We start from the raw sequence: 111,243 nt of genomic DNA on the forward strand, positions 1-111,243 counted from the left end.
TCCTCCACACCTACAACCACCACCGCTGCCACACCGCACTCGGAGGCAAGCCCCCGATCAGCCGCGTCAACAACGCTGCGGGTCAATACAGCTAGAGGGCGGGGTGCCGGTCGTGCACCGAGCTGAGTGTTTCCAGCAGCGAGGCGGCGTGGAGGACCGTCGATTCCGCGTACGGGGCGGCCGCCAGCTGTACCGCGATCGGCATGCCGTCGCTGCTCGTGCCGAACCGCATCGACAGGGCCGGATGCCCCGTCAGGTTGAAGGGGACGGTCGTCGAGCTCACGTGGAAGGCGCCCATGGTCCGGCCGTCGAGGGTGAACTCCTCCAGCTGGTGCTTGTGGGCCGGGATCGTCGTCACGGGGAGCAGCAGGACGTCGTGCTGCTGGAAGAACGTCGCCATGGCGTCCCGGAGGCGCTCGACGGCCTGCTCGGCCAGGACGAAGTCCTCCACCGAGGTGTCGGGCATGGTGGCCACGAACCTGGAGTAGCTGAACATCTGGTCCTCGTGGCCCGCGGTGACCTGGCGGAAGGCCGGCTTCACCTCCATGGTGCTCAGCTTGGTCCACAGTTCGAGCGGATTGTCCCGCTCGAAGGCCGGGATGCTCACGGCGTCGACCCGAGCTCCCACCCCCTGCAGGGCTTCGGCGGCCGCCTGGACGGTCGCGGCGACCTCCGGGTCGGTCGGGCCGAGTCCCGAGTCGACCAGCCAGCCCACCCGCAGGGGCCGGTCCGGGGAGTCGCCCAGGCCGGTGTCGAACCCGGGTGGGACGGTGGCGAATCCGTCGGCGCCGTCGGGGCCGGCCAGGAGGGTATAGGCGAGAGCGAGGTCGCGGATGCTGCGGGCCATCGGGCCGACGTGCCAGTTGCGGCGGGGCTCGCGTGGCCAGATCCCGGTCATCGGGATGCGCCCGTGCGTCGGCTTGAAGGACGAGACACCGGTGTCCGCCGCCGGCCCGCGTACCGAGATGGACAGGTCGGTGGCGAGCCCGAGCGGCGACATCCCGGCGGCGATCGCGGCGGACTCACCGCCGCTCGAACCGCCGGGCGAACGGTCGACGTCCCAGGGGTTGTTCGTCCTGCCCGTCAGGAGGTTGTCGGACTCGATCCAGTACGAGAACTCCGGGAGATTGGTCTTCGCCAGGAGGATCGCGCCGGCCTCCTTGACGCGCGCGACAGCGGTGGCATCCGTGTCGGGGACACGCCCGGCATAGATGGGCGAGCCGCGCTGGGTGAGCACTCCTGCGGTGTCGAACGAGTCCTTGGCCGTGAAGGGCACGCCGTGGAGCGGTCCTACGTCCCCGCCCCGGGCGAGCTCGTCGTCCGCCGCCTTCGCGGCCTCCAGCGCACCGTCGACGAGCGTGACGATCGCGTTGAGCCGCGGGTTGACGGCCTCGATGCGATCCAGATGCGCCTGCACCACCTCGGCCGAGGAGACCTTGCCGGCACGGATCAGCTCGGCGAGCTCGTTCGCATCGGCCCAATTCAGGTCCGTGGTCATGATGCGTCCTTTCCAGACCGGTCCGCTACTCCGTCCGAACCGGTCTGCCGTTGCCTTACTGCTTGCGGGTGGGGCACGGCCATCGACACTCGGGGCCTTTCGCCGAGGCCTTCCCGGTGGAGGATCAAGAGGTCCTTCATGCGCGGGCGAACGCCTCGTGGGCGGCTCGTGAGGCGGCTTCGAGGCAAGCGGGAGGCCGGCCGTCAACCAGCGGACTGTCGACGAAGGACATGAGGAGGACCTCCTCGAGAGGGCCAGGACGGCCATGCTCTTGGGATTTCGTCCACAACCAGATACTATACAGGTCATCATACATGGCACAAGGAGAGGGCGCGGGATGGGGAAGCGGACGGACGCCAAGCAGAAGATGGTGCAGGCCGCCAAACAGCTGATCCGGCAGCGTGGCTACAACGGCACGGCCTTTTCCGACGTGCTCGAACTCAGCGGTACGTCTCGCGGCTCGGTCTACTTCCACTTCCCCGGCGGCAAGACGCAACTGGCCATCGAAGCCGCCGAAGCCCACGCCTTCGAACAGGTGGAGATCATCGACCGGGCCGCCCACCAGGCCACGTCCGCAGCCCAGTTGATCGGGCTCTACATCGACATGGGCCGCGAGGGCATGATCGCCGGCGAATACGGACGCGGCTGCGCCATCGCACCGCTGATCACCGAAGGCGCCACACAGGAGTCGGCCGAGATCGCCGAGACCGGGCGCCGGGCCTTCTCGGAGATGACCGACAGGCTCGCCTTCCACCTCGTCGCCTTCGACGTCCCACGAGCCTCGGCGAGGGTTCTCGCCGAGGCCGTGATCGCAGGCATGGAGGGAGCGATGATCACCTCGCGCGCCCTGCGCAGCCCCGCGCCGTACGAGTCCGTACGCGCCGTACTGGTCGGCCACGCCGTGAGCGTCTCGCCGAAGAGCGGCGGACGCATCCGCACCTGACGGTCGGACCCGTCACCGGCTCAGCCCCGGGGGCCGGCAGCTCGCCTCCAGGAGCGCCCCTCCCACGGAGGGTCGCTCGCCGCGGCCTTGCGCTGCGGAGCCTCTCTGGTGTCAGAAGTATGCATGGCGACCTACATGTCACTGAACCACGCTCGTCTCCGAATGCGCCGGGGAGACCGAACCGAGTCCCACGCAACTGCCATGCGGAACCTCTGGTTTCGGCCACCCGACACAAAGGGGCTGGCGTTCGCGCCACGGCTGTGCCACGGTCGTATTGACCAGCCTGGTCCGGCGAGGGACCCCGCGCTACCGGGCGGCCACGTTGCGTGACCGACGGGCGGTGCGGGTGGTCTCACTCGACTGCGGGCGGCACCACGTCGCCCGGTTTGCGGCCGCTTCCGATCCGGCAGCCGACCGTGAGGGGCTTTGAACCCGAACGGCGATTTCCCATGCAGAAGATCGGCATTTGCGTCAGCGCCACACCCGAAACCACGACGATCAAGCTGACCGGCGAACTGGATCTCCACACCTGCCCACCGGTCGCCGAAGTCACGGACGCTCTTCAGCTGCGCGGCAGGACCCTCCGCATCGACCTTTCCGGTGTCACGTTCATGGGATCCACCTTCCTCAACATGCTGCTACGTCTGCGCCGACGGGCAGAAACCGAGGAGGGCGTTCTCGAGCTCACCGGCTTGCAGTTCCAGGCCGAACGGGTCCTCGCCCTTACTGGAGCCCGCCCGCTCTTCCGCATCCGACCTTCCGTGCCCCAGGCGCCTTGCGGGTGACCTCCGTGGCGGGAGCGGTCATCGGCTCGCCCACGCCCTTCCGTGTCTCCGCGGGGCCTCCTCCGGCGCTGGGCAGCGAGGGGGTACGTGTGCCGTTTGTCCGATTTCGGCACGGGCAGGCGTGCAGTGTCCTCATGAACGGAGAAGAACGATGGCGACAGGTGAGACAGGATTCAAGGACGTGGCCTACGACTTGGTGTCGGTCCAGTACCACTCACTGAAGGCGGGACACGACTACGGTCAGTACGTCAGGGACGCGAAGAGCGCCGGCGAGAACGACATCGCGGACTTCTTCCAGGACGTCATGCGGGAGGACTCCGAGCGTGCGGCTCGCTGCCACCAGTTCCTGTCGGAACTGGCCGAGAAGGGCGACATCGGCCCTGTCGCGTCCTGACCGCCGCACGGGTGCCCGGGTCCACCGCCCCACGCGGCGGCGGACCGCCCGGGCGCCCGCGCGCCGCGGGTAGCGCCGGTGAGCCGGCGGCTCTGGTGTTGGTCGCCGAGACAGTCGGAAGACCCGCTGGGGCGCGAGATGCCAGATTGCCTCGCTAGGCGCACGCTGTAAGCAATGAGGACAACCGCCGGAACGCCAAAGGCTCTCGCGGCCCTCAACTCCGATGGGCCGGTCCTTGTCCGTGGTGGTGTGACGGGACCGGCCCATTGGTGTGGGGCCGGTTCTGAACCGGTACGGGAAAGGGGGTACTCGGAAGAGCCAGCGGGCGAGTGTGTCGGCCACGCCTCGGGTCGGCGCATCGTCGCGCGACCGCGGATGTCCCCGGTGTCGGTCTCGTCCCAGGTGTGGGCCGGTCTCGATGGGTTAGCCGAGTCCCATGGAAAAGACACCCTTGCGAGCCCTGGCACTGGTCTGCACCCTCAATCCCTCCCCGGCCCGCTCCAGCTCACAACTGCTGGCCGAGCAGACCCTTGAGGCACTGCGTGAGCACGGCGTAGCCGGCGAGTCCGTGCGCGTGGTCGACCACGATGTGCGCCCCGGCGTGGCGGTCGACATGGGTGACGGGGACGCGTGGCCGGCCATCCGGGAGAAGGTCCTCGCAGCCGACATCCTGGTGCTGTCGACCCCGATATGGCTGGGCCACCCGTGCAGCGTCACCCAGCGGGTGCTGGAACGCCTGGACGGTGAACTCTCGGAGTCCGACGACCAGGGCCGCCCCCTGACGTACGGCAAGGTCGCGGCTGTATGCGTCGTCGGCAACGAGGACGGCGCGCACAAGATCAGTGCCGACGTGTTCCAGGCTCTCAACGACGTCGGATTCTCCCTGGCGGCCGGGGCAGCCACCTACTGGGTCGGCGAGGCCATGCAGGGCACCGACTACCAGGACTTGGACAAGGCGCCCGATGCCGTGGCCGCGACCACCAGGACGGTCGCCGCCAACGCCGCCCATCTGGCCCACAGCCTGCGTGCCGCCCCATTCCCCGCGGCTTGATGCACCACCGGCGGCGCACTCCGGGCCCGCTCCGGATCCCACTCTGATGGCAGCGTGCACTGCGCACGAAAAGACACCCTGCGCGGAGGATCGGAGAGACCGGGAACGTGCGGTCCCCCGCAGAGGTGCCGCAAGGCATCGAGGGGACCGAACGGGCCCACCCCTCGTCCGATCATCAACCTGTCAGAAGGAACCCCATGACCGTCTACGGATACTTCCTGTCCTCGGAAGAGTTCGCGCCGGCTGAACTGATCGATCAGGCGCGCATGGCCGAGCAGGCCGGGTTCGAAGCCCTGGCCATCTCCGACCACTTCCACCCGTGGAACGACGAGCAGGGCGAAAGCCCGTTCGTCTGGTCCATGATCGGAGCACTGTCCCAGGTCACTTCGCTGCCGATCACCACGCTGGTCACCTGCCCCACGGTCCGTCTGCACCCGGCGATCAATGCCCAGGCCGCCGCTACAGCGGCTGTGCTCACCGACGGCCGCTTCCGCTTCGGGCTGGGAAGCGGTGAGGCACTCAACGAGCACATTCTCGGGGACCCTTGGCCCGAGGCCTCCGAGCGCCTGCAGATGCTGGAAGAGGCCGTCCACATCATCAGGAAGCTCTCCACCGGAGAGCGCGTCACCCACCACGGCACCCACTACACGGTGCAGAACGCCCGTCTCTACACCGTTCCCACGACACCGGCACCGCTGTACATCTCCGGCTTCGGACCGGAGGCGGCAGCCCTGGCCGGCCGCATCGGGGACGGCTTCGTCACCATGAAACCCGACGTGACGCTGGTCGAACAGTTCCGGCGAGCCGGGGGCGGCAGCAAACCGGTCGTCGGCGGACTGAAGGTCTGCTGGGACACCGACCGGGCACGGGCGGTGAAGACCGTGCACCGGCTGTGGCCCAACGAACAGCTACCGGGCGAGCTGGCCCAGATCCTCCCCACTCCCGAACACTTCGAGCAGGCCGCCACTCTCGTCACCGAGGACATGATCGCCGACGCCATCGTCTGCGGCAACGCCCTCGACGACCACGTCGAGGCCGTCCGGGCCTATTCCCAGGCCGGCTTCGACGAGGTCTACGTGAACCAGATCGGCCCTGACCAAGACCAGTTTTTCGACTTCTACCGCGGGGAAGTCCTCCCCTGCCTGCGCGCGTGAGTCTCTTGGAGGGCCTGCGTTCATCTGGCGGGCTGCGTCTGGGAATGTGCAGCCACGAGCTGGTCCGCGAAGACCGCCCCGAGTGATGATTCGGCGGCCTCATCCCCTGTAGCGGTGGCGGCATTGGGCCGCCGTCCGCTAGAGCTCCGACATGAGCCGCGCCGCCGCCTTGTCGCTGGCGTGCCCTTCAAGGGCGGCCCACTCCGCGACATCGAACGGCCACCGCGTGTCGGCGTAGACGATGACGACGTGACAGCCGTCCTGGCGGACGGTGTGCCGGGCGTCGCCGGGTTCGGAACCAGCGGCCACGACCGCCGCAGCCGAGGCGGCGTTGCGGCACTTCAGGCGGGTCTTGGGCATGGTCAGCGCTCCTGCCTCGCTGGTCGACGCGTAGGACGGTGCCATTCCGGGAGCTTAGCCGCGGCAAAGATCAACGTCTTCCCATGGAGTGCATTCGGCGCAAAAGTGCTGCCGTGGGTCCCGAGCAGCAGCGAGAACGCCGCGCCCCGGTCTGCGGACGGCGGTAGTCAGCTCAGCAGGCCCTGGGATGTGTCAGCAGGTCGGCGACGAGGGACAGTAGCTCCCCGCGGGACCGCGTCCCGCTTCGCTGCGCGCCTCGGCGGACGGCCGGGGCTGCCCTAGGACGACAGGGCGACGATCATCGCGATGACCCCCGCGAGGAAGATCGCGACGACGCCGAGGATGATCACCAAGGGTGCGAAGCCCCATGCGTTGTGGAGTTCCGGTCGCTCGGGGAGGGAGATCCCACCGGTGGTGCTGCTCTCGGCCGGGGGCGTCTCGGTGGGCGGCACCTTGTGTTCGGTGCCGCTGTTGAGGCCGGATCGGTTGCCGGCCGGCGGCGTGGTCATGGCGCACCTCCCTGGGAACGCGGTCAGTGCATCTGGTGTGTGACTTCCCGCCTGCGATCGAGGGAAACGGAGACTCTCCCTCCGGGGGTCCGGCTCAGCCGGATGCGAGCGCTTCGGCGACCACCCGCAGGTCCGCGACCAGCCCGGCGTACATCTCCTCGCGGTTCTCGCCGGCGCGCAGCACGGCGGAGGGGTGGACGGTGGCGAGCACGTGGGCGCCGTCGAGGGGCACGCCTGGTGCGAGGAGCCGGCCGCGCTGCCGGGTGACCCGGAAATCCGGGCCCATCAGTGCCTTGGCCGCTGTCGCGCCGAGCGCGACGACGATCCTCGGGGCGATCCGTTCCAGCTCCGCGTCCAGCCACGGCTTGCAGGCGGCGACCTCGCGGAGCGTGGGCTGCTTGTGGATCCGCCGCTTGCCGCCCTCGGGGACCGTGAACTTGAAGTGCTTGACGGCGTTGGTGACGTAGGCGTCGGCGGGATCGATGCCTGCCTCCGCCATCGCCTTGTCCAGTACCTTCCCGGCCGGTCCGACGAAGGGGCGGCCCTGCCGGTCCTCCTGGTCCCCCGGCTGCTCACCGACCAGGACGACGCTCGCGGACGGCTCACCCCGGCCGAAGACGGTCCGGGTCGCGTCCGCATGGAGCGGGCACCCCCGGCAACCGGCGGCGGCGCTGCGCACCCCCGCCAGGTCCGCGTCCTCGGGGACGTAGGGCGAGGCGTCGTATTCCGCCATGCCGCGCGCCTACCCCCGCCACCCGGTACGAAGCACCCGATCCGGGTAGCCGAGGCCCATGACGAAGCGACGACAGACCAGGACGGTCGTGGTGACCGGGGCCAGCGGTGGTGTCGGCAGGGCCGCGGCCCGCGCCTTCGCCGCCCGCGGGGACAGGGTCGCGTTGCTGGCCCGCGGGCGCACGGGGCTGGCCGCGGCGGCCGACGACGTCGTACGGGCGGGCGGCGAGGCGCTGACCGTGCCGGTCGACGTGTCCGACGCCGCCGCGGTGGAGGCCGCCGCGGAACGAGTCGAGGAGGCGTTCGGCCCCGTGGACGTGTGGGTCAACAACGCCTTCACGGGGGTCTTCGCACCCTTCACGGAGATCACCGCGGAGGAGTTCCGGCGGGTCACCGAGGTCACCTATCTGGGCTACGTGCACGGTACGCAGGCCGCGCTGCGCCGCATGCTGCCCCGTGACCGGGGTGCGGTCGTGCAGGTCGGCTCGGCGCTGGCCTACCGCGGCATACCGCTGCAGTCGGCGTACTGCGGCGCCAAGCACGCGATCCAGGGATGGAACGAGTCGCTGCGCTGCGAACTGCTGCACTCGGGTTCACGGGTGAGGACGACGATGGTGCAACTGCCCGCGCTCGACACCCCGCAGTTCGACTGGGTGCTGAGCCGGCTGCCGCACCGGGCCCAGCCCGTGCCCCCGATCTACCAGCCGGAGGTGGCGGCCAGGGCGATCGTGCACGCCGCGGACCACCCCGGGAGGCGGGAGTACTGGGTGGGAGCGAGCACGGCCGCCACGCTGGTGGCCAACGCGGTGGCACCGGGCGTCCTGGACAGGTATCTGGCGCGTACGGGTTTCCGCTCGCAACAGACCGCCGAGGAGGGCGATCCGGCGACCCCGGTGAACCTGTGGTCGCCGGCCGACGGGGCCGGGGGGCACGATTTCGGCGCGCACGGCCGCTTCGACGAACTCGCGCACTCGTCGAGCGCCCAGTCCTGGGCGTCACGTCACCACGCGGCCGTGGCGGCTGCGGCGCTGGCCGCCGCGGCCGCCGGGGTGGCGGTCGCGCGCGGCCTGCGCGGAGCCTGACGGGGCGACAGGCGCCGCCTACCAGTAGTGCCGACGTCCGCCGACCTGGTGCCCGACGGCGCCCAGCACCCAGAGCACGAGGCCGATGATCACGAGGATGATCCCGATGGTCCACAGGATCGAGATCCCCGTGAGGAAGCCGATGATCAGCAGGATGATGCCGAGGATGAGCATGGTGTCCTCCGTTGGTCCGCTTGGGTCCCCTCCGGTCCGCCGTCGCTCCGTCAGCCGCCGTTCAGGGCGCGTTGGAGTTCGGCCTTGTTCATGTGGGAGCGGCCGTCGACGTTGCGGCGCTTGGCCTCGGCGTAGAGCTGGTCCCGTGTGGGCCCCTGGGAGCCCTTGCCGGAACGTTGCCCGCCGCGCTTGCCCGAGGACATGTCCTCGGTGGAGCTGCGACTGGCCGTCTTGGACTCGCCCGCGCGGGCGCGCTCCTTGTTGACCGTACGGGCGGCGATCTCCTCGGCCCGCTTCTCGCTCTCGCCCCGGTCCTTCGCGCTCTCCTTGATGTGCTCGTACTGCCGCTCACGCTTGCGGTTCGACCCAGCCGGCATTGGTTTCACCCCATTTGCTCGTTTGGTCCTGAGTAACGGCTACCCCGTACCGGCGATTCATCACCAGGTTCACCCCCGTGACCTCCCCGCAGGTCAGCCCAGGCCGGCGCCCACGGCGTCGCGGCGTACGGTCTCGACGGTGTCGATCTGCTCGCGCGCGCGGTCCAGGAGGGTGTGGAGCCGGTCCTCGTCCAGGTCCTTCTCCGGGGTGAGCGACAGGAGCGACTGCCACAGCAGGCTCTTGCCCTCGATGCCCAGGCGCAGCGCCTCGAGTTCGATGACCGTGCTCAGGCCGGAGCGGCGGGTGACGCGTCCGTTGAGCTTGAGCAGACGCGCCTTCTCGGCGAGCCACCCCGCGTAGACCTTGTGCCGGTGTGCCGGGACGTCGAGGGACGCCATCAGGTCGAGGAGGCTCTGCCGGTCCTCCTCGATCTCGTCCGCCACGCGCCGCAGTTCGTCGCCGTGGGGCGAGGACTTGTGGTGCTCGGCGAGGTGACGTGACATGAGCTGCCCGGTGGTGGATCCGGCCAGATGGTCGTTCAGGTAGATCTCGAGGGCTTCCTGGCTCATGGCGGCTCCTCCTCGTCGCTCAGGCCCGGGCGAGCCGGACCTCGACCTGCCCGTCCGGGGATATGCGGCAGTCGAAGCGGGGCTGCGGCGCGGTCGCCGGCCCCTGGACGTTGGCGCCGTCCGTGAGGCGGAACTGGCTGCCGTGCCAGGGACATTCGAGGCAGCCCTCCAGTACCTTGCCCTCGTGCAGGGGACCGTCCGCGTGGTTGCAGCGGGCGGCCAGGGCGTGGAACCGCCCGTCGTCCGCCCGGACCACGACCACCGCCACCTCGTCGGCCATGCGCTGTACGGGTTCGCCGAACGGGAAGTCCTCCGGCGCCCCGACGCGGTGCCAGCCCGGCTCCACCAGGACGGGCACCGCCTCCGCGTGGTTCATGCCGGCGCCCTGCCGGTAGGCGAGGTGGCCGCCCAGCACACCGCCCGCGGTCGCGAGCGTCATGCCGCCGAAGCCGAGGGCCCGCCCGAGTACGGGGCGGCCCTTGATCCGGTAGACGAGGGAGGCCGCGTACGCGGTGACGGCGGCGAGGTTCGCGCCCGCGTGGACCAGGCCCACACGGGCCTGCCGGGGGCGCTGCTCCGCCCAGTCCACCCATCCGGCCAGGGCCGCGGGCCCGGCGGACGCCAGGCCCACCGCCACCAGGCGGCGGGCGGCGCGGCCCTCACCGGGGAGCAGGTCGAGTATCCCGGCGCAGGTCCAGGCGCCGATCGGCAACTGGACGAGCACCGGGTGCAGCGGGTGGCCCAGCCACAGCCCGCGCAGCACGTCGCGTCCGCCGCCCAGGGGTACGGCGCGCACGGCCCTGCGGACGCCCGTGGCGATCGCATCGAGCCACTCCTGGCCTTCCAGGGCGTCCATCACGGCGGGCACCGGACCGTTCGGGGAGCTCTGCTTTTCTCTCGTAAGCCTCATAAGCCTCATGTGGAGCGGCTTTCCGCCCCGCTCCGACACAAACCCGGCATACGGCGCTTCCGCGCGCCGCCAGCGCCTACACGCGCCAGTCGAGGCACATGACCGTGGCGTCGTCCTCCAGATGACCGTGGCAGGCCACCGAGACGGCGGCGGTCATCATCTGGACCACCTCGCGGGGATGCTCGGCGGCGGACTCGCGCAGCACGGCGGCCAGGTCCACACTGGCGGCCTCGCGTTCCTGCATGCCGTCGGTGTACAGCACGAGCCGGTCGCCGGCCCGCAGGTCGACGTCCTGGACGTGGAAGGGAGGCGCGCAGGGCACTCCGAAGGGGAGGTTGACACCGAGGTGCAGCTCCTCCACCGTGCCGTCCCGCAGGCGCAGCGGCCACGGATGCCCGGCGTTGACCAGCCGGCCACCGGAACCGTCCGTGGCGAGCCGTACGAGCTGCCCCGTGGCGTGGCCGGTGCCCCCGTACGTGCGGAGCGCGGTGTGCATCTCGAGGGCCTGCTCCGCAAGGTCGTGCCCGGCGCGCCGGGCACGACGCGAGGCGTTGACCAGGACGGTGGCCAGCAGGGCGGATGCCACGTCGTGCCCCATGGCATCGGTGATGGACAGGTGCAGGGTGTCGTAGTCGAGGGTGTAGTCGTAGGTGTCGCCGCCGATGGAGTCCGCGGGCACCAGGGCCGCCGCCAGGGTGAACTGGTCCGCCTCGCAGCTGGGGGCCGACGGCAGCAGCTGGCGCTGGATCTCGGCGGCCAGGGTGAGCGGGGTGGTGCGCCTTCCCCAGTGGTACAGGTCCGTGAACCGGCGGTCGGTGACGACGATGTACGCCAGCGCGTGCGCGGCCTCGGCCACCTCGGTCAGTACCTCGTCGGTGACCTCGGGCAGGGTCAGCTCCAGCACGCCGACGGTGTCCCCGCGGTTGGTGACCGGCGCGACCACCTGGTGACCCGCTCCGTCAGCCGGCGACCGCACCAGCCGCTGGCCGCGCAGCACATCGTGGTAGACACTGCCGTGCAGCGGGACCTGATCGGCGCTGGTGCCCTGCTGCGACGCGACGTCCTCGCCCACCCGCACCATCTTCTGGCCGACGATGTCGGGGAACAGGAACGACACCGATCTGGCCCCGAACCGCTCCCGGAGGTTGTGCGCCACGACGTCCAGTGACTGCACGGGCGCGGCGGCCTCCGCCGCGGCGAGGACGTCGTCGAGTCCGAGCTTGTCGTGCGACACGGTGTTCTCCCTCGCTCACCCGGCGCCTTCCCCGGATCGCCGCGATCACCCGCCACCGAGGCACGGCCGGTTCACGCCGTGGGGTCGGGCGTGCGCAGGGCGAGGAAGGCGACGTCGTCGTCGTTGTCGGTGGGACGGGCCCGCTCCAGCAGCGCGTCGCTGAAGGGGTCGAGGGGCCGACGGGCCAGGGAGGCGGCGTGCTTGCGGAGGCGGTCCAGGCCGTCGTCGATGGAGTGCCGGATCGATTCGACGAGACCGTCGGTGTAGAGCACGAGCGTGGACCGCGGGGGCAGGGTGACGACGGCGTCCTCGCGGGGCCTCGTGATGCCGGTGCCCAGCAGGATTCCGTGCCCGTCGGTGAGGAAGCGGGTCCGTCCGTCGTGGTCCACCAGCAGCGGCGGGGGGTGGCCCGCGTTGGTCCACCGCAGTCGCCACAGGCCGTCGTCCCCGCTGGTGAGGCGGCCGAGGAGGACGGTGGCCATCGGCACCTCGGCGATGTGCATGACGGCGTGGTCGAGCTGGGTGACGACGTCGCTCGGCGACTCCGGGTGCGACCAGGCGAAGGCCCGCAGCATGTTGCGGATCTGGGCCATGCCTCCGGCGGCGTCGAGGTCGTGCCCCACGACGTCGCCTATGGCGAGGGCGGTCGCGCCGTCGGCGAGCGGGAAGGCGTCGTACCAGTCGCCGCCGACCTGCGAGGCCTGGGGCGCCGCCACGTACCGGGCCGTCATCTGCAGCCCCGGGATCGTGGGCATCTGGGGCAGCAGGTGGCGCTGCATCGTCTCGGAGACCTTGCGCTGCCGCTGGTACAGGCGGGCGTTGTCGAGCGCGAGGCCGGCCCGGCGGGTCAGGTCCTCCAGCAGCGGCAGGTCGGATGCGGTGAAGGCGTCCGGGCGTGTGGCACGGCCCAGCGTGAGCGCTCCGAGCACGTCCCGCAGGCCGCGGATCGGGGCGATGGCCGCGGAGTGCATGCCGGTCTCCTCGAAGAGCCGGTGCTGCTCGACGGCGATGCCGGAGTCCGGCGGACCGTGGTACGTGGAGGCGCTCGCGATGGTGGACGCGGCGCCACGCAGCGCGCGGGACAGCGGCATCGGCGACTCCTGCGGGAGCGGCGGCATCGGCCCCTGAAGGTCGGCGCGCTCGATCAGGACGCCTTCCTTGTGCTGCACCACCAGCACGCGGCGCACCTCGTCGTTCTCGGTGAGCAGGTCGACGACCGCCCAGTCCGCGAGCAGCGGGACGGTCAGGGCGGCCAGCCGGTGCAGCGCCTCGGTCACGTCCAGGGTCGAGGTGAGCCGCGTGGTGGTCTCCGCGAGCAGGGCGAGACGGTCGAGTTCCGTCAGGGTCCTGGGACGCTCCTTCCCGTCCTCGCGGTGCTCCGGGGCCTCGTGCCGCTGATAGAGCATGACGAGGGCGCCGGACCTCCCCGGGCCGAGGACGTAGGGGGTCAGGAACCAGGACAGCCCGAGCAGGGTGCCGTCGGCATGGGCGAACCACGCCACGTCGCTGTGGCCCGTGCGCTCCGCGAGGAGTACGTCACGCATCTCGCAACGGGAACGCGGCAGGGTACGGCCGTGGCTGTCCCGGTGCAGCAGGTCATGGGCGTCGTGACCGAGCAGTTCCGGGGCGGAACGTCCCACGAGGGCCTCGACCGCGCTGTTGACCGCGACGATCAGCCCCTCGCCGTCCACCACGTAGGCAGGCGCCGTCACACCCTCCAGCAGGACGGCGGGCGCGGCTACGGCCACTGCCCGGCGCCCGGCCGGAAAGGGCGATCCGGTGTCCGGTACGACGGCGTCCATGCTCTCCCGTCCTCAGGTGCGGCCTTCGGCCCCTGGGCCTACCCAGCCACCAGGATCCCATGCGGCGCGCCGCGACGACCCGTCGTGGCGGCGGGGCGCCGCGGTGGTCCGGCGGACGCCGCCCGATCCGGACGAAGAACGTTAGTCGGCGGATCGTGGGGTAGACGCGGCCTATGTGGCTTTTGTGCCCGCCGGGGGTCTACCACCCCCAGGACGACACGCTCCTGCTGGAAGACGCGCTGAGGCGTGAGCCCCTCACCTCCTGCGCCGACGTCCTCGACCTGGGGACGGGCACCGGCGCGCTGGCCCTGACCGCCGCGGAACACGGCGCCAAACAGGTGACGGCCGTCGACGCCTCCGTCGGCGCGGTGCTGACGACCTGGCTGAACGCCCGGCTCAACGGTTTGCGCGTCAAAGTGCTGCGCGGCGACCTCACCGCACCCGTGACGGACCGGCGCTTCGACCTGATCATGGCCAATCCGCCGTACGTGCCGTCCCCGCAGGCCCGCCCTCCCACCCGGGGCCGATCCGTGGCGTGGGACGCCGGGGCCGACGGCCGTGTGCTGCTGGACCGGATCTGCTCCGACGCCCCGCCCCTGCTCACGCCGGGCGGCGTCCTGCTGCTGGTCCATTCCGGCCTCTGCGGTGCCGACCACACCCTCGGCCGGCTGCGCCGCGCCGGGCTGCGCGCCGTGGTCACCGAGCGGCGGTACATCCCGTTCGGGCCGGTGCTGCGCGGCCGGTCGGCATGGCTGGAGGCGCGAGGACTGATAGCCCCGGGCGAAGACAAGGAAGAGCTGGTGGTGATCCGTGCCGAACGTGGACGATGAACCGTCGCGGACCCGCGTGACGCTCACCCGGGACGGCCCGATCCTCATCGAGGGCCCCGTCGAGGTCGTCCTCGACGACGGCCGCGTGGTGCGTTCCGACCGCTTCGTCGTGGCCCTGTGCGCCTGCCGCCGCAGCCGGAAGTACCCGTGGTGCGACACCAGTCACCGTCGGCGCGCCCGCCCGTCCGTGGCCCGCGAGGACTGACGGCGCCAGATGCGTGCGAACCGGCCTCACAGCCGGGATCTCAGCACGTCGACCTCACAGCCCGGCGCGAACGGGTCGAAGCCGTGCTCGGCCAGCCAGCGAACCCCCAGCAGGCTTCGCAAGGACCACCAGGCGCGGATCACCTCGCGGTCGACGACGGTGCCGTAACCGGAGATGACGTCATCAAGGTGCTCCGCGTGTCCGAGCGTCAGGGTGGCGAGGTCGAACAGAGCGTCACCCCGGCCCGCCTCGGACCAGTCGATGATGCCGGTGACCTCGTCACCGTCGACGAAGACGTGCTCGATCTGCAGGTCGCCGTGCGTGAACACCGCAGTCCACGGCCGGAGCGCGGCCTCGGCGACCTGGCGGTTGCGGGCGACCAGATCGGCGGGCAGGACGCCGTTCGTGACGAGCAACGCGCACTCGGCGTCGAGTTCCGCCGCCAACTCCTCGGGGCTCCGGCGGCGTCGGCCGGGCCAGGGCGGCAACGGTGCCTCGTGCAGCGTACGGAGGGCGGCACCCACCGCGGCCCACGCCGACGGGGATGCGATCGACGGCTTACCGAGGCGGCCGAGCGCCGTCCCCGGGACCGCGGCGAGCGCGAGCACGGGCGGCCTGCGCCACAGGACTTCCGGGGTCGGGACCGGCGCCAGGGCCATCGCGTCGACCTCGACGTCGACGCGCTCCTGATCGGCGTCCACCTTCAGGAACACGTCGCCGACGCGCAGGGTCGCACGCTCGGAATGGGCGACGACGACTTCGACCTCATCCATGGGCGCCCAGTATCCCGGCGGCGATCGGCGGCGTCGCCGGATGTGCCGCGTACCGAGCCGTACCGGCGAGCCCGCGAAGTGAACCTGCCCCGCCGCCCAGAAGCCGGTCGTGAGCAAGCCTCAGATGCGACGGTGGGCCACCTTCTCGGCGTCCGCGGGTTTCAGCGCGAGCAGCCCCCGGGCGCACAGTTCCCGGACGACGAGCAGCAGCACGTTGCCCCCGTCCAGCTCGCACTCCCCGGGCGACGGCGGGGCGGGCAGGGCTTCCACGGGTGACACGTCCCGTGGCCGCGGGACACGGGCCGTCTCGTCACGGAGATCCTCAGCGCACTTCCGCGATATCGGCACCGCGGCGTCCACCTTGATGCGGCATCCGGGTGACCCGGCCGGACCGATCAGTCCTCGGTGAGGTGGACCCGGGCCCACACGGGCAGCACGAACCAGCACAGCAGGCACCATGCGAGGATCACCGCCACGAGGTACACCACGTGGGAGTCGTGGGTGGCCACGCGGAGGACGAGGAGCAGCGCGGACGTCATGGTGGCCAGCAGCAGGACCAGCCCCGCGAACGTGAGGCGGGCGGCCCAGCGCACCGTCTCCGGTTTGATGCGCCGTCCCGCGACGATCCGGTGGAAGGAGACCGGCCCCACCAGTGCCCCGGTGGCGGACGCGCCCAGGACGACCGTGAGAATGTAGATGATCTTGTCCGTCTCCCCGAGTTGCGGGTAGCGCGGGGTGAAGACCACGGTCAGCAGGAAACCGAAGAGGATCTGCACGCCCGTCTGGGCGACGCGGACCTCCTGGAGGAGTTCCGTCCACTGGCGGTCGGCGCGCTCCTCCCGGCTCTCTTCGCGGCCCTCCCGCCGGCCGGCGCCCTCAGCAGGCATGTCTTCCTCCGTCGTCCGATCGTCCGGTGTCCCGTCCCTGTACCCGCCGCGTGCCCACGCCTCCCGGCCCGCGCGCCCTCTCGTCGCGCACCGTTTCGGGCAGGCCGTCACGGAACCCGAACCGTCGGCCTCACGTGTACCGCCCCCTGGAGGATCACATGTTCCCCGCCGTGGCGACCGGCGCGCTGCCGGTACGGGCCGGGCGGGTGAGTACGACGTTCCCGCGGGACGCACCCTGTCGATGGAGGTAGGTAGAGGCCATGAAAGCCCTCGTCATCAACTGCACCCTCAAACGGTCGCCGCAGCCGTCCAACACCTACGCGCTGGCCAAAGTCGTGACCGACCAGCTCGCGGCCTACGGCGTGGACATCGACTGCGTCCGCGCCGTCGACCTGGACATCGAGCCCGGTGTGACCAGCGACGAAGGCGGAGGGGACGCCTGGCCCGAGATCCACGCGAAGCTCCTCTCCTCGGAGATCCTGGTCATCGCCTCGCCCACCTGGCTCGGCAGGCCCTCGTCGATCGCCCAGCGCGTACTGGAACGCATGGACGCCCTGCTGTCCGAGACGGACGAGCAGGGTCGGCCCGTGGCTTACAACCGGGTGGCCGGAGTCGTGGTGACCGGCAACGAGGACGGCGCCCACCATGTCATCAGTGAGGTGTCCGGAGCCCTCGGCGATATCGGTTACACCGTTCCGGGCCAGGCGTGGACCTACTGGCACCTGGGCCCCGGCGCCGGCCCCGACTACCTCGACGACGAACGCGGCCACGACTGGTCCCACAAGACAGGCCGGGCCATGGCCGCGAACCTGTACGGGGTCGCCCAGGCGCTGGCGGCCACGCCCCTCGGCGCGCCGCCCGGGTGAGCGCGGGCGTCACGGGACCATGAGCACCTTGATGGCGCCGTCCGCCTTCTTCTGGAACATCTCGTAGGCCTGCGGCGCCTCCTCCAGGGGGACGTGGTGGGTGGCGAACCCGTCCACGCCGAGGGGGTCCTCGTCGGTCAGGAGCGGGAGGATCTCGTCGCTCCAGGTGCGGACGTTGGCCTGGCCCATGCGCAGCTGGATCTGCTTGTCGAAGAGCGTGAGCATCGGCATCGGGTCGGTCATGCCGCCGTACACGCCGGTGACCGAGATCGTGCCGCCGCGCCGGACCATCTCGATCGCCAGGTGCAGGGCTCCGAGGCGGTCGACGCCGGCGGTCTGCATCAGTTTGGCCGCCCAGGCCCGTGGCAGCAGGCCGGCGGTCTGCTGGACCAGCTTGCCGAGCGTGCTGCCGTGGGCCTCGGTGCCCACGGCGTCGATGACGGCGTCGGGGCCGCGGCCGTCGGTGGCGTCCCTGACGGCCTGCACGAGTTCGTCCTGGTCCTCGTACTCGTCGAGGCTGAGGACCTGGGCGCCGTCGCGACGGGCGCGGGTCAGCCGCTCCGGCACGTGGTCGATGCCGATCACCTTGCCCGCGCCCAGGTGCCGGGCGACCCGGCAGCACATGTCGCCGATCGGCCCCAGGCCCAGGACGGCCACGCTGCCGCCCTGGGGGACGTCGGCGTACTTCACCGCCTGCCAGGCCGTGGGCAGGACGTCGGAGAGGTAGACGAACCGGTCATCGGGCGGCCCGTCCGGCACCTTGATCGGCCCGAACTGGGCCTGCGGCACGCGCAGGTACTCGGCCTGGGCGCCGGGGACGCGTCCGTACAGCTTGGTGTAGCCGAAGAGCTCCGCCCCGCTGCCGTATTCGGTGACCTGGGTCGTCTCGCACTGCGTCGGCAGCCCCTCGCGGCACATGTAGCAGGTGCCGCAGGCGATCTGGAACGGCACCACCACCCGGTCACCGGGAGCGAGGTTGTCCACCTCGGATCCGGTTTCCTCGACGATGCCCATCGGTTCGTGCCCGAGGATGTCGCCGGGCGTCATGAACGGGGCGAGGACCTCGTAGAGATGCAGGTCGGAGCCGCACAGGCCGGTGGAGGTGATGCGCACCAGCGCGTCGGTGGGCTCCTCGATCCGGGGGTCGGGCACGGTGTCGACCCGTACGTCGTGCTTGCCGTGCCACACGGTGGCCCGCATGTCGATCACTTCCTCGCGGTCGTCTTTTCACGGCAGGACCATCGGGTACCCGAGGGGCAGGCGATGAACCGCGCGCCGGTGGTCCCGCCGATCCGCGCCGTCGGAGGCGTTAGGGACGGGACGGTCCGGGCACGCGTGGGTGAGGTGCCGAAGCGGTTCAGACGAGCGAAGGGCGGACGACGCACATGGCTCGGGACGCGGACAGCACGGAGGCCCGGGGCACCGGGGCGGACGGGGTTGCAGACCTGCACACGGCCGGCCCGCTGGACAGGGCGGCCCTGGAACACGCGCTGCACGAGGCGGTCGACGGCGAGGTGCGCTTCGACGCCGGCAGCCGGGGCGCGTACGCCACCGACGGGTCGAACTACCGCCAGGTGCCGATCGGCGTCGTCGTCCCCCGGAACCTGGACGCCGGCGCGGCCGCGGTGGGGGTGTGCGCCCGGTTCGGGGCGCCGGTGCTCTCCCGCGGCGGAGGTACGAGCCTGGGCGGCCAGTGCACCAACACCGCCGTGGTGATCGACTGGACCAAGTACTGCCACCGCCTGCTCGCCGTCGACGCGGAGCGCAGGACGTGCGTGGTGGAGCCGGGCATCGTGCTGGACGAGCTGAACCGGCAACTGGCCGGGTACGGACTGAAGTTCGGTCCGAAGCCCTCGACGCACAGCCACTGCGCGCTGGGCGGCATGATCGGCAACAACTCGTGCGGCGCGTCGGCGCAGGCGTACGGCAAGACCGTCGACAACGTGCGCCGTCTGGAGATCCTCACCTACGACGGCCTGCGCTGCTGGGTGGGTCCCACCTCCCCCGCGGAGTTCGAGGAGGTCGTGTCCGCCGGCGGCCGGAGGGCGGAGCTGTACCGGGGCCTGCGCGAGCTGACCGACCGGTACCTCGCCGACATCCGCACGGGCTTCCCCGAACTGCCGCGCCGGGTGTCCGGCTACAACCTCGACTCCCTCCTTCCCGAGAACGGCTTCGACCTCGCCCGGGCCCTGGTGGGCAGCGAGGGCACGCTCGTCACGGTGCTCCGCGCCGAACTGGACCTGGTGCCGGTGCCCGCCGCCGAGGCGATGGTGGTGCTGGGCTATCCCGACATCTGCGCCGCCGCCGACGACGTGCCGCGGCTGCTGGAGCACTGCGAGCCCACGCAGCTGGAGGCGCTGGACGGACGTATGGCGCAGCTGATGCGTGAGGAGCATGCCTACCTGGAGTCCCTGGAGCGGTTTCCGGAGGGGGACGCGTGGCTCCTGCTGCAGTTCAGCGGAGACGACAAGGACGACGTCGACCGCCAGTCGCACGCCCTGCTGCGGGCCGTGGGACGGGACGAGGACGGCGCCGACGTCGCCTTCTCCGACGACCCGGACCGGGAACAGGAGATGCTCAAGGCCCGAGAGGCAGGCCTCGGCGTGACGGCCAGGCCCCCGGACGGGCGCGAGACGTGGGAGGGCTGGGAGGACTCCGCGGTGCCGCCCGAGCGACTCGGGGACTACCTGCGGGATCTGAAGAAGCTGTTCGCCGAATTCGGTTACGCCCAGTCCTCGCTGTACGGGCACTTCGGGCAGGGCTGCGTGCACACGCGCATCCCCTTCGAGCTGACCACGGCCCAGGGCGTCAGGGACTTTCGCGCCTTCCTGGACCGCGCCGCCGACCTGGTGGTCTCCCACGGCGGGTCGCTGTCCGGCGAGCACGGCGACGGACAGGCCCGCGGCGAGCTGCTCCCCAAGATGTTCGGTGACCGCCTGGTGTCGGCGTTCGGCGAGTTCAAGGCGCTGTTCGATCCCGGCGACCGGATGAACCCCGGCAAGGTCGTCGCCCCGCACCGCGTGGACGAGAACCTGCGCCTGGGGCCGCACTGGCGACCCGAGGCGCGTGCGACGTACTTCGGCTATCCCGACGACGACCACTCCTTCACCCGCGCGGTGATGCGCTGCGTCGGCATCGGCAACTGCCGCAGTCACAGCGGCGGGGTGATGTGTCCCTCGTACCGGGCGACCGGTGAGGAGGAGCACTCCACGCGCGGCCGGGCCCGGCTGCTGTTCGAGATGCTGAACGGCCACGCCGACGCAGCCGTGACCGGCGGCTGGCGTTCGACCGAGGTGCGTGACGCGCTCGACCTGTGCCTGGCCTGCAAGGGCTGCAAGTCGGACTGTCCCGTCGGGGTGGACATGGCGACCTACAAGGCGGAGTTCCTGGCGCACCATTACCGGGGCAGGCTCCGCCCGGCCGCCCACTACTCGATGGGCTGGCTGCCGTTGTGGGCGCGGCTGGCCCGGTTGTCGCCCCGGCTGGTCAACGCGGCGCTGACCGCGCCGGGTCTGGCCGGGCTGGGCAAGGCGCTCGCCGGGGTGGCCGCGGAGCGCGACGCGCCGCCCTTCCCGAAGGAGTCCTTCGCCGAATGGTGGGCCGCACGCGGCGCGGTACAACCGGAGCCGGGCGGGGACCGCACGGTCCTTCTGTGGCCCGACACCTTCAGCACGCAGTTCCACCCGGGGGTGGCGAAAGCCGCGGTACGGGTCCTGGAGGACGCCGGATTTCAGGTCGCCGTTCCGACCGGGGCCGTGTGCTGCGGGCTGACCTGGATCTCCACCGGGCAGCCGGCGACGGCTCGCCGTGTGCTGCGCCGCACCCTGCGGGTGCTGCGGCCGTGGCTGGAGGCGGGCACTCCGGTCGTGGGCCTGGAGCCGTCGTGTGCGGCGGTGTTCCGTGCCGACGCGCTGGAGCTGATGCCCGGGGATCAGGACGTGCAGCGGCTGGCGGGACAGTTCCGTACGTTCGCGGAGCTGCTGGTGAACGACGCCCCCGAGGGATGGGAGCCCCCGCGGCTTGACCGCGACGCGGTGGTGCAGACGCACTGCCACCAGCACGCGGTGCTGGCCGACGACGCGGACCGTGAGCTGATGCGCCGGGCCGGTCTGGATGCACGCGTGCTGGACGAGGGCTGCTGCGGGCTGGCGGGAAACTTCGGGTTCGAGCGAGGCCATTACGAGGTGTCGATGACCGTGGGCGAGCAGGGCGTACTCCCGGCGGTACGGAAAGCAGGGACCGACGCACTGGTTCTCGCCGACGGTTTCAGCTGCCGTACCCAGATCGAGCAGGGCGGCACGGGCCGGCGCGCCGTCCATCTGGCGGAGGCCCTGGCCTTCGCATTGGACGGGCCGGTGCCCGGCGACCGGCCGGAACGGCTCGCGGAGCGACCGGACGCCTCGCCGCGGGACGGCCGGCTGCTGGCCGCGGCCGGCGCTCTCGCCTCCGCCGCCGCGCTCGCGACCGCCGTCGTGCTGCGCCACCGACAACGTTGAATCCGAACCAGGAAGGTGATTTCCCCGTGTCCATCAAGGTCTCCGACTACATTCTGCAGCGACTGCGGGAATGGGACGTCGACCACGTCTTCGCCTATCCGGGTGACGGCATCAACGGACTGCTCGCCGCCTGGGGGCGGGCGGACGACAAGCCACGGTTCGTGCAGGCCCGTCACGAGGAGATGGCCGCCTTCCAGGCGGTGGGCTACGCCAAGTTCTCCGGCAGGGTCGGCGTCTGCGCGGCCACCTCCGGCCCCGGCGCCATCCACCTGCTGAACGGCCTGTACGACGCGAAGCTCGACCACGTTCCGGTCGTGGCGATCGTCGGGCAGACCAACCGCAGTGCCATGGGCGGCTCTTACCAGCAGGAAGTGGATCTGCTGAGCCTGTTCAAGGACGTCGCCTCGGAGTACGTCGAGATGGTGACCGTCCCCGAGCAGCTGCCCAACGTCATCGACCGCGCCATGCGGGTGGCGGCTGCGAAACGCACCGTCACCGCCGTGATCATCCCGGCCGACGTCCAGGAACTCGACTACTCCCCGCCCGGGCACGCGTTCAAGATGGTGCCGTCCAGCCTGGGAATGCCGTCCTTCGCGCCCGTCCCCGGCGATGCCGACCTGGACCGGGCGGCCGAGGTGCTCAACGCGGGCGAGAAGGTGGCGATGCTGATCGGCCAGGGCGCGCGCGGCGCCCGGCCGGAGGTGGAGCAGCTGGCCGACACCCTGGGCGCGGGTGTGGCGAAGGCACTGCTCGGCAAGGACGCGCTCTCCGACGAACTGCCCTACGTCACGGGGGCGATCGGCCTGCTGGGCACGCGGCCCAGCTACGAGCTGATGCAGGACTGCGACACCCTGCTGGTCATCGGCTCCAGCTTCCCCTACACGCAGTTCCTGCCGGAGTTCGGCAAGGCCCGCGCGGTGCAGATCGACATCGACCCGTTCATGGTGGGCCTGCGCTACCCGTTCGAGGTGAACCTGGTCGGCGACGCCAAGTCGACGCTGACGCGGCTGCTGCCGCGGCTGAAGCGCAAGAAGCACGGCAGTTGGCGGAAGAAGATCGAGAAGGACACGGCCCGCTGGTGGGAGGTCATGGAACGCCGCGCCGGTGTCGCGGCGGACCCGATCAACCCCGAGTTCGTGGTGCACGCCCTGGACGCGCTGCTGCCCGAGGACGTCGTCCTGGCCGCCGACTCCGGTTCCGCGGCCAACTGGTACGCCCGGCACTTGCGGATGCGCGGCGGCATGCGCGGTTCCCTGTCCGGCACGCTCGCGACGATGGGTCCTGGTGTGCCGTACGTGATCGGCGCGAAGTTCGCCCACCCGGACCGGCCGGCGATCGCGCTCGTCGGCGACGGGGCGATGCAGATGAACGGGATGGCCGAACTCATCACCGCCGCCAAGTACTTCCGCGACTGGTCCGACCCCCGGATGGTCGTCGCCGTCCTCAACAACGGCGACCTCAACCAGGTGACCTGGGAGATGCGAGCCATGTCCGGCGCCCCGCAGTTCCTGCCCTCGCAGGACCTGCCGGACGTCCCCTACGCGGACTTCGCGCGCTCCGTCGGACTGGACGGCATGCGCGTGGAGAAGCCGGACGAGGTCGAGGACGCCTGGAAGCGGGCGCTGGCCGCGGACCGGCCCTTCGTCCTGGACTTCCGCACCGACCCGGCCGTCCCGCCGATCCCGCCGCACGCCACGCTCGACCAGATCGAGGCGGCGGCCGCCTCCGTCCTCAAGGGCGACTCCGACCGGGCCGCGATGGTCCGCCAGGGCTTCAAGGCGAAGGTCCAGGAAATGCTGCCCGGCCGGGGACGCCAAGGACACGGCGACCAGTGAGCCCGGCCGCCGCCCCCGACGCTCCCGCGGTGGACGCCGTGGAGGCCTCGGCGTACGCGGTGCCCACCGACGCGCCCGAGGGCGACGGCACCCTGACCTGGGACGCCACCACCCTCGTGCTCGTCCGGGTGCGCTCGGGTGCCACCACCGGGACCGGCTGGACGTACGGCGCGCCCGCCGCCGCCGAGGTCGTCACGGGGCAGCTCGCGCCGGTCGTGGCCGGCACCGGCGCCTGGGACGTGCCCGCGGCGAACGAGGCGATGTGCCGGGCGGTCCGCAACGCGGGCCTGCCCGGCCTGGTGGCGGGAGCCGTCTCGGCGGTGGACATCGCCCTGTGGGACCTCAAGGCCCGACTGCTGGACGTGCCCCTCGTGGCGCTCCTCGGCCGGGCGCGGAACGAGGTGCCGGTCTACGGCAGCGGCGGGTTCACCACATACGACGACGCCCGGCAGGACCGGCAGTTGCGCGGCTGGACCGAGGAGCAGGGCATCCCCCGGGTCAAGATCAAGATCGGGCAGTCCTGGGGCACCGCCGAGGACCGCGACCGCGACCGCCTCGTCCGGGCCCGGCGCAGCGTCGGCGACTCCGCGGCGCTCTACGCGGACGCCAACGGAGCGTACGGGGTGAAGCAGGCCGTCGAAATGGGCGGCTTCCTGCACGACCTGGGGGTCACGTGGTTCGAGGAGCCCGTCTCCTCCGACCACCTGACGGGCCTCGCGGACGTGCGCTCGCGAATCGTGCCGGAGGTCGCGGCGGGCGAATACGGCTACACCCTGCCGTACTTCGGGCACATGCTGCGGGCCGGGGCGGTGGACTGCCTGCAGGCGGACGCGACCCGCTGCGGCGGCCTGACCACCTGGCTGCGCGTGGCGGCGCTGGCCCACGCCTTCGGGGTGGACCTGTCCGGGCACTGCGCCCCGCACGTCCACGCCCACACGGCCGCGGCGGTACCGAACCTGCGCCACCTGGAGTGGTTCCACGACCACGTCCGGATCGAGCGGATGCTCTTCGACGGCACCCTAGACCCCGGCGGCGGCGCCGTCTCCCCCGGCGCCGACGGCGCACCCGGCCTGGGCCTGTCCTTCCGCGACGGCCGTGCGGAACCGTACCGGGTGCGCTGAAGCGCCGTGGCGTCCTCCGTCCGCACCGGGCCCGACCGGCCCCCGCTCAGATCCCCGGCGGGCGGTCGCCGACGACGGGGAGGAGCCGCAGCTTCTCGTGGCTCTCCGAGCCCGGGGTGGCGGTGTAGACGAGCAGGGACTGGGCCTGGTCGGCGTCGTACAGCACCTCGCACTGCAGCTCCAGCAGGCCCAGTTCGGGGTGGACGATCCGCTTGACCTCGCCGCAGCGCACACCGATCTCGTGCGCCTGCCACAGCGCCTGGAACTCCGGGCTCCGCGCGAGCAGGTCCTCGACGAGGGCCCCGGCGCGGGAGTCCGCGCCGAGCCGGGAGTAGACGGCACGCAGGTCGGCGACGAACCGGCGGGCCAGCCCCGGGCGGTCGTCCTCGTGGTAGGCCACCCGGGCGGCCGGGTCGGTGAACCAGCGGTAGACCATGCTGCGGGCCGGTCCGGTGAAGCGCGTCTCGTCGCCGATCAGCGCGACGGACAGCCGCGTCTGCAGCAGGGTCTCGCCCAGCGCGGTGGTCACCTGGGCCGGGGTGTCGGCCAGCCGGTCCAGGATGCGCAGCATGCCCGGGCTCACGTGGTCGGCGCCCGGGACCCGGCTGGGGGTGTTGTGCCCGGCCAGCCGGAACAGGTGGTCGCGTTCGTCCAGGGACAGCCGCAGCCCCCGGGCGATGGCCGCGAGCATCGGCTCGGACGGCTGCGGGCCGCGCCGCTGCTCCAGCCGGGCGTAGTAGTCCGTGGACATGCCGCACAACGCGGCGGCCTCCTCCCTGCGCAGGCCGCGGGTGCGCCGGCGGGGGCCGCGCGGCAGGCCTACGTCCTCCGGCTGGAGCGCCTCCCGCCGGGTGTGCAGGAAGTCCGCCAGTTGTGCTCGGTCCATGGGGGATCTGTCCTCGTCGCGTTGGAGCGGCCGGGGGCACCCGGCCGCTCGGTCCGAAGGGTACGCCCGGCCGGCGGCGGGCGGCGGGGGCCCGGGCTCGGTGGGCTTCCGGCGGGGGCCCGGCCGGGGACGGCCGGAAGCGGGACGGCCGGGCCCCGCGGGGGTCAGAGCAGCGTGCCGCCGGAGGCCTCGACGCGCTGGCCGGTGATCCAGCCGGTGCCCGGTGCCAGCAGCGCGGCGACCACCGGCCCGATGTCCTCCGGCTCCGCCACGCGGCCGAGCGCCGCCCGGGAGGCCATCACGGCGCGCAGTTCCTCGTCGTCACGGATCGCGCCGCCCGCGAAGTCGGTCGCGACCGGCCCCGGTGCGACCGCGTTGACGCTGATACGCCGCGGGCCCAGCTCCTTGGCCAGGTACCGCGTGTACGTCTCGACGGCCGACTTGACCGCCGCGTACACCGACCAGCCCTCTCCCACGAAGCGGGTCAGCGCGGTCGAGGTGTTCACGATCCGGCCGCCGTCCGCGAGCAGCGGGAGCAGTTCCTGGGTGAGGAAGAACACCCCCTTGAAGTGCACGTCGACCATCACGTCGAAGGTCTCCGCCCCGGTGGCGCCCAGCGGGGAGAACGCCGAGGAGCCCGCGTTGTTGACGAGGAAGTCGAAGGTCTCGCGTCCCCACGTGGCGCGCAGGGTGCCGGCCAGGGTCCGGGCGAAGGCGGGAAGGTCCTCGAAGGCGGTGGTGTCCAGCCGCAGCGCCGCCGCCTTGCGGCCCATCGCGGTCAGTTCCTCCACCACCTCCGCGGCCTCCTTCTCGTTGCCGCGGTAGGTGAGGACGACGTCCGTCCCCGCGGCGCCCAGCGCGAGGGCGGTGGCCCGGCCCAGCCCCCGGTTGCCGCCGGTGATCACCGCGATCGTGTTCACGCTCATGTCCAGCTCTCCTGATTCCTCGGTCCGCGGCCGGGGCCCGGTCGGGCCCCGAACCGCTCACCACCAGGTTCGGCGCGGACGCGGCGCCGATGAAGGCAGCACCGATCCAGGGAGCGCCGGTCCCCCTTTGGGCCCGTGCGGGGCCTTCGAAGGGGACCGGCCGCGGCGATCAGGCCGGGTTCCTGCGGGTCCACCACAGGGACAGGGCGATGAGCACGACGCCCAGGGCCAGGCACAGGCCCGTCGCCGTCCACTGCAGCGGCCACAGATCCGATGCCGGGTGGTACTCCGCCCAGCGGCCGGTGATGCCGCGGGAGGCGAAGCACCCCTTGATGTCCTTGCTCGCGTAGCAGTCCCAGGCCTCGGCCACGCGGTGCCCGTCCTTGGCCAGGGGGCCGTCCGCCAACTGCCAGGCGTTGCCGGGGACCGGCGGTTCGTTGGTGTGCTGCGCGTACTCCGTGCGGATGGGCCACAGGTACGGCCGGACCGCCTCGACGAAGGCGAACAGCCCCGCGCCGGCGACGAGTGTGGCGGCCATGGCCAGGACGGTACGGCGCAGGACGAGCCCCAGGGTCGCCCCCAGCAGGTAGAGCAGGACGCTCATGCCGACCACGACGGGCCCCACCCCGTAGAACGGGTACCACTGGTGCCAGGGGAACATCGGCCCCATCGTCTGGGCGACGGGGTGCCACCACCACGTCATCGCGGCGGCGATGACACCGCTGACGACGACGGTCATGGCGAGCGGCACGCCCAGCTTCGCCGCGAACCAGCGCGTCCGGGTCACCGACTGGGTGGCCACCGTGCGGTACGTCCCCGACTCCAGCTCCTGCGCGAACTGCGGCCCGCCGAGGAAGAGGCCGAAGAGGAACGGCAGCAGCAGCATGGCCTGCAGCGGCCGCCGCATCGGGAACTGGTACTGCTGGCCGAAGGTGTTCAGCCTGCCGAGGCAGGGGGTCGTGAACTCGTGGCCGTGGCAGGCCTCGAGGTGCTGCGCGGTGACGGCCGCGGCGGCGTGCTGGTGCTGTACGGCCGCGTAGACGGCGACGGCCGCCGCGACCGCCAGTCCGGTCCAGAAGGCGGTGCGGTTCTGCCGCCAGATCAGCCAGGTCAGTCCGCGCAGCCGCGGCCCGCGGCGAACGACGGTGCGGGGGCGGGCGGTTGCGGTGCTCATGCGGCCACCTCGATGCCGTCGGCGACCTGCGCGCTGGGGGTGAGGAGGGCGGGCGCGTCGGGCGTCCGGAGGTAACCGAGCACCAGTTCCTCGAGGGTGGGGGTGCGCAGGCCGGCGTCGGCCGCCGGCGCGCGGGTCGTCCGGACGAGCGTGCTGCCGCCGTCGCCGGCGTCCTGGCCGCCGGAGGTGGCGATGACCTGGTGGGCGTCCGGGTCCAGTTCCTGCCGCCGGCGCGCGGTGAGCTGCCGGTGCCCGGCGAGGAGGAGGTCCACTTCGCCCGCCAGCCGGACGGTGCCGTTGTTGACGAGCACGAGGTAGTCGCAGGCGCTCTCCAGCTCGGAGACCAGGTGCGAGGACATCACGACCGTCGAACCGTGCCGCCGGGCCTCGGCCCGCAGGATGTCGGTCATCTGGTGGCGCACCAGGGGGTCGAGGTCGGCCATCGGCTCGTCCAGGAGCATCAGCCGGGGACGCTTGCCCAGGGCGAGGGCGAAGGCGACGCGGGTGGCCTGGCCGCCGGAGAGGGTGCCGATCCTGGCGTCCAGGGGGACCCCGCCGGCGTCGATGACGGACTCGGCGGTCTCCTGGTGCCAGGTGGGGTTGAGCTCCCGGCCCATGCGCAGGATCTCGCCGACGCGGAACCGCGGGTAGAGGGCCTTCTGCTGGCTCAGGAACGCAGTGCTCCGGCGGGCCTCGACGCTGCCGGGACGGTGCCCGGACAGCGTGATGGTGCCGGTGGTCGGTGCGATCAGGTCGGCGGCCAGGGACAGCAGGGTGGTCTTGCCCGCGCCGTTGGGGCCGACGAGCGCGCAGACGCGGCCGGCGGGCAGGCGGAACGAGGTGTCGCGCAGCGCCCACCCGCGGCGGTAGCGCCGGCCCAGCCCGACGGTCTCGATGGCGGGGAGGTTGGGGGAATCGGTCATGACGTGGTGGCCCGTGTGGTCTTCCTGTCCTGCTCCGTCGGTCAGTGGTCGTGGGCGGCCGGGGCCGTGCGGTGACGGAGGCGCCAGAGCACGGTGAGCAGCGCGCCGCCCACGGCGACGAGGACCAGGTGGGGCAGTCCGGGGACGGGCAGGGCGGCGCCCCACAGCGTCAGGTGGGCCAGGAGGCGTCCGGTGAGGGGCACGGCGCCCAGCAGCAGGAGCGCGAGGCCGGCGAGACCGACGAGCACCGGTGCGGCGCGCTGGATGAGGGGGGCGGTGTGCGGGTGCGGGGTTCGGTTCATGTCCCCGAAGCTATGGCGCGGGCCGGGGGCCGGGCTTCGGCAGAAAGTCTGCGTTCCGTGGGCGACGGAAGTCGCGGAGGTGCTGGGCACCTATACCTTCGGCTATCCCCCCGTCCGCCCGCCCTTGCCCGCCCGGCGTGTGCCGGACGCGCCCCGGGCGCACCCTGGAAGTGCGGCCCCGCTCCGGCTTGCCGAATCCGCCCTCGGAGCGGGGCCGCGCCGCGGGATCAGCCCTCTGCGCCGCGCAGGGTCCGGAGGTCGTCCGCCGCCTGCGCGCGCATGGCGGGCAGCAGCGGCCGCACCGGCTCCGGCAGGGCCGCGAGCATCAGCCCGACCTCCTCGGGGGTGCCCACCTCGTCGAGGAGGCCGATCATGAGGTGGCCGGCCACGGGCGGCGTCGTGGCGATCACCCGCTGCGAGAAGTCGGCCCAGTACTCGGGCGTGACGTGCTCGCGCAGGGCGGGGAAGAGGACGGGCTCCTCGTGGGCCAGGTGCGCGTGCACGGTGTCGCGTACGGCGACGGCCGCCTCGTGCAGGGCGGTGCGGGCCCCGTCCGCGTCGTCGCCGAGCGCGACGGCCGCGAGCCGGTCGAGGGCCTCGTCGAGCTGGTCGTGTTCCGCGCTGAGTTCCTTCAGCGCGACCGCGGTGGCCGGCGCCGTCGCGACGATCCGCGGCCACAGGTCCTCGTCCTCGGTCTCGTGGTGGTGGCGCAGGTTCACCACGAGGAAGTCCCTCAGCTGGGCCAGGGCGCCCAGGGGTGCGGAGGGGCGGAGCGCCGCCTCCGCCAGCAGCGCGGTGCCCACGCGGTGGACCTCGTGGGCGAGCCGGGTCTCGATGACGGCCATGGGCTCGTGCGGGGAGTGGTTCATGGAGCGGAACATATTCATTAGAGGAAATTATTGTCAATATAATCACTTACGGTGGAGGGGTATGCTGCGTCGGTGACGAGCCGGAAGTACCACTCCCCCCTCCGCGCCCACTCGGCGGCCGCCACACGCGAAGCGATCCTGGGCGGCGCGCAGGCGCTGTTCCTGGCGCGGGGCTACGCCGGGGTGACCATCGGGGAGATCGCGGAGGCGGCGAAGGTCGCCGTGCCGACGGTGTACAGCAGCGTGGGCAACAAGCCGAAGATCCTCACCGCCCTGCTGGAACCGGCCCTCACCGACCCCGCCATCGCCGACTCCCTGACCGCCGTCGACGCCAGCGACGACCCGCGCGCCGTGGTCGAGCTGACCGCCGAGGGCACCCGGCTCACGCACGAACGCCACTGGGAGCTGGTGTACGGGCTCTTCTACCGGGACCCGCCGGGGGAACCGGCCGTCAAGGCGGTGCTCGACAAGGGGGCGGACGACTACGTCCAGGCCCTGACCCGGGTCGCGAACCGCCTCGCGGCGCTCGATGCGCTCCGTACGGAGCTGAGCCGCGCCGAGGCCGCCGACCTGCTCTGGTTCCACCTCGGCCCGCACGCGTGGATCACCCTCGTCGGCGAACGCGGCTGGACCTTCGACCGCGCCCAGGACTGGACGGCGCGCGCCGCGCGCCGGGAACTGCTCCGGCGGCCCTGAGGCGGCCGCTCCCGCCCGTCAGTCCGCGGGCGTCGCGGAGAGCGCCCGGTCGGCGGCCCACGAGGCGAGGATGCGCAGCCCGTCGTGGGTGGGCGAGCCGACCTCGGCGGTCCAGATCACGAGCTTCTGGTCGGGGTCGGTGGTGGCGGTCAGCGTGTCCCAGTCCAGGGACAGCTCGCCGGCCACCGGGTGGTCGAGCACCTTGGTCCCGACGGTGAGCGTGGCCACGTTGTGGGCGGCCCACCACGTACGGAAGTCCGCGTCCCGCGCGGACAGTTCCCCGACGAGCGCGGTCAGCCCGGGATCGCCCGGATACCGGGCCGCCTCCATGCGCAACTGGGCCACACAAGAACGGGCGATGGTCCTCCAGCCGGTGTACAGCGTCCGCATGGCGGGGTCCGTGAACAGGATCCGGGGGTAGTTGCGCCGCGCCTCCGGCAACTTACCGAAGTCGGTGATGAGCGCCGCCGCGAGGGTGTTCCAGCCGATGACGTCCATGCGCCGACCGAGCACCATCGCCGGGACCGCGGTGAGGTCGTCCAGGAGCCGACGCAACTGCGGCTGGACCTTCTGGCGCGCGTGGCGCCGGGGGCGCGCGGTCTCCTTGCCGGCGAGGCCGAAGAGGTAGTCGCGCTGGTCCTCGTCGAGGTGGAGGGCCTCGGACAGGGCGACCAGGACCGGGGCGGAGGCCTGCATCCGGCCCTGCTCCAGGCGCGTGTAGTAGTCGGTGGAGATCGCCGCGAGCCGGGCGACCTCCTCCCGCCGCAGCCCGCTCACCCGGCGGTTCCCCTCGCCGTCGGGCAGGCCCACCGTCCGGGGGCTGAGCTCGGCCCGGCGTGCCTTGAGGAACTCGCCCAACTCGTTGAGCCGTGCGTCCGGGGCCATGGATCCAGTGTGGCACCGGCACGGGCACCGCCCGGCGGGGACGCTCCCTCCCGGGACGGTCTCCCCGGGGGGCGCCACCCTGGACGGCGCTGAATCCGTGGCGCCCGGCCGAGGCCCGGCCGACCGGTCCACCGGGGACGTGGTTCGACGTGGTCCACGCGGGCTCCGGGCCCTCGCGGATGCGCGCGAACACGGGGCGCTTCTCCCCGGCACCCACCTGCCCGGGCGACGACCGCCCGGCGACCACCTGGCCGGAGAAGGTCCGCAAGGAGCAGTACGGCGCTCCGCGCACCCGGAGCCGCTGAACCCCGCCTCCGCCTCCCGGCTCACAGGCCGGCGTCGGCGAGGACGCGGCGCATCCGCTCGGGCGGCAGGGCGCAGTGCGCGGCGGCCTCGGAGGCCGGTTCGTCCCAGCCGAGTCGCGTGCGGATCCGGTGCGTCGACGAACCCACGCGGCGCGCGGGACGGCAACCCGCGCCGGCACTCGGCGCCCTGACAAGCACCGACTCGAACGCCCCATGACGCGCCGCCCCGGTACACCACCACGGCCGTCCACCATGGTGGCTCGTCATGCGTCCAACCTACCGACGGGGCACGGGCTTTCCGTCGGTCAGTGCGGCCAGGACGGCTTCCGCCTCCCGCAGGACGCCGCGCAGGATGTCGCCGGCGGGGCGGATGTCGTGGACGAGTCCGGCCGACTGGCCCGAGAACGGCAGGTATTCGTCGCCGCGTCCGCGGCGGATCGCCGCCAGCAGGCGCGGTACGGTCTCGCCGGGGTCGACCCGTTCGGGGTGGTCGCGGAGGGTGTCCACGAGTTCCGTGCGCAGTGCGCGCGGGACGCCGGTGCTGCCGGGCCGGGAGTAGGGCGGCAGGACCCGTTCGCTGTTGAGCGCCTTGACGGCGTCCCCCGAGTCCGCGTCGACGATCCGCCGCTTCCACTCGTCGGAGACGTTCATCTCGGTGGACGCCAGGAACCGCGTGCCCATCGCCACGCCCTGGGCGCCCAGGGCGAAGGCCGCCGCGACGCCGCGCCCGTCGGCGATGCCACCCGCGGCGACGACCGGGGTGTCGCCCGCCATGTCGACGACCTGCGGCACCAGCACCATCGTGCTGACGTCGCCGCCGTGTCCGCCCGCTTCGCCGCCCTGCGCGACGACGACGTCGGCTCCCGCTTCGAGGGCCTGGGCCGCCTGGCGGGCGTCGGTCACCTGCTGGATCCACGTGATGCCCGCGGCGTGGGCCCGGGCGATCAGGTCGTCCGGTACGGCCAGGTGGAAGGAGATGGCGGCGGGGCGCGCGTCGAGCGTGGCCTGGAAGGCCTCCTCGTCGAACGGTCGCGTGGTGTGGTTGATCGCGAAGGGGCGGCCGGTGAGTTCACGCAGCCTCGCCCACTGCTCCCGGAGCCCGGGGACGGTCCGCGCCGCGGTGCCCATGCTGCCGAGTCCCCCCGCCTCGCAGACGGCGGCCGCCAGGGCCACCTCGTCCCAGGGACCGAACGGAGCGCAGACCACCGGCCTCTCGATGCCGAGCAGTTCGCACAGGGGGGTGTTGAACATGCCGACCTCCGGCGCCACGACGATCCTGGAGGCCGCGGCCGTACGGCCTCGGTCTGTCCCAGTATGCGCCTTTCACTCCGGCCCCACGTGGCGTGGCGGACTACGGGCGGATGCCCCGGGCCCGCTGCTCGTCCCCCTCGGTGGAGGGGGCGTTCCAGCTGGCCAGGATGCGCAGCTTCTCCTCCGACGGGGATCCGCGGTCCGCCCTGTAGACGACGACGCTCTGGCCCTTGCCGCCGGGCAGCGCCATCGCCTCGTAGTGCAGGGTCAGCTCGCCGACCGTCTCGTTGCGGAACCTCTTCACCCCGTAGGAGTGCTCGTAGAGCCGGTACTCCGCCCAGTACCGCGCGAAGTCCGGGGACGCGACCGCGATCTCCCCCACGAGCTGCTCCAGCACCGGGTCCGCGACGCGGTCCGCCGCCACCCGCCGCAGCGCCGCCGCGACCTGCGGCGCGATCGTGTTCCAGTCGGCGTAGACGGCCCTGGCCCGGGGGTCGAGGAACGTCCAGCGGGCGAGGTTGCGCTCCTTGACGGGCATGGCGTCGAAGTCGGCGAGGAGCAGCTTGGCGGCGTGGTTGACCGCCAGCACCTCCAGACGAGGTCCGTGGACCATGGCGGGCAGGTCCAGGGCGTGCACCATGGCGACGACGCCGGGCCTGGCCTTCACGGCGGGCGGCGTCGCGGGGGTGGGGGTGGGCCGGCTCCCCGCGTTCCGTACCAGCGTGCGGAAGTGCGCGCACTCCAGTGGGTCGAGCTGCAGGGCCCTCTCGACCGCGCCGAGGACCTCCTCGGAGATCCGGCCGATCCGCCCCTGCTCCAGCTTGGTGTAGTAGGCCACGCTCACACCCGCGAGGGCCGCGACCTCCTCCCGCCTGAGTCCCGGTACCCGTCGGCTGCCGAGGCCGACGGGCAGTCCCGTCCGCCCGGGGTCGATCGCCGCCCGCCGGGTGACGAGGAAGTCCCGCAGGGCCCGCTCAGCGTCCATACCCCAGGTATAGCCGAGGCGCGCGCCCGCGGGGCGACGAAGGTGGCTCTGCGAGTAGCACCCTCGGCACGGTCACGCTGCCCCTTCGCCGGGGGCCCCGCGCCTGGTGCAGTCGAAGGGGAGGACCTCCCGGAAGTCCCTCGCGGTGACCCTCCGGACGTCCTCACCGACCGATCCCGACCCACCAGGAGACACGCATGCCCTTCGCCGTTGCCGCCCTCGCCGCCGCCGGTCCCGACGCACCCGTGGAACCCACCACCGTCGAGCGCCGCGACCCGGGCCCCCACGACGTCGTCGTCGACATCGCCTACACCGGCATCTGCCACACCGACATCGCCCTCCTGCGCAACCACTGGATGGAGGGCCTGTTCCCCATGGTCCCCGGGCACGAGATCACCGGGACCGTCGTCGCGGCCGGCCCCGGCGTCACCCGCCACGCGGTCGGTGACCGGGTGGGCATCGGCTGCTACGTCGACTCGTGCCGCACCTGCGAGAACTGCCTCGCCGGCCATGAGCAGCACTGCCTGGAGGGCGAGGTGCTCACCTACGGCGCGCTCGACCACGACGGGCGGCCCACCTTCGGCGGCTACAGCCGCAGGATCGTCGTGGACGAGAACTACGCCCTCCGCGTCCCCGACGGCCTCGGTCTGGACGTCGCCGCCCCGCTGCTGTGCGCCGGGGTGACGATGTACGCGCCCCTGCGCCGCTGGGGCGCGGGGCCCGGCAGGAAGGTCGCGGTCGTCGGCATGGGCGGGCTCGGCCACATCGGCGTGAAGCTCGCGCACGCGATGGGCGCCGAGGTCACCGTCCTCAGCCGGAGCCTGTCCAAGCGCGAGGACGGCCTTCGGTTCGGCGCCCGCGACTACGTCTCCACCGAGGACGCGTCCTGGTTCCGCGACCACGCGCGCGGCTTCGACCTGATCGTCAACACCGTGTCGGGCAGCATCGACACCGACGCGTACCTCGGCCTCCTGCGCCTCGACGGCGTGCTCGTCAACGCCGGGGTCACCGCCGGGCCCGCCTCCTACCAGGGCATGCTGCTCGGCGCACAGCGCCGGATCATCACCTCGACGAAGAACGGCAGCCTCCGCGAGTGCCAGGACATGCTGGACTTCTGCGCGCGCCACGGCATCGCCGCGGACATCGAGACCGTGCCCGCGGACGGGGTCAACGGCGCCATCGACCGGCTGGGCCGCGGCGACGTGCGCTACCGCTTCGTGATCGACCTCGCCACCCTCGGGCAGGGCTAGGCGGCCCCTCGACCAGTCCGATCAAAGTTCAGCAAAACCACCAAGAATGGATCATTTGCCGCAGTACGGTGGGAATCCGTCGCCCAATGCAGGCTCCGCGACCGGTTCAGGAGGAAGCCCGCATGGCAGATCGACTTGACGTGGCGTCGCTGGCTCCCGGCGATCGAGCGAATGCGATCCGTGAACTCTCGGGGTTCGTCGTCAACGGCCGCGCGGAGGTGGACCTTCCGTCGGACCCGAATCGCCAGCGGGCTCACGCGAGCACCAGCGCGCTCGGCTCGGTGAAGGTCTCGGAGATCGGCTGGAACGTGACCCGCATCCGGCGCACCGATGCCCCGGCGGACGGGGACACGGTGCCGCAGATCCTCGTCTCCATCCGGGAAGCGGGGGTCTCCCAGTTCCACCAGGCGGGCCGGCACGGACTGATAAGGGCCGGGGATCTCATGGTGCTCGACAACGCGAAGCCCTACGAGGTCTTGTTCCACGGCCCAGTACGTGGAGTTCTGGTGAGCGTTCCCACGCACGTCCTGGGGCTGCGGCCGTCCCTGCTCGATCGGATCACGGCTGGTCCGCTCAGTTCGGAGCGGCCGGCCGTGGGCGCCACAGCGGCGTTCTTCACCCGACTGGCTCGCCATCGGGGCGCTGCCGGTGAAGCCGAGACCGTCCTGATCACGGAACCCGGTGTCGACCTGATCAGGGCCGTGGTCACCATGGCCCTGTACGGGGACGACCTGACCGGAAGTCTGCTGAACAGCACTCTTCTTGAGCGTGTCCAGGAATACGTGCGCCTCCATTTGGCAGACCCCGATCTGACGGCCGAACGTATCGCGGCAGAGCACGACGTTTCCGTGCGCTGGCTCTACCTGACCCTGTCCCGAGCGGGAATCACCCTGGGTGAATGGATCAGGACCCAGCGCCTCGAAGAATGCAGGAGGGAACTGGCGTCGCCAGTGCATCGGTTCATGACGATCGAGGCCATCGCCCACCGGTGGGGGTTCGCCGGCGCACCCCACTTCAGTCGCGTCTTCAAGACGGCGTACGGCATGAGCCCCCGCGACTTCCGGTCGGGTCGCAGTGGGCTTCCACCGGAGACATGACGGCGCCCGGGGGAGGTCACCAGCCGGTGATGCGGGGCCAGCGCGCGCGGATCACGGGGGCGGGCTCCGTGCCCTTGCCGCTGTCGACGACGTGGTAGCCGTGGTGCTGGGCGGCGGTGGCACAGGCGTGGTTGGGCAGGATGCGCAGCCGGGTGCCGACCGGCAGGTCGGGCAGGCCGGTTCCGTCGCGAGCGGTGAGGGTGCCGTGTTCCTGGCTCGCGGCCGTCATGACCAGGTTCGGAATGAGGTGGCCGGCCATGTCGGTGACCAGACCGTAGCCCTGGTCCTGGGCCTGGGCGGCGGTGCCGCGGTCGCGGGACATGGCCATCCAGCCGCCGTCGGTGACGATCCACCCGTACTCGGGGCGGTGGCCGATGACGGTGACGACCACCGACAGGGCGAGGTCCTGCACCTGGCAGACGTCGAGGCCGGCCATCACCAGGTCGAAGAACACGTAGTTGCCGGCCCGCAGTTCGGTGACCCCGGTGAGGTCCTCGGCCGCGTGCGCGGTGGGGGTGGAGCCGACGCTGACGCAGGCCACGGGCAGACCGGCCGCACGGAGACCTTCGGCTGCGGCAACCGCGGCGTCACGTTCGTTCCGCGCAGCCAGGCGCTGTTCTTCGGCGCTGTAGGCGTAGTACGACTCGCCCGCGTGGGTGAGCACGCCGTCGAGGCAGCGCGCGTCGTGCAGCATGCGGCCGATCTCGGTGAGGGCGGGGTCGTCGGGCTTGATGCCGCCGCGGTGGCCGTCGCAGTCGATCTCGATCTGGGCCGGGATGGGCAGGCCGGCCCGGCCGGAGGCTTCTGCGACGAAGGCGGCCTGCTCGATGCTGTCCAGCAGGACCCGCACGGTCACGCCGCGGCGCAGGAGAGCGATGACGCGGGGGAGCTTGTGGGGATCGATGCCGACGGCGTAGGTGATGTCGGTGTAGCCGCCGTCGGCGAACGCCTCGGCCTCGGCGAGGGTGGAGACGGTGACGGGACACGCGTCGCCGTCGTTCAGGAGCGCGGCGACGTCCAGGCTCTTGGCCGTCTTCATGTGCGGGCGCAGGGTGACCCCGAGCCGGCCGGCCCTGGCCCGCAGGCGCTCGATGTTGCGCAGGATCTTGTGCACGTCGACAACGGCGAACGGGGTGTCCGGATCCATCAGGGTCTGTGCGGCGGGGGCGGGGGTGGTGGTCACAGCGAGATGTCCATCTTCTTCAGGAGGGCCAGAGCCAGGTAGAGGTCTTGCAGTCCGATCCCGGAACTGTCGAAGACGGTGATGTCACGGTGGTCGGTGCGTCCTTGGGCGCGCTGGCTGAGGACCTCGCCGAGGGGGGTGAGGACGGTGTCCTCGGGTGCGTGCTGGCTCTCGCCCATGCGGCGTGCCTGCTCGGGCAGGTCGCAGAAGACCCGTGCGCGGGCGAACAGGGCGGGGGGCAGCTCCCGCTTTCCGGGGGCGTCGGCTCCCATGCAGGACAGGTGCGTGCCGGGGCGGACCCACTCGGCCTCGAACAGGGGCGGGTCCTCGGCCCGTGCGGTGGTGGCGGTGACGATCACGTCTGCGCTCGCGCAGGCTTCCTCGGCACCGGCCGCACGTGCTGCGCGTCCCTCTGCGGTGAGTGCGGCGGCCACGGCCGCGGCACGGGCCTTGTCGCGGCCCACGATCAGGGTCTCGCCGATCGGCCGGACCCGGGCGACGGCCCGCGCCTCATGGGCGGCCTGATGGCCGGTGCCGAAGACGGCAAGGGTGGCGGCGCCGGTGGGGGCGAGCAGGTCGACGGCGAGCGCGTCGGCCGCGGCGGTCCGGTAGGCGTTCGCGGTACCGAGCTCCAGGACGGCGGCGATCCGGCCGGTCCTCTGGTCGAGCAGCAGCACAGTGGAGTGGTGACGCGGCAGCCCACGTTGCAGGTTGTCCGGCCAGTAGGAGCCGATCTTCACCCCGGCGTGGGTCGCGGACGCGGACGGCTTGAGCGTGAACCGGTTGCGCGGATCGGAGCCGTGCACGGCCAGGGAAGGGAAGACCACGCCCTGCACCGACGCGGCGAAGGCCGCGCGTGCCGCTTCCAGAGCCAGCTCCTCGTCCACGAGCGCGGCCGTCTGTTCCTCGGGGATGAACAGCAGGCCGCGGCCCGCGTCCGACGGCGGGCCGGAACGGGGCGGAGGAGCAGGTGCGGAGGGTGCGGACGGTCCGGTGTCGGTCATGTACTGCCCCTCTACTTGGCGTAGTTGTAGACCGTGGCCCGGGACACGCCCAGCAGGTCCGCGATGGTCTGCGCGGCGTCGCGCCCCTCGAAGTAGCCCTCGCCCTGCAGCTGCCGGACGAGCGCCTTCTTGTCGTCCCGGCTCAGCGACCGGGGGGTGGCACCGCGCTCCGCGGCCAGCGCCTCCACCGTTCGGCGCAGCTCGCGCACGTTGCGGTCCCGCAAGTTCTCCAGCGGGTGCTCGCGGTGCTCGACATCGGTGGCCACGAGGTTCGACAACGCCAGCGTCACCGGCGACAGGACGGACACGTCGAGGTTCAGGCACAGGGCGGCGATGTACTGGCCCGCTGCGTTCTTGATGCCGATCGACGTGCTCTTCACCGGCCGACCGTCGGGAAACCGGTTGGGGTAGTTCTGGATCACGCTCGGGTACTGCGGATCCGCGATGCGGGCCAGGCCCAGCTCCGTGGCCGAATCCCCGACCTCCCGGCCGGAAAGGTTGTTCTCGATCACCCGGATCGCCTGCCGCGGGTCCCGCAGGTCGTGCAGCACCACCTCGCACAGCCCGGGAAACATGCGGCCCAAGGCCACAGCGATCTTCTCCGCCTCGCGGACGAGGTGCTCATCGCCCTCGGCCGCAGCAAGGGCCGCGGGACCCCTGCGGTCGCCCTCCGGCTCCTCGGCCACGGGATGCTCCACGGCCCACCCTCCTCAATGCTGGACTCACATTCCATCTTTAGACAATGATGCTAAGGCATTCTCCGAGCCGTGTTCAACCCCGCCGGGCCGTCGGCACTCGGGAACACAGCGACAGGGACCGGGGCACGAGCCGGTCGCGGCCGGGAGCAGCACGGTTGTCAGGGTTCAGCTGCCCACACGTCGCATCAACACCGTTGCGGGACTCGCCGGCGTGGCCGAATCCGGCGGCCTCCGCCACGCCGCCGGACCAGTCCGCGGTGCGTTCCCGCCGGTGACTGGGCAGGCTGGGGACATGCGCACCGAGGGGCCGCCGGTGATCGTGGAACCGCCGCTCGACGGGCGGAGGGTCGTGATCCGGGGAGACTACTTCGGCACCGCGTACTCGCTCTCGGACCTGCTGCGGTTCCTGTGGCTCGCCGGGTACGACGCCGGCGCGGTCAGCCTGACCGACCCCGCGCAGGTGGAGTGGCGCGGGGGCGGGCCGGAGGCGTGGTGAGGACGTGACGGGCGGACAGGCGGACGGGCTCAGCGGGGCGAGACGTAGCGCGAGCCGGGGCGCAGCCGCACGGCCCTGGCGCGCGGGGGAGCCTCGGGCCGGCCGGTCTGGCAGTCGGGGCAGAGTTCGTGTCGGCCCTGGTCGGTGACGACGGTGCCCCAGCTGAAGCACGCACCGCACCCGCGGGCCAGGTCGACGTCCGCTCGGGGAGTGGGGTAGGGGATTCCCTCGGCTCCTCGGGTCATGTGGCACCCCTCTGTGCTACCTCCGGAGATTTTGCGTAGTTATTACCCATCTGCCCCGGAATACACCCTTTCCGGGGCAGATCTTTCCTGATCAGGTTCTTCCGGTACGGCGCAGACGGCGCACGCTCCACTGCGCCAGCGGCTGCAGGGCGGCGATGAGCGCCTCGCCGTCCGGGGCCAGCTCGTAGCGGACCTGCACGGGGGTGCTCGGGATGACGGAGCGCACGATGAGGCCCTCGGCCTCGAGTTCCTTCAGCCGCTGGGCGAGCAGCCGGTCGGAGATGCCGGAGATGACGGCGCGGTACTCGCCGAAGCGGCGCGCGCCCTGGGACGCCGCGGACAGGATCGCCCCCGTCCAGCGGCGTCCGACGAGTTCGACCGCGCCCTGGAAGCTGGGGCACGCCTCGTCGTGGACGGAGCCGCGCTCCAGGCGCGGTACCGGCGGCCGGTGGCCGGCCGTCTCCTGGGATGCCGTGGTCATGCCTCGGAGCGTAGCCGCGTACGGCCGTGGGGCGGGGCGCCGTGCCTGGTCCCGCCGGTACCAGGACGGGCCCTCCCTGGCAGCCGGGGAGGCGCGCCCCGCGGCCTGGGACACGACCTGGCCGGCGCCCCGGACCGCACACCGCACCCACCACGACCACCGAGGACGACGCGCGGCACGACATCCGCAGGCCGCCGAGGGCGGCCCCGGCCGGCCCCGGCGTGCGGGGCTTCGCGACGGTCACCGCGATCGTGTTCACGCCATGGCGGCGAGCAGCACGCCGTCCCCGCTGTACGGCCTCCCCCAGCTGACCCCGGCCGGTGGCGCGAGCCGGTTCCGGTCCACGGCGCCGCGTCCGCCGCACAGGTGCCCAGGCCGGCGTAGTCGGCAGGGACCCGCGGCGGGCCGCCCCGAGGCGTCGTGCCCCGCGTCCCGTCGTGTCGGCCGCGGCCGGGTTCGCTCACGCGGGAGCATGGAGGGGCGGTCGCCGTCCACGGGCACGCCCCGCACGGGCCGGCGCCGCACGGCGAACAGGGTCGATCATGGAGGGCGCGGTGTCGGACGGGGCCGACGGGGGCCGGCGGTGGGCCTCCGAACCGGGTTTCTGGCGGCAGGTCGTCGACCATCTGGTGGTGTCACTGGTCGTCGTCGAACCGTCCGGGCGCGTCGTCGCGGTCAACCCGGCCGCCGAACGGCTGCTGAAGCGTACGGCCGAGGCCATGGCCGGCGAGGACTTCCACGACCTCGTGCACCGGCACGCGGACCCCGGGCGCACCGGGGCGCGGTGCGCGTTGCTCGAGGCACTGACCCGCGAGAGCGCGGGCCGCGCGGACGGCGACAGGTACCTGTGCGCCGACGGCAAGCTGGTCGAGGTCTCCTGGTCCGCCGCACCGGTGACGGACGGTGACTCGTTCAAGGGCACCGCGGTGGTGTTCGCCGCCCTCTCCGACGACCGCACCGAACGAGCCGAGCACATGCACGCGTTGGAGGACCTGACCGGCCGCCTGACGCTGGTCGCGCAGATCACCGCGGTGCTCAGCCAGACCCTGGAGACGGACGAGGCGCTCGCCCGCCTCGGGCGCCTGCTGATCCCGGGCCTGGCCGACTGGGTGGCGGTCGACCTGCTCGTCGGCGACGACGAGACGCACCGGGTGGCGGTGACCGGGCCCGACGGCCGGGACCGCGGGCAGGAGGGCTGGCGCGCCCGTCTCCCCTCCGCGGGTGAGTCGCGTTCCGCGCTGGTCCAGGCGGTGCGCGGGGCGGTGCCCGTGCTCCACGAGCAGGCCGGGGCGGCGGCACGTCCGGACTCCCCGCTGGCCGCGCTGCACAACGGCTTCCTGCAGTCGGTCGGGGCGGCATCGGCGCTCACCGTGCCGCTGGGCTCGGGAAAGCATGCCACCGGGGCGCTGACCCTGGTCCGCACCGACCCCGCCGTCCCCTTCGGCAACGACGAACTCCAGCTCGTCGTGGACATCGGGCGCCGGGTCGGCCAGGTGCTGGACAACACCCGCCGGTTCGGCCGCCAGCGGGACGTCGCCGAGGCGATGCAGCGCAACCTGCTCGCCCCGCTGCCCCGGCCCGGGCGGCTGCTCATGGCCGCCCGCTACGAGCCCGCACCCGCCGCTTCCCAGGTCGGCGGCGACTGGTACGACGCGTTCCAGCTCAAGGACGGCGTGACCGCGCTGGTCATCGGCGACGTCGTCGGCCACGACCTGACCGCCGCCGCGGGCATGGCCCAACTCCGCGGAATGCTGCGGTCCCTGGCCTACGACCGCACCGAGCCCCCCAGTGCCGTCGTCGACCGCCTCGACGAGGCCATGCTCGCGATCACCACCGTCCCCATGGCCACCCTCGTCCTCGCCCGCGTCGAGGGACCCCGCAACGGCCCGTGGACCCTGCACTGGACGAACGCCGGGCACCCGCCGCCGCTGCTGCTCACGCCGGACGGCCACGGGCGCTACCTCGACGAGGCGCGCGGCCCGCTGCTGGGCGCCCGCGTCGGCACCCGCGACCGCCGGCCCGACGCCGCCACCCCCCTGCCGCCCGGGTCCACGCTCCTGCTCTACACCGACGGCCTCGTCGAACTGCCCGGCGTCGACCTCGACACCGGACTCAGCCGGCTCCGCCGCAACGCCCTGGCGCTCGCCGACGAACCGCTGGAGGAGTTGTGCGACCAGCTCCTGGCCCGCATGCCGCCCGGCAACGTGGACGACATCGCCCTGCTCGCCCTGCGGCTGCCCCGGTCCTGAGCGCGGCCGGGGACGGCACATCACCCCTTCGGCTACCCAGCGTGCGCATATCGACACCAAAAGTGATCCTTGCTGTGGGTTCGTCCCTCATGACAGGACAGTCCCCGCCGCATACGGCGGGGTGGGCGGCACAGGCCGCCCGCGGAGAACCCATACCTGGAGGTGACGTGTTGTACCGAATAACCAGGCCCATGTCATCGGCACAGCGGCGCTTCGGCCTCGTCCGCGTGTGGACGGTCGCCGCGAGCGCGGCACTCGCGTCCTGCTTCGTGACGGGCACGGCGTACGCCGCCCCCGCGGACGGCGGCACCGCGGCGCCGAGCGCCGGGCAGCGGTCCATGCACCCGTGCTACCCGTATCCGACGCTCCCCAACTACTGCCTGAACCGTCCGGGCATCCCCGGCGTCCCGGGACCGCAGGGACCGGCCGGTCCCGCCGGTCCGCCCGGCCCGGCCGGGCCTGCCGGGCCCGCCGGACCTCAGGGCACCCCCGGCGTCCCGGGCGCCTCGGGCGGTCTCGCGGGCGCGAACACCCTGGTGCAGCTGTTCCCCGCCGACGGTCAGGACCACGCGCTGGCCTGCCCCGCCGGGCAGCTCGCCATCGGCGGTGGGTTCAAGGTCGTCACGGCCACGGTCGTGGGCAGCTTCCCGAGCGGGAATCCCTCCACCTCGTGGATCGTCAACGCGGTTCCCGCCGGGGTGGGCACCCCCGGCGTGTACGCGGTCGTCGTCTGCGCGAACAGGGCCACCCCCTGACATGAGCCGGCCGGGCCCGGTGCACCGCACGGTGCGCCGGGCCCGGCCGTGCCCGGACGGCACCGGGTCGCGCGTGCGCAAGGCGCCGCGTGGCCCGGGCCAGTTGTGCCGATCGGGCGCCCGGGGGACCGAAGCGGCCTCCTACACCTTTCCCAGGCCTCCCGTCGAACGCGACGCGTCGCGGTGACCGTGGCGGAGGCTGTCGGGACGGAGCGTCGCCGCCGCGAGAGCCAGGACCAGCCCGATCACGCCGACGACGACGTTGTTGGTGATGGTGCGGGTGGTGCTGACGTTGCCCGTGACGCACCAGGGCGAGATGATCGTCCACAGGGCGATCACCGCTGCCGCCCAGGCCCTGGAGTGGGTCCGCTCGAAGCCGCGTCCCACGCCTCCCATGAGGAGGGCGTACGCGATTCCGGCGATCAGGTTGTTCACGGCGATCGTCGACAGCGCGTTGAAGCCGAACAGTGAGTTGAAGCCCACGATCCACGGTGAAGCGGCCAGGTAGGTGCCGGTGAGCAGGCCCATGGCCGCGACGGCCTGACCGCGGTTGGTGGCGGTCGCGCGCTCGTAGTCCGCGCGCAGTTCGAGCAGATCGGGGTGCTGCTCGATGCCGGGTTGCGTCCGAGACATACGGACCATCTCCGTTCATTCCGAACATGTCACACAGTCCCCATACCCGCACTCGTGCGTCCGAGTCCCGTCGAGCGACGTTCCGGGCCGGTCGGTGCGATCCCGAAGGTGCGTGCCCGGGCCGCGGCGGCGGTCCGCCGGGTCCTGGCGTCACGTGCCACGGCGACGGCCTCCGGGCGAACCGGTCACGGGAGAACGGGAACCCGGCGGCCGGGATCGACAGGTAAGAGGCGACCACGTCAACCGCCCCGCGCGGTGTCCCCCTTCACCCACCGGCCGCTTCGCCGTGCCCGGTAAGAAAGGCATGCCTTGACACACCAGAGACGAGCGCCGGCTGCGGCGTTCGCCCCGCTCATCGCCGTCACCGTCGCCACGGCCCTACTGGGCGGAACGGCCGGCGTCGTGCAGGCCGCACCGTCCGACGGCGCGGCCCGTACCGGATCGCTTCCCGGGCCCGCACCGGGCGCCGGCGCCCCCGCCGCGCGGACGGTCACCCTCGTCACCGGCGACAAGGTGAGCCTGGACGGCGCCGGCCAGGTCGTCGGCGTCCGGGCCGCCGAGGGCCGGGAGGGCATCACTTTCCGCGTCTCCCGGGCGGCCGGCGGGCACACCGTCGTGGTGCCGCGCGACGCCGAGCGGCTGATCGCCGACGGCACCGCCGACCGGCAACTCTTCGACGTGACGAGGCTGGTGGGCTTCGGGTACGACGACGCCTCCCGCCCCGACGTGCCGCTGATCGTCAGCTACGCCAAGGGCCGCTCCGTCACGGCACGCTCGCTCTCGGCCGCCGGCGCCCGGGTCACCCGGGACCTGCCCAGCGTCAACGGCGACGCCCTGCGGGCCCCCAAGTCCGAGGCCGCCGCACTGTGGCGGACGCTCACCGGCAGCGGCGCGGAAGGGCGTTCCGCTCCCGCTGACACCTCCGCGGACGTCGAGAGGATCTGGCTGGACGGCACGTACGAGGCGAGCCTGGACCGGAGCACGGCGCAGATCGGCGCCCCCGCGGCCTGGGCGGCCGGCTTCGACGGCACCGGTGTCACCGTCGCCGTGCTGGACACCGGGGTGGACGCGACGCACCCGGACCTCCAGGGCCGCGTCGACGCGCAGGTGAACTTCTCCGATGCGCCGGACACCGTCGACCGCGTGGGCCACGGCACGCACGTGGCCTCGACCGTCGCGGGCTCCGGGGCCCGGTCGGGCGGGACGTACAAGGGCGTCGCGCCCGGGGCGCGCATCATCAGCGGCAAGGTCCTCGGCGACAGCGGATCGGGCAGCGCCTCCGGCATCATCGCCGGCATGCAGTGGGCCGTGGACCGCGGTGCAAAGGTCGTCAACCTCAGCCTCGGCATCGACGACTCCTCGGAGACCGATCCGGTCGAGCAGGCCGTGAACGAACTGTCGGCGGAGTCCGGCACCCTGTTCGTCGCCGCCGCGGGCAACAGCGGTCCCGGCGCGGGCACGATCGGTTCGCCGGGCAGCGCCGCCGCCGCGCTCACCGTCGGCGCGGTGGACCGTACGGACGCCGTCGCCGAGTTCTCCGGCCGCGGCCCCACGGCCGACGGCAGCCTGAAGCCCGACCTCACGGCCCCGGGCGTGGACATCGTCGCCGCGCGGGCCGCCGAGGGCACCGAGGGCGAACCGGCGGCCGACGGCTACGTGTCGATGAGCGGCACGTCAATGGCGACCCCCCACGTGGCCGGCGCCGCCGCGATCCTCGCCCAGCAGCACCCGGACTGGGACGGGGAGCGCATCAAGGCCGTCCTGACCGGTTCCGCCGTCGCCGCCCCCGGGCTCTCCGCGTACGCGCAGGGAACGGGCCGCGTGGACGTGCGGCGGGCCATCAGCCGGCAGGTGACCGGCAGCCCGCCCTCGCTGGGCTTCGGCACGGCGCGCTGGCCCCACACGGACGACGTGCCCGTCACCAAGGAGATCCTCTACCGCAACGACGGCGACCGTCCGGTGACCCTCGACCTGGCCACCGAGGCCTTCGGTGACGACGGGAAGCCCGCCGCCGAGGGCATGTTCACCGTCTCTCCGGCGCGCCTCACCGTGCCGGCGGGTGGCAGCGCGACCGCGGCCGTGACCGCCGACCCCCGCGCGGGCACCGCCGACGGTGCCTTCGGCGGCTCGGTGACCGCGACGGCCGGGGACACCACCGTGCGGACCGCGTTCGGCGTGCACCGCGAGGTCGAGTCGTACGACCTGACGGTCAGGCACCTGGACCTGCGGGGCGAGCCCACCGGGGACGCCGAGACGGGCGTGTACGGGCTGGACGGCGACATCTGGCGGGACTACGCCGACCCCGCGGACGGCGAGTTCACGGTGCGGCTGCCCAAGGGCCGCTACACGCTCGAGGGCCGCGTGGCCACCGGAGCCGGTCCCGACGACGGGGAACTGGCCCTGCTGCTGCACCCGAAGTTCACCCTGGACCGGGACACCACCCTGGTCATGGACGCCCGCGAGGCCCGGCCCGTCCGCATCACCGTGCCCGACCGCGAGGCCCGGCACACCGACGCCATGCTCAACTTCGGCGTCGCCGTCGACGGAGCGGGCTACACCGCCACGTACGTCATGCGCGGCTTCGACGACCTGCGGGTCGGACAGCTCGGGGCGCCCCTCCCGGCGGACGAGGCGTTCGCGCAGTACAACGGCACGTGGAACCACGGCCCGGTGAACTACCGGCCGGTCTGGAACCGCACCGGCGACCTCTCCGGATTCACCGCGCAACTGCGGCGCCAGGACTTCGCCGAACTGGCCGTCACCATCGGCGCACCCGCCCCGGGCAAGACCGGCAGCCTCAGCGCCGCTCCCCTGCTGCCCAACGGCTCGCTGTTCGACTTCTTCCCCGAGGAGGTCGCCCTGCCGCGCACCGTCACCGACTACGTCCTGCCGGGCGTGAAGTGGCAGTACGCCATCAGCCAGTACGGCGCGCCGGGCGCGGACGGCGAACCGCGCTGGGACAGCGGGCAGACCGTCACCCGCGCCAGGGCCTACACCGCGGGCAAGCGGTACGCGCAGCGGTTCAACGTCGGCGTCTTCGGACCGCACCTCTACGCCGCGGGCGGGGAGGCGACCGGCGCGATCCGTGCCGGCGACGACTTCAGCGCCTACGTGCCGCTGTTCTCCGACGGCGCGGGCCACGCGGGCGTCTCCGACTACACCGCGGCCCGGAGCGCGCTGTACGCCGACGGCACCCCGGTGTTCACCGCCGGCACACCCCTGAACGGGGACACCCACACCCTGCCGCCCGGGCGGCGGGCCTACCGGCTCACCACGGACGTCACCCGCGCCCGGTCGAACTCCGCGGTCAGCACCCGGGTCACCGCGGAGTGGACCTTCCACTCCGCCCACGTGGCCGGGGACGACGTCGCCTGGCTGCCGCTGTCGGCGGTGCGCTTCACGCCCGAGCTGGGGGCGGCCAGCACCGCCAGGGCGGGCAGGGCCTTCACCGTCCCGTTCACCGTCGAGGGCGCGGCCACCGCACGCACCGCGCGCAAGCTGGCGGTCTCCGTGTCGTACGACGAGGGGAGAACCTGGCGGCCCGCCGAGGTCGCCGACCGCGAGCGGCTCGAACTGCGCCACCCCGCCCGCCCGGGCACGGTCTCGCTGCGCGTCGTCCTCACGGACGCGCACGGCAACACGGTGCGGCAGACGATCTACCGCGCCTACCGGACCACCGCGTAGCCCTCCGCCCCCCGCGTGGGCCCCGGGCCGTCCGCCCGGGGCCCGCGCGCCGCCGCGAGCCCGTCACCGCGGCACCGCCGCCGGAGGGGCGGCGGTGCGGCCGGGCGGGCCGGGCCGTGGGGGTTCACAGGCGGAACGAGGCCGCGACCGGCAGATGGTCGCTGCCGGTGGAGGGGAGGGTCCAGGCCGACCGCGGTTGCAGGCCGCGCACCAGGATGTGGTCGATCCGGGCCACGGGGAACGACGCCGGCCAGGTCAGACCGAATCCGGCGCCCGACTCGGCCTGCGCCGAGCGCAGTTGGGACGTGACCTCGGACAGGGCCCGGTCGTCCGCGGTGCCGTTGAAGTCGCCCATGAGCACGGTGCGGGGCAGGGGTTCGGCGCGCAGGGCCGCGGCCAGGGCGCGTGCCGCGGTGTCCCGCCCGGCCGTGCCGAAGCCGTACAACGGCGTGACCCGGACCGACAGCAGGTGGGCGACGTAGACCGCGACGGGGCCCTTGGGTGTGCGGACGGTGGCCCGCAGCGCGCGCGGCCAGGGCGCGATGTCGACCGTCCGGGCGTCGGCGAGCGGGTAGCGGCTCCACAGGCCGACCGTGCCCTGCACCGACTGGTAGGGGTAGCGGGCGTGCAGCGCGGCGCCGTACGCGGCCGCGTTGTCGCCGATCTCCTCGACGGCCACCAGGTCGGCGCCGGAGGCCGCCAGGGCACGGGCGGTGCGCGCCGGGTCCGGGTTCTCCTCGTTGGCGTTGTGCGTCACCACGGTCAGGTCACCGCCCGCCGCCCGTTTGTCGGCCAGCGTGCCGCCGAAGAGGGCGCACCAGACGACGGTGGGCAGCAGTACGGCCACCGCGGCCGTGGCCGAGCGCCGCAGCAGCGCGCACAGCAGCAGGACCGGCACGACCAGCCCGGTCCAGGGCAGGAAGGTCTCCAGGAGGCTGCCGAGGTGGCCGGCCGCGTTGGGGACGTGGGCGTGGCCCAGCATCAGCAGTGCGGCCACGGCGGCGACGGCGGCAGGGACGCGGCCGCGCCGCCACGCGCCGGGGCGGCCGCCGGGACGGTCTTCGCCGGCGGGGTCCGGCAGGGCGCCGGGGATGCGCAGGAGGGTGGTCACGGCCGGCTCACCTGGCCGCGGTCCGGGCACCGCTGGCCGCGGAGCCGGGGTCGGTCCCGGCCACCCACCGCCGTACGCCCTCCACCAGCGCGTGGCTCGCGCCGAGGGCGGCGTTCAGGCCTTCCTGCGGGCTGGTGCCGGAGCGCTGGTGCAGGACCACGCCGAGGGCGAGATGGCCGTGCCCGTCGCGGTCGGGGGCGGTGGCGGCCCACATCAGGGCGCCGCCCGCGGGGGTGCTGGAGCCGGTCTTGAGCCCGATCACACCGGACGTGCCGAGCAGGGTGTTGGTGTTGGCGATCGGCCCGGGCACACCGGGCACCGTGGTGCTGGGGAGGGCGACGACGGCCCGGAAGACCGGGTCGCGCATGACCTGCCGGGCCAGCTTCAGCTGGTCGCCGGAGGTGCTGACGGTCGTGGGCTCGATGCCGCTGGCCCCGGTGTAGGTCGTCCGGTCCATGCCGAGGTCGTCGGCGGCGCGGTTCATCTTGCCGACGAACGCCTCCTGCGTGCCGGCGTCCCAACGGGCCAGCATGCGGGCGACGTTGTTGCCGGAGGGGACCAGCATCAGTTCCAGCAGCCGCCGTTCGCTCAGCCGCTGCCCCTCCCGGAGCGGCACGCTGGACTCCACGCCGGACACCGACTCGTCCGCGGCCTGCCGGTCGACGGTGATCCGGGGGCCGGTCGCCCCGCCGCGCAGCGGGTGGTCGCGCAGGACCACGTAGGCGGTCATCACCTTGGTGACACTGGCGATCGGCACCGGACGCTGTTCGCCCCTCGTCCCGAGGTCGGCCAGCCCCTCCACCAGGACGCTCGCCTGCCCCTGGGACGGCCAGGGGAGCGGCACGGTCAGGCGCGGCACCGTGCGCCCGCGGTGGTCACCGCCCGTCCGGGAGCGCCCGGCCCCGTGGCCGTCGTCCCCCGTGGGGACGACCAGCGCGCCCAGGCCGATCAGGGTGGCCAGGGCGGCGGCCCCGGCCGCGACCGGGACGGGGATCCGCCGCGGCGGACGCGACGCGCCCGGCAGGGCCCGCGGTCCCCCGGACCGCGGCGGCGGGGGACCTGGCGCTTCGTGCTCTCGGGGTTCGGGGACCGGGCGCATGGGCGGGGCACCTCCACGGGTTCACGGCGTGGCTCTCACGCACACCGCCCACCGTGGGGCGCGCCGGTGTCGGCCCGGCCGTCACCGTGTCTCCGCCGCCGCTCTACCGGTCATCCGTCGTGTATCGACCCGGGCGCGCCCCGGCTCGGTCGCGCCCGGGCGTGGCGGCGGCTCAGCCGGAGGCCGGCAGCCGCAGCGTGGCGACGGCGCCGCCGCCTGGCGCGTTGGCGAAGGACAGCGACGCGCCGATGACCCGGGCCTGGCCGAGCGCGATGGTCAGCCCGAGGCCGTGGCCCCGCCCCCGCTCCGACACCCCGGTACGGAAGCGCTGGGGCCCGTCCGCGAGCAGTTCGGGCGGGAAGCCCGGGCCGTGGTCCCGCACGGTCACGGTGGTGCCCGCCACCGCGACCTCGACGGGCGCGCCGCCGTGCCGGTGGGCGTTGACGACGAGGTTGGCCACGATCCGGTCGACCCGGCGCGGGTCGGTCCTCGCCCGCGCGGCGCCGTCCGGGGTGAACCGGGCCGGCAGTCCGGTGCGGGCGAGCGACTCCCCGACCACCTCGGCGAGCGGGACCGGTCTGGCTTCGGCCCGCTCGGCGCCCGCGTCGAGCCGGGAGATCTCCAGCAGGTCCTCCACCAGGTCCCGCAGCACCCCCACCCGGTCCCGGACCAGGTCGGTGGCCTCCCCCTCGGGCAGCAGCCCGCTCGCGGTGACCAGGCCCATCAGCGGGGTGCGCAGCTCGTGGGCGACGTCGGCGGTGAAGCGCTGCTCGGTCGTCAGCCGCCCGAGGAGGCTGTCGGCCATGGAGTCCACGGTGGCGGAGATCTCCGTGATCTCGTCGCCGCCGCGACGGCCGGGCGGGCCGGCGGCGGTCCGCGCGGCCAGGTCGCCGGCCGCGATGCGGCGGGCGGTCCGCGCCACGCGCCGCAGCCTGCGGTGCGGCAGCTCGGCCGCGAGCAGCGTCAGCGGGACGACGACGCCCAGCGCGGCCAGGGAGTACTTCCACATGTGCCGGTCCAGGGCACGCCGGGTGAGCAGGTCGGGCGTCATGTCGGTCGCGACCGCCACCGGCCGGTCCCGGTACAGCCGCGCCGCCCACATCCGCGGGTGGTCCCCGGGGCTGTCGCCGTCGTACCAGGTGGCGTAGCCGGCGCTCGGTCCCTGGCCGTGCCGCAGCCGGTCGAGCAGCTCGCCGGGCATCGCCTCGGGGACCGTCTCCAGCCCGTCGGGCGGTGTCCCCTTCTCCTTGTACGCGACCACGGCCTGTTCCAGCTGGGCCGCGGCCTTCGCGCCGCCGTCGTTCATCGACCGTGCCAGTGTGCTGCGGTGGACCAGCACTCCGACGGTGAGCGCGATCACGCAGCAGGCCAGGGTGACGAGCAGGGCGATCTTCCAGCGCAGGGAACGCCAGTTGAGCAGCTCGCGGACGGTGTCCATGTCAGCGCCGCAACTTGTAGCCGAAGCCGCGGACGGTCTCGATCCGTTCGGCTCCGACCTTCTTCCGCAGCCGCTGCACGCACAGGTCCACCACGCGGCTGTCGCCGTCCCAGCCGTAGTCCCACACGTTGCGCAGCAGGGTGTTCCGGTCCAGCACCACGCCGGGGTTCGCGGCGAACTCCAGGAGCAGCCGCAGTTCGGTGGGCGCGAGCGCGACCGGTGCGCCGGCCCGCGACACCTCGAGGCCCGCGGTGTCGATCGTCAGGTCGCCGAAGACGAGGCGTGCGGGGTCCTCAGTCCGCTCGGGCCTGGCCGCCGGGGCGGACGGACCGAGGCCGGACGGGCCCGGCCCGGACGGACCCGGGCCGGTGACGGGGTTGAAGGTCGCCCGCCGCAGCAGGGAGCGGATCCGGGCCACCAGCACCGCAGTGTCCACGGGCTTGACCACGTAGTCGTCCGCGCCCGCCTCCAGGCCGGAGACCACGTCGAGGGCGTCGCCGCGCGCGGACATCATCAGGATCGGGTCCATGCTGGTCTCCCGGACCCGCCGGCACAGCCCGATGCCGTCCAGGCCCGGCAGCATCACGTCGAGCAGGAGCAGGTCGTAGCGGCCCTCCCGGAACAGTTCGAGTCCGGTCAGGCCGTCGGCGGCCGAGGTGACGCGGTAGCCGTAGCGCTCCAGCGCCATGGTGACGGCCCTGCGGATCACCTCGTCGTCCTCGACGAGCAGGACGGTCACGGGCGCCGGGGCCGCCGCCCCCTCTGTCACGGAAACCGACATATCTTCCCATCGGACGCAGGTACAGGGCCTCCATCATGCGCGAGGAGGGTCCCTGCCGGGCATCCGCCGCCGCTCGGCCGCGCATCAACCGTGTATCAGCGGGCGCTGCGCCTCACGACGGCCCCACCGGCATCAGGCGTAACGGGGTTCACGGCACGTGCGGCCCCGTGACGAAGCGGTCGTGCCCGTCGTAGGGCCAGGCGTTGGCGACACAACCGTGCAGGCCCTTGATCTGCTGCATCATCACGGGGGCGAGTTGCCCGGGCCCCGCGCACGTCGTGTGCGTGTAGCCCAGGAAGTGCCCCATCTCGTGGTTCACGATCAGCGCCCGGTAGTCGTGGATCGGCCCCTTGAACGTGGGCGAGCCCTCGGCCCAGCGCTTGAGGTTCACCACGACCCCGCCGGGCACCTCGCAGTTGTACTCGCCCTGGGTGTCCTGGTGGATGCCCGCCCAGCACAGGGCGTCGGCCGTGCCCGGCGTGGCGATGCTCACCGTGAGGTCGTGGGGCTGTCCCGCGCCCACCAACTGGAAGGCGTAGGCGGGGTTGTGGGTCCAGCCGCGGGGCGCGGCGAGGATGCCGGCGATCTCGTCGGCGGCCTGGGCCGGCGAGACGTCGAGGCCGGTCTCGACCTTCACCACGTAGCGCAGCGGCCGCGGGCCGCGCCCGACCTTCACGCCGCCGGCCTGCGCGGTGACGAACGTGCCGCTGCCCGTCGCGGGGACATCGATCCTGGCGGGGGTGGGCTTCTTCGTCGGCTTCTTCGTCGGCTTGGGCTTGGGGGGCGGGGTGGGCGTCGCCGTGGGTGAGGGGGAGGCGGAGGGCGTGAGGTGCGCCACACTCCGCCGGTGCCGCGCCCCGTCCGAGGCTTCGCCGCGCCCGCCGTCGAGGAAGAACGCGACGGAGCCGAGCAGTCCGGCGACCGCCAGCGTGACGACCAGATAGCGCCGGCTCCGGCGGCGCGGACGGCGCCTGCGGCCCGAGGTGCGGTGGCGGCCGGCGCGGTGGGATGCATCCATGGCAGCTCAAAGTGGCCATCCGAAATGATCGCCATGAGCTCGCCGGATCACGAAACGGTAACGCACGTCTGCCGGAACGCCTCTTCGCCGACGACGGGGCCGCCCCCGCGCCCCGGGTATGACCCTTCTGTAACAGCTCCCACGGGGGGCCCTTTCCCGGGACGGCCGCCGATCGCGATCTGCTTACACTGGCGAAGTGCCACGAGTCCTGATTGTCGAAGACGACCCAGATGTCCGTAAGGCCGTCCAGTTGGGGCTGCGACACCAGGGGCACGACGTCTTCGCCGCCGGAACGGGTGAGGAGGGACTGGAGCAGCTCCGCCCCTTCCATCCGGACGTCGTCGTGCTCGACCTGATGCTGCCGGGGATCTCCGGTCTCGACGTGTGCCGGCGCATACGGGAACGCGACCAGGTGCCGATCATCATGGTCACCGCCAAGGGCGACGACATCGACGTGGTCGTGGGCCTGGAGGCCGGGGCGGACGACTACGTCGTCAAGCCGGTGCAGGCCCGCGTGCTCGACGCGCGCATACGGGCCGTGCTGCGCCGGCAGGACGCGTCGGTCTCCGACTCCGTGCGGCCCCGGGCGGAGTCGCACGGGGAGCTGGGCATCGACCGGGCCGGCCTCGTGGTGACGCACCGCGGCGAGACCGTCGCGCTCGCCCCCTCCGAACTCCGGCTGCTGCTGACCCTCTCGGCCTCGCCCGGACAGGTCTTCAGCCGCCAGCAGCTCCTCGAAGCGGTCTGGGAGCACAGCTACTACGGCGACATACGGCTCGTGGACGCCTGCGTGAAGCGGCTGCGCGGCAAGCTCGGCGAACTGGGCGGCGCACCCCGGTACATCCAGACCGTGCGCGGCTTCGGCTACCGCTTCGGTACCGCATGAGCCGCCGGGGACCGGCACGGGCGCGACGGGACGCCCGGGAGCACGGGAGCGCCGCGGCCCACGACGCTGCGGCCCACGACGCCACGGGCTCCGCCGGTACGAGCTCCGCCGGCATGCCGTACGACACCAAAGGCTCCGCCCCCACGGCCCACGACGCCCCGGCCGGGCGTCGCGGCCGGCGGCGGTTCCACCAGGCGGCGCTGGAGAAGGTGCCGCTGCCACTGCGGGGGCTGCGCTCCCGACTGGTGGTGGCCTTCGTCCTGGTGACCATGGCCGGCGCCCTGAGCACCGGGGCCGTCGCCTTCCGGGAGGCGCGCACGGGAGTGCTGCAGCAGAGCCAGGACGCCGTCATCCGGCAGTTCCGGGCCGGCGTGAACGAGGCGGCCCTCAACGTCCCCCTCCCGCCGGGCCAGTCGGACCTGGACGCGGCGGTGAACGATGTGCAGCGCGCGAACCAGTCCCAGCAGTGGCGGGTCATGGCGACCTACGGCGACCTGCGCGCCTGGGCGGTGGGCGCCCAGTTCGACATGCTCAGCCCCGAACTGCGCCGTTCCGTGGCGACCAAGCGCGCCGCCGTGTTCCAGCGGGTGAACGCCGACGGGCGTCCCTGGCTCGTCGTCGGCCTGCCGGTCACCTACGACAGCGGCGAGGCCAAGGAGCCCAGGCTCTCCGGGCTCGTGATGTACCTGGCCGTGCCGCAGGACACCGAACAGGCCTACGTCGAGGCGATGGTCAGCGCCATCGAGCACGCCACCCTGGTCGCCCTGGGCCTCGCCGTCGTCCTGGCACTGCTGGCCGCGAGCGGAGTGCTCCGTCCCGTACGGGCGCTGCGCGGCGCGACGCGCCGGATGGCCGAGGGGCACCTCGACGTCCGGCTGGCCGTCAACGGGACCGACGAACTCGCCGACCTCTCCCAGTCCTTCAACCACACGGCGGCGGCGCTGGAACGGTCGGTCGCGGAGCTGCGCCGCATGGAGGCCCAGGCCCGCCGCTTCGTCGCGGACGTCTCCCACGAACTGCGCACCCCGCTCGCGGCGATGTCGGCGGTCACGGACGTCCTGGACGAGAACGCGCTGCGCCTGGACCGGGAGACCGGCGAGGCGCTGCGGCTCGTCAGCGAGGGGACGAGCCGGCTGAGCGTGCTGGTGAACGACCTGATGGAGATCTCCCGCTTCGACGCGGGCGCGGCCGAACTCAACGTCGACGAGATCGACCTGACCGACTTCGTCCAGCACACCCTGGCCGCCCGGGGATGGCAGGGCGGGGTGGAGACCCACCTGCCCCCGCCCGGCGCGCTCCGGGCCCGGGTGGATCCGCGCCGGCTCGACGTGGTGCTCGCCAACCTCGTCGGCAACGCGCTGCGGCACGGGGAGCCGCCGGTGCGGCTGACGGTGGGCGTGCGCGAGAATCCCGCGGGCGTGGCGTGGGCCGTCATCGAGGTGACCGACAACGGACCGGGGATCGCCGAGGAAGCCATGCCGCACATCTTCGAACGCTTCTACAAGGCCGGCAGCTCACGCGCCAGAAGCGAGAGCAGCGGGCTGGGCCTGGCCATCACCGCGGAGAACGTGCGCCTGCACGGCGGCCGCGTGAGCGCCGCCAACCTGCTGTGGGGCGGCGCGGCGTTCACGGTCGAACTCCCCCTGCACGGCGCCGCCGGCGGCCCCGCGGCCGACGACGACGCGGGTGCCCGGTGAGGCGGGCGCGCCTGGCGGCGCTCACGACCGGCCTCGCGGCGGCGCTCGCGCTGACGGCCTGCGGGGTCCCCCCGTCCGGGGTCATCGAGGCCGGCGAGCCGGCGAGCGGCCTGTACTCCCCCGTCCCGCAGAACGCGAAGATGGTCCTCGTCTCCCTCTACTTCCTCGACAACGGCAAGCCGAGGGCGTACCTCCGCAAGGCGACCACCCCTTGGGACGCCGAAGCGGCCGTCCGCATGCTGTTCGGCGGACCGAGCCCCGACGAGGCCACGCAGGCCACCACGGAGCTGCCCCGCCTGAAGGACGGGCTACAGGTGAAGACCGGCAGCGACGGCGTCTACGTGCAGCTCCCCAAGGGCCTGCCCCCGTTCAGCCGCCGGGCCATGACGCAGTTGGCCTGCACGGTGTCCGGCGCGGGCGGACCGTTCACCGCGTCCCGCTCGACGGACGCCGCAGGCGGCGCCGTCGGCGGCGGCGGCGAGCCTCCCTCCGACGCCCGCCCGGACGCCCTCACCGACGCCACCGTCCACGTCCTCGGCGACGGCTGGACGATGAACCAGACAGCCGGCTCCTCGTGCCCCGCCCCGGCCGGGCAGTGACCACCGGGCCGAGCAGACGTGAGGTCGCAGGGTTCCCCGCACGGTCATCGCAAACCGGCCGCCGGCCGAGGGCGGCGCCGGACCGTCCACGGCTGATGCGCGTCGGTACGCCGACGTCGCCGGCATCCCGCTCGCCGTGGCGTGGCGCCGCGCGACCCCGCGGACGTGACGACACGTCAGTCGGCCGTGGCCGACCCGTAGCACGGTCGATCGCGACCAGGTGCGCCCCACCTGCTCCGGGGTGAGCCGGCTCGCGACGGCGACGAGTTCGCCGATCTCGGTCGCGGCCCGGTAGGGGGCGGAACGGCCGGGTGCCGGGGCGTCGGGCAGGTCGGCGATCACTCGCAGGTCGGCCACCGGCATCTCCAGCACGGGGCTGATGTCCTCGATGATGCCGATCGTCGACCGGGCGCGTCCCGACGCCTGGGCGACGGCCTCGGGGGTCAGGCGTCGATGCTCCATCAGGCCTCGCACCACATCGGCGACCCGTCCCTTCATCCCCGCAGGTTACGTCCCGGCGAGCCGGATGGCCACGGGCGGGAAGAACGAACAGTGTGACGTGGCACTCGACATCGTATCCTGAGCTCCGCAGGAGGCCGCGGCAATGCCGTACCCCACGGTCGACCCGGCGCCGCCGCAGGTCGTACGGCACTTGGGCGGTCGTAACCGCACCGACCGACCGCCACCCGGGCGGGGCGAGCGCGAGGACACCCGCATCGGCGCCACACGGTCCACAATGAACGGACACCACTCTTCACAGCGAATTCATCCGTGCATATGATCACCCCGCCCAGGTGACGCCACCCCGCAACGGCCGGCGCCCTGGACGGCGGGGGCGGTCTCGTCCCCTGCCCGGACCATCGCAGGGACACCGTTGAGATCACACGTCAAACGCTGGAGTGTGCCGGTCATCGCCGCCGCTTCGGCTCTCGCGCTCACCAGCCCGATCGGGGCTGAGGCAGTCACCCCCGTCGGCACCCCGACTCCCCCACCGGCGTCCACGGCGGACCATGTGCCCGCCGGGAGCCACACCGTCACACTGATCACCGGCGACGTCGTGACGACAGGTCAGGCCGCCCGGGGCGGGGGCGGTTCCGGCGGTACCGTCACCGTCCGCGGCGCCGACGGGCTGCCGGCCCGGACCCGCATCGTGACGGCCGGGGACGACCTGTACGTCTATCCGGAGTCCGTGCTGCCCTTCGTGGCGCAGGGCACCCTCGACCGGCAACTGTTCAACGTCACCGGCCTGATCGCCGACGGCTACGACGACGCGCACCGCGACCGGCTGCCGCTGATCGTCTCCTACACCGAACCCGGCGCCGCGCGCCGCGCGTCCGCCGTCCCCGAGGGCGCGCGCCGGGTACGGAACCTCGACAGCATCCAGGGCGCCGCCCTCACCGCCGACCGCTCCCGCGCGGACGACTTCTGGGAGTCCGTCGCCGGGACGGCGGCCGGCGACGGCGCCCGGGCGCGGAACACCCGGCCGTCCTTCACCGGCGGCATAGCGCACATCTGGCTCGACGCCCCCGTCCACGCCGACCTCGCCGACAGCACCGCGCAGATCGGCGCCCCGCAGGTCTGGCAGGGCGGTGACACCGGGCAGGGCGTGGACGTCGCCGTCCTCGACACCGGCGTCGACGCGAGCCACCCCGACCTGGCGGACCGGATCGCGAACACGCAGAGCTTCGTACCGGACGAGACCACCGACGACTACGCCGGGCACGGCACCCACGTCGCGTCGATCATCGCCGGCACCGGTGCGGCTTCCGGCGGCAAGGAGAAGGGCGTCGCACCGGGCGCCCGGCTGCACATCGGCAAGGTGCTCGACAAGTACGGCAGCGGACAGATCTCCTACGCCCTGGCCGGCATGGAGTGGGCGGCCGTCGACCAGCACGCCAGGATCATCAACATGAGCCTCGGGGCCGGGGTGTCCGACGGCACCGACCCGATGAGCCTGGCCGTGGACCGGCTGAGCGCACAGACCGGCGCGCTCTTCGTGGTCGCAGCGGGCAACTCGGGTGCTCCGGGCAGCGTCGCGACACCCGGTACGGCCGCTTCGGCACTGACCGTGGGTGCGGTCGACGCCACCGACGCGCTGGCCCCGTTCTCGAGCAGGGGCCCTCGTGTCGACGGCGCGCTGAAGCCGGAGATCACCGCCCCCGGCGTCGACATCCTGGCGGCCAACTCGCAGTTCGACGGCAACGACCAGGGCGCCTACCAGTCGATGAGCGGCACCTCCATGGCCACCCCGCACGTCGCGGGCGCCGCCGCCCTGCTCGCCGCGGCCCACCCGGGGCTCACCGGCCCGCAGTTGAAGGACCTCCTGGCCAGCAGTTCGCGGCGGACCCCGGCGTACGACGCCTTCGAGGCGGGGAGCGGCCGGCTGGACGTCGCCGCGGCGGCACGGGCCGAGGTCTTCGCCTCCGCGACCGCCTACGCGGCCCAGGACGAGGGCGGCACCGTCCGGCGTCCGGTGACGTACACCAACACCAGTGGCACACCGGTCGCGCTCGCGCTGTCCGTCGAGGCGCCGCAGGCTCCGGCCGGCATGTTCCGCCTGTCGGCGTCCGACGTCGTGGTCCCGGCGCACGGCACCGCCGAGGTCACGCTGACCATCGACGGTTCCGGGGGCACCGCCAAGGCCCACTACTCGGGCCAGGTGCTCGCGACGGACGCCGCAGGCAAGGCCGTGGCGCACACCGCCGTCTCCCTCGGCTCCGCCACGATGCACAAGCTGACCCTGACGTTCAAGGACTCCGCGGGCCAGCCCACGTTCGGCGACGTCTGGCTGCTCAGGGCGGGCGACAAGGACCCCTACCTGGTCGGTGTCGGGCCCTCCGGCACCGCGGAGCTGCTCCTGCCCGACGACGTGTACTCGGTGCTCTCCTACCAGGAGGTCCAGGGCGTCCACGGTCCCTATTCCAGGGGCCTGGCCCTGCTCGGCGACCCCGACGTCCTGCTGGACCGTGACACTGCGGTCACGTTCGACGCCACCAAGGCCAAGCGCATCGCGATGACCACCCCTCAGCGCAGCGACGTGACGTTCCAGAAGCTGGGCTACAACCGCGTCATGAACGGTGTCCGGTCGGGTCTGGCGGCCGACGGCCTGTACTACGACAGCATCTGGGCGCAGCCCACCACCCACAAGGTGACCCACGGCGACTTCCGGCTGACCGCCCGTTGGCGGGCCGAGAAGCCGGCGCTGGCCGTCGCCACGCGCACGACCGACTTCACCGGCATCCTGCGCCAGGAGGGCGTCACCCCGCTCCCCACGGGCACCCGGAAGCTGCCCCTGGTCTTCGCGGGCCAGGGGTCGGATACGGACTTCGCCCACCTCGACGCGCGCGGCAAGGCCGTCGTGGTCCGGCACAGCGACGACGTCACCGACTGGGACCAGGCGGCCAACGCGGTCGCCGCGGGCGCGAAGCTCATGCTGGTCGTGGAGAACGGGTACGGCCGGCCGCTGCGCTCCTACGCGCCGCCGGGCGCGGAGGCCGTCACGCTCGACGTCGGCCTCCTCGGCACCGAGGAGGGCGAGAAGCTGATCCGGCAGGCCGCGAACGGCGGAACGAGCATCACCGTCGAGTCCGAGACCGCGAGCCCCTACGTCTACGACCTCGCGCACGTCTGGCACAACGAGATCCCCTCGACGATGACGGTCAAGGGCGACACCAAGGACCTGGCCCGGATCGACGTCACCTTCGCGAGCCCGAAGCGCGACGTCCCCGGCAGCGAGTTCCGCTACGAGTGGCTCGACGGCGTCGACTGGTCCACGGGGCCCCTCATGCCGGAGCCCGCGTACGGGAAGCGGACCGACTGGGTCTCCACGACCGGCGTCAGCTGGCACCAGCAGGCGTACGTCCCGTACCTGGGCTTCGAAGAGGGAGCCAGGACCGCCTACCGGGCCGGCAGCAGGCAGTCCGAGGAATGGTTCAAGCCGGTCCAGCGCCCCTTCCTGAACGACACCTTCTTCAACAACGCGCCGCCCACCCGCAACGGCGACCACCTGTCCATCGACATCCCGGCCTGGGGCGGTGGCGACCACGTCGGATGGAACCAGGACCCGGCCGGCACCCAGCGGCAGGGCCTCTACCAGGGCGGCACGGAGCTGGGCCAGAGCGGCGCCACCGACGTGCAGGGCAACGCGCCCAGCGCCCGCAGGCTGCCGTACCGGCTGGTCGTCACCGGTGACCGCGACGTGACCTACACGCCGTACTCGTCGCGCACGCGCACCGAGTGGGACTTCGTCTCGGAGGCGCCGACCGACGACGTCACCGTGGTGCTGCCGCTGGTGCAGCTCGACTACGGGATCGCCACGGACGCGGCGGGCCGCGCCGGGCGGCACGACACCCTTTCCGTCACCGCCGCCCATCTGCCGCGCGCGGGTCTGGCCGGCAGGATCGGCGCGGTGCGGCTCGAGTTGTCGTACGACGACGGCCGGACCTGGCACAAGGCCGACCGCGGCGGCGACGGACGGTTCCGCCTCGACGCCCCGCGCACGGCGTCCTTCGTCTCGCTGCGGGCGAACGCCGGGGACTCGGCGGGCAACTCCGTGCACCAGACGGTGATCCGGGCCTTCGGCCTGCGCTGAGGCGCACGCCCACCGGAGCCGCGGCACATGCGGCCGGTCCGTCCGCGGTGGTCGACCCCCGCGGCCGGACCGGCCTTCGTGCGCACTCATGCGACGGCCGGCCGGGACCCCGTGACCGTCACCCGATCGCCGGGGCCGCCTCCTGGCCGTCGAGGGGTACGTCCAGCCGGCCGGCCACGGCGGTCAGGGCCGTTCCCAGCGGGAGCGCGACCCGGGTGAGGGCGTGCCGGTCGCCCCGGGTCGCGTCGCGGTTGACGATCAGCACCGGCTTCCCGGCCTCGGCGGCCTGACGGACGAACCGCAGCCCGGACATCACCGTCAGCGAGGACCCGAGGACCAGCAACGCGGCCGCCCCCCGGACCAGTTCGCGGCACTGCTCGACCCGCGCGGGAGGTACGGCCTCGCCGAAGAACACCACGTCGGGCTTGAGGACCCCGCCGCAGACCACGCAGGGCACGACGTGGAAGTCCCCGACCTGGTCGTCGGTGAGGTCGGCGTCACCGTCCGGGTTGATCCCCGCGGCCACCGGCGCGAAGCCCGCGTTGGCCTCCTCCAGCCGCCGCGCGAGTTCGGCGCGCGGGCTGAGGGCGCCGCAGGTGAGGCAGACGACCCGGGCCAGGCTTCCGTGGAGTTCCACCACGCCCTCGCTGCCGGCGGCCTGGTGCAGGCCGTCGACGTTCTGGGTGATCACCCCCGAGAGCAGGCCGTGCCGCGCGAACGCGGCCACCGCCCGGTGTCCGGCGTTGGGACGCGCGCGGCCGAAGGTGCGCCAGCCCAGGTGGCTGCGCGCCCAGTAACGCCGCCGGGCCGGGGCGCCGCCGACGAAGTCCTGGTAGGTCATCGGGGTGTGCCGGCTCAGGCTCCCGCCCTCCCCCCGGTAGTCGGGGATGCCCGACTCCGTGGAGATGCCCGCCCCGGTGAGGACGAGTACGCCGCCACCGCCCAGCGCGTCCGCGACCGGCCCCACGTCCGTGGTACCCGGCGGCAGGTCCTCGGTCGGGGTCCAGCTCAAAGTGGGGCGCATGCGCATGCCGCAAGGGTACGCAACGGCGTGCCCCGCCCCCCTTCCCCGGTCGCGGACCGCACCGCCGGGGCGGGCGCACCGCCGCCGCCTCACGTCAGGAGGCGGGCGACCTCCGCGGGGTGGGCGAGGTGCGGGAAGTGGCCGCTGCCGGGCAGCACGGTGATCGTGACGTCCGGCAGGGCGCCGGAGAGCCACGCGCGGTACTCCGGGTCGGGCTCGGCGCCGGCGACGTAGTGGTACGGGGTGCCCTCGGCGGCGATGCGCTCCAGCCGGGCGGCGTTGCGCTCGTCGAGCGTCGCGGGCGGGGTGGTCAGCAGCTCGTCCCAGTACGCCAGCAGCAGCTCCGGCGCGGGAACCGCGTCCGGCCGGGCGAGGGCCCGTGCCTCGGGCGGCAGGCCGTCGATGCCCATGCGGCCGAGCAGGCCGTTCCAGATGGCGTCGTGGCCGGGGCCGCGCAGCACCTCGGCGTTGCGCTGCAGCATCTCCGCGAAGCCGCCGACGCGCAGGGGCTGGTCGATGTTGACGACACCGCTCGCCGGGTGGGCCGCGGCGTACGCCGTGGCGATGGCGCCGCCGAGGGAGTGCCCCACCACAACGGGCCGGGTCAGGCCCGCCTCGGTGACGGCGCGGTGCACCACGCCGGCGACGTCGTCCAGCCCGTGCCGGTCCAGCGGCGGCGACTGCCCGTGGCCCGGCAGGTCCACGACGAGGACACCGCGCGCCGGGTCGATGGCCCTCAGCTCCCGCAGCAGCGGGCCCCATCGGTGCCGGTCGTAGCTCAGCCCGTGCAGCAGGACGAGCGGCGGCCGCCCGTCCGGCTCGCCGTGGCGCTCCGCCCGCAGACCCGCGTACGTCGAGGGTGCTCCGCCGGTGCTCATGTGGGGTGTGTCCTTCCTGTGGTGCGTGCCGTACACCCAGGAGGCGTGACACCGCAGGGAACGATCCGTTCGTGACGGCCGTCACAGCCGCCAGCGGCCGGGACCGCCGGGGGCGGGCTGGTAGCGCATGACGCGGCCGGTGCGCAGGGACGCCCGCAGATGGGCGCCGGCGAGCGGGGCGGCTGCCTCGATGCGCCGGACGGTCCCCCACAGCGCCTTCGTCGCGCCGACGCGGGCCCGCTCCGCCTCGTTGCCGTGGGCGCGGGGGCGGCCGCCCAGACCGGCGGAACGCCGCAGTTCCGCGAGGAGCGCTCCGCGCTCGGCCTGTACGGCCGCGGCGGCGTCGACGTCCCCGGCGCGGTCGGCCGCGTCGAGCCGCTCGTCGAGCACGGCGAGCCGCCGGCGGTAGGCGGCGCGGGCCGTGTCGTCCAGCAGCGGCTCGGCGGGCGGGGCAGCCAGCCCGGAGCCGCCCGCCACGAGGTCGAGGGCGGGGATCTCCGCACCGGGCGCCGCCAGCAGCGAGCGGAGGTAGCGGGGCCCGCGCCCGTCGGGGACGAGGGCCGACTCACCACCGGCCTCCAGCCGCCAGTCCCGCCCGTCGAGCACCCAGTGCCACGGGCCGACGTCCGCTGCCGCCCCGGACGCGCACGCCGTCGGGGGCGCGGCGGAGGCCCGCGGGGTGCGGAGCAGCCCGTCCATGCCCAGGCGCTCGGCGATCGACCGGGCCTCCGCCCGGTCCTGCGCCGCCCGCTCCCGGTCCCCGGCGCCGCCCCGCCGGCTCAGGACGTCCGCCCGCGCCGCCAGGGTCCACGCGAGCCAGGGCAGGGCGCCGAGACGGCGGGACAGCTCCGCGGCCGCGTCGAAGTGGCCGAGAGCGGCCCCGGGCCTGTCGAGGCGTGCCGCCAGGCGGCCCAGGTAGTCGTCGACGGGACCGGTGATCGTGTTGGCCCCGCCCCACACGACCAGCCGTCCCCGGTGGGGCAGCAGCGCCTCGTACAGGGCCCCGGCGGCCGCCCGGCTCCCGGTGCGCGCGGCGACGGCCGCGAGGTCGGCCAGCGCGCCGGTCCAGCGCGGCCCGGTGCCGGCGAGGACCGCGGGCAGCAGCCGTTCGAGTTCCAGACCGGCTTCCACGTCGCGTCCCGACTCCAGCATCGCCCGCGCCGCCGTGGCCTCGAAGAAGTGCCCGGGCAGCCGGCGCGCCATCCGCTGCCAGGGTTCGACGGGGGCTTCGGCGCGCCCGCGTACGACGGCCAGCTGGTGGCGCACCGAGCCGGCCAGCCGCTCGGTGTCGCCCACGCCCGCCCTGCGCCCGGCCACGAGGACCTCGCCGGCGAGCGCCTCGGCTTCGTCGAACCGGCCGCGGACGGTGGCGAGCATCGCCTGCCGGGCGAGTGCCACCACGCGGGCGTCGGTCTGCCCGGCCTCTTCCGCGGCCCGCGCGTACACACCGAGCGCCGCCTCGGCCGCCGCCAGGTCGCCGGTCTCGGTGAGCGCCACGAAACGCCAGAACAGGCCGCGGCTCTCGGCCGCCGCGTCGCCCGCCCGGCGGGCCCGCACGACGATCTCCTCGGCGGTGGCGAGGCGTTCGGCGGTGGCGGCCGGGTCCCACAGCGCGTGCAGCCGGCTGTCGAGGACCTCGGCGACGGTCCCCGGGTCCCCGGACGCGCGGGCCAGGCCGAGCGCGGTGTCCGCCAGGTCGCGGCGGCGCGCCACGGCTGTGGTGTCGGCGAGCAGTTCGCGGGCGAGGCGGGCCAGTACGCGGGCGCGGACGGCCGGGGCGAGCGGCCGCTCGGCGGCCGCCTCCAGCAAGCGGACGAGCCCGAGGTCGAGTTCGAGGAACTGGGCGCGCGAGGGGGCGACCAGCGCCAGGTGCACCACCGGGTCGGCGTCGTCGTCCAGCCCCCTCAGCCGCGCGGCCAGCGACAACGCGGGGCCGGGAAGCCCGCCGGAGACCAGCCACAGGGCGTGCACGGCGTCGGGCGGCAGACCCGGCACGAGCCCCGTGAACTCCGCCCCTGGCAGTCCGCCCAGCCGCAGCTCCGTCCCGTGCCCGGTGAACTCCCGCGCGGCGGCCAGGACCGCCCGCGGCCCCGGGGGCGGGCCGGCACCGGGAGCCTCCTCCGCCGAGCCGTCACCGGTGCCGGCGTCGGCCTCGGCGTCGGCGTCGGCCAGGAGGAGGACGGGCTCACCCGGCCGTCGGGGCGCCGCCGCCGCAGGCCGGGTCGGCGCGCGGTCCCCGGTCCGTTCGACCCGTATGCCGCGCCGGGCGGCCAGCTCCGCCGCGGCGGCCAGCAGCGCGGTCTTGCCCACCCCCGGCGGCCCGGTGACGACCAAGCGCTCGCCGGCCCCCGCTCGCAGCCGGTCGAGGAGGGCCCCGATCGCTGAAAGCTCCTGGTCACGGCCGATGAGGGACACGCCTCAGCCTAACCGGGGCCGTGGCTGCGGCGGCGAGGCGACGGCGGATGCCCACGGGTCCCGGGGCGGTCCGGCCCCGTCAGACCTGTACGGTGCCGCCGTCGACGAAGAGTTCCGTGCCCGTGACGAAACGGCTCTGGTCGGAGGCGAGGAAGAGGACCACGTCCGCGACGTCGTCCGGGGCGCCGATGCGGCCGAGCGGGATCCGGGAGACCAGGGACTCCTTCAGCCGCCTGCCCTCCTCCGTGTCCGCCGCGAGGGCCGCGTCGAGCTGGGCCGTGGCGATCGTGCCGGGGCTGACGGCGTTGACGCGGATGCGCCGCCCCTTCAGCTCGTTGGCCCAGGTGCGGGCGAAGGAGCGGATCGCCGCCTTCGTGGCCGAGTAGACGCCGAAGCCCTCGGGCCCCTCGACCGTCCAGATCGAGGCCGTGAGGATGACCGACGCACCGTCGTTCAAGAGCGGGAGGGCCTTCTGCACCGTGAGCACCGTGCCCTTGACGTTCACCCCCAGGACGAGGTCGAGGTGCTCCTCCGTGATCTCGGCGAGCGGCGCCCGCTCCCCCACCCCGGCGTTCGCGAACAGCACGTCGACGCGCCGGCCGTCCGCGGCGACGCGCTCGTAGAGGTGGTCCAGGTCACCGGGGGCGGCGACGTCGCCCCGCACGCCGGTCGCTCCGGTCCCGAGGGACGCGACCGCGGCGGCGAGCTCCTTCTGCCGGCGGCCGGTGACGTAGACGTGGGCGCCCTCGTCCGCGAGACGGCGGGCGGAGGCCAGGCCGATCCCCGCCGAGCCGCCGGTCACCACCGCCGTCCTCCCGTCGAGCTGCCCCATCACGTCCTCCTGGTCCGGGCTGCCGTCGGCACCATGGGCACGGCCCACGGGTCATGGTGGCAAACATCATCCGCGGTCGCAGCCGGTGGACCGGCTCAGACGCCGTAGATCCGTTCGGGCCGCACGATCACGGCCGTGCGGCGGTCCGCGGCCATGACCCGGTCGTACTCGTCCCAGTCGTCGTGGGTGCCGCCGGCCGCGGTGAAGATCTCGCGGAGCAGCAGCCGCACGCCGTCGGTGTCGACCGCCGGGTGCGGGTCGTCGGGGCCGATGATCTCGGCGGCGCCTTCCACCGTCGCCCAGTGCCACCCCGAGCGGACGGAGGCGGCGAGCCGGGGGCGCTCCCTGAGGTTGCCGAGCTTGACCTTGCCGTAGGTCACGAAGGCCACCACGTCCGCGTCGGCGAGCGGATGCCTCATGACCGCGAGGTTGACCACCGAGGACTGGATGGTGCTGTCGGCGCGCAGCGTCGACACCGTGCCCAGGCCCTGTTCGGCGCGGGCGAGTTCCGCGAAGTCGTTCAACGTTGCCACGTCGGTTTCCCCTGCCGGTCTCGGTTCGGGTGCGGGGCCGCGGACACGACCTGTCGGGACGTCCGCGGCATGCGTCGGGACCACGATGACACGTCGTCACCCCGCCGACCCGCCGGCGGTTCCGCGGTGGCGGTCACCAGGGGCGATCCCGAGTTGCGGGGTGACAGGGCGGCACATAGCGTCTCGTCTCGTCCGAACACCCTCATATCGGCCCTCGGCCCTCGGCTCACGTGCCGGCCCGCGCTCCCGGGCCACGGCGGCTCCCTGCCGGGCATCGGCGCCCGGGCATCCCTGCCACGTATCCGCGCGGCGCACGAGACTTCCCTCCCGGGAATCGGGACGACCGGAGATCTGCCATGCCCGACCTTTCCAGTCTGCTATCTCGGCGAAAGATCCTGCTCTCCTCAGCCGCCGCGGCGACCGCGGCGACCACGGGCGCGTTCGGCCTGGCCTCCCGGACGCCGGAGGCGGCGAAGGGGACGGCGGCGGCAGCGGACGCCACGGCCGTGCGGCCCTTCCGCGTCGACATCCCGGAAGCGGACCTCGACGAACTCCGCCGGCGCGTCGACGCCACGCGGTGGCCCGACCGCGAGACCGTCCCCGACCAGTCCCAGGGCGTCCAGCTGGCGACGATGAAGATGCTCACGCGCTACTGGGGAAAGGACTACGACTGGCGGAGGATCGAGACGAAGCTCAATTCCCTCCCGCAGTTCAAGACCAGGATCGACGGGCTCGACATCCACTTCATCCACGTCCGGTCGCGCCACGCGGACGCCCTGCCGATGATCCTGACCCACGGCTGGCCGGGCTCGGTGCTGGAGTTCCTCAAGGTCATCGGCCCCCTGACCGACCCCACCGCCCACGGCGGCCGCGCACGGGACGCCTTCCACCTCGTCATCCCCTCGATGCCCGGGTACGGCTTCTCGGAGCGGCCCACCACCACCGGCTGGAACCCCAGCCGCATCGCCCGCGCCTGGGCCGTGCTGATGCAGCGTCTGGGGTACACGCGTTACGTCTCCCAGGGCGGCGACTGGGGCTCGGTGGTATCGGACAAGATGGCGGCGCAGAAGCCCCCCGGGCTGATCGGCATCCACGTGAACATGCCGGCCACCGTGCCGCCGGACCTCGCGAAGAGGCTCGCCTGCGGAGACCCGGCCCCGGCCGGCCTCTCCCCCGACGAACGGGCCGCGTACGACAAGCTCAACGCCTTCTACAAGACGGGCTCCGGCTACTCGGCCATGATGGTCACCCGCCCGCAGACCGTGGGGTACGGGCTGACGGACTCGCCCGCGGGCCTCGCCGCCTGGATGTACGACAAGATCGCCGCCTGGACCGACAGCGACGGCGACCCGCTGCGGGTGCTCACCAAGGACGAGATCCTCGACGACATCAGCCTCTACTGGCTGACCGACACGGCGGTCTCCTCCGCGCGGCTGTACTGGGAGAACAACGCCAACAACTTCAACGCCGTGTCGGTGGACATCCCCGCGGCCATCACGGTGTTCCCCGGCGAGATCTACCAGGCGCCCCTGAGTTGGGCGGAACGCGCCTACCACGACCTCGTCTACTACAACAAGGCTCCCCGCGGCGGCCACTTCGCGGCCTGGGAGGTCCCCGGCATCTTCGCCCAGGAACTGCGCGCCGCGTTCTCGGGCCTGCGCGACGCCGGCACGCCGGGCAAGTAGCGGGGAGGCGGACGTGACCGGGCGCTTCGACCCCCACGGAGTGCTGCCGCGGGTGCCCGGGTTCACGCCGACCGGCACGGACATCGCCGGCGGGAAGACCCTGGGCGTCGCGCAGCGCAGCGGCATGTTCGGCAGGCTGGGCGAGGACCGTTCGCCACGCCTGGAGTGGAGCGGCCGGCCGGCCGGGACGCGAAGCTTCGCCGCTTCCCGGGGCGGGGCCCCGTCGAGGAGAAATGTGCGGCCCCGCGGTGGCTCATCACCGCGGGGCCGCGTCCCCATGCCCGGGCAAGGGGCGTCCCCACACCCGCAGTGCTTGCCCGGTCAATGAAGTAGAACATTGAACGTAAATACGGGCAAGTAGCTTGAGTTGCCATCAATTCTTGAAGGCTGTCTCCGGTCGGGACAGCACCTTCGAAGGCGTGCCTGCCGGCCGGCCCCGGCACCGAAAGGCATCAGGGCCTGGGAGGGGTCACCACGCGAACCCGCGGTCGTGGATCGCCCGCAACCACGGTTCCCGGCAGGCGGGCATGCGCGCGAGCGTGCTCCGGAACGCGGGGAGGGACGGGTGGAACGGCGCCTGCGGGTGCGGCGGCAGCGGGTCGTCCCGCTCCACGCCCTCGGGCAGCCCGCCGACGACCGGAAGCCGCGTCCGGTGGGGCGGGAAGGCCAGTTCGGCCCAGAGCCCGGCCTCGAGGGGCACGGCCACCGCGCCGCCGCTCGGCCGCCACACCTCGCCGGTCTGCGGATGGACCGGCACCAGCACCAGCCCCGCGGCCGGCTCGCCGAGACCCGGCCCCGCCAGGTCCAGCCGCTGCGCACCCTCCCCGGGGGGCAGCAGCGAGGCGAGGGTCCGGCCGAGGAGCTCGGCGACCGGGCCGGGCGTCACCTCGACCGGCCCGCCTCCGGCGGCCACCGCCACGTGGGCCAGTGCCACGCCCGCCGGGATGTCCTGGAACTCGCCCAGCCGACAGCCCAGCGCACCCTCGGCCGGCAGTTCCGCCCAGTCCATGACCGGCCGCTCCGGCGGGCCGGGCAGCCGCACCACCGCCCGCGGAAGGAGGCGGACCATCTGCCACCGGCCGCAGTCGTCGATCCGCGAGCCCACCGGCAGCCCGCAGCCCAGGCACGCGAGGTTCGGGCCGCCACTCCCGTCGATCCCCAGGCAGTACCCCTCGGTCCGCTCGGGGACGAGCCCCGCACCGCGCACGTCGCCTGGTGCGAGCAGGACGGTGTCCGACGGTCCGTCGGACACGGACACGACCGGCGCGAAGATCCCCCGGGTCGCGGCCTCCTGCTCGTCGACCTCGTCCCACAGCCGCCAGGGCGGCCCGTACGGCTGGGGGTCGACGGCGTAGGTCCCCGCCTCCAGAAGCGGCGGATGCAGCGTCTCCCAGTGGGTGTCGCACAGGTGGATCGGCAGTGCGACCCGCGACACCCCCACCGTCAGTGCCGATCCGCAGCCCGCACACCCGAACACCGCCAAGCCGTCCCCTCCCGCCGCCGGAGCCTGCATCCCACCAGGCCACCGCCCGGGTCGCAATGCCTTTTCCCCGGCGGGCCGATGCCCGCACCGAAGGGTGGTTCACGCCGGTGGCTCGGCCCCCGGGAAGGCACGCACCTGCCCGACGAGCCTGCGTTTGTCCTCGCCGGGGGCGTGGCCGGTCGTCGCCTCGAAATGCCACTCGCCGCCGGGCAGCCGGTCGCGCGGGCCCCACGTCAACCGGACGCGCTCTCCGTCGTGTTCGGCGGAGAGCGTCAGGTCGCGTTCGCTCCAGTGACCGGCAGGCGCGGGTACCTCGGGGCCCGGTGCCGCGGCACCCTGTGGACGTCGCCCACGCGCCATGAGGTGGTGCCGGTCGGCGGCCTGGAAGACCACATGCGCCGGCCCCCTGGTGGCCGGTGGGCCCGGGTGCTCGAGTCTCCGGAGTCGCGGGCCGGGCCGGCCCGGCTGCGGCCCGGACGGGGAGGTGAGCGTGGACGCCACTCCGGCGGGGGCACCGTGTGTGTGATGTGATCGCGTGGGGGGCGCGGTGACGTGCCCCGAGAGCGTCCCGACAGGAAAGGTGCCGTCATGAACGACCGGGTCAGTCCCGTCCGCCGCCCTGAGGGGATCAGCGTCCTCGGTGGCCCCACCACGGTGATCGACGTCGGCGGGCTGCGCCTGGTGTCGGACCCCACCTTCGACGATCCGGGCGACCACGGGTACCTCACCAAGACCGCGGGGCCGGCCGTCGGCGAGGACGCCCTGGGAAAGGTGGACGCCGTCCTCGTCAGCCATGACCTCCATCCCGACAACCTGGACACCCGCGGCCGCGCCTTCGCCCTCGGGTCGCCCCTCGTCCTGACCGGGCCCGCCGCCGCACGGCGCCTGGGCCCTCCGGCCCAGGGGCTCCCGGCCTGGGAGAGCGTCGAGCTCCCCCGCCCTTCCGGCGGTACCGTCACCGTCCTCGCCGTCCCCGCACAGCACGGTCCCGACGACGGCGAACGCGACGAGCAGGGGCATGTGAACTGCGAGGTCACCGGCTTCGTCCTGACGGGGGACGGGCTCCCGACCGTCTACGTCAGCGGTGACAACGCCTCGCTCGCGGTGGTGGCGGAGATCGCCGGGCGGGTGCCGCCCGTCGACGTGGCCGTCCTGTTCGTGGGCGCGGCGCGCGTGCCGTCGAAGATGCGCGGCAGGCCGCTGACGCTCACCGCGCAGCGGGCCAGTGCCGCGGCCGCGGTGCTGGGGTCGCCGGTGGTCGTGGCCGCCCATTGCGACGGATGGGCGCACTTCAGCGAGACCCGCTCCGACATCGAGCGGGCCTTCGACGACGCCGGCATCGCCGGCCGGCTGCACACCGCGGGCAACGGCGAGTGGATCGACCTGGGCCACCCGGTCACCGCGCGCTGACCGGGACCGGGACATGGATCCCCCATCTGACTTTAAATGACGCACTCAGCCGTGATAGCTTCTGCCCCGGCAACGGGACAGGTCGCATCGGCGTAGACGACCGGTCACTTTCATCCTGTGGTGATCCGCTCGGCGCCGCTACGGGCAACGCGGCGGCCGGCGACCTGTCCCGCTGTCCCCCGAAAGGCGAGCCGGAAAAGAATTCTCGCGCGGAGATGTCGAGAACCCGTGACCCGCTCCGTCCCCGTGGTGAAGGCGGCCAGAATGGGCCGCACCGGCACCAAGGAGCCCCACGATGGCCAAGTACCTCCTGCTCAAGCACTACCGCGGCGCACCGGCCGCGGTGAACGACGTGCCCATGGACCGGTGGACGCCCCAGGAGATCTCCGACCACGTCCAGTACATGCACGACTTCGCCGCCCGCCTGGAGAAGACCGGCGAGTTCGTCGACGGCCAGGCGCTCGCCCCCGAGGGCGCCTGGGTCCGCTACGACGGCGAGGGCCGCCCGCCCGTCACCGACGGCCCCTTCGCCGAGACCAAGGACCTCATCGCCGGCTGGATGATCATCGACGTCGACACCTACGAACGCGCCGTCGAACTCGCCGGAGAGCTCTCCGCCGCCCCCGGCGCCGGCGGCCGCCCCATCCACGAGTGGCTCGAGGTCCGCCCCTTCCTCACCACCCCGCCCACCATCACCGAGTGACCGCCCGGGCGGGACGTACGCCCTGGTCGCCCGCGCCGCCCGGCGCCCGCGATCTCCTGCCCGGATGCGGGAACTCCTTTGCGGAAAGCACACGTTGAGCGGTTGACCACGGGCTTGTCCGGGTCGACGGCCAGCGCATCGCGCGACAGTCAGGGAGGGTTCAGCACATGGACGACATCTTCGGGGAGATCGTCGAAGAGATCGTGGAGGAGACCGCCGAGGAGATCGGCGGGGAGGCCGCCGAGGACATCGTCGAGGGGCTCTTCGACTGACCGTGGACCCCACGGCATGCGGCGGCGGTCCGGCCGCCGCCGCATGCCGGGCGCACCGAGAGGCCGAGGCGGCGAACGCCCGGTCAGAAGGCCGGTTCCGGCCGGTCGTCCGGCGCCGCCGCCGGGAAGGGGGCGTGGCGGACGTACCACTCGGTTCCCAGCACCCGCTCCCGTGCCTCCGCCGGCAGGCCGGCGATCAGCCCCGGCAGTCCGCCGCGTTCGACCTCGCTGCGGTGCGCCAGCACGGCCGCGGTCTTCTGCCTCAACCAGGGACGGACGTCGACGGTCGCGGTGACCTCTTCGTCCGGCACGGCGTACACGGCCCTGCGCGCACCGATCACCTCCCTCAGCGAGGCCAATGCCGAGTGCGGATGGGTGGCCAATTGGAGTGAGCGCGGGCGCCAGGGAGGGCCGGCGTCGGGGTGGAGCCGGCCGAGCGCGGCCGCGTGGACGGCGAGCCCGGTCACCCGGTGGGTGTGCACGTGGTCCGGGTGGCCGGGCAGTCCGCCGTAGGCGTCGTGGGTGACGACGACGTCCGGGCGGAACTCCCGGATGTGCGCGACCAGCCGGCGCACCGCCTCGCCGAGCGGCGCGTCGCAGAACCTCGGGGAGCCGGGGGCCGACGCGGGCACCCGGGCGTCGGCGTAGCCGAGCATCCGCGGTTCGTCGGCGCCGAGGATCCGCAGCGCGTCGGCGAGTTCCGCCGCGCGTACGGTGTCCGCGGCCCAGGTCGCCGTGACGACCGCGGTACGGGCGCCGGCGGCCGCGCCGCGGGCCAGTACCCCGCCCGCCGACAGCGACTCGTCGTCCGGGTGGGCGAAGATCCCGAGCAGGCTCGGCACGGGCATGGACGGACCGCCTTCCCTCGGGCTGCGGGCAGCGGCCCGCGGGAGCAGGCGCCTTCCGACGTCGTCCGCTCCGGTGGGCCGCTTCACCCCTCGCGTCGATGGTCCCAGGGCGTCACAGGAGCGCGTCGAGGACCCACAGCTCGGCGAGGTGGAAGAGGAGGGCGCCCACCGGCGTGAGCGCGGCGCACAGCCAGTAGCGGCGCACCCCGGCGCGAGCCAGGCAGACGGTCAGAAGGGCGGTGAGCAGGGCGCCGACGGCCAGGACAACGGTCGCCTCGCCCCAGTAGTGGAGCGTCAGGCCCAGCCAGAGCCCCTCCCCCGGCACCACCGTGCCGATCACGGCCCCCGCCACGGCCCGTACGTCACCCCGTCCGTGCCGCGCGGTCCATCCGGCCCACCCCAGCAGCGGCCCTCCGGCCGGCCCGGCCAGGCCCCACACGGCGGCTGTGCCGAGTCCTCCGGCGCCGAAGGTGTCCCCGAGCGTGGACGCCGTGTAGTAGCCGGCGCACGTGGCGAGCATCATCACCGCTCCGGCCCAGGCGGCGAGCGGCCGTGAACGTATCAGGGCACCGGCCGCGGCGGTCCAGATGATCCACGTGGACGAGGAGTTGGTCGCCCGCTCGAGCAGGGGCGTGGTGCCGTGCAGGCCGTAGGTGGCCCAGCCGAGCAGCAGCCCGAAGACCACGGTGACGGCCAGGACGACGACGGCCTCACCGCGTCGGCCGGGGCGGGACGCGAGGGATGCGGTAACCATGGCGCGCACTATCCAAGCCGTCTAAACACGCGATGTATAGCGGGACGGAGGCGACGGCACGGCGCGGGGCGGACTCACGGCACCCCGGCCGGGCGTGGCACGCTCCCCCGGGCACCGTCCATGTGGTGCGCCCGGATGAAGACGAACAGCCCGGCCACGATGTCGTCCGACAGCCCGGCCAGCACCGAGTCCGGCGAGTCGTCGGTGGAGTGGGCGATGGCCTCCACGAGACGGGCGAGGTCGCCGACCGCGGCCGCCTCCACTCCCCCCGGGTCCGTACGGTCGTCGGCAGTCGGTCGGCCGGTCATGCTCCTCCTCCGGTGGGGGTGGGTGCCCGCGTCCGCCGGCGGGCCCTGCCGTGACATGGACGAGGCCGCCCGCGCGGGTGTGACAGCCCGAGGGCCGCCGCCGGCGCACTCGACCGTGCCGGTTTGATCGCCACTTGAGGCTTTTCGACCCCATCCCGCGTGGCGCAAAGGTGACTTGTCCTGTGAACGACAGCACGACGGGGCTGACCTCGAGGAACACCCACGTCACGCTGCCCCCATGAGTCACTTGAACAACAGATGGCGGGCGGGCGTCACCAGCCCCCGGCCGCAGCTCGTGGCGGCGACCGCTCTCGCAGCCCTGCTGGCGGGACTCGCCGTGACCCCCGGCGCCGCCCACGGGACCGAACCCGCCGACGCGGCGGCGCGACCCCAGGCCGCCGGCGTCCCGCCGACCGCCCGGCAGCAGGTCACCCTCATCACAGGTGACCGGGTCACGCTGGAGACGGACCCCTCCGGCAGGCAGAGCGTGTCGGTCGAGCCCGCCGAGGGCCGCGAGCACATCCGGTTCCTCAAGCGTCAGGACGGCGGGAAGTGGACGGTCGTACCCGTTGACGCGCTGCCCCTGCTCGCCGCGGAGCGGCTGGACCGCGCGCTGTTCGACGTCTCGGCCCTGGTGAAGGGGAAGTACGCGGAGCGCGGGAGCCTGCCGCTGATCGTCCAGTACACCGGTGCGGCAGGCACAGCCGAGCGGCGGCTGACCGCGGCAGGCGCCGGCGAGGTCGACGCCATCGCCGGGACCTCCTTCGCCACGGTGTCCGAAGGCCGCCGGGACGCGGGCGCGTTCTGGAAGGGCATCGCTCCCGGCACGGCCGACGCGACGGTCCTCGGCGCGGGTGTGCGCCGGGTCTGGCTCGACGGTCGCGCCAAGGTGCAGCTCGACACGACGGTGCCGCGCATCGGCGCGCCGCACGCGTGGGAGAAGGGCCTGACCGGGGAGGGCGTCAAGGTCGCGGTGCTGGACACCGGCTACGACCCGAACCACCCGGACCTGAAGGGGCTGGTGGTGGACTCGGCGAACTTCACCGGTGAAGCGGACACCACCGACGGCCACGGCCACGGCACCCACGTGACCTCGACGGTGGCCGGTTCCGGTGCGGCCTCCGGAGGCCGCTACAAGGGCGTGGCACCGGGGGCACGGATCCTCGCAGGCAAGGTCTGCACGGCCGACGGCAACTGCGACGACTCCGCCGTCATCGAGGGCCTCGCCTGGGCCGCCCAGCACGGCGCGAAGGTGATCAACCTCAGCCTGGGCGACACCGACACCCCCGGGACCGACGCGGTGGAGGCCATGGTCGACACCGTGACGCGTGACCACGGCACGCTGGTGGTGGCCGCCGCGGGCAACAACGGGTCGGGCAGCCGGGTCTCCTCGCCGGCCTCCGCCGACCGGGCGCTGGCCGTCGGTGCCGCCGAGACCGACGACGACCGCGCGGAGTTCAGCTCGGTCGGCCCGCGCACCGGCGACTCCGGCCTGAAGCCGGACCTCATCGCCCCCGGGGTGAACGTCACCGCCGCCATGGCCGGCGGGACCACCGCCGAGGACGGCTACGTCGCGATGAGCGGCACCTCCATGGCCACCCCGCACGTCGCGGGCGCCGCCGCCATCCTCTTCCAGCAACACCCCGACTGGACCCCGGAGCAGGTCAAGCGGCGGCTGATGCAGACCACGGACGGCGCCAAGGAGCGCGGCGCCTACTACCAGGGCGCCGGACGTGTGGACGTCGCCCGCGCCGTCGACCAGCAGGTCACCGCCGACACCACCGCCCTCGACTTCGGCCTGGTCCAGTGGACCGACGGCGTGCGGAACCCGGTGAGCCGGACGATCACCTACCGCAACCCGGGCACCGCGCCGGTCACCCTGCACGTGACGCACAACGCCGGCCGCGGCGACCGCGACGAGCCCGCCCCCCAGGGGCTCTTCCGGCTCGGCGCCGACCAGGTCACCGTGCCCGCCGGCGGCACCGCGGACGTCACCCTCACCGTGGACCCGCGCGCCACCACCGAGTACGCCGCCTACAGCGGCGTGGTCCGCGCGACCACCGCCGACGGCGGCGTGTCGGTCCGCGTCCCGTTCGGCATGGACCTGGAGCAGCCCTCGCACGAACTGCGGCTGACCCTCAAGGACCGCGCGGGCAAGGCCCCCGCGTACGCCTACCTGCTGATCGACTCCGCCGACGGCGGGACCTACGAGCGGGAACTGCTCGGCGAGTCCGGCACCACGCTGCGCCTGCCGAACGGCACCTACTCCGTGAGCGGCTTCTTCTTCGACGCCGACTTCACCGAGGCGACCGTCGTGGGCGTCCCGAAGGTCGTCACGACCGCCGACCGGTCGGCGACCATCGACGCGCGCGCCGCCGAGCCCGTCACGATCTCCGCCCCCAGCCGCACCGCCCGCATCCTCTCGACGGAGATCGGCACCATCAGCCAGGGCGACGAACTGCTGTCCGTCACCGTGAACGACGCGGTCGGCGACGACCACGTCGAGCACCTCTACGCCACTCCGACGGCGCGGTACAAGGACTCGAAGTTCACCTACCTCGTCAACTCCGTCTGGGGCGAGCCCGCCGCCGGCGGCGGCAACCCGCCGTCCGCGTACTACCTGACCCGGCCCGTACACGGCGCCATCCCGGCCGACCCCGGCTACCGCCCCCGCAGGTCCGAACTGGCGCAGGTGAACACCACCTTCGCCGCCACCGCCCCGGGCACCACCGCGACGCGCCTGCTGTACATGTACGTCGACAACGTCCGCTTCGCCCTGCAGCGGATGGACGGGCTGCGCGTCCCGGACCGGCGCGTCGACTACTTCTCGGCGGCCGACGGTCTGAGCTGGCAGACCGGCTTCGACCAGTGGAACATCTTCGACCCCGACAGCCCGCGCGGGCAGATGTACCTCGGCACCCTCCGCGGCTACCGGAGCGGGGCCGAGTTCGAGGAGCGCTGGAACCAGGGGGTCCAGGCGGTCGGCTTCTCGCCCCAGTACATGGACACCTTCCGCGACGGCGACGACCTGTGGATCGGCGTCCAGGACGCCGCCAACGGAGGCATGGACCTGGTGGCCGGAACGTCGACCAGCCGTGAGCCGAAGTGGGAGCTGTCGCGCAACGGCGAAGCCGTCCCGGACTTCTACGGCTTCGCCACGGTCCCGGGCGACCCCACCCCCGCCGACTACCGCCTGACGCTCGACCAGGACCGCGACCTGGCCCCGCTCAGCTCCGTCTCCACGAAACTGCGGGCCGAGTGGCGGTTCCGGTCGCAGACCACGGCGACCCCGCAGACGCTGCCGCTGTACGCGGTGCGCATGGGCCCGGAACTCGACGAGTGGAACCGCGCCCGCGCGGGACGTGAACTGCGCATCCCGGTCCTGATCCAGCGCCCGGTCGGTGCCGCCGGGATCGCGATCCGCACCTTCACCACGGAGGTCTCCTACGACGAGGGCAGGACCTGGCGCCCGGCGAAGGTCACCGGCTCCGGCACCGAGCGCACGGTGACCGTCGACCACCCGCGCCACGCGGCGGGCGGCTCGGTCAGCCTCCGCACGTACGTCAAGGACGCGGCCGGCAACACCTTCAAGCAGACCGTCGTCAAGGCCTACCTGCTCAAGTAGCCCTGCACGACGCACAGGCAGGGCCCGCCGGTTCCGTCCGGCGGGCCCTGCCGCCGTGTTGTGCGGGCGGGCCCTCTGCGCCCGCTGCGCCCGCGGTCACGCGAAGTCCGCGGAGGACGCCAGGCCCTCGACGAACGACCGGAAGTCCGGGGCGAGGAACAGCTCCTCCTCGAGTTCCGCGTCGAACCACGTCACGGAGGGTTCCCCGTGCGGCCCGCACACCCGGTAGTCCAGCGCGACCGAGCAGGGCCCGTTCCCCGAGACCAGCACCACCGGGGTGGGCAGCCCCCATTCCCCCACCAGGTACGGGCTGTCGAGCAGGGAGAGTGCTTGCCCGCTGCGCCCGATGCCCATGACGAACTCGAACGGGACGTGGTCGGCGCTCCACGAGGTCGGCGCGCTCGTGGGGAAGGCGTCCCTGGCGGCCGCGACCACGCCACCGTTCTGATGGCGCAGCAAGGCCTGCAGGGAGCCGGGGAGCGTGACGCCCAGCGCGTGCTCGGCCTCCGCGACGGCCCGGCCGGTCAGGGGCGGCTGCGTCCCGTACAGGTCGCCGGGGTCCCAGAGGGAGCGGAGGAGGTCTTCGAAGCGTGCCATGGCCATGGCCGGAATCGTAGGAGCCGCGGCCGCTGCTCCGGCGCCTGGTCCGGGAGCGGCGGCAGTTCAGTAAAGTCCTGGCATGCTGCTTTTCCACTTCACGCGGCCGGAGCGGTGGCCGCTGATCCTGGCAGACGCAGAGATCAAGGCCACCTGGCCGACGGATCAGGAGGACCTGCCGGAACTGGCGCGGAGCGTGCACCTCACGTCCGACCCCAGCCCCGCCTCGCTCCCGGAACCCTTCCGGGACTGCACGGTGCGGTTCACCGTCGAGGTGCCGGCGCCGGAGGCGCAGCGCTGGCACGCCTGGGCGGGGACCAGGCTGCCGGCCCAGACCGTCCACGTGCTGACCGCGACGCACTTCGGTGAGCGCCCCGACGAGTGGTTCGTCGTGGAGCGGGCGATCCCGTCGGCGGAGTGGGTGTCGGTCGTGGACCTGCAGGTGCAGAAGCCGCTCTGGCCCGGTCCGTAGGACCGGCGGCGGGCACGCGCCTGACGCGCCCGCGCCGCTCGCCGCGGGAAGCACGGGACACCGGCACTACGCAAAGACCCGTCGCGCGTGCATGCTGGTGCCTTCCGGCGGAAACGGGGGGCCAGTGGGAACGGTGACTCATGGCGTGGCGCGCGCCCGCGCGGGATCGGCCTTGGCCGCGGCCTTCCTCCTGCTGCCCCTGGTCGGGTGCGGGCTGGCCGGGGCCGGTGTCGTCCCGGAGGGCGCGATCTCGCTCGGCCTGTTCCCGGCGATCGCGGGCTTCGTCCTTCTGCCCGTGTTGTGCGAGGAGCGACCCCCGTTCCGGCACTCGTCGTCGCGTCTGACCGCGCGCACCCTGACCGGCGAACGGTCGGTCGACCTCGACCGGATCACCGGCGTCCTGCTCCTGACGTCCTTCTCGGTCGGCGGCGCGCAGCGGACCCTGCTGGTGCGCGATGCCGACGGTGTGCGCCTGGGCCTCACGACCGAGCGAAGCCGAAGGAAGCTGCGCCGGGCGATCGAGAAGGCGGAGGCGAACGCCGCGCGAGGAGTCCCCGGGCCCCGGGTGAGCCGAGCCGCCCGGACCCATCTGGGTCTCGCCCCGGGGCGTGGTCTCGCCGTCCACACGACCCTCGTCTTCCTGCTCGTGACGGTGTCCGCTAGCCTCTACGTGGCTGCTGCGCTGCGACTGGGCGGGCAGTAGACCTCGTCATACGATCTGCGGGCGCGAGGCCTTCGTCCGGACGTCACGGACGGAACGGTGCGGCATCCTCACCCTTCATGGGCACGGTAGATTGGCCCTCGTGAGGGAACGTGGACCGGTCGCCTGGCCGCCTGCTCCGATCAGGACCGAGCGGCTCGTGCTCCGCGCGTCAGCGGCCCGTGACCGTGCGGCGCTGATCGAGCTGTTCGCCTCGCCGGAGGTGGGCACGTACATCGGCGGTGCCCGGCCGCGTGACGAGTTGGAGCGCGAGGTGCCGGAAGTGCCCGGGCGGCGCCCCGGCTTCTTCGTGGCCGAACTCGACGGAGCGGCGATCGGCATCGTCACGCTCGATCGGCACGCCCCAGAGCGCCCGGGTCACGTCCGTCCGGAAGACGGGCAGGCCGCCCTCGGCTACATGTTCCTGCCGCATGCGTGGGGTCAGGGTTACGCCGCCGAGGCATGTTCGGCGGCACTCCGATGGTTCGCCGACACGCACCCGGGCGCGCCCGTGGTGCTCACCTCCCAGACCGCCAACGCCCGCTCGATGGGCCTCGCGGCGAAGCTGGGGTTCACCGAGGTGGAGCGGTTCGAGGAATACGGCGCCGAGCAGTGGCTCGGCGTCCGGTCCCCGGTCACGCCGTCCTGAAAGTCCGTTCGTGGAGCGACGACGTCGACGTGACGCCGGTGGCCGCGCGCCGCTGGTTGCGGGCACGCCCCTGATCCGGAACGACCGGTGCCCCACGGGCTCGGCAACACTGCCCGGCGCCCGCTGGGCGCTCCCGGTCGCCCCGCCGCGGCGGGGAAATTGACACGTCAAGCACTCGGGTGCTTGTCTTGGCAAGGAGATTCGGGGGGCCCAGTGGCGCGGCCGAAGTCCGGTGCTCTCCCCGGCGACGTCCATCCGAGGCAGGACAGGATCATGGCTGAACGTATGACGCGCGGCTTCGTCGTGACGGACCGCGAGCCGAGGTGCCCCTTCGACCCGTCGCCGCGGCTCGCCGCGATGGGGCGGCAGGAGGCGGCGACCCGGGTCGCGATGTACGAGCCGCGGTTCGGGGACGCCGACGTGCTGGTGCTGTCGCGTTACGCGGACGTGCGGGCCGCCCTGGGCGACCCGCGACTGCAGTACGGGACCCTTCCGCTCGCCGATGGGAGTCCGCGGACCTTCATGCCCGGCTTCCTGCCCGACTTCCACGGCGCGGAGCACACGAGGCTGCGGCGGATGATCGCGGGGGCCTTCGCGCCCAAGCGGGTCAGGACGCTGCGCCCGATGGCGGAACGGATCATCTCCGAGCGTCTGGACGCCATGGAGGAGGCCGGGCCCGGCGTGGACCTCGTCGAGGCGTACGCCGTCTCGGTGCCCTCGATCGTGATCGGCGAACTGCTCGGCGTACCGGCCTCGATGCACCGGGAGTTCCACTCCATCAGCGCGGGGGTCGTCAACTTCGCCAACTCCCCCGCCGAGTACTTCGGCCTCCTCGCCACGTTCGGCGAGTACATGAAGAACATGGTCGAGGAGATCCGGCGGCACCCCACCGACGGCCTCATCAGCACCCTGCTGCGGGAGCGGCCCGGGGACGTCGGGGACCAGGAGGTCATCGGACTGTCCAGCGCCCTCGTGGTGGCCGGTCACGAGACGACCGCATCGATGATCGGCGTGAGCGCGCTCGCGCTGATGCGGCGCCCGGACCAACTCGCCGTGCTCCTGGACGAGTCGCGGTCCACGCGGGACGCCGTGGAGGAACTCCTGCGCTACATGAGCGTCTCGGGCACCTTCCCCCGCGCGGCGGCCGAGGACCTCACTATCGGCACGGCGCGGGTAAAGGCCGGCGAGCGCGTCCTGGTCTCGCCGCTCAACGCCAACCGCGACCCGGAACTCGTGCCGGAGCCTGACCGGCTGGACCTGACCCGTGAGGCGGTCCCCCACATGGCGTTCGGGTTCGGGAGCCACCAGTGCCCCGGGCAGCACCTGGCCCGCCTGGAACTGGAGGCGGCCCTGCCCGCGCTCTTCCGGCGCTTCCCCGGTCTGCGGCCCGCGGTGCCGGACGAGGAACTGGTCTTCCACCGCGACGGACCCAACGTCTACAGCCTGCAGGCCCTTCCCGTCACCTGGTGAGCCCCCGCGGCACGGGCGGGCGGGGCGAGAACCGGTCTCGCCCCGCCCTGTCACCCGTCGCCCGGGGGCGGGTGCCGTCAGCGCAGCGTGTACGCCATCGGGATGGTCTGGCGGACGGTGTTGCCCTGGCTGTCGGTCGCGCTGATCCTCAGTCCGACACCCTTGGCGGCCTGGTCCCGCCGGGGGTTCTTGATCGTCGTGGTGAAGGTGTTCTTCCCGGCGGTCCGGGTGGTGGCCGGGCGCCAGGTCCTGCCGCCGTCGAAGCTGGTCTCCGCCTTCAGGGACGTCACCTTGGGCAGGGCGGTGAGGCGTTCCTGGTAGTAGCCGGTGACGGTGACCTCATGGGCCGCCCCGGCCTCGGCGGTGTTGTCCAGGGCCAGGCCGAGGTCGTAGCGCAGGAAGATCAGCGGCTCCGGCCGGCAGGCCGCGTCGTTGCTGCCGACCACGTCACCCATGCACGGGCTGAGCTTCGGCGCGTCGTCCTTGGCCGCCGTGGCGGAGGTGTACTGCCACACCGTCCTGACGTCGTTGGTCTCGGCCTCGAACGTGTACCGGGCGGACTTCGCCGGAAGGTCGTAGGAGACGAGGTCGCCGCCCTTGCAGCCGGACAGCGCCAGCATCACCGCGGCGGCCAGCACCATGAGGGCCCCCCTGCGGCGCCGTGCCGACGGCACAACGGTGTTCATCGTGTCGGTCCCCTCCAGGGTGTCGATTGCCATCACAGGGTCGTCCAGTTCTGGTCGGCGAGGTGCTCCTTGCGGCCTTCGACCTCGTCACCGGACGCGTCCAGCAGCCTGAAGTCGCAGGTGGAGTCGAGGTTCGGCACGGTGGGCGAGGGAACCCGCCCGCAGGACGGGATCTCGAGGAAGTCGTGCTGGAGGAGCTCGTCGTCGACGATGCCGATCAGCGCCTGGCGGCCGCCGCCGCTGCCCGTGAGGTAGACGGTGGGGTAGAAGGTGTCGCCCTGCCGGCAGCCCGCGCACGGTCCGGCCGCGACCGAGAAGCCCGACGCGGTCTTCACCTGCGGCACGGCCCCCGGTACGGCGGGACCCGCGTTCCAGTGGATCTCGTTCTCACCGGTCAGCACCAGGTCGTTCATCTCGGTGCGGTTGTGCTCCAGGAAGGAGTCCGCTCCCACGTCGGCCCAGGAGGCGGTGAAGCCGCTGATGGCGTCGTCCTGCCGCTTGACGAAGGTGGTCAGGGTCCGTTGCGTGGCCGGGTGCGGCAGGGACACGTACGACGTGACGGGGGTGGCCCGCAAGAACTGCCGCCAGCTCAGCTGGTGGACGGTTCCGGGCCGGGCCGCGTGGAAGTGGAGGTCGACCCGGTCGAGTTCGCCCTTCCCGACCCGGTAGGCGTCCGGCCGGATCTGTCCGTCGTCGTGGTACCTGGCCGCGTACGCCCTGGGTACGGCGCTGCCGCCGAGGCTGATCCTGACGTGCGACCGGTCGGCCTTGATCCGCTTGATCAGGTCTTCGGCCTCGGCGTAGGGCACCGACACGATGGGCAGTGCGGCGTACGCCCGGATCTCCGGGCAGCTCTTCGGCCCGTCCACGCACTGGTCGAAGGTCGCGGGGCTGCCCAGCGAGGTGAGGCCCGGTGCCGCGACCAGCACACCGACGGCTCCGGCGGCGGCAGCGGCGGCCACCCGCTCGTCACGGAGCCTGGGGTGGTCGCAGGTGGCCTGACAGATGTCGGTCGGCGTCAGGAGCACGAGCTTGCCCCGCGCGTCGACGTCCGCGAGTTCGGCGGCGGTGCCGGTGCCCGCGTGGACCACCGGCAGACGGCCCTTGACGGGCAGCCGGGGAACCGCGATCGCCGCCTCGCGGGTGGTCGGGTCCCCGTTGTCGCGCAGCCACCCCTGCGACTCGCCCAGGGTGGCGTCCGGGCTCACGTAGCGGGCGGACAGGGCGGCGGGGGCGCCGCCGCCCGTGGCGCGCAGGGTGACGACGGGAGTCGTCCGCGAGCTGTAGAAGTCGTGGGTGAAGGTGCCCTCGCTCACCTTGCCGGTGGGCAGGACCCACCAGTTCGGCTCGACGGCCCGGTAGTCGAACGAGAGCGCCGAACCCATCGCCCATGCCCCGGTCGCCGAGACGCGGTTGACGACGTCGGTCGCGTTGTAGGTCTCGGTGGACTCCGGGTACTGCACGCTCAGCCGCCTGGCCTTGCGCAGGTCAAGGGTGACCGTGCTCGCCTTGGTCAGGCTGATCTCCGGCGCGATCGGTGTGGCCTGCTGCAGCTCGCCGGACGCGTCCCGCCAGGTCACGGGCATCTGCACCGCGTAGGTGCCGCGGAAGAGCTCCTCGGTCACGGAGGCGGCGCCGTTCTCGAAGACCTGGCCCGCGTGCAGGTGGACCTGGTCGTCGACCGGCATGAAGGCGGCCGTGCCGTACGTGACGTCGGTGGCACCCGCCGGGGGGACGACGTTCACGGTCAGCGGGAACTTCCGGGCCTCGAGGAAGGTGTGGATCCCCGAGCTCAGCCGTATCGCGCCCTTGTCGTCCCGGGCGGTCAGCAGCCCGTTGTAGCCGCCGTAGGCGCCGTCGGTGCCCAGCACCCTGCCGTCGAGCGTCACGGACACCTCGGCGGAACCGCCCGCGGGGAGCACCACCGTGTCCGTGCTGAGGCTGAACAGCCCTGCCGCGGCCGGCTTGCCGTCGGCGAAGGAGACCGGCATCGTCAGGTGCAACGTGGTCGCCGCGTCACCGCGGTTGGTGTACGTGATCCGTTTCGTCACCGGCGCGTGCGGGTGGGCCAGGCGGCCGAAGTTCAGGTTGCCCTTCGGGACGACCAGCGGGTTGGTCGCGGTCGCGAGATCGACCATGCCTGTGCCCTGGGCGTACATGTCGTGCCCCAGGTCGGAGGCGGTGTCCATCAACAAAGCCTTGATCTGCGGGCCGGACAGCTCCGGGTGCTGCTGGGCGATGATCGCCGCGGCGCCGGCCACGTGCGGGGTGGCCATCGAAGTGCCGTCGGCCGCGGTGTAGTACTGGTCCACGGGCGTGCCCATGGCCGTTCCGGCGGCGCGTGCCGCGACGATGCCGACACCTGGGGCCGCGATGTCCGGCTTGGCGGCGCCGTCCCCGATCCGCGGTCCGCGGTTGGAGAAGCTCGCCATCGCGCCGTTCTTGTCGACGGCCGCCACGGTGAGGGCGTCGTCGGCGGAGCCCGGGGAGACGACCTTCTGGGCGACGAATCCGGAGTTGCCGGCCGCGACCACGAACAGGGTCCCGGTCTCACGGCTCAGCTCGTTGAGCGCCTGGCTGAGCGGGTCGGTGCCGTCCGTGGGCTCGCCGCCCAGGCTCATGTTGACGACCTTGGCGCCCGAGTGGGCGGCCCAGTCCATCGCCGCGATGATCCCGTCGTCAGGGCACTGCCCGTTGTCGTCGCAGACCTTGCCGACCAGGAGCTTGGCGCCGGGGGCGACACCCTTGCGCAGCCCCTTGGACGCGGCGCCGCTGCCGAGGACGGTGGACGCCACATGGGTGCCGTGTCCGTGGCCGTCCTTGGTGCCCGAGGGGCTACCGGTGAAGTCGACCTGCCCTGCGATGCTCCCGGACACGTCCGGGTGGGTGGCGTCGATCCCGGTGTCCAGCACGGCGACGGTCACGCCGCTGCCGTCGTAGCCGCGTTCCCAGGCGACGGGCGCGCCGATCTGCGGGACCGACTGCTCGAGGTCGACGTGGGCCAGGCCGTTGAGCCAGACCTTCTTGACCCCGGCCAGCGAACCGGCGGACCGGGCGGCGGCGGACGTGGCGGACGTCTTGCCCCGCACCTCACGCCACCAGCGGCCGCCGTCTGCGATGTTCATCGAGCGGCCGTTGATGCTCGGGAGCGACCTGCCGCCGGAGACGCCGGCGACCTTGCGCGTCTTCCCGGCGTCGGCCGTGCCGGTGTAGGTGACGAGCACCGGCACCGCGTCGCCCTTGCCCGCCGCGACCAGCGTCACCAACTGGCTCAGGTCGAAGAGCGACCAGTCGAGGAGTCCCTTGCCGACCAGCGCGAGGGCGTCGTCCGGGACGACGTACACCTTGCCCTGACGGGTGATGGTGCGGAACACGACCGGGGTTCCGTCGGGACGTGCCGCGCTCTCGGTGTCGCGGACGACCGGCTCGCCCTTGTCGTCGACACCGATGTGCACCGTGTCGCCGGTGATCAGCGTGACGGGGACGGACCCGCCGGACGCGGCGACGACCCGCGCCAGGTCGTCGTCGGCGATCGCGGCCGGGCTGTCCGTCCGTACGACACCGGAGGACGGGGTCTGCCCGGCCGGCTCGGCGGCCTGGGTCGCCGTCGTCGACACGACCATGCCGAAGACGGTCAGACCGACGGTCACCGCGCCAAGGCGTCTGCCGAGACGCTTCCTTGCTCTTGGCCTCATCTATGGGTCTCCTGTGCGATGGATGGCGGGCAGGATCGGGGAGGTCGGGAGGTACGGGAGGTACGGCGGGCAGGCTTGCGGGACAACGGCGTTCCGCGGCCGGCCGGGACCTTTTCGCGCTAGAGCGGTTCGTACTCGCCGGCAACGGCGGCATCACCCGCGTCCTCGGTGGTCGGGGCGTCGGCCGGCACGGCCTGCGGTCCTGCCGGTACCGGTTCGTCCTTCGCACGGCGAGCCGAGACGGCCGGATCGTCGACCGTTCGGGGTGTGGGCGGTTCTGCGGGCAACATGGGCACGAGTGTGCGACCGCGACCGGCCCCGGCTCGATTGGTCGGATGCGGGATTTAATCCCGGCGCGCGCGCCCGGGCTTTTCTTCGTGCCCGGGGCGGCCCGTGGAATTTACTCGTCGTCCGGGGGCGGTTGCCTCAACCCGCCGACCAGGCCCGACTCGACCACCCTGATCGCGAGCGCCGTCCGCGACGTCACATGCAGCTTGCGCATCGCCGACCTGACCTGACTGGCGACGGTCTGCGCCGACACCACCAACACGTCAGCGATCTGACGGTTCGTCATACCGTCGACCAGCAGGCGGGCCACCTCCAGCTCGCGCGGCGAGAGCCGGTCGCCGTACCCGGGACGTCCCCGGCCGCGCGCCGCCGCGGGGGCGTCCCCCGCCCGCGTGCCGAGGAAGCGGGTGATGCGGTCGGCGTCGTAGTGGGCGCCGAGTTCCGACAGCGCCCGCGCGGCCTCGGACAGCAGCGGCAGCCCGGCCTCCTCCCGGCCGTCGGCGAGCAGGCAGCGGGCGGAGCGCTCCCGGGCGAGCAGGGCGTCGTACGGGCGCGGCAGCGCCTCCCACGCGGCGGCCGCCCGGCGGAACAGCGCCGCGCCCTCCGCGAGGTCTCCACCGGCTTCCGCCACAATGGCGCGGCACAGGAGCAGGGACGCCTGCGGCGCGGGGGCGTCCCGGTCTCCCAGGGCCGCGGCGAAGGTGTCCACCAGGTCGGCGGCACGGCCGAGCCGGCCGGCGGCGACCAGGGCCGCGACGCGTGCCGGGGCGAAGTCGACGGCGCGGGACCAGAGTCCGCCGCCGACGGCGATCTCGGCCGGCTGGTCGGTGAGGCGGAGCGCTCCGTCGACGTCGCCGTCGCGCAGGCACAACTGGGCGAGCGCGGCGGCGGCTTCGATGCGTTGCTGGTCGTCGCGCCCGGCGAAGCGCAGACGCTCCTCCGCCGCCTCCCGGTCCCCGGCGGCGGCCCGCATCAGGCCGGCCACCAGGGCCGCCTCGCAGCGGTCCTTCAGCCGTACGCCGCTGTCGTCGTCGACCAGGCGCGCCGTCCGTTCGGCGAGTCCAGACCAGGCGCCGGTGAACCAGTCGAGGTGGGCCCGGGAGGAGGCGATGCTGTCGAGGTAGTCCAGCAGCTGGTGGCGTTCCGCGAGTGCCCGGGCCTTGGCCAGTCGCGCCCCGGCCTCGTCGTACCGTCCCCAACGCGTGGCCTCCTCGCCGACGTTGGTGTGACCTATCGCGACGATGGACGCCTCCCGCGGGTCCAGGACGTCGTCCGGTATCCGCCGGGCCGCCTCCCAGCCGCTCTCCTCGCCGAGCATCAGCAGCGCGAAGGCGCGTTCCACGGACAGCCGCAGCCGGTCCAGGGAGGCCATCGACCGTGCCGGGGGCGGGGCCTCCCGGAGCCACCGCAGGTGTTCCGCGACCGGCCGCGCGTTCCCCAGGGGCAGGGCGAGCAGGACGCGGGCGCGCGCCGCCTCCGGTGAGTCCGGCGGGAGATGGGGCACCGCCGCGAGGACCTCGCCGCGCCCGGCCTCGATCTCGCCGGCCACCATGAGCACCCGGCCGATCTGGAAGCGGAGCATGGCCTGCTGATCGGGTGTCAGGAGCTGCCCGGCGAGGGCCGACCGGAGCGAGTCGATGGTCCGCGAGTACGGGTCGGAGCCGGGCAGCGCCTGGAACTGGATCTTCGTCACCAGTCGCACCAGCGACTCCGCGGGAAGGGCCACGCTGGTGACCAGGCTGTGCAGCAGCAGCGCCGAGGTGGCCACGTCCCCGGACTGGAGGCAGAGCTCCGCCGCCCGCTCGGTGTACCGGCACGCCGGGTCCGCCTCGCCGGCCAGCCGGTAGTGCCGGGCCAGCTGGGCCACCGGCGGTACCGGCCACCGCTCCAGCGCCCGGCCCGCCCGCAGGTGCATGCCCCGCCGCTCCTCGGCCGGGATGGCGTCGTACACGGCGTGGCACGCCAGCGAGTGGCGGAACGACCACTGCCCGGGCCTGTCCTCACGCAGCAGGCCGCCGCCGAGCGCTTCGGCGGCCTGCGCGGCGAACCGGTCGTCGGGCAGGCCGGTGACGGCCCTCAGGGTGGCGTGGTCGGCCGGGCCCGAGAGCACCGACACCGCGTAGAGGACGGTGCGGGTCCCGGGCCGGAGCCGCTGGACGCGCTCGAGCATGGCGTCGCGGATCGTGGGCGGCACCTCGATGCGGTCCAGCCGGCGCCGTGCCCACCCGCCGTCCCGGTGGACCAGGTCGGCCCGGTCGTGCATGAGCCGTACCGACTCCTCCACCGCCAGCGGCACGCCGTCGGTGCGCGCGTGCAGGAACGCCGCGAACTCGGTCGACACATGGCCCCCGGTGAGCATCGACGACACCAAGGAGGCGGTCTCGCCGACGTCCAGGGGCTTCAGCGTCAGCCTCACCAGGTGCGCGTCGGCGGGCGGCCGCGAGGTCAGCCGCAGCAGCAGGGAATCGGCCGGCACTTCCTCCCGCCGGTAGGTCAGCACCACGCTGAGCGCCTGCGGCCGGCGGGAGAGCAGGAAGAGCAGGAACTCCAGCGTCGCCTCGTCGGCCCAGTGCACGTCCTCGATCGCCAGCACCGCGACGTCGAGCCGGCCGAGGAGTTCGACGAAGGCGCTGAAGAGCCGGTGCCGGGCGGCGGTCGCGTCCTCCAGCGGCTCCGGCGCCGGGGGCAGCTCGTCGGCCCACTCGGGGAACAGCGGCCGCAGTGCGCCGCCCAGCCCGCTCAGCCGCAGCCTGGCAACGTTGTCAACGCCGTCACGCACGGCGTCCACGACCGCGCCCAGCGTGTACGGCACCCGCAGCTCCGGGCAGGCCCCGACCAGGGAGCGCCGCCCGCGTTCCGCCTGGGCCGCCAGGAACTCGCGCAGCAGCCGGGTCTTGCCGATGCCGGCCTCGCCGTCGAGCAGGACCACCGCGGGCGTCCGCCCGAGTGCCGAACCCAGTGTGTCCAGCTCCACGTCCCGGCCGACCAACCGCGGCGCGGACAGTGCCGGCAGGCCACCGGCTTCGGTACGGACCCGTCCAGCCACCCTCGTGCCCCCTCAGTCGACCGCCGCTGCGCCAGTGCCGACCCTATCCGCGGGAGATCATCCGGGTGGCGGCATCGGCTCGGACAGTTGAACTACGGGTGATCCGGGGCCCCGCCGGAGCCCCCGGGAGCCCGCCCCGTCACCCGTTCGGCCTAATCGGCACGGCGGCCCGGGGCACCTCATGCTGGCCTGGAAGGGGGTGTACGAGCGAGGCGACACCGCGCGCGACCTGCGACAACAGCATGTCGGCCCACCCCCGATGCCGACCGCCGCAGCGTCCCACAGCGCCGCGCGTCGCCCGCACAGACCACAAGCACGGGAGCAACCCATGGCTGACCCCACCAGGAGCAGCGGCGGCGGCATGATGAGCGAGCTGCAAGCGCTGCTCGAAGGTGCGACGAAGTTCCTGAGCGACAGCGGCCTCAAGGGCGTCGTCGACTCGTGGCTCGGCAACGGTCCCAACGAACCGGTGACCACCAAGCAGATCGAGAACGCGTTCGGCGCCGACAAGGTCGCCGAAGCCAGCAGGCAGGCGGGCGTGAAGCCCGAGGCCCTCGCGGCGGAACTGCCCGAGGTCATCGACAAGGCGTCTCCCGACGGCAAGATCGACGTTCGGAGCAGCAGCATCGAACCGTCCTCCATCGACGACCACAAGAAGTCGGTCATCGACGCGCTGGGCCACACGTTCGGCGACCGCCGCGGCTGACCGCCGGCACGGACGGCGGACAGCCGGAGGGCCGGCATCACCCACCCGTGACGCCGGCCCTCCCACGACCACCTCGGGGCACATCCGCGATCCAAGTCCTCCGGTTCCGGGGCGAGTTCCGGCCGCTCCTCGCCGGGCGAGCAGGCGAATCGGTGCGGCCTTGAACTGAGAAACGGTGCCGTCCGCCTCTTGGCGGTCAAGAATCCGGAGCGAGGAAACGATGAACGACGAAGCGCACACCTATCCCCCGGACCGAACGGCCCTGCTGATCATCGACCCGTACAACGACTTCCTCTCCGAGGGCGGGAAACTGTGGCCCCAGGTCAGGGAAGTGGCGGAGGCCGTCGGCCAGCTCGACCACATGCGCGCGGTGCTCGCCGCGGCCCGCGACCTGGGCTTCCACGTCTTCATCGTGCCCCACCACCAGACGAAGCCCAGCGACTACCGAACATGGCACCATCTGTCCCCCACCCAGCGGCACGTCGTCGAGCGGCAGGTGTTCGCCCTCGGCAGCTGGGGCGCCGAGTGGCACCCCGACTTCGTGCCCCGCGAGGACGAGCTGGTCATGAGCCAGCACTGGGCGTCGAGCGGCTTCGCCAACACCGACCTGGACACGATGCTCAAGCAGCACGGCGTCGAGAAGGTCGTGCTCATCGGCATGAAGGCGAACACCTGCGTCGACACGACCGCCCGTTTCGCCCAGGAACTCGGCTACCACGTCACGCTCATCCGCGACGCCATCGGCGCCTTCGACTGGGACGAGATGAAGGCGACCTTCGACGTCAACGCGCCCGCGTACGCACACGCGATCCTGACCACCGACGAATTCCTCACGATCGTGGGGAAGCGGCCTCAGCCGATGGCCTCATGAGCGGACGACCGGCCCTGCCGTGACGACCCCCGCGGGGAACCGCGGGGAACCGCGGGAGGGCGCGTCCGCGTCATCCGGATGGAGTGGACGGCCGCCCGCCGCGCCTGACTAGACTGCCGGGCATGGCATGCCGCATCAGCGAGTTGGTCATCGACGCCGCCGACCCCGAACGGCTCGGGGCGTTCTGGAGCGAGGTCCTCGGCTACGTCGAACTCGGCCGTGAGGACGACGGAAGCATCGAGATCGGACCGGCCGACGCCGGCTTCGGCGGTCCACAGCCCACCCTCGTCCTCAGCCCCAGCCGCGATCCGCGGGCCGCGAAGCTCCCCCTGCACTTCGACGTCAACGCCACCGACCGGGACCAGGACGCCGAGTTGGAACGGCTGCTCGCCCTCGGCGCCACGCACGCCGACGTCGGCCAGACCGGCGGCGAGGCCTGGTACGTACTGGCCGACCCGGAGGGCAACGAGTTCTGCCTCCTGCGCCGACGACTGCGGCCCCTCCCCCCGCTCGCCGCGGCCGGGTGACGGAGGCGCACGGCCACGGCCCGGAGGGCACCGGAACTCCGGCCGCCCGGGCAATACGATCGCGCGGAGGGAGGGAACGTGGAATCGATGGGACATGCCGTCGCCGCGCTCATCTACGGAGTGCCCGTTCTCGCGGGCCTGGCCCTGGTCGTGGCCGCGATCGCGATCCCCCGATGGCGCCGCAGCGCGATCGCTGCGATCGAACGCGACGAGGCCGTTCGGTAGACGTCGGTGCCGGCCGCCTGGCCGAACGACATGGCGGGACCGGCGCTCACAAGGAGGCCGAATGCCACCGCCCGACACGCCGACCAGCGAACGTGGAGCGCTGACCGTGCCCGAGACCCGCCTCAAGTGCCGCGACGCCTCCTCGGCCGCCGCTGTCGCGGCCGCCGGGGCCGCGCCCGGCGACCCGCGCCACACCGTCCGGCAGGACGGCCGGCACGTCGTCATCGCGTACGCGGACGCGGCTGACCCTTCGACGTCGCCGAGTGGGCCGCCCTCGAGGGATACGCCAGCGAGAAGGCCGCGGTCCGGCTCATGACCGGGCTCCAGACACGCCCGGGCCTGCGCCGCCGGCTGCGGGGCGCCGTCCGCGCCTCAGTTCCCCAGCAGAGTGACCGTCTCGTCCAGCGGCGCCCGGCCCGTACGGACGGACGCGTCTGACGCGTCCTCGAATCCGATCGACATGCCGCAGAAGAGGATGAGCTCGTCCGGGGGTGACAGGATCTCCGCGACCGTCGCGTGGTACTTCGCCCACGCCATCTGGGTGCAGCTGTGCAACCCCTCGGCGCGGAGCAGCAGCATCACTGTTTGCAGGTACATGCCAACATCGGACCATTGGGGCCCGCCCATGTCGCGGTCGATGTAGCAGAACAGGGCGGCGGGCGCCCCGAAGCACTGCCAGTTGGCGGAGGCGGCCCTGTGGCGCGCCTCCTGGTCGTCGCGCGCGATGCCGAGCGCGCCGTAGCGCTGCTCGCCGAAGGCGGCCCGGCGCTCGCTGTACGGGGGTTTCAGTGCGGGCGGGTACTGCTCGTACTCCGGCTCGTCCCAGGGTTCACCGGCGGCCAGGCGCTCGCCGGCCCGCTTCTTCAGCAGCTCCAGCGGCTCGCCGGCCAGCACGTAGGCGTGCCAGGGCTGCAGGTTCGACGCCGACGGCGCCCAGGCCGCGGTCGTCAGCACCCGTTCCAGCACCTGCCGCGACACGTGCTGGTCACGGAATGCGCGCACAGCCCGCCTGCTCGTGACGGCCTCATAGACGTCCATGGATGCGCTCCCCTTCGTCGGCGCTCATGATCGTTACCCTTGGTACTGTAGTACGTGAGATAGTTTCATTCAACACGGTAGTGTGTTTGACTACCTCGGGTACGAACCCGCTGCCCGCGGTGACCACCCCGGGCCACCTGCCTTTGGAGCACGTCCATGGCCACGCTGTTGCACCTCGACTCGTCCGTCTTCCCCGGTGAGGCCTCCTCCTCCCGTTCGGTCGCCGCCGCGTTCCGCAGGGCGTGGCAGGAGGAGGACCCGGAGGGCAAGGTCGTCCACCGCGACCTCGCCGCCGACCCGGTGCCGCACATCACCGCCGACGCCTGGTCCGCCGGCTTCCACGCACCCTCCGAGCACAGCCCGGAACAGGCGGCCGCGTTCGCCACGCGCCTGCAGCTCATCGAGGAACTGGAGCGGGCCGACGCGCTCCTGATCGGTGCCCCCATGTACAACTTCACGATCCCCTCGACCCTCAAGACCTGGCTGGACAGCGTCATCGTGCCCGGCCGCACCTCGGGTGAGACCCCGTCCGCCCAGGGCAAGCCGGTCCTCGTCGTCGCCAGCCGGGGCGGCTCCTACGTTCCGGGCACTCCACGTCACGGCTTCGAGTTCGTGCAGAACTACCTGGAGGCGGTGCTGCGCGGCTCGCTCGGCCTGGAGGTGGACTTCATCGTGCCGGAGCTCACGCTGGCCCCCCGCAATCCGGCCATGTCGGAGCTGATCCCGCTCTACGAGGCCTCCCGCAGGCGCGCGATGGAGGACGCCGGCGTCAAGGCCAGGGAGATGGCGAAGCGTCTCTCCGCCGCGTGACGCGGTAATCCGGCGCCCCGACCCGACCCGCCCCGGCCGCCCCGTCGCTCGCCCGCGCCGCGCCCGGCGATCACCCCTCGCCGACGACGGCGCTCCGTCCGGCGGGGCGGCACGGCGTGGGCCCGGGGCGCCGCGCGGTCTACGCTTCGCCGCCCGCCGGATGCGCGAAACGGGTCAGCAGTTCCCCGAGCAACTCCGGCTCACCGGGGTGCAGTTCGGCGACCAGGCGCGCGGCCGTCGGCGCGGCGGCCGTATGCGCCGCGTCGAAGAGCTCCATGCCCTGCGGTGTGATCTCCACGGCCCGCACCCGCCGGTCCCCCGGGACGGGCTTGCGTACGGCGAGCCCCTTGCGCTCCAGGTCGTCCACGACCCGCATGATCCCCGCCTTGTCGGTTCCGGTCGCGACCCCCAGGTCACGCTGCACGGTCGGACCCCGGTCGGCCAGGACGAGCAGCACGGCGAAGTGGCGCAACTCGATGCCCAGCGGCCGCAGCGCCTCCGACATCACCGCGGCCGCGCGCCAGTGCGCCCGGCGCAGCAGGAGACCCAGAGCGAAGGGGGAGGCGTCGCCGGGCCGGTCGGTGGCGCGCGGGACGGTGGCCTCGGGCGGAACGCGGGTGCTCACGCGCCCACGCTACCAGCCATGATTCCGTTCGATACCGTCTCGACCGACACCGGACCGCCTTCGCGACCGTCTACACGGAGACCCGAGGCCGCGCCGCCGTGAGGCGGTGCACGGCGGTCCCAGCGGAGTGGAGGGCCAGCAGGCCGCGCAGTTCCTCGGCGGCGGCCTCGAGGAGGTCGCCGTCCCGCGATCCGTGGAGGGTCTCGAGGATGAAGACGGCCCTCGTGGAGTCCTCGGTGACGCGGGTGTGGTGGGCGTCGCGGTGGTTCCAATGGCGTGTCAGGACCCGCTCGGCGTCCGCGTAGACGATCTCGCCGGGCTTCGGGTGCTCGACGGTGCCGGGTTCGCCGAGCGGGGTGAAGCTCTCGGTGCCGTCGGCGGGGCGGACGACGACGTCGCCCGAGACGTTGTCCAGGTCGAAGGCGCCGGCGGGCAGGCCGTGGTGGACGGAGACGGCGTTGTACGTATCGACCGCGGGGTTGATGCGGGGCAGCGCGCCCCGCTTCGCGAGGCGGCGGCCGAGCGCGTCCACGCTGGGGCGGACGCGGCGGGGGTTGGTGCCGAAGGAGCGGTAGGCGGTGTGCCAGGCCTCGACGCGGGGGTCGGTCTCGTCGGCGGGGTGCCATGCACCGTCGCCGAGCCGCCGTTCCAGGTCCTCCAGCGTCGCGGTGGTCCGGGGCCAGGGCTCACGGCCGCGCAGTCCGGTGGCGGTGACCAGGGCGATGAGGGTGTCGGGGAAGGCGTCGGCGACGGCGGGGTCGAGGGTGAAGGCGGTCATGTGCGGGGCTTCCGTTTCCTGGGTCGTGACGGGTATCGGGACGGGTCTCGGTCGGGGCTTCGGGGGGCGCGGCGGGCGGCGTCCCGGGCCGGCGTGGCGGGCGTGGCCGTGCGGCGCGCGGGCTCGGTCAGGTCAGTGCGAGGAGGCCGACGGCCGCGGCGGCGGTGCCCATTCCGACGAGCTGGCCGCGGTGGATGCGCTCGTCCAGTACGCCGCGGGCGAGCAGGACCGTCCCGGCCGGGTAGAGGGCGGTGATCACGGCGACGACCGCCAGGTCGCCGCTGCGGGCGGCGAGCAGGAAGAGCAGGTTCGCCAGCGAGTCCAGTCCGCCCGCGGTGGCCGAGATCGCGTACGCGGGACGCTCGGGGCCCAGCGTGCGGGACAGCGCGCCGGCCGCCGCCAGGGTGACGGCGGAGGTGACCGCCCGGCCGACGATCAGCGGCGCGATGCCGCTGTCGGAGGGCGCCTGGTGCAGGCAGACCAGCTGGAGCGCGATGGCGGTCCCCGCACCGAAGGCCATCAGCAGGGCGGTACGTGAGGGCCGCGCGGACCCGGCCCCGTGGCCCGCACTGACGAGCACCACCGCCAGCAGCGCGAGGGGCAGGCCCACCAGGCCGGCCGGGCCCAGGTGCTCCCCCTGCAGCAGGCCGACCCCGACCGGCAGCACAGCGGAGACCAGGGCGGTCACCGGGGAGAGCACGTTCATCGGGCCGATCGCCAGCGTCCCGTAGAGCAGGGCGAACGCGGCGGCGGAGGCGACCCCGGACGCCGCGCCCCAGGCCGGCGCCCCGCCGCTGAAGGACGCGTCGAGGAACGGCCAGAGCAGCAGCTCGACGACGAGGCCGGCCGGGGCCGCGACCGTCACGGTGCGCAGCACATGGGCCTTGCGCGCGCCGAGGCCGCCGAGGAAGTCGGCGCATCCGTAGGCGAGCGAACTGCCGAGGGCCAGCAGCAGAGCGATCACGGCACATCCCTTACCATTCAGTGGAACGACTGAACCGTACATCGGATCGACCGCCATAGGCCAGTCAACCGACCGGACGGTTCATTCCACTGGTACGCCGACGACCGACGACTACGGGAAACGGGGACGACGGATGGCCGAGGCCGAGACAGCACTGCGGACGCTCGCACACAACGTCCGGGCCGCCCGGACCCGGGCCGGCCTGTCCCTGGACGAACTCGGCCGCCGCGCGCAGGTCAGCAAGGGCGCGCTGGTCGGGCTGGAGAAGGCCCAGGGCAATCCGAACTTCGCCACGCTGGTGCGGCTGGCCGACACCCTCGGCGTCTCCGTCTCGGCGCTGATGGAGGGCGGTTCCGAGGGCCGTGTCCGGGTCGTGTCCGCCGACGCCCTGACCCCGCTGTGGACCGGTGAGAAGGGCGGCCAGGCCCGCCTGATGCTGACCACGTCGGGGCCGGCCCCCGTCGAGGTGTGGCGCTGGCGGCTGGAGCCCGGCGAGGAGTACCCCAGCCACCCCCACCAGGCCGGCGTGGTGGAGACCGTCAGCGTCACCCAGGGCCGGATGACGCTGGTCGTCGACGGTACCGAGCACACCGTGGAAGCCGGGCAGACCGCCACCTTCGAAGGCGACGCGGCCCACGCCTACCGCGGTGCGGGCACGGAGAGCTGCCACTTGATCATGACGGTGCACCTGCCGCCCGGCCCGCCCGCCGGCGCCTGAGGACGCGGGTCACGGGGGCGCCGAGGTCCGCGGCGCGTCAGCCGCCGGCCGAGGTGCGGGCGAACCAGGTGCGCGCCTCTTCGGCGGGCAGCACGCGGGTGAGCTCGGCGGCGCCCGGGAGCAGCGGGACCGGCACACCCTAGGCCAGGGGTGTGCCGACCGTCACGGAGACGGTTGCCGGACCCGGCGCCCTGTCCGCCTCGCGCACTCGCGCACTCGCGCACGCGAGCGGAGGCACCGTCAGAGGGCGGGCCTACGGTCGGGGCATGGAACTTTCACGCGAGGAACGGGAGAGCTTTCTGTCCGAGCCGCATGTGGCGGCGCTGGGTGTCGCGGCCGGTGACGACCGCGGCCCGCTGATGGTCCCGATCTGGTACTCCTACGAGCCCGGCGGCCTGCCGTGGATCCTCACCGGCGCGGGCTCCCGGAAGATGACGCTGATCAGGGCGGCGGGCCGCTTCAGCCTGCTGGTACAGCGCACCGAGCCGACGCCCCGGTACGTCTCGGTCGAAGGACCGGTCACCGAGGTGACCGCGGGGAGCGGCGCGCTCCATCGCGCGATGGCCGGACGCTACCTCTCGGGTGGGGCCCTCGACAGGTTCGTGGCCATGGCGGAAGAGGAACTCGCCGATCACGTCGTGGTGCGCATGCGGCCGGAACGCTGGCTCACCGCCGATCTGGGCACGGTCGACTGACCTCCTGCGGGGTGGGGAGCCCTTCGGGCCGGACGGAACCGTCCGGCCCGCGGGGCCCGCCTCCCGCGGGCCGCGTGCGGCGCCGTCCGCGCAGCGAACCGCGCGCCCGGGCTCAGTCCTCGGCGATCTTGATGATCGTCTTGCCGGGAAGGCGGCGCCCGACGCGGGCGAAGGCGTCGGGGGCCTCGGCCAGCGGCCGCACGTCACCGACGACCGGCTTGAGCCGTCCGTCCCGCACCCGCCGGACGAGGTCCACGAGACGGGCCTGGTCGACCTCGACCACGAAGAACACGGCCCGGCCCCCTTCGGGTCGGACGGTCGGCGGCTCCGCGATCGTGACGAGCGTGCCGCCGCTCCGTACCAGCGCCGTCGAGCGCTGGAGGATGTCGCCGCCGAACACGTCGAGGACGAGGTCCACGGCGCCGACGTCCTCGAGCCGGTCGTTCTGCAGGTCCACGAAGGCGTCCGCGCCGAGGCAGTGCGCGGTGTCCCGGTCGGCGGCGCGGCCGGTGCCGATCACCCGGGCGCCCGCCTCGTGCGCGAGTTGCACCGCGAGGGACCCGACGCCGCCGGCGGCACCGTGGACCAGGACGTTCTGACCCGCCTCGAGACGACCGTGCTCGAACAGGGCCTGCCACGCGGTCAGTCCGGAGATCGGCAGCGCCGCGGCCACCGTGTGGTCGACGTCCGCGGGCAGCGGAGCGAGGTTGCGGGTCTCCACGGCGACGTACTCGGCCAGGGAGCCGTTGCGGGCCCAGTCCGCCAGGCCGAACACCCGCTGGCCCACGGTCAGGCGCGTGGTGCCGTAGCCCAGTTCGGTCACGACGCCCGACAGTTCGTGCCCGGGCACGGTCGGCGTGCGGTCGCGGCCGGCCCGGTCGGTCCAGGTGGCCGGCCAGTCGAGTTCCCCCGGGGTGAAGCCGGCGGCGTGCACCCGCACGATGACGTCGTTCTCGGCGGCGTGCGGGTGGGGCAGGTCCGTGAGGGCGAGCCCGCCGACGCCGGCGTCACGGTCCCGAACGGTGATGGCTTGCATGGGGTTTCCTTTCCGGGGGTTTCTCGAAGGGCGGCGCGGCGGCATGCCGTCGGCGTCGTGACCGGGGGTCCCCACCGCTCCCGGTACAGGGGGTGGATCGGCGAGGGCGCACTCGCCCTGGCCGCCGTCGCCACCGTGGCGGTGGCGAGCACGGTGAAGGTGGCGCCCCGCCCGGGGCGACGGCCGCGGCGGTGCGGACCTGCCGGTCGCATCATGTCGCCTTCCGTGGCCGCCTGCTCAGCTCGGCCAGGGAGCGCCGAGGATACGCTCGACCGTGGTCGTGCGGCGGAAGCCGGGCACGAAGTGCTCCAGCACGTCCGAGTTCACCGTCCCGTTCGTCGTCTCCGGGCGGTGCTCGAGGCCGTCGACGAAGGCCTGCAGGAACTGGTTCTTGAAGTCGCCCCGCGGGTGGACGGCGGTGACCTCCTCGACCCGGGCGGGGTCCAGCTCGTCCAGGCCCAGGCCGAGCACGTCGGTCAGCACGCCGAGATTGGTGAGGGCGATCTCCGGGCCCATGCGGTCGGGGATCCCCGGCGTCGTGTGCAGTGCGATGGCGGTCCAGACCGTGTCGGCTGCGGCGGCCGGGAATCCGTGGTCCCGCATGAAGGTCCGCGCGTGGTCGGCCCCGTCGACCTCGAACCGCTGCTCCGCGTCGGAGAACGGCGTCATCAGTCCGGTGTCGTGGAACATCGCGGACAGGTAGAGCAATTCCGGGTCGGGCTTCAAACCGAGCCGGTGGGCGTGAATGGCACCGAAGACGAAAACGCGCCGGGAGTGGTGGTAGATCAGGGGGCTGGTCATCTCCTCGACGAGGCGGGTCGCCTGGTCGGCCGCGGCCGTTTCGGGAATCTCCACCCCGGCGATGGTCTCGGTCATCAGCTCTGCACTTCCTCACCTGCGCGTGTTATCAATGGAAGGTGTTTCCGTCTCCCACACTGCCGACCACCGGGCCTTCCGCGCCACCCCGGTCGGGCCACGGTCCACACCTTTCCGGACGGGCGGAGAACGGGCATGTGGACGCGGCCGCGCACCGGGTCGTGATCCTCGTCTACGACGGGGTGACGCTGCTGGACATGGCCGGCCCCGCGGAGGTGTTCGCGGAGGCGAACCGGCTCGGCGCGGACTACGAGGTGGTGCTGGTGTCCCCGACCGGGGAGGACGTCACCTCGTCCATCGGGGTCCGGATCGCGGTCGCCGGCGCCGCCACCGACGCGGCTCCCGACACGCTGGTGGTGCCCGGCACGGACCGCTACCCGCGCAACGCCATCGGCCGTGACCTGGTCGAGGCGGCACGGGCGCTGGCGGTCGAGGCGGACCGGACCGCTTCCATCTGCACCGGGGCGTTCGTGCTCGGCGCGGCGGGCCTCCTGGACGGCAAGCGCGCGACCACGCACTGGAAGGTCACCCACGAACTCGCCGCCCGGTGCCGGACGAGCAGCGTGGTCCCCGACGCGATCTACGTCCGGGACGGCGCCACCTACACCTCCGCGGGCGTGACCGCCGGCATCGACCTCGCGCTGGCCCTGGTCGAGGAGGACCACGGCCCCGACCTGACCCGCGAAGTCGCCCGGTCCCTCGTCGTCTACCTGCAGCGTTCGGGCGGCCAGTCGCAGTTCTCGGCGCCGCTGCAAGGACCCCCGCCCCGGTCCCCGTCCATTCGGAGGATCGCCGACCTGGTGACGGCCGACCCCGCGGGGAACCATTCGGTCGGCGAGCTCGCCAAGCACCTCAATGTGAGTCCCCGGCATCTCACCCGTCTCTTCCGCGACGAAATGTCCACGACGCCGGCCCGGTACGTGGAAACGATCCGGTTCGACATGGCAAAGGCATTGCTCGACCAGGGGCACACCGCGACCCAAGTGGCATCGCTGGCCGGATTCCCGAGTTACGAGAGCATGCGCAGGGTTTTCGCGAAGAGGATGTCCATCAGCCCCGTCGCATTCCAGCGCAGGTTCCGGACGGCTCATAGAGCCGAACCGGTATGACGCCGAGGCCGAACCGGGAATTCGCCGACGCGGGGTGATCCGTGCCGCCGGGAGTCACACAATCATTGGTCCGCCCTTTTCGGCCCGGAATGGATCGGTCACCCGTACCACTGGCGCCGTAGCGTGGCCGGTACGACAAGGGGCCGTCCACTCCGAAGGGACGACTCCGCTCAATCACAGGAGCGTTGACCATGCGTGTCTTCGTTGCCGGCGCCACTGGCGCGGTCGGCCGTCAGCTCGTTCCGCTGCTGCTGGCCGAGGGGCATCACGTCACGGGCGTCTCACGGAGCGAGGCGGGTGCCGAGCGCATCCGGCGGCAGGGGGCGGCGGCCGTACGGGCGGACGTGCTCGACCGGGAGGCGCTGCGGCACGTCGTCGCCGAGGCCGCGCCGGACGCCGTCGTGCACCAGCTGACCGACCTGGCGGCCGCGGACGGGGAGGCGACAGACCGGCTGCGGCACGAGGGGACGGGCAACCTGGTGGACGCGTCCGTGGCCGCGGGCGTGACCAGGATCGTCGCCCAGTCGATCGCCTGGGCCTACGTGCCCGGCGAGGGGCCGGCGGACGAGGGCACCCCCTTCGACACCGGCGCGGCGGCGCCGCGCGGGCGGATGGTGGCGGGCGTCCGGGCCCTGGAGGAGAAGGCCGCCGAGATGGGGACCGCGGTGCTGCTGCGGTACGGCATCCTCTACGGCCCGGGCACCTGGTACGCGCCGGGAGGGCCGGTCGCCGCGGCGCTGGCCGGGGACACGTCCGCCCGTTTCCTGGGGAGCGTCGTGGCCGACCACTCCGTGATGTCGTTCCTCCACGTCGCCGACGCCGCCCGCGCCGCCGTCGCCGCGCTCGGCTGGCCCTCGGGTCCCGTCAACATCGTCGACGACGAACCCGCGCAGGCCCGCGAGTGGCTGCCGGCGCTCGCCCGTGCCCTGCGCGTGCCGGCCCCCGAGCCCGTACCGGGGCGCCTGGACTGGGCGCGCGGCGCGTCCAACCGGCTGGCCCGTTCCCGCGGGTGGCGGCCCGAACACGCCTCGTGGCGTACGGGGTTCGCGGCGCACCCGGCCTGAGGCGCCGGGCCGCGGATTGGTCCGTGATCGCGCCCCGCGATTGGACCACGTCCGAGGGTGCGCCCCGCCGTAGGTTCGCGCCATGACGGCAACGGCTCCCGCCCCCATGAACATCTGCGTCTTCCTCTCCGCCGCCGACCTCGACGAGCACCACACGCGGCCGGCCCGCGAGTTCGCGCGGCTCCTGGGCGCGGGAGGCCACACCTTGGTGTGGGGCGGGTCCGACACCGGGCTGATGAAGGTCGTCGCCGACGCCGTCCGGGAGTCGGGCGGCCGGCTCGCGGGGGTCTCGGTCGGCTTCCTCCGGGAGTGGGCGCGGCAGGACGCCGACGACATGGTCTTCGCCGAGGACCTCGCCTCCCGGAAGGCGCGGATGCTCGCCGCGGCCGACGCCGTCGTCGTGCTGGCCGGTGGCGTGGGCACCCTGGACGAGGTCACCGAGGTCCTGGAGCTGCGGAAGCACGGGCTGTACGACAAGCCCGTCGTGCTGCTGAACACGGCGGGCTTCTACGACGGCCTGGTGCTCCAGCTGCGGCGGATGGACGCCGAGGGCTTCCTCCCGCTGCCCCTGGCCGACCTGGTCTTCGTCGCCGACACCGGCGCCGCCGCACTCGCCCACCTGGAGGGTCGCCCCGGGACGGCCCGCGGGGCCGCGCTCGCGGAGCGGACCGGCGGCTGAGCGCCCGCGGGCCTACGGCAGCACTCCGCAGAGGGTGTCCAGCGCGCCGGTCCACGCGCTGTCCGAGGGCGCCGCGTAGTTGACCACCAGGGCGTCCCGCCCGGGCGGGCGCCGGCCGGGGCCTGTCGCTTCGTGGGCGAACTCCCGCAGCCCGCTGACCGCGAGTCCCCGCCGGGCCGCGGCCCGGACGACGGAGGTCTCCGTCCCCCGGGGGAGTTCGAGGACGACCTGCAACCCCGCCGCCATGCCGGTCGTGCGCACCCCGGGGGCCCGCTCCGCCAGGGCCGCGACGAGCTGGTCGCGGCGGCGCCGGTAGCGCTGCCGCATCGACCGCACGTGCCGGTCGTAGGCGCCCGAGACGATGAACTCCGCGAGCGTCAACTGTTCGAGCGTGCTGGACATGTAGTCGCCGAACCCCTTGGCCTCCACCACCTCGGGGACCAGGCCGTCCGGGACCACCATCCAGCCCAGCCGCACCCCCGGCGCGAGCGACTTGCTCGCCGAACCGAAGTACACCACCCGCAGCGGGTCCAGGCCCTGCAGGGCGCCCACGGGCCGGCGGTCGTAGCGGAACTCGCCGTCGTAGTCGTCCTCCAGGATCAGGCCGCCCGTCGCCCGGGCCCAGTCGACGGCGGCCGTGCGCCGTTCGGGGCTGAGGGCGACTCCCGTCGGGTACTGGTGGGCGGGGGTCAGCAGCACCGCGCCCGCGCCCCGCAGTCCGGGCAGGTCGCCGGTGCGGGCGCCGTACCCGTCGACGTACAGGGGCGGGGTCCGCAGGCCGGCGTTGGTCAACAGGTCGCGGTAGAGGTCCAGGCCGTACTCCTCGACGGCCACCGCCGGCACCCCACGCGTCGTGAGCACCCGCGCCATGAGTGCCAGTCCGTGGTGGAAGCCGGAGCAGACGACGATCCGTCCCGGCTCGGCGTGGACCCCGCGGGCCCGGGCCAGGTAGTCCGCGAGGGCGGCGCGCAGTTCCGGCCGCCCGCGGGGGTCGCCGTAGCCCAGGGCGTCGTTCGGCGCGGCGGTCAGGGCCCGGCGGGCGGCGGCGAGCCACTGGGTGCGGGGGAACCTCGCGAGGTCCGGCGCGCCGGGCTGCATGGCGTACCTGGGGCGCGGGGCCAGCGGCCTGACGGGACCGGTGACGGGAGCACCGGCCGGGGGGCCCTGCGGCTCCGCCCGGGGTGCCACCCGGGTCCCGGAGCCCTGCTGGGCGGTGAGCCAGCCCTCGGCGACCAGTTCCGCGTAGGCCTCGACGACGGTGTTGCGGGAGACACCGAGGTCCGCGGCAAGCGGACGGGAAGGCGGCAGACGGGTGCCGGGCGCCAGGCGCCCCGTACGCACGGCCTCCCGCAGGGCGTCGGTGAGGCCCGTGCGCAGCCTCGTCCCGCGCAGCTCCAGGTGGAGGTCGGCGCCGAACGAGGAGGACGGCGGTTCGGCGGCGGAATTGGTCTGGGAATCGCTCATGGAATTGGACCATACTCCCGTACCACCTCACGCCTAGCGTTGCCGGTATGACGATGAACGAAGCACACGGGAACACCACCCGTCTTCCGGAGCACACGGCGCGCATGGACTGGGCGAAGCTCGCCCCCGAGGCCTTCAGGGCGCTGGTCCGCCTGGACTCGGCGGCGGGCCGCGGCGTCGACGCCGGCCTGCTGCACCTGGTGAGGGTCCGCGCGTCTCAGGTCAACCACTGCGCCTTCTGCCTGGACATGCACAGCAAGGACGCGCTGGCCGCCGGCGAGTCGGCGGAGCGGGTCATCCAGCTCGGGGCGTGGACGGAGGCGAAGCACTTCTACACGGCGCGGGAGATCGCCGCGATCGAGCTCACCGAGGCGATCACGGTGGTGACGGACGGGTTCGTACCGGACGGGGTGTACGCGAAGGCCGCCGAGCAGTTCGACGAGACCGAACTGGCGCACTTGATCGCCGCGATCGTCGCGATCAACGCCTTCAACCGCATCGGTGTCTCCACCCGCATGGTGCCCGGCCACTACACGCCGGGCGCCTGAGCCGCCGCGCGCCGGCTCGCCGCACGCCGGCCCACGGCGCGCACGACCTTGCACGCGCACGACCTTCCCACGCGCCTGGAACGCCGGGCGCCCGAGACGCCCAGGGCCGGACGGGCGTCCGGTCCCGGGCGGGCATCCGTCCCCCGCGGGCACACCGACGAGGAGACCACCGTGGGTACCGCTCCCCCTCCCGCAGGCCGGACGCCCCGGCCCCTGGCGCGCGCCGCCGACGAGTTCCTGCTCACGACCGTCCTGCTGTTCCTGGCCGTGACGGTCGTGCGATGGCTGCGCGACCCCGGCTCGCCGCTGTGCGTCGCGGACCTGCGCGTCGCCCTCGTCGCCATCGGGGCGATCAGCGGTGCCGTCCTGACCGGCCTGATCCTCAGCCCGCCCGGGCGGCGCAGCGGGGGCCACACGAACCCCGCCGTCACCGTCGCCCTGTGGCTGATGAAGGCCTTCCCGGGCCGGCACGTGCTGCCGTACGTGCTCGCCCAACTGGCCGGATCGGCCGCGGGGACGGGCCTCGCGCGCCTGGTGTGGGGCCGGGCGGTCGGGTTCCCGTCCGTCTCGTACGCCGCGATCCGGCCCGCCCCGGCATGGCAGCCGCTGCCGGTCCTCATCGCGGAGGTCGCAGGCATGCTGGGGCTGACCCTCGTCATCGCCTTCTTCGTGCTGCGCCCGCGCTTCGTCCGCGCTCTGGCCCCCGTCATCGGCCTGTCCGTGGGGGTGGTGATCGCCACCCTCGGCCCGCTCAGCGGGGGCTCGGTCAACCCGGCCCGGCAGTTCGGTCCCGCGGTCCTCTCCGGACAGACCACCGACCTCGCGATCTACCTGCTCGCCCCCGTCCTCGGAGCGGCCCTCGGGGCCGCGATCCACCGGGTGTCCGTCCGGCTGTTCCTCACCGGCTCCGGCCTCCGGCCCGCGCCCGCATCCGTGCCCGCGTCCGTTCCCGCGGGTCCGCCGGCGGCCCCGGGTTCCGCGAGGGACGCGCAAGCGGCCGCCGGCATCCGGCAAACCGCCGAGGGCAAAAGGGTGAGATAGTTTCCCATACCATGACAAGGCGACCAATTCCCCTGAACCTGTTCGGCATGCCCTTCGGTCTCGTCGGCCTCGCGGACGCCTGGCTCGTCGCCGCCGGCGCCGGCCGTGCGCCACGGGGCGTGGCGGACGGGCTGCTGATCCTTTCGGCGGCCGTGTGGGTGCTGGTGACGGTCGCCTACCTCAACCACGCGCTGCGGACCCGTTCCCTGGCCCGGGACCTGACCGACCCGGTGGCCGGGCCGTTCGCGGCCCTGTGCGTGATCGTCCCGATGGTGATCGCCGCGAACGGCCTGTACGCCCACGCGCCCACGGCGGGACGGGTGGTGACGGACGTCTTCCTCGTGCTCACCGTGCTGCTCGGCGCCTGGTTCACCGGTCAGTGGATCTACGGACGGGTCGACCTCGACCGGTTCCACCCCGGCTACTTCCTGCCCACCGTCGCCGGCGGCCTGCTGGCCGCGGGCTGCGCGGGGGCGGTGGGGCAGCAACGGCTGGGCGAGGTGATGTTCGGGCTGGGGGCGGTGTGCTGGATGATCCTCGGCTCCGTGATCATGGGACGGCTGCTGTTCCGCCCGCTGCTGCCCACCGCGCTGCTGCCGACGCTGGCGATCGAGGTCGCCCCCGCAGCCGTGGCCAGCATCGCCTACTTCACGCTCTTCAACGAAGCCATCGACGGGTTCGCGGCCTTCCTGGGCGGCTACGGACTGCTGATGGTGCTGGCCCAGCTCCGGCTGCTCCCGGCCTACCTGAAGCTGCCCTTCATGCAGAGCACCTGGGCCTTCACCTTCAGCTGGGCGGCCGTCGCCGCCGTCGCGATCCACTGGGTGGAGCGCCAGCGCACGCCCGGGGCAGGCGCGTACACCTACGTGATCCTCGCCGCGATCACCGTGCTCGTCGGCGGCATCGCCCTGCGGACCGTGGTGGCCCTCGCCCGGCGTCAGCTCCTGCCCCCGGCGCCGCCACCGCAGGCGACCCAGCTGCAGGGCGGCGGCGCCTGAGGCCCGTGGGGCCTACTTCTGCAGGAAGGACTGCAGCAGGTTCGTCACTTCCTGGGGCTTCTCCTCGGTCACCCAATGCCCCGAACCCTTGATCACGCGGCCTTCGACGCGGACGGCGTAGTCGCGCCACTGGTCGGCGATCCTGCCGCCGAACGACCCCTGCCCGCCGATCGCGAGGACCGGCATCCTCAGCTTGCCCTCGGCCAGGAACTTCTTGTTCTGGTCGACGTCACCGCGCAGCTCGCGGTACATCTTCATCCAGGCGAGCGTGCGGCCCGGTTCCTTCAGGTAGTGGGCGTAGAAGTCGTAGTCGGACGGCGTGAACGCGGACTTGTCCACCAGGAGCTCGCCGACGAAGCCCTGGACGAAGACCCGCTCGTGGCCGGAGATGAGCTGCTCGGCGAGCGGCAGCTGGAACAGGCCGAAGTGCCACATCGACGGGGTCTTCGGGTTCGCCTCCAGTGCCGGGAAGCGGTACAGGCTGTCGTCCGGGATGGGAGCCTCCATCACGGCCATCCGGCGGACCTCCCGCGGCCACTGGGCCGCGTAGGCGTAGCTGACCCACAGGCCGACGTCGTGCCCGACGACCTGGACGCCGTTGTTCAGCTTCAGCTTCTTCAGCAGCTCGTGCACGTCGTCGGCCATCTGCGCCTTCGAGTAACCACCCTTGGTGACCTCGGAGTTGCCGGCGCCGCGGAGGTCGACGGCGATCACGGTGTGGTTCTTGGAGAGCGGGCCCATCTGGTCCCGCCACTCGGCCCACGACTGGGGGAAGCCGTGGATCAGCACGACCGGTGAGCCCGTGCCGCCCCGCAGGTAGTGCATGCGGAAGCCGTTCACCTCGGCGTACTGGGAGGTGAAGCCGGACGGGGGTTTCGCCTGCGGGAAGTCCGAGGGCGACGGTGACCTCGCCACGGCCGCGTCCTGCCCGCTGCCGTCGTCCCGCCCGACGGCGCTCGCGCTCGCGTTCGGGGAGACCAGCAGGACGGCCGCCAGCACCGCGAGGAGTGCGACGAGCCGGTGGCCGAGGCCCCTTCTCGCTGCGATATCCATGATTCACCCACCTGAAGTCATCATGCGATGCGCGTCGTTGGGCCGCCGGCCGCCCACCGGCGCGCGCTCACGCCGGAAGGCGCCCACGGAATCCGGGCGGCGCGCAGGCGCGGTTCCCCGCGCGTTCCTCGTCCTCCCCGTGCGGCGGTGAACACCGCACGTGCGGGAGCGACGTGACCGCGCTCCGGGCTGTGCCCGCCGCCGGAGGCAGAGCTGGACACCGGCCCTACCGCACCATCATGGGCACAGCCCGTGGGGATACGCCATTGGGAGGAAACAGCCAGGTCGGGAGGCGTGCGCCCCCGCCGGCCGGCGGCCTCCGCGCGCTCCTCGGCCCTGGGACGGCGCCCCACGCAGGGCTGCGTTCCGCCGGCGGGTCCGGCTGGGGGTGCCCGGTGACAGGGACCCAACTACGCCGGGACGTGGGCCCTCCGGCAGTGACTCCGGGCGTCGGAAGACCACCGGCAGCGCCGCCGGCGCCCCATGCACCTCGGCCGTGAACTCCGCCCCGGCGCACGGCGTTCCCGAGGCCCACCACGCGTGCCCGTCGGGCCGGATGAGGGCCGCGGTGACGCCGGACCACGCCGGGCCGCCGGTCTCGGCGAGCCGGCCCGGGTGGACGGCGATGCCTGCCGCCCCTGCCGCCCCGGTCACCTCGTCGCTCACCGCCCCGCCCCCATCGTGAGCGGCACGGCACGGCCGGCGTGCGCGCTCCCCGACGACGGGCCGCTGAGGCGGTACGCCGAGCGCGGCGGCGCACGCGGACGGCCGGCGCGCGCGGCGGTCAGCGCACGCGGACGCCCGCCCGGAAGACCGCCTTCACGTCCAGCAGGGCCGCCGGGTCCTTGGTGGGATCGCCCTCGACGACGAGCAGGTCCGCGTCGGCACCGGCGCTGATCCGTCCCTTGCGGCCCTCCACACGGCAGAGCCGGGCCGCGAGGCTGGTGACGGAGACGAGCGCGTCGACGGGGGCCGCGCCCAGGCGGACGAGGTCGCCGACGGCGTGCGGGAGGACGTCGTGGGGCTTGGCAGGAGCGATGCCCGCGTCCGAGCCGATGACGACGTTGGCGCCCGCCGCGTACAGGCTGCCCATGCCGTTCATGATCGCCTGGATGTGTGCGGCCAGGGCCTTGGGCGGGTCGATCGCCACGCCGGGGGCCACGCCCAGGGTGAGGCTGGCGAACGTGCCGCCGTCCACCATGGCCTGGGCGAGGCCGGGGTCGTAGGTGACGCCGTCGGCGGTCAGGAAGGTGACGTGTTCCAGGCTGTCGACGCCCGCCGCGAGGGCGTCCTCGATGGCCTGGAGACCGTGGGCGTGGGCGGCCACCGGCAGCCCCAGGCGGTGTGCCTCGTCCACGACGGCGCGCAGGTCCTCCAGGCCGTACTGCGAGGCGTGCGGCGGCACGGAACCCGGCGTCATGTTGCCGCCGCCGGCCATGATCTTGACGACCGCGCAGCCGCGGGCGTGGCGCTCGCGGACCGCGGCGCGCAGCGCCTCCGTGCCCTCGACCTCGCCGCCGAAGAAGTGGCAGTGCCCGCCAGGAGTGGTCAGCGGCGGGCCCGCGGCCAGGATCTCGGGCCCGTTCTCCGGGGTCTCCGCCAGTTCCTCGACGAGGGTCAGCGAGAGGTAGTCGCGGTCGCCGAGGTCGCGGACGGTGGTGATGCCGGCCCGCAGTGCCACCCGGGCCGCGGCGCGCATCTGCGTCAGCAGTTCCGCGTCGCCCGTCGCGGCCAGGGAGGTCACGGGGTCGGGGCTCGCGTCGAAGGCGAGGTGCGTGTGCGTGTCGATGAGGCCGGGAAGCAGGCACGCCTGGGGGCCGAGGTCGACGACCGGGGTGCCGTCGGTGGGCAGCGCGCCGGTACGGTCCACGCGGACGACGCGGTCGCCCCTGATGTGCACCGTGGCGGGTCCCGACCGGGTGAAGCCGTCGAACATCGAACCGGCGTGTAGGGCAGTGGTGTTCGGCAACGTGGTTCCCATCGAAGAGCGGTGTCGTGTGGCCGGGCGCGACAGGCGCCACCGGCGGCGCCGGGCCCGTGGGCCCTCGCGCGTCGTCACGCGGGCGGCAGCGGGGCGCTCGCCCCGCCGTGCCGGCACGCGGAGGTCAGAGCAGGGTCCCCATCCGGCGGACGGCCTCCGTGAGGATCTCCGGGGAGGTGGCGAAGTTGAGGCGTACGTGCCCCGCGCCCGCCGCGCCGAACTCCGGCCCCGGGGAGAGGGCGACCCTGCCGCGTTCCAGGAAGGCGGCGGCGGGATCGTCGCCGAGGCCGAGCGCGCGGCAGTCCAGCCACGCCAGGTACGTGCCCTCGGGCCGGCGGTACCGGACGCCCGGGAGGTGTGCCTCGAGCAGTTCGCCGAGGAGGCGTCGGTTCTCGTCGAGAGCCGCGAGGAGCGCGTCGAGCCAGCCGCCGCCGAGCCGCAGGGCGGCGGTCTGGGCGATGACGCCGATGCCGCTGAGCTCGAAGGCGACGCTGAGGGGGATGCGCCGCAGGACGTCGTCCGCCTCCTGCCCCCAGGTGAGCATCCCGGCGCGGAAACCGGACAGGTGCCATCCCTTGGAGGCGGAGTAGATCGCGACGGCGTCCTCCGCACCGGGCACCGAGAGGAACGGCACGTGGCGGGCGCCGACGGGCACGAGCGGCGCGTGGATCTCGTTGGAGACGACCCGGACCCCGAACCGCCGTGCCAGCGCGGCCACCGCGGACAGTTCCTCCGCGGTGTTGACCGTGCCGGTCGGGTTGTGCGGGCTGCACAGCAGGAAGACCGCCGGACGGCCGCCGCCGGACGTCCCGCCGAACGCGGCGCGCAACGCGTCGAGGTCGATGCGGTGGTCGGGGCCCAGCGGGGCCTCGACGACGTGGCGGCCCAGCCCCTCGGCGATGTGCCGGTGCGGGCCGTACCCCGGGGAGTTGACGACGACCACGTCGCCGGGCTCCGTCGTCACCTTGAGCGTCTCGGCGATGCCCGTCAGGGCGGAGGGGACGACCAGCGTCCGGTCCGTCGCCACGCGCCATCCCCAGCGCTTGGCGGCGAACCCGTCCCAGGCCTCGGCCATCGTCGCGTCGAAGGGTGGGTAGCCGGTGTCGCCGCGTTCGAAGGCCAGGGTCACCGCGTCCACGACGGCGGGGGCCGGGGTCGCGTCCATGTCCGCTATCCACAGCGGCAGGACGTCCTCCGGGTGGTACCGCCACTTGACGCCCTTGCGGCGCCGCAGTTCGTCGACGGTCAGCCTGCGCAGGGGGTTGGCCGGTCTGCGGGCGGGGTCGGCTGTCTCGAGTGCTGCGGGTTCCATGACCCTCCTCCGAAGGCGTTGCGGTACGGGCCGCGCCGACCCGGCCGGACCGGGCCCGCCGCCGTGCGCGCCGCCCCGCGGCGAGCGGTGCGGGCACCACCGGACCACCTCCGTCACCCTAGCAGAGTGCTTGACGCATCAAGCATGTGACGCCGCGCACCCCGGCAGCCGGAACGCCGGTCCCCGGTGGCAGGCGGTCGTCACCGCCTGCCCGCGTCACGCCGCGGGCCCCTGACCCGGACGGTGCCGGGGCGACCGCCGGGCGACGTGTCCGGCGGCGTGGCGCAGCGAACGCCACGTCACCGCCGCCCAGGCCGCCGCGAGCAGGACGTAGAGCGCCACCGCCGTCCACACGAGGAGCTGGGAGCCGGTGCGGGCGGCGAGGACGCCCGTGCCGGTGACGCAGGCGCCCAGCGGGAAGATGAAGGACCACCAGGTGGGCGCGAAGGGCAGTCCCGCCCTCAACTGCCTTACGGTGAGCGCCGTGGCGAGCGCCAGCCACAGCATCGCGAAGCCCCACAGCCCGATGCCGCCCAGGAGTGCGAAGGCGGCCGCGCCCCGTGCGGACGGGCCGGGCAGGGCGCTCGGCGCCGCCGTGGCCAGCGTGCCCATCGCCGTCACCGCCTGGTCGATCGCGCCCAGGCCGATCCACACCGTGGGCACCACGGCCCCGGTGGGCGCGTCGTGGTGGACGAGCCGGCTGTAGACCATCGCCAGCACCAGCAGCACCGCCACCAGGCCGAGCCCGAGCATCGCGTAGCACGCGAGCAGCAGGGCCAGCCGCGCCTGCCCGGCGGGGGCGTGCGGGACGAGCAGCGCGCCCGTCGCGGCGGAGACCAGCGGCGGCACCACCGGCATCAGCCAGCCGCCGAACGCGGCGTCCGGGGCGAAGCGGTGCCGGGTGACCATCAGGTAGGGCACCGCGCAGGCCGTGACGAGGCCGAGTACGGTGCCCAGCGACCACAGC

The 111,243-nt window shown here is 73.2% G+C and carries 104 protein-coding genes (1 of these 104 only partly in view); 44 read left to right on the forward strand and 60 right to left on the reverse strand.

The genetic code is table 11. From position 1 onward, the window contains the following. Window positions 1-91: 91 nt before the first annotated feature. Window positions 92-1,498, reverse strand: a complete 1,407-nt coding sequence (locus tag ACZ7MY_RS07400) for an amidase (protein WP_499600297.1) — start codon at window positions 1,496-1,498, stop codon at window positions 92-94. A gap of 337 nt (window positions 1,499-1,835) precedes the next feature. On the opposite strand from ACZ7MY_RS07400, the gene ACZ7MY_RS07405 reads away from it, so the two are divergent. The 5 genes from ACZ7MY_RS07405 (at window position 1,836) to ACZ7MY_RS07425 (ending at window position 5,825) form a co-directional block, all read left to right on the forward strand. Further along, window positions 1,836-2,441 carry a TetR/AcrR family transcriptional regulator gene (locus tag ACZ7MY_RS07405; protein WP_499600298.1) on the forward strand — a complete coding sequence of 202 codons (606 nt, stop codon included), beginning with the start codon at window positions 1,836-1,838 and terminating at the stop codon, window positions 2,439-2,441. A 449-nt stretch (window positions 2,442-2,890) separates the two neighbouring features. Continuing rightward, window positions 2,891-3,226 (forward strand): STAS domain-containing protein, encoded by a 336-nt coding sequence (locus ACZ7MY_RS07410; protein ID WP_499600299.1) that lies wholly within the window; start codon window positions 2,891-2,893, stop codon window positions 3,224-3,226. A gap of 151 nt (window positions 3,227-3,377) precedes the next feature. Continuing rightward, a complete protein-coding gene (locus tag ACZ7MY_RS07415; protein ID WP_499600300.1) occupies window positions 3,378-3,620 on the forward strand; it encodes an acyl carrier protein in 243 nt (80 codons plus the stop codon). 436 nt (window positions 3,621-4,056) lie between these two features. Then, on the forward strand, window positions 4,057-4,671 hold the full coding sequence (locus ACZ7MY_RS07420; protein WP_499600301.1) for a flavodoxin family protein: 615 nt from the start codon (window positions 4,057-4,059) through the stop codon (window positions 4,669-4,671). A 197-nt stretch (window positions 4,672-4,868) separates the two neighbouring features. Further along, complete coding sequence (locus ACZ7MY_RS07425; protein ID WP_499600302.1) at window positions 4,869-5,825, forward strand: TIGR03557 family F420-dependent LLM class oxidoreductase; 957 nt, start codon at window positions 4,869-4,871, stop codon at window positions 5,823-5,825. Window positions 5,826-5,963: 138 nt separating this feature from the next. Here ACZ7MY_RS07425 and ACZ7MY_RS07430 read toward each other — a convergent pair whose 3' ends face one another. The 3 genes from ACZ7MY_RS07430 to ACZ7MY_RS07440 form a co-directional block, all read right to left on the reverse strand. Continuing rightward, window positions 5,964-6,230: a hypothetical protein gene (locus tag ACZ7MY_RS07430; protein ID WP_499600303.1), complete on the reverse strand. Its 267-nt coding sequence runs from the start codon at window positions 6,228-6,230 to the stop codon at window positions 5,964-5,966. Window positions 6,231-6,463: 233 nt separating this feature from the next. Further along, window positions 6,464-6,694, reverse strand: coding sequence for a DUF6480 family protein (locus ACZ7MY_RS07435; RefSeq protein ID WP_499600304.1), 231 nt, complete (start codon window positions 6,692-6,694; stop codon window positions 6,464-6,466). A 94-nt stretch (window positions 6,695-6,788) separates the two neighbouring features. Further along, complete coding sequence (locus ACZ7MY_RS07440) at window positions 6,789-7,427, reverse strand: UdgX family uracil-DNA binding protein (protein ID WP_499600305.1); 639 nt, start codon at window positions 7,425-7,427, stop codon at window positions 6,789-6,791. Between the two features lie 58 nt (window positions 7,428-7,485). Here ACZ7MY_RS07440 and ACZ7MY_RS07445 point away from each other — a divergent pair, with 58 nt between their 5' ends. Beyond that, the gene (locus tag ACZ7MY_RS07445; protein WP_499600306.1) at window positions 7,486-8,508 is read left to right on the forward strand and encodes an SDR family oxidoreductase; all 1,023 of its coding nucleotides are present in this window, start codon (window positions 7,486-7,488) and stop codon (window positions 8,506-8,508) included. Window positions 8,509-8,526: 18 nt separating this feature from the next. On the opposite strand, the gene ACZ7MY_RS07450 is transcribed toward ACZ7MY_RS07445, so the two are convergent. The 6 genes from ACZ7MY_RS07450 to ACZ7MY_RS07475 all read right to left on the reverse strand — a co-directional run bounded on the left by ACZ7MY_RS07450 (window position 8,527) and on the right by ACZ7MY_RS07475 (window position 13,575). Beyond that, window positions 8,527-8,682: a DUF6131 family protein gene (locus ACZ7MY_RS07450; RefSeq protein WP_499600307.1), complete on the reverse strand. Its 156-nt coding sequence runs from the start codon at window positions 8,680-8,682 to the stop codon at window positions 8,527-8,529. A gap of 50 nt (window positions 8,683-8,732) precedes the next feature. Continuing rightward, a complete protein-coding gene (locus ACZ7MY_RS07455; RefSeq protein WP_499600308.1) occupies window positions 8,733-9,059 on the reverse strand; it encodes a plasmid stabilization protein in 327 nt (108 codons plus the stop codon). 93 nt (window positions 9,060-9,152) lie between these two features. Then, on the reverse strand, window positions 9,153-9,629 hold the full coding sequence (locus ACZ7MY_RS07460) for a hypothetical protein (protein ID WP_499600309.1): 477 nt from the start codon (window positions 9,627-9,629) through the stop codon (window positions 9,153-9,155). A 19-nt stretch (window positions 9,630-9,648) separates the two neighbouring features. Further along, window positions 9,649-10,485 carry a Rieske (2Fe-2S) protein gene (locus ACZ7MY_RS07465; protein WP_499600310.1) on the reverse strand — a complete coding sequence of 279 codons (837 nt, stop codon included), beginning with the start codon at window positions 10,483-10,485 and terminating at the stop codon, window positions 9,649-9,651. Between the two features lie 130 nt (window positions 10,486-10,615). Next, window positions 10,616-11,773, reverse strand: coding sequence for a PP2C family protein-serine/threonine phosphatase (locus ACZ7MY_RS07470; protein WP_499600311.1), 1,158 nt, complete (start codon window positions 11,771-11,773; stop codon window positions 10,616-10,618). Window positions 11,774-11,844: 71 nt separating this feature from the next. Then, a complete protein-coding gene (locus ACZ7MY_RS07475; protein WP_499600312.1) occupies window positions 11,845-13,575 on the reverse strand; it encodes a PP2C family protein-serine/threonine phosphatase in 1,731 nt (576 codons plus the stop codon). Window positions 13,576-13,748: 173 nt separating this feature from the next. Between ACZ7MY_RS07475 and ACZ7MY_RS07480 the strand changes: the two genes are divergently transcribed. Together ACZ7MY_RS07480 and ACZ7MY_RS07485 are read left to right on the forward strand one after the other, a co-directional pair. Further along, window positions 13,749-14,405, forward strand: coding sequence for a HemK2/MTQ2 family protein methyltransferase (locus ACZ7MY_RS07480; protein WP_499600313.1), 657 nt, complete (start codon window positions 13,749-13,751; stop codon window positions 14,403-14,405). Next, a complete protein-coding gene (locus tag ACZ7MY_RS07485) occupies window positions 14,386-14,610 on the forward strand; it encodes a CDGSH iron-sulfur domain-containing protein (RefSeq protein ID WP_499600314.1) in 225 nt (74 codons plus the stop codon). The genes ACZ7MY_RS07480 and ACZ7MY_RS07485 overlap by 20 nt, the downstream gene beginning before the upstream one ends. 26 nt (window positions 14,611-14,636) lie before the next feature. Here ACZ7MY_RS07485 and ACZ7MY_RS07490 read toward each other — a convergent pair whose 3' ends face one another. The 3 genes from ACZ7MY_RS07490 to ACZ7MY_RS07500 form a co-directional block, all read right to left on the reverse strand. Continuing rightward, on the reverse strand, window positions 14,637-15,383 hold the full coding sequence (locus ACZ7MY_RS07490; RefSeq protein ID WP_499600315.1) for a phosphotransferase family protein: 747 nt from the start codon (window positions 15,381-15,383) through the stop codon (window positions 14,637-14,639). Window positions 15,384-15,503: 120 nt separating this feature from the next. Beyond that, window positions 15,504-15,653: a hypothetical protein gene (locus ACZ7MY_RS07495; protein ID WP_499600316.1), complete on the reverse strand. Its 150-nt coding sequence runs from the start codon at window positions 15,651-15,653 to the stop codon at window positions 15,504-15,506. 125 nt (window positions 15,654-15,778) lie between these two features. Next, a complete protein-coding gene (locus tag ACZ7MY_RS07500) occupies window positions 15,779-16,270 on the reverse strand; it encodes a DUF6328 family protein (protein ID WP_499600317.1) in 492 nt (163 codons plus the stop codon). Window positions 16,271-16,530: 260 nt separating this feature from the next. Between ACZ7MY_RS07500 and ACZ7MY_RS07505 the strand changes: the two genes are divergently transcribed. Then, the gene (locus ACZ7MY_RS07505) at window positions 16,531-17,136 is read left to right on the forward strand and encodes a flavodoxin family protein (protein ID WP_499600318.1); all 606 of its coding nucleotides are present in this window, start codon (window positions 16,531-16,533) and stop codon (window positions 17,134-17,136) included. Window positions 17,137-17,145: 9 nt separating this feature from the next. Here ACZ7MY_RS07505 and ACZ7MY_RS07510 read toward each other — a convergent pair whose 3' ends face one another. Then, window positions 17,146-18,336, reverse strand: a complete 1,191-nt coding sequence (locus tag ACZ7MY_RS07510; RefSeq protein ID WP_499600319.1) for a zinc-dependent alcohol dehydrogenase — start codon at window positions 18,334-18,336, stop codon at window positions 17,146-17,148. 185 nt (window positions 18,337-18,521) lie between these two features. On the opposite strand from ACZ7MY_RS07510, the gene ACZ7MY_RS07515 reads away from it, so the two are divergent. Genes ACZ7MY_RS07515 through ACZ7MY_RS07525 form a run of 3 tightly spaced genes read left to right on the forward strand, consistent with a single transcriptional unit; the run spans window position 18,522 to window position 24,588 of the window. Next, complete coding sequence (locus ACZ7MY_RS07515; RefSeq protein ID WP_499600320.1) at window positions 18,522-21,632, forward strand: FAD-binding and (Fe-S)-binding domain-containing protein; 3,111 nt, start codon at window positions 18,522-18,524, stop codon at window positions 21,630-21,632. Between the two features lie 26 nt (window positions 21,633-21,658). Beyond that, window positions 21,659-23,467 carry a thiamine pyrophosphate-requiring protein gene (locus ACZ7MY_RS07520; RefSeq protein ID WP_499600321.1) on the forward strand — a complete coding sequence of 603 codons (1,809 nt, stop codon included), beginning with the start codon at window positions 21,659-21,661 and terminating at the stop codon, window positions 23,465-23,467. Then, window positions 23,464-24,588, forward strand: a complete 1,125-nt coding sequence (locus ACZ7MY_RS07525) for an enolase C-terminal domain-like protein (protein WP_499600322.1) — start codon at window positions 23,464-23,466, stop codon at window positions 24,586-24,588. Before ACZ7MY_RS07520 ends, ACZ7MY_RS07525 begins: the two co-directional genes overlap by 4 nt. Before the next feature lie 46 nt (window positions 24,589-24,634). Here ACZ7MY_RS07525 and ACZ7MY_RS07530 read toward each other — a convergent pair whose 3' ends face one another. The 6 genes from ACZ7MY_RS07530 to ACZ7MY_RS07555 form a co-directional block, all read right to left on the reverse strand. Next, window positions 24,635-25,474, reverse strand: a complete 840-nt coding sequence (locus tag ACZ7MY_RS07530) for a helix-turn-helix transcriptional regulator (RefSeq protein WP_499600323.1) — start codon at window positions 25,472-25,474, stop codon at window positions 24,635-24,637. A gap of 164 nt (window positions 25,475-25,638) precedes the next feature. Further along, complete coding sequence (locus ACZ7MY_RS07535; RefSeq protein ID WP_499600920.1) at window positions 25,639-26,394, reverse strand: SDR family NAD(P)-dependent oxidoreductase; 756 nt, start codon at window positions 26,392-26,394, stop codon at window positions 25,639-25,641. Between the two features lie 175 nt (window positions 26,395-26,569). Next, window positions 26,570-27,574, reverse strand: a complete 1,005-nt coding sequence (locus ACZ7MY_RS07540) for an ABC-2 membrane transporter-related protein (protein ID WP_499600324.1) — start codon at window positions 27,572-27,574, stop codon at window positions 26,570-26,572. Then, window positions 27,571-28,497: an ABC transporter ATP-binding protein gene (locus tag ACZ7MY_RS07545; protein WP_499600325.1), complete on the reverse strand. Its 927-nt coding sequence runs from the start codon at window positions 28,495-28,497 to the stop codon at window positions 27,571-27,573. The genes ACZ7MY_RS07540 and ACZ7MY_RS07545 overlap by 4 nt, the downstream gene beginning before the upstream one ends. Before the next feature lie 41 nt (window positions 28,498-28,538). Next, window positions 28,539-28,799: a hypothetical protein gene (locus tag ACZ7MY_RS07550; protein ID WP_499600326.1), complete on the reverse strand. Its 261-nt coding sequence runs from the start codon at window positions 28,797-28,799 to the stop codon at window positions 28,539-28,541. A gap of 227 nt (window positions 28,800-29,026) precedes the next feature. Next, window positions 29,027-29,668 carry a hemerythrin domain-containing protein gene (locus ACZ7MY_RS07555; RefSeq protein ID WP_499600327.1) on the reverse strand — a complete coding sequence of 214 codons (642 nt, stop codon included), beginning with the start codon at window positions 29,666-29,668 and terminating at the stop codon, window positions 29,027-29,029. A 72-nt stretch (window positions 29,669-29,740) separates the two neighbouring features. On the opposite strand from ACZ7MY_RS07555, the gene ACZ7MY_RS07560 reads away from it, so the two are divergent. After that, a complete protein-coding gene (locus ACZ7MY_RS07560; protein WP_499600328.1) occupies window positions 29,741-30,364 on the forward strand; it encodes a TetR/AcrR family transcriptional regulator in 624 nt (207 codons plus the stop codon). An 18-nt stretch (window positions 30,365-30,382) separates the two neighbouring features. On the opposite strand, the gene ACZ7MY_RS07565 is transcribed toward ACZ7MY_RS07560, so the two are convergent. From ACZ7MY_RS07565 to ACZ7MY_RS07580, 4 genes are all read right to left on the reverse strand, one after another. Further along, window positions 30,383-31,249, reverse strand: a complete 867-nt coding sequence (locus ACZ7MY_RS07565) for a helix-turn-helix domain-containing protein (protein ID WP_499600329.1) — start codon at window positions 31,247-31,249, stop codon at window positions 30,383-30,385. Window positions 31,250-31,575: 326 nt separating this feature from the next. After that, a complete protein-coding gene (locus ACZ7MY_RS07570; protein ID WP_499600330.1) occupies window positions 31,576-31,701 on the reverse strand; it encodes a hypothetical protein in 126 nt (41 codons plus the stop codon). Window positions 31,702-31,830: 129 nt separating this feature from the next. Further along, window positions 31,831-32,805, reverse strand: a complete 975-nt coding sequence (locus ACZ7MY_RS07575) for an NAD(P)H-dependent flavin oxidoreductase (RefSeq protein WP_499600331.1) — start codon at window positions 32,803-32,805, stop codon at window positions 31,831-31,833. 100 nt (window positions 32,806-32,905) lie between these two features. After that, window positions 32,906-33,790, reverse strand: a complete 885-nt coding sequence (locus ACZ7MY_RS07580) for a helix-turn-helix domain-containing protein (protein ID WP_499600332.1) — start codon at window positions 33,788-33,790, stop codon at window positions 32,906-32,908. Window positions 33,791-33,987: 197 nt separating this feature from the next. Between ACZ7MY_RS07580 and ACZ7MY_RS07585 the strand changes: the two genes are divergently transcribed. Both ACZ7MY_RS07585 and ACZ7MY_RS07590 read left to right on the forward strand, forming a co-directional pair. Further along, window positions 33,988-35,040: an NAD(P)-dependent alcohol dehydrogenase gene (locus ACZ7MY_RS07585; protein WP_499600333.1), complete on the forward strand. Its 1,053-nt coding sequence runs from the start codon at window positions 33,988-33,990 to the stop codon at window positions 35,038-35,040. Window positions 35,041-35,162: 122 nt separating this feature from the next. Then, window positions 35,163-36,137, forward strand: coding sequence for a helix-turn-helix domain-containing protein (locus tag ACZ7MY_RS07590; RefSeq protein WP_499600335.1), 975 nt, complete (start codon window positions 35,163-35,165; stop codon window positions 36,135-36,137). Window positions 36,138-36,153: 16 nt separating this feature from the next. Here ACZ7MY_RS07590 and ACZ7MY_RS07595 read toward each other — a convergent pair whose 3' ends face one another. Genes ACZ7MY_RS07595 through ACZ7MY_RS07605 form a run of 3 tightly spaced genes read right to left on the reverse strand, consistent with a single transcriptional unit; the run spans window position 36,154 to window position 39,010 of the window. Next, on the reverse strand, window positions 36,154-37,284 hold the full coding sequence (locus ACZ7MY_RS07595; RefSeq protein WP_499600921.1) for a DSD1 family PLP-dependent enzyme: 1,131 nt from the start codon (window positions 37,282-37,284) through the stop codon (window positions 36,154-36,156). 32 nt (window positions 37,285-37,316) lie between these two features. After that, window positions 37,317-38,324: an ornithine cyclodeaminase family protein gene (locus tag ACZ7MY_RS07600; protein ID WP_499600336.1), complete on the reverse strand. Its 1,008-nt coding sequence runs from the start codon at window positions 38,322-38,324 to the stop codon at window positions 37,317-37,319. Window positions 38,325-38,335: 11 nt separating this feature from the next. After that, window positions 38,336-39,010, reverse strand: a complete 675-nt coding sequence (locus ACZ7MY_RS07605; protein ID WP_499600923.1) for a helix-turn-helix transcriptional regulator — start codon at window positions 39,008-39,010, stop codon at window positions 38,336-38,338. A 304-nt stretch (window positions 39,011-39,314) separates the two neighbouring features. On the opposite strand from ACZ7MY_RS07605, the gene ACZ7MY_RS07610 reads away from it, so the two are divergent. Next, window positions 39,315-39,518 (forward strand): hypothetical protein, encoded by a 204-nt coding sequence (locus ACZ7MY_RS07610; RefSeq protein ID WP_499600337.1) that lies wholly within the window; start codon window positions 39,315-39,317, stop codon window positions 39,516-39,518. A 29-nt stretch (window positions 39,519-39,547) separates the two neighbouring features. On the opposite strand, the gene ACZ7MY_RS07615 is transcribed toward ACZ7MY_RS07610, so the two are convergent. Together ACZ7MY_RS07615 and ACZ7MY_RS07620 are read right to left on the reverse strand one after the other, a co-directional pair. Next, the gene (locus ACZ7MY_RS07615) at window positions 39,548-39,763 is read right to left on the reverse strand and encodes a hypothetical protein (RefSeq protein ID WP_499600338.1); all 216 of its coding nucleotides are present in this window, start codon (window positions 39,761-39,763) and stop codon (window positions 39,548-39,550) included. Between the two features lie 91 nt (window positions 39,764-39,854). Next, entirely contained in the window at window positions 39,855-40,244 is a 390-nt protein-coding gene (locus ACZ7MY_RS07620; RefSeq protein WP_499600339.1) for a winged helix-turn-helix transcriptional regulator, read from the reverse strand. A gap of 554 nt (window positions 40,245-40,798) precedes the next feature. On the opposite strand from ACZ7MY_RS07620, the gene ACZ7MY_RS07625 reads away from it, so the two are divergent. Next, window positions 40,799-42,493: a SpoIIE family protein phosphatase gene (locus ACZ7MY_RS07625; protein WP_499600340.1), complete on the forward strand. Its 1,695-nt coding sequence runs from the start codon at window positions 40,799-40,801 to the stop codon at window positions 42,491-42,493. Between the two features lie 191 nt (window positions 42,494-42,684). Further along, the gene (locus ACZ7MY_RS07630) at window positions 42,685-43,248 is read left to right on the forward strand and encodes a hypothetical protein (RefSeq protein WP_499600341.1); all 564 of its coding nucleotides are present in this window, start codon (window positions 42,685-42,687) and stop codon (window positions 43,246-43,248) included. A 141-nt stretch (window positions 43,249-43,389) separates the two neighbouring features. Here the strand turns inward: ACZ7MY_RS07630 and ACZ7MY_RS07635 are convergent, their stop codons facing one another. Continuing rightward, entirely contained in the window at window positions 43,390-43,881 is a 492-nt protein-coding gene (locus tag ACZ7MY_RS07635; RefSeq protein WP_499600342.1) for an SPW repeat protein, read from the reverse strand. A gap of 309 nt (window positions 43,882-44,190) precedes the next feature. On the opposite strand from ACZ7MY_RS07635, the gene ACZ7MY_RS07640 reads away from it, so the two are divergent. Next, entirely contained in the window at window positions 44,191-47,565 is a 3,375-nt protein-coding gene (locus ACZ7MY_RS07640) for a S8 family peptidase (RefSeq protein WP_499600343.1), read from the forward strand. Window positions 47,566-47,689: 124 nt separating this feature from the next. On the opposite strand, the gene ACZ7MY_RS07645 is transcribed toward ACZ7MY_RS07640, so the two are convergent. The 5 genes from ACZ7MY_RS07645 to ACZ7MY_RS07665 all read right to left on the reverse strand — a co-directional run bounded on the left by ACZ7MY_RS07645 (window position 47,690) and on the right by ACZ7MY_RS07665 (window position 53,012). After that, window positions 47,690-48,676, reverse strand: coding sequence for an endonuclease/exonuclease/phosphatase family protein (locus ACZ7MY_RS07645; protein WP_499600344.1), 987 nt, complete (start codon window positions 48,674-48,676; stop codon window positions 47,690-47,692). Between the two features lie 7 nt (window positions 48,677-48,683). After that, complete coding sequence (locus ACZ7MY_RS07650; protein ID WP_499600345.1) at window positions 48,684-49,775, reverse strand: D-alanyl-D-alanine carboxypeptidase family protein; 1,092 nt, start codon at window positions 49,773-49,775, stop codon at window positions 48,684-48,686. Between the two features lie 172 nt (window positions 49,776-49,947). Beyond that, window positions 49,948-51,213, reverse strand: coding sequence for an ATP-binding protein (locus ACZ7MY_RS07655; RefSeq protein WP_499600346.1), 1,266 nt, complete (start codon window positions 51,211-51,213; stop codon window positions 49,948-49,950). Between the two features lies 1 nt (window position 51,214). Next, window positions 51,215-51,994 (reverse strand): two-component system response regulator CseB, encoded by a 780-nt coding sequence (gene cseB, locus ACZ7MY_RS07660; protein WP_499600347.1) that lies wholly within the window; start codon window positions 51,992-51,994, stop codon window positions 51,215-51,217. A 148-nt stretch (window positions 51,995-52,142) separates the two neighbouring features. Continuing rightward, window positions 52,143-53,012 carry a DUF3152 domain-containing protein gene (locus ACZ7MY_RS07665; RefSeq protein ID WP_499600348.1) on the reverse strand — a complete coding sequence of 290 codons (870 nt, stop codon included), beginning with the start codon at window positions 53,010-53,012 and terminating at the stop codon, window positions 52,143-52,145. Between the two features lie 196 nt (window positions 53,013-53,208). Here ACZ7MY_RS07665 and ACZ7MY_RS07670 point away from each other — a divergent pair, with 196 nt between their 5' ends. From ACZ7MY_RS07670 to ACZ7MY_RS07685, 4 genes are all read left to right on the forward strand, one after another. Beyond that, window positions 53,209-53,898, forward strand: a complete 690-nt coding sequence (locus ACZ7MY_RS07670) for a response regulator (protein ID WP_499600349.1) — start codon at window positions 53,209-53,211, stop codon at window positions 53,896-53,898. Window positions 53,899-54,011: 113 nt separating this feature from the next. Beyond that, a complete protein-coding gene (locus ACZ7MY_RS07675) occupies window positions 54,012-55,595 on the forward strand; it encodes a sensor histidine kinase (protein WP_499600350.1) in 1,584 nt (527 codons plus the stop codon). Beyond that, window positions 55,592-56,194, forward strand: a complete 603-nt coding sequence (locus ACZ7MY_RS07680; RefSeq protein ID WP_499600351.1) for a hypothetical protein — start codon at window positions 55,592-55,594, stop codon at window positions 56,192-56,194. The genes ACZ7MY_RS07675 and ACZ7MY_RS07680 overlap by 4 nt, the downstream gene beginning before the upstream one ends. A gap of 874 nt (window positions 56,195-57,068) precedes the next feature. Continuing rightward, on the forward strand, window positions 57,069-60,785 hold the full coding sequence (locus tag ACZ7MY_RS07685) for a S8 family serine peptidase (RefSeq protein ID WP_499600352.1): 3,717 nt from the start codon (window positions 57,069-57,071) through the stop codon (window positions 60,783-60,785). A gap of 118 nt (window positions 60,786-60,903) precedes the next feature. Here ACZ7MY_RS07685 and ACZ7MY_RS07690 read toward each other — a convergent pair whose 3' ends face one another. The 5 genes from ACZ7MY_RS07690 to ACZ7MY_RS07710 form a co-directional block, all read right to left on the reverse strand. Continuing rightward, on the reverse strand, window positions 60,904-61,815 hold the full coding sequence (locus ACZ7MY_RS07690; RefSeq protein WP_499600353.1) for an NAD-dependent protein deacetylase: 912 nt from the start codon (window positions 61,813-61,815) through the stop codon (window positions 60,904-60,906). Window positions 61,816-61,898: 83 nt separating this feature from the next. Further along, window positions 61,899-62,687, reverse strand: a complete 789-nt coding sequence (locus tag ACZ7MY_RS07695; protein ID WP_499600354.1) for an alpha/beta fold hydrolase — start codon at window positions 62,685-62,687, stop codon at window positions 61,899-61,901. Window positions 62,688-62,768: 81 nt separating this feature from the next. Then, complete coding sequence (locus ACZ7MY_RS07700) at window positions 62,769-65,102, reverse strand: AAA family ATPase (RefSeq protein WP_499600355.1); 2,334 nt, start codon at window positions 65,100-65,102, stop codon at window positions 62,769-62,771. Between the two features lie 79 nt (window positions 65,103-65,181). Next, the gene (locus ACZ7MY_RS07705) at window positions 65,182-65,934 is read right to left on the reverse strand and encodes an SDR family NAD(P)-dependent oxidoreductase (protein ID WP_499600356.1); all 753 of its coding nucleotides are present in this window, start codon (window positions 65,932-65,934) and stop codon (window positions 65,182-65,184) included. A gap of 95 nt (window positions 65,935-66,029) precedes the next feature. After that, a complete protein-coding gene (locus ACZ7MY_RS07710) occupies window positions 66,030-66,467 on the reverse strand; it encodes a TIGR03618 family F420-dependent PPOX class oxidoreductase (protein WP_499600357.1) in 438 nt (145 codons plus the stop codon). Window positions 66,468-66,823: 356 nt separating this feature from the next. On the opposite strand from ACZ7MY_RS07710, the gene ACZ7MY_RS07715 reads away from it, so the two are divergent. Further along, the gene (locus ACZ7MY_RS07715; protein WP_499600358.1) at window positions 66,824-68,152 is read left to right on the forward strand and encodes an epoxide hydrolase family protein; all 1,329 of its coding nucleotides are present in this window, start codon (window positions 66,824-66,826) and stop codon (window positions 68,150-68,152) included. Between the two features lie 469 nt (window positions 68,153-68,621). Here ACZ7MY_RS07715 and ACZ7MY_RS07720 read toward each other — a convergent pair whose 3' ends face one another. Both ACZ7MY_RS07720 and ACZ7MY_RS07725 read right to left on the reverse strand, forming a co-directional pair. Further along, window positions 68,622-69,587, reverse strand: coding sequence for a hypothetical protein (locus tag ACZ7MY_RS07720; protein WP_499600359.1), 966 nt, complete (start codon window positions 69,585-69,587; stop codon window positions 68,622-68,624). 147 nt (window positions 69,588-69,734) lie between these two features. Next, window positions 69,735-70,028: a DUF6228 family protein gene (locus ACZ7MY_RS07725; protein ID WP_499600360.1), complete on the reverse strand. Its 294-nt coding sequence runs from the start codon at window positions 70,026-70,028 to the stop codon at window positions 69,735-69,737. 195 nt (window positions 70,029-70,223) lie between these two features. Between ACZ7MY_RS07725 and ACZ7MY_RS07730 the strand changes: the two genes are divergently transcribed. Both ACZ7MY_RS07730 and ACZ7MY_RS07735 read left to right on the forward strand, forming a co-directional pair. Then, window positions 70,224-71,045, forward strand: a complete 822-nt coding sequence (locus ACZ7MY_RS07730; protein WP_499600361.1) for an MBL fold metallo-hydrolase — start codon at window positions 70,224-70,226, stop codon at window positions 71,043-71,045. A gap of 295 nt (window positions 71,046-71,340) precedes the next feature. After that, window positions 71,341-71,748: a YciI family protein gene (locus ACZ7MY_RS07735; protein ID WP_499600362.1), complete on the forward strand. Its 408-nt coding sequence runs from the start codon at window positions 71,341-71,343 to the stop codon at window positions 71,746-71,748. A gap of 355 nt (window positions 71,749-72,103) precedes the next feature. On the opposite strand, the gene ACZ7MY_RS07740 is transcribed toward ACZ7MY_RS07735, so the two are convergent. From ACZ7MY_RS07740 to ACZ7MY_RS07750, 3 genes are all read right to left on the reverse strand, one after another. Beyond that, window positions 72,104-72,868: a PIG-L deacetylase family protein gene (locus ACZ7MY_RS07740; RefSeq protein ID WP_499600363.1), complete on the reverse strand. Its 765-nt coding sequence runs from the start codon at window positions 72,866-72,868 to the stop codon at window positions 72,104-72,106. A gap of 112 nt (window positions 72,869-72,980) precedes the next feature. Further along, window positions 72,981-73,622: a DUF6518 family protein gene (locus ACZ7MY_RS07745; RefSeq protein ID WP_499600364.1), complete on the reverse strand. Its 642-nt coding sequence runs from the start codon at window positions 73,620-73,622 to the stop codon at window positions 72,981-72,983. Window positions 73,623-73,696: 74 nt separating this feature from the next. Then, complete coding sequence (locus ACZ7MY_RS07750) at window positions 73,697-73,930, reverse strand: hypothetical protein (protein ID WP_499600365.1); 234 nt, start codon at window positions 73,928-73,930, stop codon at window positions 73,697-73,699. A 238-nt stretch (window positions 73,931-74,168) separates the two neighbouring features. Here ACZ7MY_RS07750 and ACZ7MY_RS07755 point away from each other — a divergent pair, with 238 nt between their 5' ends. Continuing rightward, entirely contained in the window at window positions 74,169-77,555 is a 3,387-nt protein-coding gene (locus ACZ7MY_RS07755) for a S8 family peptidase (protein WP_499600366.1), read from the forward strand. A gap of 96 nt (window positions 77,556-77,651) precedes the next feature. Here ACZ7MY_RS07755 and ACZ7MY_RS07760 read toward each other — a convergent pair whose 3' ends face one another. Further along, the gene (locus tag ACZ7MY_RS07760) at window positions 77,652-78,158 is read right to left on the reverse strand and encodes an SMI1/KNR4 family protein (protein ID WP_499600367.1); all 507 of its coding nucleotides are present in this window, start codon (window positions 78,156-78,158) and stop codon (window positions 77,652-77,654) included. 76 nt (window positions 78,159-78,234) lie between these two features. Here ACZ7MY_RS07760 and ACZ7MY_RS07765 point away from each other — a divergent pair, with 76 nt between their 5' ends. The 4 genes from ACZ7MY_RS07765 (at window position 78,235) to ACZ7MY_RS07780 (ending at window position 81,443) form a co-directional block, all read left to right on the forward strand. Continuing rightward, window positions 78,235-78,624, forward strand: coding sequence for a hypothetical protein (locus ACZ7MY_RS07765; RefSeq protein ID WP_499600368.1), 390 nt, complete (start codon window positions 78,235-78,237; stop codon window positions 78,622-78,624). 145 nt (window positions 78,625-78,769) lie between these two features. Further along, window positions 78,770-79,327 carry a hypothetical protein gene (locus ACZ7MY_RS07770; RefSeq protein WP_499600369.1) on the forward strand — a complete coding sequence of 186 codons (558 nt, stop codon included), beginning with the start codon at window positions 78,770-78,772 and terminating at the stop codon, window positions 79,325-79,327. A gap of 100 nt (window positions 79,328-79,427) precedes the next feature. Beyond that, window positions 79,428-79,973, forward strand: coding sequence for a GNAT family N-acetyltransferase (locus tag ACZ7MY_RS07775; protein WP_499600370.1), 546 nt, complete (start codon window positions 79,428-79,430; stop codon window positions 79,971-79,973). Between the two features lie 273 nt (window positions 79,974-80,246). Beyond that, the gene (locus tag ACZ7MY_RS07780) at window positions 80,247-81,443 is read left to right on the forward strand and encodes a cytochrome P450 (RefSeq protein ID WP_499600371.1); all 1,197 of its coding nucleotides are present in this window, start codon (window positions 80,247-80,249) and stop codon (window positions 81,441-81,443) included. A gap of 77 nt (window positions 81,444-81,520) precedes the next feature. Here ACZ7MY_RS07780 and ACZ7MY_RS07785 read toward each other — a convergent pair whose 3' ends face one another. From ACZ7MY_RS07785 to ACZ7MY_RS07795, 3 genes are all read right to left on the reverse strand, one after another. Beyond that, the gene (locus tag ACZ7MY_RS07785) at window positions 81,521-82,162 is read right to left on the reverse strand and encodes a hypothetical protein (protein WP_499600372.1); all 642 of its coding nucleotides are present in this window, start codon (window positions 82,160-82,162) and stop codon (window positions 81,521-81,523) included. Beyond that, window positions 82,162-85,779, reverse strand: a complete 3,618-nt coding sequence (locus ACZ7MY_RS07790) for a S8 family peptidase (protein ID WP_499600373.1) — start codon at window positions 85,777-85,779, stop codon at window positions 82,162-82,164. The genes ACZ7MY_RS07785 and ACZ7MY_RS07790 overlap by 1 nt, the downstream gene beginning before the upstream one ends. 445 nt (window positions 85,780-86,224) lie before the next feature. Beyond that, window positions 86,225-89,158 (reverse strand): helix-turn-helix transcriptional regulator, encoded by a 2,934-nt coding sequence (locus tag ACZ7MY_RS07795; protein ID WP_499600374.1) that lies wholly within the window; start codon window positions 89,156-89,158, stop codon window positions 86,225-86,227. 328 nt (window positions 89,159-89,486) lie between these two features. On the opposite strand from ACZ7MY_RS07795, the gene ACZ7MY_RS07800 reads away from it, so the two are divergent. The 4 genes from ACZ7MY_RS07800 to ACZ7MY_RS07815 all read left to right on the forward strand — a co-directional run bounded on the left by ACZ7MY_RS07800 (window position 89,487) and on the right by ACZ7MY_RS07815 (window position 91,487). Further along, the gene (locus tag ACZ7MY_RS07800) at window positions 89,487-89,864 is read left to right on the forward strand and encodes a YidB family protein (protein ID WP_499600375.1); all 378 of its coding nucleotides are present in this window, start codon (window positions 89,487-89,489) and stop codon (window positions 89,862-89,864) included. Between the two features lie 220 nt (window positions 89,865-90,084). Further along, window positions 90,085-90,735, forward strand: coding sequence for a cysteine hydrolase family protein (locus ACZ7MY_RS07805; protein ID WP_499600376.1), 651 nt, complete (start codon window positions 90,085-90,087; stop codon window positions 90,733-90,735). 122 nt (window positions 90,736-90,857) lie between these two features. Beyond that, complete coding sequence (locus ACZ7MY_RS07810; RefSeq protein WP_499600377.1) at window positions 90,858-91,262, forward strand: VOC family protein; 405 nt, start codon at window positions 90,858-90,860, stop codon at window positions 91,260-91,262. A 78-nt stretch (window positions 91,263-91,340) separates the two neighbouring features. Further along, entirely contained in the window at window positions 91,341-91,487 is a 147-nt protein-coding gene (locus ACZ7MY_RS07815; protein WP_499600378.1) for a hypothetical protein, read from the forward strand. A 372-nt stretch (window positions 91,488-91,859) separates the two neighbouring features. Here ACZ7MY_RS07815 and ACZ7MY_RS07820 read toward each other — a convergent pair whose 3' ends face one another. Next, window positions 91,860-92,525, reverse strand: a complete 666-nt coding sequence (locus ACZ7MY_RS07820; protein ID WP_499600379.1) for a nitroreductase — start codon at window positions 92,523-92,525, stop codon at window positions 91,860-91,862. A 156-nt stretch (window positions 92,526-92,681) separates the two neighbouring features. On the opposite strand from ACZ7MY_RS07820, the gene ACZ7MY_RS07825 reads away from it, so the two are divergent. Further along, on the forward strand, window positions 92,682-93,335 hold the full coding sequence (locus ACZ7MY_RS07825) for an FMN-dependent NADH-azoreductase (RefSeq protein ID WP_499600380.1): 654 nt from the start codon (window positions 92,682-92,684) through the stop codon (window positions 93,333-93,335). A gap of 139 nt (window positions 93,336-93,474) precedes the next feature. Here the strand turns inward: ACZ7MY_RS07825 and ACZ7MY_RS07830 are convergent, their stop codons facing one another. From ACZ7MY_RS07830 to ACZ7MY_RS07840, 3 genes are all read right to left on the reverse strand, one after another. Continuing rightward, complete coding sequence (locus ACZ7MY_RS07830; protein WP_499600381.1) at window positions 93,475-93,960, reverse strand: MarR family winged helix-turn-helix transcriptional regulator; 486 nt, start codon at window positions 93,958-93,960, stop codon at window positions 93,475-93,477. 70 nt (window positions 93,961-94,030) lie between these two features. Beyond that, on the reverse strand, window positions 94,031-94,738 hold the full coding sequence (locus tag ACZ7MY_RS07835; protein WP_499600383.1) for a B3/B4 domain-containing protein: 708 nt from the start codon (window positions 94,736-94,738) through the stop codon (window positions 94,031-94,033). Window positions 94,739-94,865: 127 nt separating this feature from the next. Then, complete coding sequence (locus ACZ7MY_RS07840) at window positions 94,866-95,702, reverse strand: EamA family transporter (protein WP_499600384.1); 837 nt, start codon at window positions 95,700-95,702, stop codon at window positions 94,866-94,868. Between the two features lie 133 nt (window positions 95,703-95,835). On the opposite strand from ACZ7MY_RS07840, the gene ACZ7MY_RS07845 reads away from it, so the two are divergent. Together ACZ7MY_RS07845 and ACZ7MY_RS07850 are read left to right on the forward strand one after the other, a co-directional pair. Beyond that, window positions 95,836-96,420, forward strand: a complete 585-nt coding sequence (locus tag ACZ7MY_RS07845) for a helix-turn-helix domain-containing protein (RefSeq protein WP_499600385.1) — start codon at window positions 95,836-95,838, stop codon at window positions 96,418-96,420. A gap of 266 nt (window positions 96,421-96,686) precedes the next feature. Further along, the gene (locus ACZ7MY_RS07850) at window positions 96,687-97,115 is read left to right on the forward strand and encodes a pyridoxamine 5'-phosphate oxidase family protein (RefSeq protein WP_499600386.1); all 429 of its coding nucleotides are present in this window, start codon (window positions 96,687-96,689) and stop codon (window positions 97,113-97,115) included. Window positions 97,116-97,227: 112 nt separating this feature from the next. Here the strand turns inward: ACZ7MY_RS07850 and ACZ7MY_RS07855 are convergent, their stop codons facing one another. Further along, a complete protein-coding gene (locus ACZ7MY_RS07855; protein ID WP_499600387.1) occupies window positions 97,228-98,151 on the reverse strand; it encodes an NADP-dependent oxidoreductase in 924 nt (307 codons plus the stop codon). 237 nt (window positions 98,152-98,388) lie between these two features. Continuing rightward, entirely contained in the window at window positions 98,389-99,027 is a 639-nt protein-coding gene (locus ACZ7MY_RS07860) for an HD domain-containing protein (protein ID WP_499600388.1), read from the reverse strand. A 137-nt stretch (window positions 99,028-99,164) separates the two neighbouring features. On the opposite strand from ACZ7MY_RS07860, the gene ACZ7MY_RS07865 reads away from it, so the two are divergent. The 3 genes from ACZ7MY_RS07865 (at window position 99,165) to ACZ7MY_RS07875 (ending at window position 101,879) form a co-directional block, all read left to right on the forward strand. Then, complete coding sequence (locus tag ACZ7MY_RS07865) at window positions 99,165-100,136, forward strand: GlxA family transcriptional regulator (RefSeq protein ID WP_499600389.1); 972 nt, start codon at window positions 99,165-99,167, stop codon at window positions 100,134-100,136. A 191-nt stretch (window positions 100,137-100,327) separates the two neighbouring features. Further along, entirely contained in the window at window positions 100,328-101,200 is an 873-nt protein-coding gene (locus tag ACZ7MY_RS07870) for an NAD-dependent epimerase/dehydratase family protein (RefSeq protein WP_499600390.1), read from the forward strand. A 106-nt stretch (window positions 101,201-101,306) separates the two neighbouring features. Continuing rightward, the gene (locus ACZ7MY_RS07875) at window positions 101,307-101,879 is read left to right on the forward strand and encodes an LOG family protein (protein ID WP_499600924.1); all 573 of its coding nucleotides are present in this window, start codon (window positions 101,307-101,309) and stop codon (window positions 101,877-101,879) included. Window positions 101,880-101,891: 12 nt separating this feature from the next. On the opposite strand, the gene pdxR is transcribed toward ACZ7MY_RS07875, so the two are convergent. Further along, the gene (gene pdxR, locus ACZ7MY_RS07880) at window positions 101,892-103,343 is read right to left on the reverse strand and encodes a MocR-like pyridoxine biosynthesis transcription factor PdxR (protein WP_499600391.1); all 1,452 of its coding nucleotides are present in this window, start codon (window positions 103,341-103,343) and stop codon (window positions 101,892-101,894) included. A gap of 47 nt (window positions 103,344-103,390) precedes the next feature. Here pdxR and ACZ7MY_RS07885 point away from each other — a divergent pair, with 47 nt between their 5' ends. The 3 genes from ACZ7MY_RS07885 (at window position 103,391) to ACZ7MY_RS07895 (ending at window position 105,930) form a co-directional block, all read left to right on the forward strand. After that, entirely contained in the window at window positions 103,391-103,891 is a 501-nt protein-coding gene (locus ACZ7MY_RS07885; RefSeq protein ID WP_499600392.1) for a carboxymuconolactone decarboxylase family protein, read from the forward strand. 171 nt (window positions 103,892-104,062) lie between these two features. Then, window positions 104,063-104,932 carry an MIP/aquaporin family protein gene (locus ACZ7MY_RS07890; RefSeq protein WP_499600393.1) on the forward strand — a complete coding sequence of 290 codons (870 nt, stop codon included), beginning with the start codon at window positions 104,063-104,065 and terminating at the stop codon, window positions 104,930-104,932. An 11-nt stretch (window positions 104,933-104,943) separates the two neighbouring features. Next, a complete protein-coding gene (locus ACZ7MY_RS07895) occupies window positions 104,944-105,930 on the forward strand; it encodes an SLAC1 family transporter (RefSeq protein ID WP_499600394.1) in 987 nt (328 codons plus the stop codon). Between the two features lie 12 nt (window positions 105,931-105,942). On the opposite strand, the gene ACZ7MY_RS07900 is transcribed toward ACZ7MY_RS07895, so the two are convergent. From ACZ7MY_RS07900 to ACZ7MY_RS07915, 4 genes are all read right to left on the reverse strand, one after another. Next, window positions 105,943-106,983 carry an alpha/beta fold hydrolase gene (locus ACZ7MY_RS07900; RefSeq protein ID WP_499600395.1) on the reverse strand — a complete coding sequence of 347 codons (1,041 nt, stop codon included), beginning with the start codon at window positions 106,981-106,983 and terminating at the stop codon, window positions 105,943-105,945. Between the two features lie 784 nt (window positions 106,984-107,767). Further along, window positions 107,768-108,964 carry a metal-dependent hydrolase family protein gene (locus ACZ7MY_RS07905; protein ID WP_499600396.1) on the reverse strand — a complete coding sequence of 399 codons (1,197 nt, stop codon included), beginning with the start codon at window positions 108,962-108,964 and terminating at the stop codon, window positions 107,768-107,770. 124 nt (window positions 108,965-109,088) lie between these two features. After that, window positions 109,089-110,276, reverse strand: a complete 1,188-nt coding sequence (locus ACZ7MY_RS07910) for a MalY/PatB family protein (RefSeq protein WP_499600397.1) — start codon at window positions 110,274-110,276, stop codon at window positions 109,089-109,091. Window positions 110,277-110,492: 216 nt separating this feature from the next. Further along, window positions 110,493-111,243, reverse strand: partial view of a TDT family transporter gene (locus tag ACZ7MY_RS07915; RefSeq protein ID WP_499600398.1) — the 3' portion only. Its footprint extends 425 nt past the window's final position; the window shows 751 of its 1,176 coding nt (coding positions 426-1,176); its start codon lies beyond the right edge, outside the window; the stop codon is at window positions 110,493-110,495.

It is taken from the genome of Streptomyces sp. NPDC111520 (assembly GCF_055635295.1).

Bases quoted from the DNA above. Each gene is read 5' to 3' on its own strand.
- ACZ7MY_RS07745 (WP_499600364.1), bottom strand. From the start codon at position 73,622: ATGGTTACCGCATCCCTCGCGTCCCGCCCCGGCCGACGCGGTGAGGCC.
- ACZ7MY_RS07610 (WP_499600337.1), top strand. From the start codon at position 39,315: ATGCGCACCGAGGGGCCGCCGGTGATCGTGGAACCGCCGCTCGACGGG.
- ACZ7MY_RS07550 (WP_499600326.1), bottom strand. From the start codon at position 28,799: ATGAACCGAACCCCGCACCCGCACACCGCCCCCCTCATCCAGCGCGCC.
- ACZ7MY_RS07715 (WP_499600358.1), top strand. From the start codon at position 66,824: ATGCCCGACCTTTCCAGTCTGCTATCTCGGCGAAAGATCCTGCTCTCC.
- ACZ7MY_RS07850 (WP_499600386.1), top strand. From the start codon at position 96,687: ATGGAACTTTCACGCGAGGAACGGGAGAGCTTTCTGTCCGAGCCGCAT.
- ACZ7MY_RS07765 (WP_499600368.1), top strand. From the start codon at position 78,235: ATGCTGCTTTTCCACTTCACGCGGCCGGAGCGGTGGCCGCTGATCCTG.
- ACZ7MY_RS07690 (WP_499600353.1), bottom strand. From the start codon at position 61,815: ATGCGCATGCGCCCCACTTTGAGCTGGACCCCGACCGAGGACCTGCCG.
- ACZ7MY_RS07425 (WP_499600302.1), top strand. From the start codon at position 4,869: ATGACCGTCTACGGATACTTCCTGTCCTCGGAAGAGTTCGCGCCGGCT.
- ACZ7MY_RS07590 (WP_499600335.1), top strand. From the start codon at position 35,163: ATGGCAGATCGACTTGACGTGGCGTCGCTGGCTCCCGGCGATCGAGCG.
- cseB (WP_499600347.1), bottom strand. From the start codon at position 51,994: ATGTCGGTTTCCGTGACAGAGGGGGCGGCGGCCCCGGCGCCCGTGACC.
- ACZ7MY_RS07630 (WP_499600341.1), top strand. From the start codon at position 42,685: ATGTCATCGGCACAGCGGCGCTTCGGCCTCGTCCGCGTGTGGACGGTC.
- ACZ7MY_RS07635 (WP_499600342.1), bottom strand. From the start codon at position 43,881: ATGTCTCGGACGCAACCCGGCATCGAGCAGCACCCCGATCTGCTCGAA.
- ACZ7MY_RS07515 (WP_499600320.1), top strand. From the start codon at position 18,522: ATGGCTCGGGACGCGGACAGCACGGAGGCCCGGGGCACCGGGGCGGAC.
- ACZ7MY_RS07750 (WP_499600365.1), bottom strand. From the start codon at position 73,930: ATGACCGGCCGACCGACTGCCGACGACCGTACGGACCCGGGGGGAGTG.
- pdxR (WP_499600391.1), bottom strand. From the start codon at position 103,343: ATGAGCGATTCCCAGACCAATTCCGCCGCCGAACCGCCGTCCTCCTCG.
- ACZ7MY_RS07530 (WP_499600323.1), bottom strand. From the start codon at position 25,474: ATGGACCGAGCACAACTGGCGGACTTCCTGCACACCCGGCGGGAGGCG.
- ACZ7MY_RS07860 (WP_499600388.1), bottom strand. From the start codon at position 99,027: ATGACCGAGACCATCGCCGGGGTGGAGATTCCCGAAACGGCCGCGGCC.
- ACZ7MY_RS07740 (WP_499600363.1), bottom strand. From the start codon at position 72,868: ATGCCCGTGCCGAGCCTGCTCGGGATCTTCGCCCACCCGGACGACGAG.
- ACZ7MY_RS07730 (WP_499600361.1), top strand. From the start codon at position 70,224: ATGAACGACCGGGTCAGTCCCGTCCGCCGCCCTGAGGGGATCAGCGTC.
- ACZ7MY_RS07460 (WP_499600309.1), bottom strand. From the start codon at position 9,629: ATGAGCCAGGAAGCCCTCGAGATCTACCTGAACGACCATCTGGCCGGA.
- ACZ7MY_RS07405 (WP_499600298.1), top strand. From the start codon at position 1,836: ATGGGGAAGCGGACGGACGCCAAGCAGAAGATGGTGCAGGCCGCCAAA.
- ACZ7MY_RS07875 (WP_499600924.1), top strand. From the start codon at position 101,307: ATGAACATCTGCGTCTTCCTCTCCGCCGCCGACCTCGACGAGCACCAC.
- ACZ7MY_RS07580 (WP_499600332.1), bottom strand. From the start codon at position 33,790: ATGGACGCTGAGCGGGCCCTGCGGGACTTCCTCGTCACCCGGCGGGCG.
- ACZ7MY_RS07695 (WP_499600354.1), bottom strand. From the start codon at position 62,687: ATGAGCACCGGCGGAGCACCCTCGACGTACGCGGGTCTGCGGGCGGAG.
- ACZ7MY_RS07430 (WP_499600303.1), bottom strand. From the start codon at position 6,230: ATGGCACCGTCCTACGCGTCGACCAGCGAGGCAGGAGCGCTGACCATG.
- ACZ7MY_RS07500 (WP_499600317.1), bottom strand. From the start codon at position 16,270: ATGCCTGCTGAGGGCGCCGGCCGGCGGGAGGGCCGCGAAGAGAGCCGG.
- ACZ7MY_RS07555 (WP_499600327.1), bottom strand. From the start codon at position 29,668: ATGAACCACTCCCCGCACGAGCCCATGGCCGTCATCGAGACCCGGCTC.
- ACZ7MY_RS07420 (WP_499600301.1), top strand. From the start codon at position 4,057: ATGGAAAAGACACCCTTGCGAGCCCTGGCACTGGTCTGCACCCTCAAT.
- ACZ7MY_RS07415 (WP_499600300.1), top strand. From the start codon at position 3,378: ATGGCGACAGGTGAGACAGGATTCAAGGACGTGGCCTACGACTTGGTG.
- ACZ7MY_RS07665 (WP_499600348.1), bottom strand. From the start codon at position 53,012: ATGGATGCATCCCACCGCGCCGGCCGCCACCGCACCTCGGGCCGCAGG.
- ACZ7MY_RS07545 (WP_499600325.1), bottom strand. From the start codon at position 28,497: ATGACCGATTCCCCCAACCTCCCCGCCATCGAGACCGTCGGGCTGGGC.
- ACZ7MY_RS07445 (WP_499600306.1), top strand. From the start codon at position 7,486: ATGACGAAGCGACGACAGACCAGGACGGTCGTGGTGACCGGGGCCAGC.
- ACZ7MY_RS07490 (WP_499600315.1), bottom strand. From the start codon at position 15,383: ATGGATGAGGTCGAAGTCGTCGTCGCCCATTCCGAGCGTGCGACCCTG.
- ACZ7MY_RS07785 (WP_499600372.1), bottom strand. From the start codon at position 82,162: ATGGCAATCGACACCCTGGAGGGGACCGACACGATGAACACCGTTGTG.
- ACZ7MY_RS07475 (WP_499600312.1), bottom strand. From the start codon at position 13,575: ATGGACGCCGTCGTACCGGACACCGGATCGCCCTTTCCGGCCGGGCGC.
- ACZ7MY_RS07575 (WP_499600331.1), bottom strand. From the start codon at position 32,805: ATGTTCAACACCCCCCTGTGCGAACTGCTCGGCATCGAGAGGCCGGTG.
- ACZ7MY_RS07565 (WP_499600329.1), bottom strand. From the start codon at position 31,249: ATGGCCCCGGACGCACGGCTCAACGAGTTGGGCGAGTTCCTCAAGGCA.
- ACZ7MY_RS07895 (WP_499600394.1), top strand. From the start codon at position 104,944: ATGACAAGGCGACCAATTCCCCTGAACCTGTTCGGCATGCCCTTCGGT.
- ACZ7MY_RS07465 (WP_499600310.1), bottom strand. From the start codon at position 10,485: ATGGACGCCCTGGAAGGCCAGGAGTGGCTCGATGCGATCGCCACGGGC.
- ACZ7MY_RS07600 (WP_499600336.1), bottom strand. From the start codon at position 38,324: ATGACCGACACCGGACCGTCCGCACCCTCCGCACCTGCTCCTCCGCCC.
- ACZ7MY_RS07585 (WP_499600333.1), top strand. From the start codon at position 33,988: ATGCCCTTCGCCGTTGCCGCCCTCGCCGCCGCCGGTCCCGACGCACCC.
- ACZ7MY_RS07805 (WP_499600376.1), top strand. From the start codon at position 90,085: ATGAACGACGAAGCGCACACCTATCCCCCGGACCGAACGGCCCTGCTG.
- ACZ7MY_RS07655 (WP_499600346.1), bottom strand. From the start codon at position 51,213: ATGGACACCGTCCGCGAGCTGCTCAACTGGCGTTCCCTGCGCTGGAAG.
- ACZ7MY_RS07855 (WP_499600387.1), bottom strand. From the start codon at position 98,151: ATGCAAGCCATCACCGTTCGGGACCGTGACGCCGGCGTCGGCGGGCTC.
- ACZ7MY_RS07620 (WP_499600339.1), bottom strand. From the start codon at position 40,244: ATGACCACGGCATCCCAGGAGACGGCCGGCCACCGGCCGCCGGTACCG.
- ACZ7MY_RS07480 (WP_499600313.1), top strand. From the start codon at position 13,749: ATGTGGCTTTTGTGCCCGCCGGGGGTCTACCACCCCCAGGACGACACG.
- ACZ7MY_RS07835 (WP_499600383.1), bottom strand. From the start codon at position 94,738: ATGACCGCCTTCACCCTCGACCCCGCCGTCGCCGACGCCTTCCCCGAC.
- ACZ7MY_RS07755 (WP_499600366.1), top strand. From the start codon at position 74,169: ATGAGTCACTTGAACAACAGATGGCGGGCGGGCGTCACCAGCCCCCGG.
- ACZ7MY_RS07505 (WP_499600318.1), top strand. From the start codon at position 16,531: ATGAAAGCCCTCGTCATCAACTGCACCCTCAAACGGTCGCCGCAGCCG.
- ACZ7MY_RS07540 (WP_499600324.1), bottom strand. From the start codon at position 27,574: ATGAGCACCGCAACCGCCCGCCCCCGCACCGTCGTTCGCCGCGGGCCG.
- ACZ7MY_RS07870 (WP_499600390.1), top strand. From the start codon at position 100,328: ATGCGTGTCTTCGTTGCCGGCGCCACTGGCGCGGTCGGCCGTCAGCTC.
- ACZ7MY_RS07905 (WP_499600396.1), bottom strand. From the start codon at position 108,964: ATGGGAACCACGTTGCCGAACACCACTGCCCTACACGCCGGTTCGATG.
- ACZ7MY_RS07885 (WP_499600392.1), top strand. From the start codon at position 103,391: ATGACGATGAACGAAGCACACGGGAACACCACCCGTCTTCCGGAGCAC.
- ACZ7MY_RS07400 (WP_499600297.1), bottom strand. From the start codon at position 1,498: ATGACCACGGACCTGAATTGGGCCGATGCGAACGAGCTCGCCGAGCTG.
- ACZ7MY_RS07780 (WP_499600371.1), top strand. From the start codon at position 80,247: ATGGCTGAACGTATGACGCGCGGCTTCGTCGTGACGGACCGCGAGCCG.
- ACZ7MY_RS07615 (WP_499600338.1), bottom strand. From the start codon at position 39,763: ATGACCCGAGGAGCCGAGGGAATCCCCTACCCCACTCCCCGAGCGGAC.
- ACZ7MY_RS07825 (WP_499600380.1), top strand. From the start codon at position 92,682: ATGGCCACGCTGTTGCACCTCGACTCGTCCGTCTTCCCCGGTGAGGCC.
- ACZ7MY_RS07675 (WP_499600350.1), top strand. From the start codon at position 54,012: ATGCCGTACGACACCAAAGGCTCCGCCCCCACGGCCCACGACGCCCCG.
- ACZ7MY_RS07810 (WP_499600377.1), top strand. From the start codon at position 90,858: ATGGCATGCCGCATCAGCGAGTTGGTCATCGACGCCGCCGACCCCGAA.
- ACZ7MY_RS07450 (WP_499600307.1), bottom strand. From the start codon at position 8,682: ATGCTCATCCTCGGCATCATCCTGCTGATCATCGGCTTCCTCACGGGG.
- ACZ7MY_RS07455 (WP_499600308.1), bottom strand. From the start codon at position 9,059: ATGCCGGCTGGGTCGAACCGCAAGCGTGAGCGGCAGTACGAGCACATC.
- ACZ7MY_RS07595 (WP_499600921.1), bottom strand. From the start codon at position 37,284: ATGGATCCGGACACCCCGTTCGCCGTTGTCGACGTGCACAAGATCCTG.
- ACZ7MY_RS07760 (WP_499600367.1), bottom strand. From the start codon at position 78,158: ATGGCCATGGCACGCTTCGAAGACCTCCTCCGCTCCCTCTGGGACCCC.
- ACZ7MY_RS07910 (WP_499600397.1), bottom strand. From the start codon at position 110,276: ATGGAACCCGCAGCACTCGAGACAGCCGACCCCGCCCGCAGACCGGCC.
- ACZ7MY_RS07735 (WP_499600362.1), top strand. From the start codon at position 71,341: ATGGCCAAGTACCTCCTGCTCAAGCACTACCGCGGCGCACCGGCCGCG.
- ACZ7MY_RS07650 (WP_499600345.1), bottom strand. From the start codon at position 49,775: ATGCGCCCGGTCCCCGAACCCCGAGAGCACGAAGCGCCAGGTCCCCCG.
- ACZ7MY_RS07800 (WP_499600375.1), top strand. From the start codon at position 89,487: ATGGCTGACCCCACCAGGAGCAGCGGCGGCGGCATGATGAGCGAGCTG.
- ACZ7MY_RS07705 (WP_499600356.1), bottom strand. From the start codon at position 65,934: ATGGGGCAGCTCGACGGGAGGACGGCGGTGGTGACCGGCGGCTCGGCG.
- ACZ7MY_RS07435 (WP_499600304.1), bottom strand. From the start codon at position 6,694: ATGACCACGCCGCCGGCCGGCAACCGATCCGGCCTCAACAGCGGCACC.
- ACZ7MY_RS07845 (WP_499600385.1), top strand. From the start codon at position 95,836: ATGGCCGAGGCCGAGACAGCACTGCGGACGCTCGCACACAACGTCCGG.
- ACZ7MY_RS07440 (WP_499600305.1), bottom strand. From the start codon at position 7,427: ATGGCGGAATACGACGCCTCGCCCTACGTCCCCGAGGACGCGGACCTG.
- ACZ7MY_RS07820 (WP_499600379.1), bottom strand. From the start codon at position 92,525: ATGGACGTCTATGAGGCCGTCACGAGCAGGCGGGCTGTGCGCGCATTC.
- ACZ7MY_RS07510 (WP_499600319.1), bottom strand. From the start codon at position 18,336: ATGCGGGCCACCGTGTGGCACGGCAAGCACGACGTACGGGTCGACACC.
- ACZ7MY_RS07900 (WP_499600395.1), bottom strand. From the start codon at position 106,983: ATGGATATCGCAGCGAGAAGGGGCCTCGGCCACCGGCTCGTCGCACTC.
- ACZ7MY_RS07410 (WP_499600299.1), top strand. From the start codon at position 2,891: ATGCAGAAGATCGGCATTTGCGTCAGCGCCACACCCGAAACCACGACG.